109 protein-coding genes and 2 tRNA genes (2 of these 111 running past the window's edge) are annotated in these 115,343 nt (G+C 45.2%); 49 read left to right on the forward strand and 62 right to left on the reverse strand.

From position 1 onward, the window contains the following. The 4 genes from oadA to J4N44_RS08785 form a co-directional block, all read left to right on the forward strand. A protein-coding gene (oadA, locus tag J4N44_RS08770; protein WP_252044235.1) for a sodium-extruding oxaloacetate decarboxylase subunit alpha crosses the window boundary here: on the forward strand, positions 1-1,437 show its 3' portion. It extends 375 nt beyond the left edge of the window; 1,437 of the gene's 1,812 nt are visible here — the last part of the coding sequence; its start codon lies beyond the left edge, outside the window; it ends in the stop codon at positions 1,435-1,437. Between the two features lie 15 nt (positions 1,438-1,452). Next, a complete protein-coding gene (locus J4N44_RS08775) occupies positions 1,453-2,754 on the forward strand; it encodes a sodium ion-translocating decarboxylase subunit beta (RefSeq protein ID WP_005445449.1) in 1,302 nt (433 codons plus the stop codon). Positions 2,755-2,866: 112 nt separating this feature from the next. Next, entirely contained in the window at positions 2,867-4,522 is a 1,656-nt protein-coding gene (locus J4N44_RS08780) for an ATP-binding protein (protein WP_252044236.1), read from the forward strand. Continuing rightward, complete coding sequence (locus J4N44_RS08785; protein WP_005445452.1) at positions 4,509-5,189, forward strand: response regulator; 681 nt, start codon at positions 4,509-4,511, stop codon at positions 5,187-5,189. The genes J4N44_RS08780 and J4N44_RS08785 overlap by 14 nt, the downstream gene beginning before the upstream one ends. 81 nt (positions 5,190-5,270) lie before the next feature. Here the strand turns inward: J4N44_RS08785 and J4N44_RS08790 are convergent, their stop codons facing one another. Beyond that, positions 5,271-5,540 (reverse strand): hypothetical protein, encoded by a 270-nt coding sequence (locus J4N44_RS08790; RefSeq protein WP_005445453.1) that lies wholly within the window; start codon positions 5,538-5,540, stop codon positions 5,271-5,273. Between the two features lie 554 nt (positions 5,541-6,094). Between J4N44_RS08790 and J4N44_RS08795 the strand changes: the two genes are divergently transcribed. After that, complete coding sequence (locus J4N44_RS08795; RefSeq protein WP_005445454.1) at positions 6,095-6,454, forward strand: hypothetical protein; 360 nt, start codon at positions 6,095-6,097, stop codon at positions 6,452-6,454. 128 nt (positions 6,455-6,582) lie between these two features. On the opposite strand, the gene J4N44_RS08800 is transcribed toward J4N44_RS08795, so the two are convergent. After that, positions 6,583-7,302 carry a hypothetical protein gene (locus J4N44_RS08800; protein WP_252044238.1) on the reverse strand — a complete coding sequence of 240 codons (720 nt, stop codon included), beginning with the start codon at positions 7,300-7,302 and terminating at the stop codon, positions 6,583-6,585. Positions 7,303-7,917: 615 nt separating this feature from the next. Between J4N44_RS08800 and J4N44_RS08805 the strand changes: the two genes are divergently transcribed. After that, positions 7,918-8,715, forward strand: a complete 798-nt coding sequence (locus J4N44_RS08805) for a DoxX family protein (protein ID WP_017818053.1) — start codon at positions 7,918-7,920, stop codon at positions 8,713-8,715. A gap of 99 nt (positions 8,716-8,814) precedes the next feature. Here the strand turns inward: J4N44_RS08805 and J4N44_RS08810 are convergent, their stop codons facing one another. Next, complete coding sequence (locus tag J4N44_RS08810; RefSeq protein ID WP_009697438.1) at positions 8,815-10,449, reverse strand: ABC transporter substrate-binding protein; 1,635 nt, start codon at positions 10,447-10,449, stop codon at positions 8,815-8,817. 388 nt (positions 10,450-10,837) lie between these two features. Between J4N44_RS08810 and J4N44_RS08815 the strand changes: the two genes are divergently transcribed. Next, positions 10,838-11,947: an L-dopachrome tautomerase-related protein gene (locus J4N44_RS08815; RefSeq protein WP_252044241.1), complete on the forward strand. Its 1,110-nt coding sequence runs from the start codon at positions 10,838-10,840 to the stop codon at positions 11,945-11,947. A 112-nt stretch (positions 11,948-12,059) separates the two neighbouring features. Continuing rightward, complete coding sequence (locus J4N44_RS08820; RefSeq protein ID WP_005445460.1) at positions 12,060-12,425, forward strand: cupin domain-containing protein; 366 nt, start codon at positions 12,060-12,062, stop codon at positions 12,423-12,425. Between the two features lie 125 nt (positions 12,426-12,550). On the opposite strand, the gene J4N44_RS08825 is transcribed toward J4N44_RS08820, so the two are convergent. Then, positions 12,551-12,979 carry a nucleotide triphosphate diphosphatase NUDT15 gene (locus J4N44_RS08825; protein ID WP_005445461.1) on the reverse strand — a complete coding sequence of 143 codons (429 nt, stop codon included), beginning with the start codon at positions 12,977-12,979 and terminating at the stop codon, positions 12,551-12,553. A gap of 95 nt (positions 12,980-13,074) precedes the next feature. Continuing rightward, on the reverse strand, positions 13,075-13,455 hold the full coding sequence (locus J4N44_RS08830) for a hypothetical protein (protein ID WP_017190266.1): 381 nt from the start codon (positions 13,453-13,455) through the stop codon (positions 13,075-13,077). Positions 13,456-13,733: 278 nt separating this feature from the next. Between J4N44_RS08830 and J4N44_RS08835 the strand changes: the two genes are divergently transcribed. Continuing rightward, positions 13,734-14,072 (forward strand): YceK/YidQ family lipoprotein, encoded by a 339-nt coding sequence (locus J4N44_RS08835; RefSeq protein WP_017190267.1) that lies wholly within the window; start codon positions 13,734-13,736, stop codon positions 14,070-14,072. A gap of 107 nt (positions 14,073-14,179) precedes the next feature. Next, the gene (locus J4N44_RS08840) at positions 14,180-14,902 is read left to right on the forward strand and encodes a peptidase (protein ID WP_252044243.1); all 723 of its coding nucleotides are present in this window, start codon (positions 14,180-14,182) and stop codon (positions 14,900-14,902) included. 110 nt (positions 14,903-15,012) lie between these two features. On the opposite strand, the gene J4N44_RS08845 is transcribed toward J4N44_RS08840, so the two are convergent. From J4N44_RS08845 to hppD, 9 genes are all read right to left on the reverse strand, one after another. After that, positions 15,013-15,483 (reverse strand): hypothetical protein, encoded by a 471-nt coding sequence (locus J4N44_RS08845; RefSeq protein WP_005445464.1) that lies wholly within the window; start codon positions 15,481-15,483, stop codon positions 15,013-15,015. A gap of 839 nt (positions 15,484-16,322) precedes the next feature. Continuing rightward, positions 16,323-16,399 (reverse strand) — tRNA-Val (locus J4N44_RS08850). A 46-nt stretch (positions 16,400-16,445) separates the two neighbouring features. Then, positions 16,446-16,522: transfer RNA gene (locus J4N44_RS08855), tRNA-Val, on the reverse strand. Between the two features lie 179 nt (positions 16,523-16,701). Beyond that, positions 16,702-17,040: a hypothetical protein gene (locus tag J4N44_RS08860; protein ID WP_009697431.1), complete on the reverse strand. Its 339-nt coding sequence runs from the start codon at positions 17,038-17,040 to the stop codon at positions 16,702-16,704. A gap of 153 nt (positions 17,041-17,193) precedes the next feature. Then, positions 17,194-17,856: a DUF2726 domain-containing protein gene (locus tag J4N44_RS08865; protein ID WP_009701558.1), complete on the reverse strand. Its 663-nt coding sequence runs from the start codon at positions 17,854-17,856 to the stop codon at positions 17,194-17,196. A gap of 196 nt (positions 17,857-18,052) precedes the next feature. Next, on the reverse strand, positions 18,053-18,721 hold the full coding sequence (maiA, locus tag J4N44_RS08870; RefSeq protein WP_101904801.1) for a maleylacetoacetate isomerase: 669 nt from the start codon (positions 18,719-18,721) through the stop codon (positions 18,053-18,055). 20 nt (positions 18,722-18,741) lie between these two features. Beyond that, entirely contained in the window at positions 18,742-19,779 is a 1,038-nt protein-coding gene (locus J4N44_RS08875) for a fumarylacetoacetate hydrolase family protein (protein WP_252044245.1), read from the reverse strand. Between the two features lie 9 nt (positions 19,780-19,788). Beyond that, the gene (locus J4N44_RS08880) at positions 19,789-20,919 is read right to left on the reverse strand and encodes a homogentisate 1,2-dioxygenase (protein WP_005427917.1); all 1,131 of its coding nucleotides are present in this window, start codon (positions 20,917-20,919) and stop codon (positions 19,789-19,791) included. Next, positions 20,912-21,985 carry a 4-hydroxyphenylpyruvate dioxygenase gene (hppD, locus tag J4N44_RS08885; RefSeq protein WP_005445472.1) on the reverse strand — a complete coding sequence of 358 codons (1,074 nt, stop codon included), beginning with the start codon at positions 21,983-21,985 and terminating at the stop codon, positions 20,912-20,914. The genes J4N44_RS08880 and hppD overlap by 8 nt, the downstream gene beginning before the upstream one ends. 388 nt (positions 21,986-22,373) lie before the next feature. On the opposite strand from hppD, the gene J4N44_RS08890 reads away from it, so the two are divergent. The 9 genes from J4N44_RS08890 to J4N44_RS08930 all read left to right on the forward strand — a co-directional run bounded on the left by J4N44_RS08890 (position 22,374) and on the right by J4N44_RS08930 (position 36,496). Then, the gene (locus J4N44_RS08890; protein ID WP_017190275.1) at positions 22,374-22,838 is read left to right on the forward strand and encodes a TetR family transcriptional regulator; all 465 of its coding nucleotides are present in this window, start codon (positions 22,374-22,376) and stop codon (positions 22,836-22,838) included. Positions 22,839-23,520: 682 nt separating this feature from the next. Next, entirely contained in the window at positions 23,521-24,627 is a 1,107-nt protein-coding gene (locus J4N44_RS08895) for a M20/M25/M40 family metallo-hydrolase (RefSeq protein ID WP_005445476.1), read from the forward strand. Positions 24,628-24,951: 324 nt separating this feature from the next. Further along, positions 24,952-26,562 (forward strand): peptide ABC transporter substrate-binding protein, encoded by a 1,611-nt coding sequence (locus tag J4N44_RS08900; protein WP_252044246.1) that lies wholly within the window; start codon positions 24,952-24,954, stop codon positions 26,560-26,562. Positions 26,563-26,725: 163 nt separating this feature from the next. Continuing rightward, positions 26,726-27,646 carry an oligopeptide ABC transporter permease OppB gene (oppB, locus tag J4N44_RS08905; protein ID WP_005439957.1) on the forward strand — a complete coding sequence of 307 codons (921 nt, stop codon included), beginning with the start codon at positions 26,726-26,728 and terminating at the stop codon, positions 27,644-27,646. A gap of 9 nt (positions 27,647-27,655) precedes the next feature. Continuing rightward, a complete protein-coding gene (locus J4N44_RS08910; protein ID WP_252044248.1) occupies positions 27,656-28,588 on the forward strand; it encodes an ABC transporter permease subunit in 933 nt (310 codons plus the stop codon). A gap of 9 nt (positions 28,589-28,597) precedes the next feature. Next, positions 28,598-29,581, forward strand: coding sequence for an ABC transporter ATP-binding protein (locus J4N44_RS08915; protein ID WP_252044250.1), 984 nt, complete (start codon positions 28,598-28,600; stop codon positions 29,579-29,581). Between the two features lie 9 nt (positions 29,582-29,590). Next, entirely contained in the window at positions 29,591-30,586 is a 996-nt protein-coding gene (locus J4N44_RS08920; RefSeq protein ID WP_252044252.1) for an ABC transporter ATP-binding protein, read from the forward strand. Next, on the forward strand, positions 30,583-32,379 hold the full coding sequence (locus J4N44_RS08925; protein WP_252044254.1) for an aminopeptidase P family protein: 1,797 nt from the start codon (positions 30,583-30,585) through the stop codon (positions 32,377-32,379). Before J4N44_RS08920 ends, J4N44_RS08925 begins: the two co-directional genes overlap by 4 nt. Before the next feature lie 406 nt (positions 32,380-32,785). Then, complete coding sequence (locus tag J4N44_RS08930; RefSeq protein ID WP_252045093.1) at positions 32,786-36,496, forward strand: M66 family metalloprotease; 3,711 nt, start codon at positions 32,786-32,788, stop codon at positions 36,494-36,496. Positions 36,497-36,611: 115 nt separating this feature from the next. Here J4N44_RS08930 and J4N44_RS08935 read toward each other — a convergent pair whose 3' ends face one another. Together J4N44_RS08935 and J4N44_RS08940 are read right to left on the reverse strand one after the other, a co-directional pair. After that, positions 36,612-39,056, reverse strand: a complete 2,445-nt coding sequence (locus J4N44_RS08935) for a collagenase (protein ID WP_252044256.1) — start codon at positions 39,054-39,056, stop codon at positions 36,612-36,614. A 43-nt stretch (positions 39,057-39,099) separates the two neighbouring features. Next, positions 39,100-39,273 (reverse strand): hypothetical protein, encoded by a 174-nt coding sequence (locus tag J4N44_RS08940; RefSeq protein ID WP_239912193.1) that lies wholly within the window; start codon positions 39,271-39,273, stop codon positions 39,100-39,102. 278 nt (positions 39,274-39,551) lie between these two features. Between J4N44_RS08940 and J4N44_RS08945 the strand changes: the two genes are divergently transcribed. Continuing rightward, complete coding sequence (locus J4N44_RS08945; RefSeq protein WP_009703515.1) at positions 39,552-40,046, forward strand: beta/gamma crystallin-related protein; 495 nt, start codon at positions 39,552-39,554, stop codon at positions 40,044-40,046. 74 nt (positions 40,047-40,120) lie between these two features. Here J4N44_RS08945 and J4N44_RS08950 read toward each other — a convergent pair whose 3' ends face one another. From J4N44_RS08950 to J4N44_RS08970, 5 genes are all read right to left on the reverse strand, one after another. Next, entirely contained in the window at positions 40,121-41,380 is a 1,260-nt protein-coding gene (locus J4N44_RS08950; protein ID WP_252044258.1) for a sensor histidine kinase, read from the reverse strand. After that, positions 41,377-42,066: a response regulator transcription factor gene (locus J4N44_RS08955; RefSeq protein WP_252044261.1), complete on the reverse strand. Its 690-nt coding sequence runs from the start codon at positions 42,064-42,066 to the stop codon at positions 41,377-41,379. The genes J4N44_RS08950 and J4N44_RS08955 overlap by 4 nt, the downstream gene beginning before the upstream one ends. A 53-nt stretch (positions 42,067-42,119) precedes the next feature. Further along, positions 42,120-42,602, reverse strand: a complete 483-nt coding sequence (locus J4N44_RS08960) for a winged helix-turn-helix domain-containing protein (RefSeq protein WP_252044263.1) — start codon at positions 42,600-42,602, stop codon at positions 42,120-42,122. Positions 42,603-42,816: 214 nt separating this feature from the next. Further along, positions 42,817-45,906, reverse strand: coding sequence for a multidrug efflux RND transporter permease subunit (locus J4N44_RS08965; RefSeq protein ID WP_252044265.1), 3,090 nt, complete (start codon positions 45,904-45,906; stop codon positions 42,817-42,819). Positions 45,907-45,911: 5 nt separating this feature from the next. Further along, on the reverse strand, positions 45,912-47,051 hold the full coding sequence (locus J4N44_RS08970; protein ID WP_252044266.1) for an efflux RND transporter periplasmic adaptor subunit: 1,140 nt from the start codon (positions 47,049-47,051) through the stop codon (positions 45,912-45,914). Between the two features lie 224 nt (positions 47,052-47,275). Here J4N44_RS08970 and J4N44_RS08975 point away from each other — a divergent pair, with 224 nt between their 5' ends. Continuing rightward, on the forward strand, positions 47,276-47,704 hold the full coding sequence (locus J4N44_RS08975) for a hypothetical protein (RefSeq protein WP_252044267.1): 429 nt from the start codon (positions 47,276-47,278) through the stop codon (positions 47,702-47,704). A 9-nt stretch (positions 47,705-47,713) separates the two neighbouring features. After that, complete coding sequence (locus tag J4N44_RS08980) at positions 47,714-48,388, forward strand: Crp/Fnr family transcriptional regulator (protein WP_005439924.1); 675 nt, start codon at positions 47,714-47,716, stop codon at positions 48,386-48,388. Between the two features lie 68 nt (positions 48,389-48,456). On the opposite strand, the gene tsgA is transcribed toward J4N44_RS08980, so the two are convergent. From tsgA to J4N44_RS09025, 9 genes are all read right to left on the reverse strand, one after another. Continuing rightward, complete coding sequence (tsgA, locus tag J4N44_RS08985; RefSeq protein WP_045412485.1) at positions 48,457-49,623, reverse strand: MFS transporter TsgA; 1,167 nt, start codon at positions 49,621-49,623, stop codon at positions 48,457-48,459. 85 nt (positions 49,624-49,708) lie between these two features. Continuing rightward, positions 49,709-50,419, reverse strand: coding sequence for a purine-nucleoside phosphorylase (gene deoD, locus J4N44_RS08990; protein ID WP_370445480.1), 711 nt, complete (start codon positions 50,417-50,419; stop codon positions 49,709-49,711). Between the two features lie 221 nt (positions 50,420-50,640). Continuing rightward, positions 50,641-51,489: an ABC transporter permease gene (locus tag J4N44_RS08995; protein WP_017190291.1), complete on the reverse strand. Its 849-nt coding sequence runs from the start codon at positions 51,487-51,489 to the stop codon at positions 50,641-50,643. Between the two features lie 2 nt (positions 51,490-51,491). Then, positions 51,492-52,772, reverse strand: a complete 1,281-nt coding sequence (locus J4N44_RS09000) for an ABC transporter permease (RefSeq protein WP_252044270.1) — start codon at positions 52,770-52,772, stop codon at positions 51,492-51,494. Continuing rightward, positions 52,769-53,908, reverse strand: a complete 1,140-nt coding sequence (locus J4N44_RS09005; RefSeq protein WP_252044272.1) for an ABC transporter ATP-binding protein — start codon at positions 53,906-53,908, stop codon at positions 52,769-52,771. The genes J4N44_RS09000 and J4N44_RS09005 overlap by 4 nt, the downstream gene beginning before the upstream one ends. A 74-nt stretch (positions 53,909-53,982) precedes the next feature. Then, positions 53,983-54,897: a dihydrodipicolinate synthase family protein gene (locus tag J4N44_RS09010; RefSeq protein WP_252044274.1), complete on the reverse strand. Its 915-nt coding sequence runs from the start codon at positions 54,895-54,897 to the stop codon at positions 53,983-53,985. Positions 54,898-54,953: 56 nt separating this feature from the next. After that, a complete protein-coding gene (gene lhpI, locus J4N44_RS09015; protein WP_252044276.1) occupies positions 54,954-55,925 on the reverse strand; it encodes a bifunctional Delta(1)-pyrroline-2-carboxylate/Delta(1)-piperideine-2-carboxylate reductase in 972 nt (323 codons plus the stop codon). 105 nt (positions 55,926-56,030) lie between these two features. Continuing rightward, positions 56,031-57,104 carry a polyamine ABC transporter substrate-binding protein gene (locus tag J4N44_RS09020; protein WP_252044278.1) on the reverse strand — a complete coding sequence of 358 codons (1,074 nt, stop codon included), beginning with the start codon at positions 57,102-57,104 and terminating at the stop codon, positions 56,031-56,033. 121 nt (positions 57,105-57,225) lie between these two features. Next, the gene (locus J4N44_RS09025; protein ID WP_252044281.1) at positions 57,226-58,482 is read right to left on the reverse strand and encodes an NAD(P)/FAD-dependent oxidoreductase; all 1,257 of its coding nucleotides are present in this window, start codon (positions 58,480-58,482) and stop codon (positions 57,226-57,228) included. A 110-nt stretch (positions 58,483-58,592) separates the two neighbouring features. On the opposite strand from J4N44_RS09025, the gene J4N44_RS09030 reads away from it, so the two are divergent. From J4N44_RS09030 to J4N44_RS09045, 4 genes are all read left to right on the forward strand, one after another. Beyond that, entirely contained in the window at positions 58,593-59,594 is a 1,002-nt protein-coding gene (locus tag J4N44_RS09030; protein WP_252044282.1) for a 4-hydroxyproline epimerase, read from the forward strand. An 18-nt stretch (positions 59,595-59,612) separates the two neighbouring features. Next, positions 59,613-61,145 (forward strand): aldehyde dehydrogenase (NADP(+)), encoded by a 1,533-nt coding sequence (locus J4N44_RS09035; RefSeq protein ID WP_252044285.1) that lies wholly within the window; start codon positions 59,613-59,615, stop codon positions 61,143-61,145. 140 nt (positions 61,146-61,285) lie between these two features. Beyond that, positions 61,286-61,960, forward strand: a complete 675-nt coding sequence (locus J4N44_RS09040) for a GntR family transcriptional regulator (RefSeq protein ID WP_005439897.1) — start codon at positions 61,286-61,288, stop codon at positions 61,958-61,960. Between the two features lie 27 nt (positions 61,961-61,987). Further along, on the forward strand, positions 61,988-62,755 hold the full coding sequence (locus J4N44_RS09045; RefSeq protein ID WP_187992938.1) for a transcriptional regulator: 768 nt from the start codon (positions 61,988-61,990) through the stop codon (positions 62,753-62,755). Between the two features lie 111 nt (positions 62,756-62,866). On the opposite strand, the gene J4N44_RS09050 is transcribed toward J4N44_RS09045, so the two are convergent. The 3 genes from J4N44_RS09050 to J4N44_RS09060 all read right to left on the reverse strand — a co-directional run bounded on the left by J4N44_RS09050 (position 62,867) and on the right by J4N44_RS09060 (position 65,852). After that, entirely contained in the window at positions 62,867-63,988 is a 1,122-nt protein-coding gene (locus J4N44_RS09050; protein WP_017190301.1) for a GGDEF domain-containing protein, read from the reverse strand. A 195-nt stretch (positions 63,989-64,183) separates the two neighbouring features. After that, positions 64,184-65,350, reverse strand: a complete 1,167-nt coding sequence (gene rlmF, locus J4N44_RS09055; RefSeq protein ID WP_252044287.1) for a 23S rRNA (adenine(1618)-N(6))-methyltransferase RlmF — start codon at positions 65,348-65,350, stop codon at positions 64,184-64,186. After that, on the reverse strand, positions 65,337-65,852 hold the full coding sequence (locus tag J4N44_RS09060; RefSeq protein ID WP_005427832.1) for a M48 metallopeptidase family protein: 516 nt from the start codon (positions 65,850-65,852) through the stop codon (positions 65,337-65,339). The genes rlmF and J4N44_RS09060 overlap by 14 nt, the downstream gene beginning before the upstream one ends. 139 nt (positions 65,853-65,991) lie before the next feature. On the opposite strand from J4N44_RS09060, the gene J4N44_RS09065 reads away from it, so the two are divergent. From J4N44_RS09065 to J4N44_RS09080, 4 genes are all read left to right on the forward strand, one after another. Further along, complete coding sequence (locus tag J4N44_RS09065; protein ID WP_005439862.1) at positions 65,992-66,219, forward strand: glutaredoxin family protein; 228 nt, start codon at positions 65,992-65,994, stop codon at positions 66,217-66,219. A gap of 285 nt (positions 66,220-66,504) precedes the next feature. Then, on the forward strand, positions 66,505-67,611 hold the full coding sequence (locus J4N44_RS09070) for an HlyD family secretion protein (RefSeq protein WP_252044289.1): 1,107 nt from the start codon (positions 66,505-66,507) through the stop codon (positions 67,609-67,611). Then, positions 67,601-68,602 carry a DUF2955 domain-containing protein gene (locus J4N44_RS09075; protein WP_252044292.1) on the forward strand — a complete coding sequence of 334 codons (1,002 nt, stop codon included), beginning with the start codon at positions 67,601-67,603 and terminating at the stop codon, positions 68,600-68,602. Before J4N44_RS09070 ends, J4N44_RS09075 begins: the two co-directional genes overlap by 11 nt. A 133-nt stretch (positions 68,603-68,735) precedes the next feature. Beyond that, positions 68,736-69,755: an FUSC family protein gene (locus J4N44_RS09080; RefSeq protein ID WP_239923462.1), complete on the forward strand. Its 1,020-nt coding sequence runs from the start codon at positions 68,736-68,738 to the stop codon at positions 69,753-69,755. Between the two features lie 66 nt (positions 69,756-69,821). Here J4N44_RS09080 and J4N44_RS09085 read toward each other — a convergent pair whose 3' ends face one another. Continuing rightward, positions 69,822-70,691, reverse strand: a complete 870-nt coding sequence (locus tag J4N44_RS09085) for a LysR family transcriptional regulator (RefSeq protein ID WP_239923461.1) — start codon at positions 70,689-70,691, stop codon at positions 69,822-69,824. A gap of 112 nt (positions 70,692-70,803) precedes the next feature. On the opposite strand from J4N44_RS09085, the gene J4N44_RS09090 reads away from it, so the two are divergent. The 3 genes from J4N44_RS09090 to J4N44_RS09100 all read left to right on the forward strand — a co-directional run bounded on the left by J4N44_RS09090 (position 70,804) and on the right by J4N44_RS09100 (position 73,363). Then, positions 70,804-72,015, forward strand: coding sequence for an MFS transporter (locus J4N44_RS09090; protein WP_017190306.1), 1,212 nt, complete (start codon positions 70,804-70,806; stop codon positions 72,013-72,015). 82 nt (positions 72,016-72,097) lie between these two features. After that, positions 72,098-72,679: a DUF1415 domain-containing protein gene (locus tag J4N44_RS09095; protein WP_199478990.1), complete on the forward strand. Its 582-nt coding sequence runs from the start codon at positions 72,098-72,100 to the stop codon at positions 72,677-72,679. A 108-nt stretch (positions 72,680-72,787) separates the two neighbouring features. Next, entirely contained in the window at positions 72,788-73,363 is a 576-nt protein-coding gene (locus J4N44_RS09100) for a nucleoside triphosphate pyrophosphohydrolase family protein (protein WP_252044294.1), read from the forward strand. Between the two features lie 90 nt (positions 73,364-73,453). Here J4N44_RS09100 and J4N44_RS09105 read toward each other — a convergent pair whose 3' ends face one another. The 15 genes from J4N44_RS09105 to J4N44_RS09175 form a co-directional block, all read right to left on the reverse strand. Next, a complete protein-coding gene (locus J4N44_RS09105; RefSeq protein ID WP_252044296.1) occupies positions 73,454-74,227 on the reverse strand; it encodes a nucleotidyltransferase domain-containing protein in 774 nt (257 codons plus the stop codon). Positions 74,228-74,259: 32 nt separating this feature from the next. Then, a complete protein-coding gene (locus J4N44_RS09110; protein ID WP_009697382.1) occupies positions 74,260-74,766 on the reverse strand; it encodes a P-loop nucleotide/nucleoside kinase family protein in 507 nt (168 codons plus the stop codon). A 547-nt stretch (positions 74,767-75,313) separates the two neighbouring features. After that, on the reverse strand, positions 75,314-75,730 hold the full coding sequence (locus tag J4N44_RS09115) for a lysozyme inhibitor LprI family protein (protein ID WP_009697380.1): 417 nt from the start codon (positions 75,728-75,730) through the stop codon (positions 75,314-75,316). A gap of 163 nt (positions 75,731-75,893) precedes the next feature. Further along, positions 75,894-76,250 (reverse strand): hypothetical protein, encoded by a 357-nt coding sequence (locus J4N44_RS09120; protein WP_017190311.1) that lies wholly within the window; start codon positions 76,248-76,250, stop codon positions 75,894-75,896. 53 nt (positions 76,251-76,303) lie between these two features. Beyond that, positions 76,304-76,825, reverse strand: coding sequence for a hypothetical protein (locus J4N44_RS09125; protein ID WP_045452642.1), 522 nt, complete (start codon positions 76,823-76,825; stop codon positions 76,304-76,306). A gap of 58 nt (positions 76,826-76,883) precedes the next feature. Further along, the gene (locus tag J4N44_RS09130; protein WP_252044298.1) at positions 76,884-78,065 is read right to left on the reverse strand and encodes a hypothetical protein; all 1,182 of its coding nucleotides are present in this window, start codon (positions 78,063-78,065) and stop codon (positions 76,884-76,886) included. 246 nt (positions 78,066-78,311) lie between these two features. Further along, entirely contained in the window at positions 78,312-79,079 is a 768-nt protein-coding gene (gene btuD / locus J4N44_RS09135; RefSeq protein WP_252044299.1) for a vitamin B12 ABC transporter ATP-binding protein BtuD, read from the reverse strand. Continuing rightward, positions 79,066-80,061 (reverse strand): vitamin B12 ABC transporter permease BtuC, encoded by a 996-nt coding sequence (gene btuC, locus J4N44_RS09140; protein WP_009697375.1) that lies wholly within the window; start codon positions 80,059-80,061, stop codon positions 79,066-79,068. The genes btuD and btuC overlap by 14 nt, the downstream gene beginning before the upstream one ends. Positions 80,062-80,163: 102 nt before the next feature. Beyond that, complete coding sequence (locus J4N44_RS09145; protein ID WP_252044301.1) at positions 80,164-81,192, reverse strand: succinylglutamate desuccinylase; 1,029 nt, start codon at positions 81,190-81,192, stop codon at positions 80,164-80,166. Positions 81,193-81,429: 237 nt separating this feature from the next. After that, positions 81,430-83,229: a M3 family oligoendopeptidase gene (locus tag J4N44_RS09150; protein WP_252044304.1), complete on the reverse strand. Its 1,800-nt coding sequence runs from the start codon at positions 83,227-83,229 to the stop codon at positions 81,430-81,432. A gap of 82 nt (positions 83,230-83,311) precedes the next feature. Next, entirely contained in the window at positions 83,312-83,926 is a 615-nt protein-coding gene (gene cobC, locus J4N44_RS09155; RefSeq protein ID WP_252044306.1) for an alpha-ribazole phosphatase, read from the reverse strand. A gap of 11 nt (positions 83,927-83,937) precedes the next feature. After that, a complete protein-coding gene (cobU, locus tag J4N44_RS09160; RefSeq protein ID WP_252044308.1) occupies positions 83,938-84,471 on the reverse strand; it encodes a bifunctional adenosylcobinamide kinase/adenosylcobinamide-phosphate guanylyltransferase in 534 nt (177 codons plus the stop codon). Beyond that, on the reverse strand, positions 84,468-85,274 hold the full coding sequence (locus tag J4N44_RS09165) for an adenosylcobinamide-GDP ribazoletransferase (RefSeq protein ID WP_252044310.1): 807 nt from the start codon (positions 85,272-85,274) through the stop codon (positions 84,468-84,470). Before J4N44_RS09165 ends, cobU begins: the two co-directional genes overlap by 4 nt. Then, a complete protein-coding gene (gene cobT / locus J4N44_RS09170; protein ID WP_252044312.1) occupies positions 85,274-86,317 on the reverse strand; it encodes a nicotinate-nucleotide--dimethylbenzimidazole phosphoribosyltransferase in 1,044 nt (347 codons plus the stop codon). Before cobT ends, J4N44_RS09165 begins: the two co-directional genes overlap by 1 nt. Before the next feature lie 19 nt (positions 86,318-86,336). Next, the gene (locus J4N44_RS09175; RefSeq protein WP_252044314.1) at positions 86,337-86,948 is read right to left on the reverse strand and encodes a flavin reductase family protein; all 612 of its coding nucleotides are present in this window, start codon (positions 86,946-86,948) and stop codon (positions 86,337-86,339) included. A 735-nt stretch (positions 86,949-87,683) separates the two neighbouring features. Between J4N44_RS09175 and J4N44_RS09180 the strand changes: the two genes are divergently transcribed. From J4N44_RS09180 to purT, 8 genes are all read left to right on the forward strand, one after another. Further along, positions 87,684-88,379 (forward strand): NAD(P)H-binding protein, encoded by a 696-nt coding sequence (locus tag J4N44_RS09180; protein WP_017818004.1) that lies wholly within the window; start codon positions 87,684-87,686, stop codon positions 88,377-88,379. 195 nt (positions 88,380-88,574) lie between these two features. Next, positions 88,575-89,948, forward strand: a complete 1,374-nt coding sequence (locus tag J4N44_RS09185) for an L-cystine transporter (RefSeq protein WP_053050855.1) — start codon at positions 88,575-88,577, stop codon at positions 89,946-89,948. A gap of 221 nt (positions 89,949-90,169) precedes the next feature. Continuing rightward, positions 90,170-90,850, forward strand: coding sequence for a DUF1826 domain-containing protein (locus J4N44_RS09190; RefSeq protein WP_252044317.1), 681 nt, complete (start codon positions 90,170-90,172; stop codon positions 90,848-90,850). Positions 90,851-91,011: 161 nt separating this feature from the next. After that, entirely contained in the window at positions 91,012-92,433 is a 1,422-nt protein-coding gene (gene sbcB, locus J4N44_RS09195; protein ID WP_005445536.1) for an exodeoxyribonuclease I, read from the forward strand. A gap of 58 nt (positions 92,434-92,491) precedes the next feature. Beyond that, positions 92,492-92,866, forward strand: a complete 375-nt coding sequence (locus J4N44_RS09200; RefSeq protein ID WP_005445537.1) for a CidA/LrgA family protein — start codon at positions 92,492-92,494, stop codon at positions 92,864-92,866. Position 92,867: 1 nt separating this feature from the next. Then, positions 92,868-93,545, forward strand: coding sequence for an LrgB family protein (locus J4N44_RS09205; RefSeq protein WP_005445538.1), 678 nt, complete (start codon positions 92,868-92,870; stop codon positions 93,543-93,545). A gap of 255 nt (positions 93,546-93,800) precedes the next feature. Further along, positions 93,801-94,688 carry a cytidine deaminase gene (cdd, locus tag J4N44_RS09210; RefSeq protein ID WP_252044319.1) on the forward strand — a complete coding sequence of 296 codons (888 nt, stop codon included), beginning with the start codon at positions 93,801-93,803 and terminating at the stop codon, positions 94,686-94,688. Positions 94,689-94,836: 148 nt separating this feature from the next. Next, the gene (gene purT, locus J4N44_RS09215; RefSeq protein ID WP_042606220.1) at positions 94,837-96,012 is read left to right on the forward strand and encodes a formate-dependent phosphoribosylglycinamide formyltransferase; all 1,176 of its coding nucleotides are present in this window, start codon (positions 94,837-94,839) and stop codon (positions 96,010-96,012) included. Positions 96,013-96,088: 76 nt separating this feature from the next. Here purT and J4N44_RS09220 read toward each other — a convergent pair whose 3' ends face one another. Then, positions 96,089-96,739, reverse strand: a complete 651-nt coding sequence (locus J4N44_RS09220) for a thiopurine S-methyltransferase (RefSeq protein WP_252044321.1) — start codon at positions 96,737-96,739, stop codon at positions 96,089-96,091. Between the two features lie 336 nt (positions 96,740-97,075). On the opposite strand from J4N44_RS09220, the gene J4N44_RS09225 reads away from it, so the two are divergent. Beyond that, positions 97,076-97,849 carry a nucleotidyltransferase family protein gene (locus J4N44_RS09225; RefSeq protein WP_252044323.1) on the forward strand — a complete coding sequence of 258 codons (774 nt, stop codon included), beginning with the start codon at positions 97,076-97,078 and terminating at the stop codon, positions 97,847-97,849. A 143-nt stretch (positions 97,850-97,992) separates the two neighbouring features. On the opposite strand, the gene ihfA is transcribed toward J4N44_RS09225, so the two are convergent. Then, positions 97,993-98,289, reverse strand: a complete 297-nt coding sequence (gene ihfA, locus J4N44_RS09230) for an integration host factor subunit alpha (RefSeq protein WP_005445544.1) — start codon at positions 98,287-98,289, stop codon at positions 97,993-97,995. Between the two features lie 526 nt (positions 98,290-98,815). Between ihfA and J4N44_RS09235 the strand changes: the two genes are divergently transcribed. From J4N44_RS09235 to J4N44_RS09265, 7 genes are all read left to right on the forward strand, one after another. Then, on the forward strand, positions 98,816-99,694 hold the full coding sequence (locus tag J4N44_RS09235; RefSeq protein WP_252044325.1) for an AEC family transporter: 879 nt from the start codon (positions 98,816-98,818) through the stop codon (positions 99,692-99,694). Positions 99,695-99,876: 182 nt separating this feature from the next. After that, a complete protein-coding gene (locus J4N44_RS09240) occupies positions 99,877-100,116 on the forward strand; it encodes a hypothetical protein (RefSeq protein ID WP_252044328.1) in 240 nt (79 codons plus the stop codon). 21 nt (positions 100,117-100,137) lie between these two features. Continuing rightward, positions 100,138-100,560, forward strand: coding sequence for a hypothetical protein (locus J4N44_RS09245; protein ID WP_017817999.1), 423 nt, complete (start codon positions 100,138-100,140; stop codon positions 100,558-100,560). A 152-nt stretch (positions 100,561-100,712) separates the two neighbouring features. Next, positions 100,713-100,973: a hypothetical protein gene (locus J4N44_RS09250; RefSeq protein WP_005445548.1), complete on the forward strand. Its 261-nt coding sequence runs from the start codon at positions 100,713-100,715 to the stop codon at positions 100,971-100,973. Then, positions 100,973-101,356, forward strand: a complete 384-nt coding sequence (locus J4N44_RS09255) for a hypothetical protein (RefSeq protein WP_017817997.1) — start codon at positions 100,973-100,975, stop codon at positions 101,354-101,356. Before J4N44_RS09250 ends, J4N44_RS09255 begins: the two co-directional genes overlap by 1 nt. After that, positions 101,347-101,685, forward strand: a complete 339-nt coding sequence (locus J4N44_RS09260) for a hypothetical protein (RefSeq protein ID WP_029791121.1) — start codon at positions 101,347-101,349, stop codon at positions 101,683-101,685. The genes J4N44_RS09255 and J4N44_RS09260 overlap by 10 nt, the downstream gene beginning before the upstream one ends. A 203-nt stretch (positions 101,686-101,888) precedes the next feature. Further along, a complete protein-coding gene (locus J4N44_RS09265) occupies positions 101,889-102,614 on the forward strand; it encodes a metallophosphoesterase family protein (protein ID WP_045490251.1) in 726 nt (241 codons plus the stop codon). 89 nt (positions 102,615-102,703) lie between these two features. Here J4N44_RS09265 and pheT read toward each other — a convergent pair whose 3' ends face one another. The 11 genes from pheT to J4N44_RS09320 all read right to left on the reverse strand — a co-directional run. Further along, a complete protein-coding gene (pheT, locus tag J4N44_RS09270) occupies positions 102,704-105,091 on the reverse strand; it encodes a phenylalanine--tRNA ligase subunit beta (protein WP_049535856.1) in 2,388 nt (795 codons plus the stop codon). A gap of 18 nt (positions 105,092-105,109) precedes the next feature. Further along, positions 105,110-106,093, reverse strand: coding sequence for a phenylalanine--tRNA ligase subunit alpha (gene pheS / locus J4N44_RS09275; RefSeq protein ID WP_005439802.1), 984 nt, complete (start codon positions 106,091-106,093; stop codon positions 105,110-105,112). A 284-nt stretch (positions 106,094-106,377) separates the two neighbouring features. Beyond that, the gene (locus J4N44_RS09280) at positions 106,378-107,502 is read right to left on the reverse strand and encodes a GGDEF domain-containing protein (RefSeq protein ID WP_101960460.1); all 1,125 of its coding nucleotides are present in this window, start codon (positions 107,500-107,502) and stop codon (positions 106,378-106,380) included. Between the two features lie 177 nt (positions 107,503-107,679). Continuing rightward, positions 107,680-108,861, reverse strand: a complete 1,182-nt coding sequence (locus tag J4N44_RS09285; RefSeq protein WP_252044330.1) for a hypothetical protein — start codon at positions 108,859-108,861, stop codon at positions 107,680-107,682. Between the two features lie 9 nt (positions 108,862-108,870). Next, the gene (locus J4N44_RS09290; protein ID WP_503064197.1) at positions 108,871-109,662 is read right to left on the reverse strand and encodes an outer membrane lipoprotein-sorting protein; all 792 of its coding nucleotides are present in this window, start codon (positions 109,660-109,662) and stop codon (positions 108,871-108,873) included. Between the two features lie 41 nt (positions 109,663-109,703). Further along, the gene (locus J4N44_RS09295; protein ID WP_038897609.1) at positions 109,704-112,079 is read right to left on the reverse strand and encodes an efflux RND transporter permease subunit; all 2,376 of its coding nucleotides are present in this window, start codon (positions 112,077-112,079) and stop codon (positions 109,704-109,706) included. A 201-nt stretch (positions 112,080-112,280) separates the two neighbouring features. Further along, positions 112,281-113,069 (reverse strand): TetR/AcrR family transcriptional regulator, encoded by a 789-nt coding sequence (locus J4N44_RS09300; protein ID WP_009697355.1) that lies wholly within the window; start codon positions 113,067-113,069, stop codon positions 112,281-112,283. 170 nt (positions 113,070-113,239) lie between these two features. Beyond that, entirely contained in the window at positions 113,240-114,049 is an 810-nt protein-coding gene (locus J4N44_RS09305) for a helix-turn-helix domain-containing protein (RefSeq protein ID WP_005445576.1), read from the reverse strand. A 347-nt stretch (positions 114,050-114,396) separates the two neighbouring features. Continuing rightward, the gene (locus J4N44_RS09310; RefSeq protein ID WP_005445582.1) at positions 114,397-114,846 is read right to left on the reverse strand and encodes a hypothetical protein; all 450 of its coding nucleotides are present in this window, start codon (positions 114,844-114,846) and stop codon (positions 114,397-114,399) included. A 144-nt stretch (positions 114,847-114,990) separates the two neighbouring features. Then, complete coding sequence (locus tag J4N44_RS09315; RefSeq protein WP_005443150.1) at positions 114,991-115,305, reverse strand: heavy metal-binding domain-containing protein; 315 nt, start codon at positions 115,303-115,305, stop codon at positions 114,991-114,993. A 1-nt stretch (position 115,306) separates the two neighbouring features. Next, positions 115,307-115,343, reverse strand: partial view of a VOC family protein gene (locus tag J4N44_RS09320; protein ID WP_252044332.1) — the end only. It continues 353 nt past the right edge of the window; the window shows 37 of its 390 coding nt (coding positions 354-390); its start codon lies beyond the right edge, outside the window; it ends in the stop codon at positions 115,307-115,309.

Below are 115,343 nucleotides of genomic sequence, written 5' to 3' on the forward strand. Positions count from 1 at the left end.
CCACGAAACATGCAACAAGCGATTGCTGCGGTGAAAAAACAAGGCGCACACGCTCAAGGTACACTCTGTTACACCACTAGCCCTGTTCATAACCTACAAACCTGGGTAGAAATCGCGCAACAATTGAATGAACTGGGCGTTGATTCGATCGCAATCAAAGACATGGCGGGTATCCTGACGCCAACCTTAGCCAGTGAGCTGGTTTCAACATTAAAACAGCAAGTGGATGTTGACCTTCACCTGCATTGCCACTCGACCGCTGGAATGGCTGATATGACGTTAATGAAAGCCATTGAAGCGGGTGTAGACCGTGTGGACACAGCGATTTCTTCCATGAGCGGCACTTACGGTCACCCAGCAACAGAATCTCTGGTTGCATCACTTCAAAACACTAAATACGACACAGGTTTGGACATTTCAGCGCTGGAAGCTGTCGCTGCATACTTTAGAGAAGTACGTAAAAAATACGCCGCTTTTGAAGGTCAGTTAAAAGGCTCAGACTCTCGCATAATCGTGGCGCAAGTCCCTGGTGGAATGTTGACCAACATGGAAAGTCAGTTGAAACAGCAAAACGCCGCAGACAAGCTTGATGCTGTGTTAGAAGAGATCCCGAAAGTCAGAAAAGAGCTGGGGTATCTGCCGCTTGTCACGCCAACGTCGCAAATCGTCGGCACACAGTCTGTCATCAATGTCCTTATGGGTGAGCGCTACAAAACCATTACCAAAGAAACCGCTGGTGTCTTGAGAGGCGAGTACGGCAAAACGCCTGCCCCTGTCGACACGGAACTGCAACAGCGTGTGTTGGAAGGTTCAGAACCAATTACTTGCCGCCCTGCCGATAAGTTGGAGCCAGAACTGGAGCACCTGACCACAGAAGTGACCACTCAAGCAGAAGCGCAAAACATTCCGCTCTCCGGCAGCGCCATTGATGATGTACTTACTATCGCGCTTTTCCCACAAGTGGGTTGGAAGTTCCTAGAAAACCGCAACAACCCAGACGCCTTTGAACCCGCACCTTGCAATGAACCAGCAAGAGCAACAGCACAAGCAAAAACTAAGACCAATCCAGAGAAACAAACCATGAATGCTACGTCAGAGAGCGGTGTTTACACCATTACCGTCAACAACCAAAGCTATGTCGTTCAGGTTGACGCAGGTGGCGATATTCAAGCCGTGTCAGCCCCAAAACCTGCACCATCAAAGCCAGTGACAACCGCTCAAGATGCAGAGCCAATGAACGCCCCACTTGCGGGCAACATTTGGAAGATCCACACCAAGCCTGGTGATGAAGTTGAAGAAGGCGATGTGCTACTAATTCTTGAAGCGATGAAGATGGAAACAGAAGTTCGCGCACCACGTTCCGGAAAAATCGCCAGCATTGATGTGTCTGAGGGCGACGCGGTCGATGTAGGCGAACCTTTACTTCAACTGGCTTAACGAGGCATTAGTCACATGGAAAATGTCTTAGCGTTAGTGAATGACTTTGGTTTGTTCCACCTCGAATGGGGACAAGCCATCATGCTTATTGTTGGCTTGATTTTGCTTTATCTCGCTATTGTTAAACAGTTCGAGCCTTTGTTGTTGGTGCCAATCGGTTTTGGTGGGATTCTTGCTAACCTACCTGATGCAGGCTTAGCCTTGTCTGCGGTAGAAAACGCGCTCCATGCTGCGAAACCTGAGGTAATGTCCGCATTTGGCTCTGTGTTGAATATTGCGACGGACTCCGCTGCCGAAGTAAAAACGGCACTTGCAACGGCGACACCAACTCAACTTGCCAATATCCACTTACTCGCAGAAGAGTATCAATACTCAGATGGCATGCTGTACCTATTTTACAGCATTGCAATTGCATCTGGCGCTGGTCCTTTGGTGATATTCATGGGCGTAGGCGCAATGACGGACTTTGGTCCATTGTTAGCCAACCCTAAAACCTTGCTTCTTGGTGCGGCAGCTCAGTTTGGTATCTTCGCAACTGTGCTCGGCGCTTTGGGTTTGAGCTCTATGGGCTTGATGGATTTCAGTGTCGCACAAGCCGCTGCAGTGGGCATCATTGGTGGCGCAGATGGTCCGACGGCGATTTACGTATCTAGTCTGCTCGCACCAGAATTACTGGGTGCTATCGCTGTAGCAGCTTACTCTTATATGGCACTTGTACCTTTGATTCAGCCGCCAATAATGCGTGCGCTGACCACAGAATCAGAACGCCAAATCACGATGCAGCAATTGCGTAAAGTAAGCAAGTTAGAAAAGATATGCTTCCCTTTGCTCCTGTTGATTCTGATTGCCATGTTGCTTCCTTCGGCGACACCGCTACTAGGTATGTTCTGCTTTGGTAACTTAATGCGTGAATGTGGCGTAGTTGAACGTTTATCGGATACTGCTCAAAACGCGTTGATCAACGTCGTCACCATCTTTTTGGGTCTTTCTGTGGGTTCCAAATTGGTTGCCGATAAGTTCTTACAGCCGCAAACCATCGGTATTCTCGCACTTGGCATCGTCGCGTTTTGTATTGGCACAATGGCAGGTGTATTGATGGCAAAACTGATGAACCGTTTCGCGAGTGAAAAAGTGAATCCACTGATTGGCTCAGCGGGTGTCTCTGCGGTTCCGATGGCAGCAAGGGTGTCAAACAAAGTGGGTCTAGAAGCGAATGCACAGAATTTCCTACTGATGCACGCGATGGGACCAAACGTAGCCGGCGTTATTGGCTCGGCGGTTGCAGCAGGCGTGATGATCAAATATGTGATCGGTTAGACAGTTACATAAGGAACGAGGCTCGATTGGCTATCTTCAATAGATCTCGATCAGGTCTCTTCCTTGTTTCATTTGATAATTTACCCTTCAATCAATAAGAAGCTTACCATTCATGCCAGACCGAACATTTCACGACTACCTCTGCCGTAACCTCTCTTTTAGACAGCGTGTATGGGCGCTGCTTTTTGTGGTTGTTTCGTTTCAATTGCTCCTTATCGGTGGTTATTTCCACCACATCCTTTCGGATACATTAAACCACCAGGTCAGTGCGCGCGCAGTCATACAAGCTCGTGAAATTGCCAGCGACCCTCAACTGATCGAAGCGGTCTCTTTACGAGATACAGCGCGGGTGCAAAAACAAATTAAGCGCCTACAAAGGATTTCCGATGCCAACTTCATCGTCGTCGGCGATAGTAAGGGCATTCGCTTAGCGCATCCAGACATCAAAAAAGTTGGCTACCCGATGCAAGGTGGAGACAACATACGCGCCCTTCAACAAGGATTGCACTACTACTCAATACGAGAAGGCAGCTTAGGTTTTGCGATACGTGGGAAATCCCCCATTATTTCCTCAACTGGCGAGATCATTGGTGTTGTTTCAGTGGGCTACTTACTGGATACCGTTAGTAACTTACTGCTCCTCTACTCCACACCGTTTTTCTTTGCCTTATTGATCATTCTAGTTTGCTCATCTTTGGGAGCTTGGTTCTTCTCTCGTCATATCAAAAGTCAGATGTATGGCATGGAACCAGAAGAGATCGCCCTCTCCCTCCGCGTACAAAACTCGGTGTTTGAAGCGGTTTACGAGGGCATTATTGCGGTCGACAAACAAGGTCGTATTTTGTCGGCAAACCAGAGGGGACTTAAGATTCTGGGAATTGCGCGTAATCTTTCCCACCTCCAAGGCCGAATGGTGAACGAATACGTCACCCCAGCTGACTTTTTCTTGGGAGCAAAGATGGGAGAAGACTCGGAGGAGTCACAGAGACAGCATCAAGTGATTACCTGTAACGGCGAAACCTTGGTCGCGACTCGTGTAAAGATTTGGGAAGACAATCAACACTCTGGCTGGGTCATCAGCTTCAGACCACGCAATGACTTAAGCACGCTTACATCACAACTTAACCAAGTTCAGCAGCAAACCGACAATTTACGAGTATTGAGCCACGAATACGCAAATAAGCTTTCTACAGTGAGTGGGCTGATTCAAATCGGCGCGTACGAAGAGGCGCTCAGTGCCATAAGGCAAGAAACAGAAACACATCAAAAGCTGATTGATTTCATTTCTCGTACGTTCAACTCCAAAGTGATTGCGGGTCTGTTATTAGGCAAATACAGCCGAGCAAAAGAACTTGGTCTCGCTCTCCATTTTGATCCGTACTGCCACCTGAGCGGTACACCAACCAAGCTTACTGATGATGAGTTAGCCGCCATCATAGGTAACCTACTCGACAATGCTTATGAAGCAACGTTGAAAAACCCTGACAGCAACAAATGCATCTCGATACTAATTTCTGACGCCAACGAAACGGAATTGGTGGTCGAGGTTGCTGACAATGGCACTGGAATACCCGATGAAATCGCAGAATCCCTATTTGATAAAGGGATCACAAGCAAATCGCAACCGGGACACGGTATTGGCTTGTATTTAGTCCACCAGCTTGTCAATAACGCTGGCGGTGCAATCCTCGTCGACGATGCCGAACCAACCGGAACAATCTTTTCTTTATTTATTCCTAACGAGAGTTTGAAAGATGGAAATTTATGACGTTTTGATAGTAGAAGATGAATCCAATATCGCGGACTTTCATTCTTACTATCTTCAGCAAACACAACGTTTCAGACCTATCGGAATTGCAAAAAGTATCGCTGAAGCCAGAAAGATGATTCAGTTACTGAAGCCAAAACTGGTCTTATTGGATAACTACTTGCCTGACGGCAAAGGTATCGATTTATTGAAAGACATAACCGCTGCCAAGCAGTCACCAGATGTTATTTTTATCACCGCCGCCAATGACATGGAAACAGTAAGAGAAGGCGTAAGGTGTGGCGTGTTCGACTATCTGCTAAAACCGATCTCTTATGATCGCTTAACCGATTCTTTGGAGCGCTATCTGAAGTACACCAGTTCGTTAAAAGCAAATGACAACATCAATCAACGCCACGTCGACGAGCTGTTTAACTTTCAATCCAAATCATCACACATGCAAGCCTTACCCAAGGGGATCGATGAGCTCACGCTCGATAAAGTCACGAATGCCTTTGATGATGGCGAAATTATTTACACGGCGGAGTCTCTAGGCAATGAAGTCGGCATCAGCAAAACAACAGCAAGACGTTATCTTGAGTTTTTAGCCGCAAAAGGGTTTCTACTTGCTGTGATTCAACATGGTAAAGTTGGTCGCCCTGAAAGGGTTTATCAAAAGAAAATGTAACCTCCCCCTTGCTTAGGAAGAACGCTTTGAAACCCTACGATTCAAAGCGTTCCCTAAACGTCGTTGAAGCAACAACGTAAATCACAAGGTCAGATCCGCGGAGATAATTTCTGTGCCGTCGGAGACTTCCAATCGTTCAAGATTATCACTGTGCGCCTTGCATAAGGGCACCACGAAAACCTTACGCTCTTCCCCGTCTTTTCTAACCAGAACACCATAATCATGCTCTGCGGTACAGTTGGCTTCGCAGCAAAGGCGATGCTTAACGGTGCTAAAGTGGCGCCAGTACGCTAGCCACTCTAGTTTTGCTTTTTCCGTAATTAGCTCATCAGATATCTTACTTACTATCATACTCATACCATTTGTTTAGTAGACAGAAGCATTACACCGGATCATCGAGTTTGAGTTTCTAAGCGCGTTCAAAGAAAAGCGCAGATTTAATGCATGATTTAATTTCTATGGTTTTTATTCTCTTTACGCTCCCAAAGGGCACTCTTTGCAAATATAAGGGCCTTGGCTTGTATACTTTGTTGCCGATTCTTGATTTAGAATGACTAGATCTTTAAATCGCCGCGCGTCTACAAACCAAGTCATTCTCGCTGAGCCTAGCATCTAGAGGTTACTTGGGTATAGAACACCCATTAAAAACAAAGCGTATTCAAATGTTGATTTCAAAAAAGATCGCTAAAAACAATAATATCAACAATGAATTTGTCGATATGCAAAAACTAAGATTCAAATAATAGCAAGTGAAATTTAGTTCAATAAAAATAAATAAAGCAAAATCCAACCAGTGTTATATCTATGGTAAATAAAACATAGAGAATGGCTTATTGACACAAATGTAACAATATGTTTCCATAAAAACATCAAGTTCAACTTTTCATCAAAGGTGCCTGATAGCCATGGAAAAACTAAGTAAAGAAGAGCTTAATGCGATTGCAACAAGAATGCTGCAAGACCTTATTATGTGTCGGATGCTTGATTTCCCCGAGCAAGGAAAAACAGCAAAAGAAATATCATTACTTACGAGGATCGATATATTCTCTGCATTTAGCATGCTCAACAAGCTAATCGATTGTGGTTTGATAGAAGAAAATAAATATCGGGATGACATTTATTATCGAGCGATCAATATTCCCGAATATTTTCACGTAAGTGTACATCCCAATATTATTCTTGATTATGCAACAAGAAAAACAGAGCACATAAAGTTCTCTGGTACTTCAAAGCGATTATACAAAAAGCACTATATTTCTAACTGATACGAAAGCTAGTCGTTATCCTAGCCGCAACAGAAATGAAGGCTTACCGTGGCAAGCCTTCATCTTGATGATGTTTAGACGAATATTGATTTAAGAGACGTGGTATCGAAAGGACTAACGGCTAGGAGCTAGAGATAGGAGCCATTTTTGTTAATGTAAACGTCCGGCATCAAACAAGACGTGATGTCTGAGTTTTCGTACTCAACACTGTTCATTAGCTTTCCGCCTTGTAGATCAACGTTCTTCACTCCCATTTGTTTAAGGTCGTTGAGTGAGTAGTACCAACCTTCTGTGAGCTTGTTTTTTTGGCAACTTCTGTCTCTTATCTGACCATAAACCGTGATATATGGGTCGACATTGATGTAATTAAAGTACGCCTTTTCTTTGACCCTCAAGTGGTTGAGGTAACCTTCATATTGATTCCAATAACCGTTTGGAATGGTTTGTTTCCACAGTTCATCAGATTGTAACGCACCACCGTGCCACCCTATCAAGGCATCCTTTTTAATGGTAATACTATTGGCAGCCGTTAAGACATAGTTTGCGCATGCTGAAAAACATAGACGGCTGACTTCCACATCAAGGTTATTTTCTTTTACAAAGTACCCAAACTCGATACCGGTATCAATCTCGCCTCCAGGACTGGTAATTCTGAGCTTTTTAATCTTCTTATCGCTAGATTTTACTAACCGAATTGCTTTTAAAACATCACCGCCAGAAATGACACCATCATAAACCAAAGTATCACCAACAATGATGACTTTACTCGCGGTTGGAACCATCAATTGTTGTGATGCACAGCCTGACAATATTACTGACAAACCAACAAGAATATACTGACGCTTCATAAACTGTTCTCGTTTTATATTACGATTAAGCCGCAGAAAAACAGCAAAAAGAGACACTTTACATCTTTTTTGCTTAGTCTTTTCATGAGGAAATAAAGACACGAGAAGACAATTCGTTATATCTCCTCCAATTGATTCATAAAAGCACAGTTTGATCTCACAAGATAATAGATATCAGATAGTTATGCGATCAGGTTCAAACATTAATTGCAGGAAAATATATTTACCCCATTGACACATAAGACATAAATATAGTTAAGCACAGAATCTAATTGAATATATGAATGACATATGCTCAAGTGACTTCAAGATGCAGGGTTCAGAGCATTGTCATTGATTCCCTGTTTACCGAAATTAAGTAATAAAAGTCATTTTTTATCAATAGTCGACAACGTGTTGAATTGAAGGATACTTATTAACATTGGCTTCACGTTCTGCCTCTCCTCTCTTCCACCTTAATTACTCGCAGTCTTGCAGCTGTCACTCGCTTTGTCTGTGTATTGTTCATCTCAGCCAAAGAATGATTTCACTTATTCCCTAATTATCAGAGAGTTAATAAGGCGTATTTTATTGTTCAGACACTCACTACAAATTCATAAACCTGATGAGGACAGGATGACTGCTCTTACTGGTCACGAGATGGAGAAACTATCAATGAACAATAAAAACAACACGTGGGTCGGGTTACAAATAACGTCTTTAGCGTCACTGGCAGCGATCGTGTTTAAACTCAATACCTACAATGATGTGTGGCTAACCACATCCCTTCTATGCTTTGGCGTATTGACACCTATCCTTGTTTTCGCTCTGAGAAATCGCAACAGACTGTCATTTTTGATGACCATTGCTCCAACCATAGTCATCATTCGTATCGGTGATCAAAATGACATTTCATTGGTTGGGTGGTTAACCGCCTTATCGTTGATCCCGTTGCTTGTTCAGTTCATCGGCATTGCGAAAGAGATATACAAAGAGAGCCCAAACGAATTTGCCCTTACCTGTATACGCCTATTTCTCGGATTGAACTTCTTAACTCACGGGACGGAAAAGTTGTTTGCAGGAACCCAGATACACAATGGCATGCGAGGTTACTTTGGGCAGGTTGCTGGCTTTGATGCGGTCGGTCCTTGGTTCACTGACTTAATGATCTACGTAGGTGGTATAACGGAAATTTCAGTGGCGCTATTGATTGGCTGGGGATTGTTTACACGCATCGGCGTTTTGTGGGCAATTGCGTATTTAATTGCGGCGGAGCTCTTCTCGGGTCACTTCTTCACAGGATATACGTGGGCACTGCCGGGTGGTGGATGGGAGTTTCCTTTCTTCTGGGCAATGGCATTATACCCATTCTTGTTCCTGCATAATCAAGGGGCGTTATCTCTAGATAGCATGCTTCGTCGAGTTCGCGCTTAAGCTGGTTTTCTCAGCTTAGCCACCCTTGCCAATTTCCCCTTCCAAAAAAGAGAGTTTGAGTTTCGCAAATCTCACGAAACTCAAACTCTTATCTAGCGCTTATTTCGCTTTGATGTACAGATCTTTGGTGTAGATCTTATCCTCAGCGTTGCCTTTCGGATAACCACCGAGAAGTGGAGAAACTAAACGAGTCGTCACGTACTGATAGATAGGCGCTAATGGCATGTCTTTCGCCATCTGAGTTTCTGCCGCGTAGTAAAGCTTGGTTCGCTCTTCTTCTGAGGTCGAGTTCAACGCTTTTTCTATGATGTCATCGTACGCTTTGCTCTTATAGTGAACTCCGCCATTGACGTTAGAGCCGATCATCAAAGTCAGGAAGGTGGATGCTTCGTTGTAATCCCCACACCACGCGGCGCGCGTGACATCAAAGTTCCCTTCATCACGACTGGCTAAATAAGATTTCCACTCTTGGTTTTCTAAGTGAACTGTCACGCCCAATGTTTTCTTCCACATTGATGAAATGGCAACGGCGAGTTTCTTGTGGTTTTCTGATGTGTTGTACAGCAGATTAATATCTAGAGGATGTTGTTTGTCATAGCCCGCCTCTTTAAGCAGTGCTTTTGCTTTTTCATTACGCTGCTTTTGAGTGAGTTTGCCGTATTCAGGCAACTGAGGGGAAAATCCGGCCGTGATTTCTGGCGTCAGGAAGTACGCAGGCTTTTGTCCCTGCCCGAGGATGGCTTTGGTAATAATGTCTCGGTCAATCGCATAAGACAGCGCTTTACGTACTCGAACATCATCAAACGGTGCACGTTGAGTATTGAACTGATAGTAGTAGCTACATAGATTGCCTTTTATCGACAAGTCCTCAGGGTACTCTTTTTGAAGTCGACGGAAGTGTTCGTTTGGCACTTCGTTGGTCATTTGAATCTCACCTGACAAGAAGCGGTTCATTTCTGACACCTGATCTTCAATAGGCAGATAAGTCACTTTGTTAATGACGGTGTGTACATCATCCCAATACTTTGGATTTCGCTTAAGCACGAGACGCTCGTTGACCACCCATCGGTCTGGCACATATGCACCATTCCCCACAAAGTGTTCTGGCTTGGTCCACTTATCTCCCCACTTCTCTACCGTTGCTTTATGGACTGGCATCATGGTGGTATGAGCGAGCATCTTAACAAAGTATGGTACTTCAGCATCGAGCTCGACCTTAAGAGTATAGTCATCAAGCGCTTGGACACCTAACTGACTGATATCTTTCTTGCCTTCTATGATGTCTTGCGCGTTTTTCATTTTGGTCGAAGAAAGATACCAAGCGTAAGGTGACGCAGTTTTTGGATCCACGACTCGACGGAAGCTATAAACAAAATCTTGGGCTGTAACCGGGTCACCATTAGACCATTCTGCGTTGTGGCGTAAATGAAAAACGAAGGTGCGATTGTCTGTTGTTTCCCAAGACTCCGCGACGCCAGGGATGGTTTTACCATCGGCATCTTGCGTTACTAAGCCTTCCAGTAAATCGCGAATCACATTAGATTCTGGAACGCCCTCGGACTTTTGTGGATCAATAGTTGCGACTTCGGTGCCATTACCTCGAACAAACTCCTGCTTTTTAGCCAACTTTACTCCGTCTGGCACGTTCGCGGCGAACGCAGGTTGAGTAACGGCATAGCCGATGATACTGGTACTGATAAGGAGTGTAATTTTAGTATTGTTATTAATGAACATGGTTGTGCCTGCTTGTTTGCTGTGAAACTTTTTATTAACAACCACTATTCACTACAATATCTCTCTTCAAAAGATAATAATTATTCACAAAATCAGACGCTTTACATCACTTCATCACCACAACTTATCTCTTGCTAATTAGATTCAATAAAATAGTCACGTTGGAGCTTTGAGCTTTGAGCTTTGAGCTTTGAGCTTTGAGCTTTGAGCTTTGAGCTTTGCACTCACGGATTATCAAAAATTATTAGAAAATAAATCAAATAAAGAACTGTTTTTAATGGACTATTCCGAGGCTAGGATTTCAATACGCACTGAATGAGACGCTCAACATCTCATTCGAGTCGCCAAAATCCATACATCAAACTGTTCATTTCAAAATGGAAATAAAATGAAAAAGCATCTTTTAACTACCAGCCTCTTCACTGCTGCTGCCGCAATTTCAGCGGTGGCATCCTATTCAACTTACGCTGCGGAAATCGGTTCTCTTGAAGCCGTGACACAATTTAACGACTACCGCGGCGCAGGTGTCACCGTAACACCCGAAGGTCGCTTGATCGTAAGCATGCATCCTTTGGACAATCCCAAATATCGAGTTGTCGAAGTGATGGCGAATGGTACTAAAAGACCCTTCCCAACCATGGATTGGTCAGACGGACCAGAGGTCGGCGATGTAGGCTTAAGCGCGGTTATTGGCGTTCACTCCGACAGCAAAGGCACGGTCTGGATGCTCGATATGGGCAACGAAACCTCACCAGCACAATTGGTCGCGTGGGACACGTCTAAAAACAAGTTGAGCAAGCAAATTACAATTAACTCATCTGCGCTAAGAGACAACTCGTTCCTGCAAGATTTTGCCATCGATGAAAAGCACGCGAAGATCTACATCGCTGACATGACCTTTGGCAACTTCATTGGTGCAACGAAACCCGCTATTGTCGTGGTAGATTTAAAAACGGGTCAGTCGACACGTGTATTAGAAAATGCGCCCCAACTTATGCCAGAAGACAGAGATATAGTCATCGAAGCTTCTCTATTGGCATCGAAAACAGAACAAGGTGCCACGAACCACTTACGTTTTGGGTTAAACCCAATCGCTATTGATGACAATAACGAATGGCTCTACTTTGGCGCATTTACTGGCACAAAAATCTATCGAGTTCCGACTTCAGCCCTAGAAAATGCAAAAAACACAGATAGTAAGCTGCAGAATAAAATCGAAGTATATGGACCAAAAAGACCCAGCGATGGCATTGCGTATGCGCCAGGGGGTGGCATTTTAGCGACCGATCTCGAACATAGTGGTGTTGGTTTGGTAACCAAAGGCAAATATCAGACACTTATTCAAGACAAAAAGCTATCTTGGCCGGACAGTATGGCAGTCAGCGGCGATTACATTTATGTCACCCAAGACCAGCTTCATCAGCACCCAGCATTCAGTCAAGGTCTCGGTAATGCAAAGGCGCCTTACACCCTGTATCGCTTCAAATATCAACCTTAACGGTCATCTATTACGTGTGAACAATGTTTCTCTTTACATACGGTCAGTAGCGACATAACGTCGAAGGAGATAAAAAGCGTTTCAATCCCAAAAATTCAAGGAGTTATCATCAATGAAGAAGATCAACATTAATGAGAAATTTGGGCTTTTTTCAGAGCAGTGGACACCCAAAATATTAGCTGAGTCGAACGGTCAGCTAGTTAAAATCGCAAAAGGCTCTGGCGAATTAGTTTGGCATAAACATGACAACGAAGATGAACTATTTATCGTCTTTAAGGGTGAACTGACGCTGAAATTACCAGAGCAAGAAGTGGTACTAAAGCCGGGTGAAATGTTTGTTGTACCGAAAGGTGTCGAGCACTGCCCTGTCGCTGAGCCAGACACTCACTTCATGATGATTGAGCCATCCACAACGGCGCATACTGGTGAGCTGAAAAGCGATATTACCGTATCGGTTGAAGAACAAGAGTGGATATAGCGCGATAAAATTAACCACTAGTCATTATATCCCTGCACCTTGAGGTGACTTAGGAATTAGTATCAAAGCTGGTCTAGAGCTCAAAACTAAACCAGCTTTTACCAAAGGGGCAACGCTACGGCTCTCTATTCAGCGCTAGCTTGGAAAAGCACATCTAGTTCGGTTTGTGCTTTTAGCAAATTCTCTAAAGGCAAAAACAGAGGCTCCGGAAGCTTGTCTAAGTCAAACCATTTCCATTGCTTACACTTCTCCGGTTCAGCGACCTGAGGCTCTCCAACCTCACATGAAGCAGCAACAAACAAAGTGACATAGTGCTTACCCTCTTTCTCGAAAACATCATTCGTGAAGCTCAACTTCTTAAAAGACCCAACAACTAAGCCGGTTTCTTCGAGTGTTTCGCGCTTAGCACAATCTTCAATAGATTCACCCCATTCAAGGTGTCCTCCGGGTGTAGCCCAAGTATGAGCCCCGTGTGAGCCAATACGTTCACCAAGTAGCACTCGTCCTTCGCGCACAATCACTGCCGCGACACCTACTCTTACTGCTTTATCCAATCTAATCCCCTTTTTAATTACTGCATAACGCCGCAATACTTTGCTATGTATTTAATACCGATAGAAAAGCATCCTGCTACAACGAGTAATGTTGCCTAAGCGCCTGCCATAACGCTGTTTTGTATCAATGCAAAACCAAAAATCAACAGTCCAAATGCTTGGCAACCTGCCCTAATGCGTATGTAGATTTCTTCGTTATCTCGCTTATCGAAATGGTCGATGATTTCTACCAAACAGTAAATACAGCCAAGTATAAAGGCAGCAAAAGCGATGTATATGGCATCACCGTGTAGCGTTACCTCTGTACGCCTTCCTAAAAACACATATAACTCGCCGGAATAGATGCCATAAGCGCCATACACCACCAGAAAGACGCCGACTACTAAGTTGAGGACTAACTTATGTTTAGGGAACGAGTTAGGAACATGTTTTTCTCCCGCTTTTCTATTTTTCTGTATGAAAAAATCAGTAAACATAGTTATTCCTAAATTAAGTTGGAACGTAAGTGGTATCGCGACATCAATCGTTGATTAAATTGCCACATTACACATTTCTAGGGAGGTCTGTGGAGAACGATGACAATCTAAGAGCGAAACCTTTCATTTCCCTCTCTCTTAAACGCCACTATGTACCTAAACACTCTAAACCTTGTTGCGTAGCGCATATTATTGAACACAAAAAAGAATATCTACTCGCAATTCATTCTTTTGGGCTATAGATTCAATTTCAACGTTTATGTTTATAAAATATTTAAATGAAAATGAAAAACAATAACTTTAAGAAACTACGAACTGCATTACTTCTTACGCTTACCACTTCAATGATGGGTTGTTCTTCTTTGGATACTCACCTTGTGGGAGGGTATGGAGCGCCGTTTTCAGGAACAACACTGGCAGTCGCGTCCCAACCTTGCGCTTTTAGAAACGACTCGGTGGTCGACTATGTCTTTTACCCTTTGACTTTCATCGACATCCCGCTCTCTTTAGCAGCAGATGTCGTCTTTCTTCCGGTTGATTTAGCAATGGTGTTTACGCCAACGACGGACTATCGATTTGCATTAACACAAGGCTGTGGCACACATAGCATGATCTAAAGTTTGTTGTTAACTCGACAGCTAGCATTTTTATAAAAGCCCTACACATAAGGAACCAGACGCAGATAAACATGTCTATTAATGCGGTTCATTAATCAGGTAAATTTATGTGTGTTAAGTTAACAAAAATGGTTCTCCCTTTTCTATTGCTGCCGGGAGCGCCCGTTTACAGCGCAGAAACAACCAACGTTACACTTGTGGGTGACTCGATTCACTACACCGGTACATTAACCTCCGAAGCAAACGACGCTGTTGTGGAAATCTATGCCGATGCGGTAGTGAAACCAACCACTCTTGTGATCTCAAGTGACGGCGGTGATGTGGAGCTGGGAATGGCCTTAGGTGAATGGGTTTTTGCAAATAAAATAGATATTGAAGTCAACGACTATTGCCTTTCCTCTTGTGCAAACTATGTATTTACCGCAGGCAAAAACAAATATATATCAAACAAAGCAATTATCGGTTTTCACGGAGGCTTAAGCAGTCAGGAGTTTGATACCTCAGATATTGAGGCTTCATTTAAGGACTTACCCAAAAGACAAAGGGAAGAAGAAATTCAAAAAGTCTTACATGAAATGCAAACGTATATTGGCAAAACTAAGGAAAAAGAAGATTCGTTCTTCAAAAAAATCAAAGTAAAACAAGAAATAACAACCCTTGGTCAATCTCCCCGCTACGATAGTTTTTCAGATTCGGATTACTCCGGTTGGACCTATAACCCAAACGATTATTCGAAACTTGGAGTGAAAAACGTTTTTGTTAAACAGCCACCTTGGGAACTCGAACAACTCAAAAAATTTGGAAAAGTTTTTATAGTCGAAGTCGAATAAACTTCTCGCTAAAGCCCTGAAAAATAGCACCGGGAAAACCCGAGAATAAGAGATATCTAGGCTTGATAGTGCATTCAATCAAGCCTAGCTACGAGATACGCTTCAAACCTCTATTGCCAGGTAGAAATAATCTGTCTCAGCTTACGTTCTTGTCTTAGTGCTTCAAACCAAAAACCACCACAAGTCAACGCGATTCCAAACAAAAACATCCCGAGTGGTATGAGCAAAGGTAAGCTAAAAGTATCAACACTCAGAAGAATGTAAATACCGGCACCTCCGGTAACGGCAAGCCAGAACAACATAAAACACATCACAAACAAATTTAACCGCATGGAGACGCACACCCGAGTACTATCTTTATTCGCCTCTACCTTTCCCTTCATAACAGGTAAAAATGAATTTCTGTAACGAATGTTTCCCACAAGATCGAAGCCCGTTTCGTCTACCTTTCCACAAAATGCTGAAGAGGAACTAGGCTTGAAAAAAGCTCGTTCTGATGTGTTTTCTTGTATTCGCTTTAAAACTTCAGGTGCAGACAAGAACGTATCGATTTGAAACCTATTATAGGGAATTAACTTCATAATGATCTCTATATTGAACATATACCCAAGTGACTTCAAGATGCTGGATTCAGAGCGTTGTCATTGATTCGAGTGCAAGGAAAACAACGAAGCGGAATAGCACGCTCTTTCCAAGTTGTTTGACGTAGCAATCGGGTCGATGACACGCTCCCAGAGGGCCCTCTTTGCAAATAGTAAGGGCCTTTGTTTGTATACTTTGTTGCCGATTCTTGATTTAGACCCACTAAGCCTTCAAATCGCCGCTGCGTCTACAAACCAAGTCATTCTCGCTGACCCAAGCACCTCGAGGTTACTTGGGTATATCATTCAAAACTACTCAAAAATGCCACACGTTGCGAATCAACATTAAAAAACTGTATCCATTCAAACTTGAGAAATAATGGTTTACCACCCTTATAACATTGAAATAATTGATAATTTCCAGATTTATTATTGAATATTCCAATTGCCGCAAAATAAGCTTGAGCGATTGTGGAGGTAAACCGTTCACCTCCGCTTGACCTTTACCTTGGGTGAAGCCCTAGCCTTTCTTTATCAGGTAATGAGAAAGGGGATTTCTTATGGGCATGTGTCATCACAACGGTTCAGATGTTTCTGAAACCAAGCCAATTTGGCGAATACTACTCATCCTAAGTTCAATCGTTCTATTGCTCGTTTTGTTGTTTGGATAAAAGGCGGAATGGCATGTGAAAGTTGCGTACGTCAGGATATCTCACTCGATGAATCACGCATCTGAACATCGAATAGCGGAGAACTGCGCCTTAGAGGGAAATTTGCGCGATTTAACAAATTTCAGGTAAAGAAAAGCCCACCTAAAAAGGTGGGCGCTTCTTTAAATTTGGTGGGTCCGGGCGAACTCGAATCGCCGACCCCTACCATGTCAAGGTAGTACTCTAACCAACTGAGCTACGGACCCAAATTTTATGTTCGGCATACTTTGGTTTTAGTATGGCTTTAAGGAGTGGTGGGTCCGGGCGAACTCGAATCGCCGACCCCTACCATGTCAAGGTAGTACTCTAACCAACTGAGCTACGGACCCATTCCTTAAGAACGAGAAGGATATTAGCTATATCCCATTGGGGGTGCAAGCATAAATTCACTAACTTTGAATCGTTTGGCGAAAATCTAAACTCAACACCCGTTTTCAGATGATTTTATCGTCAAGGCTCGACCTGAACGGTGTTAAAAGTGTGATCTACTTAACTTTTGTTGTTTGACCTAATTGTCGTAAGGCACTTCACTGAGCATCCAAATTTGCAAAACTTGCGATACGTTTGGGCAATCGCCAAACAAAATTTGGTATTTAGGCTCAAATGGTTCACCAATAAACGTCGTACGTATCAACTTGCCCGTTTTGAGATCCACTTGAGTACTGACTCGCCCTTTGAAATTTTGAAAAATCGCAAACTGCTCACTGTGGTAAACCATCTGTTCACGATAAAACAAGAAGTGATCCTGAGGTGTATCTGTTAATTGGCATTCAAGTGGTTTGAGTGACTGCTGTGCATGGCTACTGAACGTGAGCAGTAGTGCTGAAAGAATCCATCCATATCGCATAACGCTTCCCTATTCTTCTTTCTTTATCAAAGTATAGGAGCTACCAGAATGGATGCTGCGAAGTGCTCTTCTTTGTTCAACGGTAAAACAAAAAAGGCTTCAACTAATCCAGTTGAAGCCTCTCTCTATTTCACTATCTAGGGAACAAAATGCTTATTCGTCTTCGGTATCAAACACTACATTGTAGTTTTCTGTGTAGGTGCAGTTTGGTTGACGGCTACAAGTGAAGAAGCGTCGGCCTTTAAACTCACCTTGGCTTGCGGTTCTGATGATCATCGGACTGCCACACTTTTTGCAAAAGCGGATTTCTTTGTCCGGCTCAATCAGATCAATGTGTGCTGCCAATAAACGACGTAAACGCCCCACTTGGTAACTGTGTTTTACCGATGCACCAATCAAAGGAAGGTTCGCCGATTTACACACGTGCATCAACAGTTTTTGGCGCTCGACTTTGCCTTTATGCAATTGCTGACCATTATCAAGCTCAATAATTACACGAGGTTCAAGCGTTCTAGGATCGCAGATAACGTAATCAAAGTAGCTGCGTGAAATTCGGTTACTGGCAATGAAGAACTGCTTCTTATTTTTGACTTCTTTTGGTGCGATCAGCGTTGCCATGTTTACTTTGGCAAACACCACTGCGTGATCACCAACCGCTGCTCTCAAGGCATTAAAAAACGCCCCTTCCTGCCCTTTTAATAGTGGACCTTTCGAACGATATGGGAAGTCTCGCGTGTCATCGTTTTTGATCACGTACTTTTGAATGATAAAGAAGAAAACAACAAGAAGAACAACAATGATAAAGATGTTGGTCATAGATAAAGTGCGCCCAAAACAACTAGTTACTCAAAGCCTAAATGGAAATTCTAACCAGAGCAACAAAACCGGTAAATTTTGCGGAGTGATAATAACAGCCGCAAAGCTTTTGAGCACGATTTACGTTAATCAAACAAGAACAAAAACGGGCTCCGTCAAGAGCCCGTTTGTTATTCGTTAAAATATAGAGAAAGTACTAACTGTTTGCGTCGGGTTGGTTTTCTGGCATGGCATCAATAAACGCAGGCAGCTGATTACATGCTTCTACAATCGAGCTAATTACCGGATAAGGAGTCATATCCACCCCAAAACGTAATGCATTGTACACTTGAGGCACTAAGCAAATATCAACAACAGAGGGAGAGTCAGTCACACTGTAGATACAGTTTCCATGTTGTTGTCGATGCTGATTTAGCTTCTCTTCAAATGCTGTAAAGCCTTGGTTAACCCAATGATGAATCCACTCAACTTTCGTCTCTTGATCACACGACAGCTGCCCTTCTAGGTACTGCAACACGCGCAAGTTATTGAGTGGGTGGACCTCCATCGCGATATCCTGAGCCATAGCCAAAGCTTGGTAACGAAGCGGCGATGGTTCTGGAACCACTCGAACTTGCGGATATTGCTCATCGAGATACTGAATGATGGCAAGAGATTGGTTGAGTTGAATACCACCATCCACCAGCACTGGCACAAGCTCAAAGGCGTTTAACTCATGGTACTCCGCGCTATGCTGCTCGCCGCCATTACGAACCAAGTGGACCGATTTAGACTCGTAACTCAAGGCTTTTAAGTTTAAACAAATGCGAACTCGATAAGCCGCAGAAGACCGCCAATAGCCATAGAGGGTGATGTTATCGCTCATACTTCCCTTACCTCTCACTCTCAGTGTTTTAGGTATTGGCTGACTTGCTGATCAATCGCACCAAAGATCGAGTTGCCATCTGCGTCAAACATCTCTAGCTTGATTGAGTCACCAAACGACATAAAGCTCGTCGACGGTTTGCCATCACGAATGGTTTCAATCATGCGCACTTCTGCAATGCACGAGTAGCCTACGCCCCCCTCTTCGATAGAGGTACCATGCTCCGTGCCCTGCTTGTTCGATACTGTGCCCGAGCCAATGATTGCACCTGCAGAAAGTGGACGTGTTTTGCTGGCATGGACAATCAAGTCAGCGAAATCAAACGTCATATCTATGCCTGCATTCGGGCAACCAAATGGGGCATTGTTGTAGGTTGAAACAAGCGGCAGATGCACTTTGTTCTCATACCATGCTTCACCCAGCTCATCTGGCGTTACTGCAACAGGAGAAAACGCTGAAGACGGTTTTGATTGGAAGAAACCAAAGCCTTTCGCCAGCTCCGCCGGAATCAAACCACGCAACGATACATCGTTAACTAGCATGATAAGACGAATTGAATCTTGTGCTTCTGCAATGCTTGCTCCCATCGGCACGTCACCGGTGATCACGGCAACTTCACCTTCGAAGTCGATGCCCCACTCGTCGCTGGCAAATTCGATGTTGTCGCAAGGACCAATAAATGCATCAGAACCACCTTGATACATCAAAGGGTCGGTCCAGAAGCTTTCTGGCATTTCCGCACCGCGCGCTTTACGCACTAATTCGACGTGATTGACGTAAGCACTGCCATCCGCCCATTGATAGGCGCGAGGCAATGGTGACTCTAGATAGTGGGATTCAAACTCTTCACTTCCTGAAACCGAACCATTGTTTAGCGCGTTATAAAGCTCTTCCAGTTGTGGAGCGACTTTATCCCAGTTATCTAATGCCACTTGCATGGTTGGTGCGAGATGCATCGCGTGGAAAATTTCGGTTGCCGGAACACATTGTGTCAGGTCTTTGCTCACGACCATCAACAGACCATCGCGAGAGCCATTTTTCTTGGTTGCTAATTTCATCCTTGCCCCTTACTTCTCTTGCCAGCTATAGACGTATTCTTTGTTTTCAACCTTATCGAGCTCGTCAGAAAACTCGAGTGCATGGCGTGTATCAATCATCACTGCCACTTCATCGGTAAACTTCTTCTTATATTCCTGACCCGCTTTGAACGCTTTCGGGTGAGGACCGTGGGTAAAGCCTGCCGGATGGAAAGTCACCATACCTGCTTCTATGTTGTCACGGCTAAAGAAATCCCCTGCGTGGTAGAACAGTACCTCGTCATAATCGTCATTGTTATGATAGAACGGCACCTTCAGAGCACCAGGATCACTCTCGATTGGACGAGGTACAAACGTACACACCACAAATCCAGCACCAACAAACGTAGTGTGAGCAGAAGGCGGTAAGTGATAACGATGCGACATCAAAGGTCGAATATCACGCCAGTTAACTTTCACCACCGCCAAGTCACCGTGCCAGCCAATCGCATCAAGCGGGTTGAATGGGTAAGTAATCACGCTGACTTTGTCATGGCGCTTCACATGAACTTGAGTTTGATCTTCTGAGTATTGCGCGCGGAATTCGTCGTTAATTGACGGCGTTTCCAAAACCGCAGGGTCGAATACAGCATGATTGCCCACCATGCCTTTTTCTGGCAAAGAATAAGCGGCATCGGTGTTTTCAATCATCAGAACAAACATTGGCTCGCTTGGTTCTAATCGCCAACTGGTTGAGCGTGGAATCATTACGTAATCGCCTTCGCTCACTTTGAGATGACCATAGTCGCAATAAAGGTCTGCTGTACCGTGATGGATGAACAGCAGCTCATCGCCATCGGCGTTACGCACCAAGAAGTCCATCTTCTCATCCATACGCCATACACGGATCTTACAGTTGGCGTTGTGTAGCAGATGCGGCACTGCCCAAGGCGAAATTTGACTTGCCGTTTCGACTAGGTTGAAATCGAAAGCTCGCGGACGTAAATCGCCTTCCCACTCAGACCAACCTGTCGGTGCGTGTTGATGATGAAAGTGTGCCGCAGGACCGAAGAATCCACTTCGACCTGCTTCACGTTCGTAAATTGCCTCTTCCGGGAAATCAGCATGTGCTTGCTTGGAGCACACTCCCTCCCGATGAGGGAATGTGATCCATTTATGCATCGCTTAGTACTCCTCGGCGGATTTGGTCTTCTTCAATCGATTCAAACAGGGCTTTGAAGTTACCCTCACCAAAGCCTTCGTTGCCTTTACGTTGAATGATTTCAAAAAACACAGGACCAATTACGGTCTGGGTAAAGATTTGCAGCAAGATGCCGTCTTTAGTCGGCGCGCCATCAATAAGGACTTGCAGATCACGCAATTTGCTGACGTCTTCCCCGTGTCCTTTTACGCGCTCGTCGACTTTTTCGTAGTACGTGTCTGGCGTTGGCATAAAGTCCATGCCACGATCACGTAATGTTTGAACGGTTTGGTAGATGTCATCGGTGGTCATCGCGATGTGCTGAATACCTTCACCGTTGTATTCACGGATGAACTCTTCAATCTGGGATTTGTCGTCAGAAGACTCATTGATTGGAATGCGGATCTTGCCACACGGTGCGGTCATTGCGCGGCTAACAAGCCCTGTCAGCTTACCTTCGATGTCGAAGTAACGAATCTCGCGGAAATTACCAATGCGCTCGTAGAATCCAGACCACACGTCCATGTTGCCTTGCTTCACGTTATGGGTCAGATGGTCGATTTCGTACATACCAACGTCCGCTTTCGCTAGGCGCTCGTCTGCATCGTCATAGAAACGGAAGTCAACATCGTAAATGCTCTGTTTGCCGTAACGATCCACGAAGTACAGAAGACTCTCACCAATGCCGTAAATCGCCGGAATACTCAGCTCCATCGGACCGATTTCTGTTTTGTACTCTTCACCGCCGTTATCCAGCGCTTGCTTAAGTGCTACGTTCGCGTCTTTCACACGAAATGCCATGCCACAAACGGAAGGACCGTGAACTTTAGCAAAGCCTTCTGCCTGACTGTGCGGCTGAGCATTAACGATAAAGCTGATGTCACCTTGTCGGTACAGCCAAGCCTCTTTAGAACGGTGTTTTGCGATCTCTGCAAAACCCAACGAAACAAACAGCGCTTTCAGTTGTTCAATACCTTCGCTATCCGCCGCTGTGTATTCCACAAATTCGAATCCATCCGTGCCTAATGGGTTGTAGGTGTCCACCATGACTTTCTCCTTATGTCATTGTTGTGTTTGAACATACGTTCTCGTTCGATATTTCTAACTTGGCGCAGGAGGAGGAAAATTGGAATACACGAATGGAAATCTGACTTTACGCAGTTTTAGCTATTGATTGTAAAATTTATGTTACAGCAAATTTAAACATCGCAAACGTTTACGACAACCATAAGGAAAGCAAGTTATATCAATGTATTATCATATCCCTCATCAATTTACACACCCCACCCAAATGTAAACGGTTTGTTACCATGGCTAAATTTATGGGCAGTAACGCGCATTTATCATGCAAACAACGTCAATATTAGTTTGTTTATATGGAATGATGGACGATAAATGTTAGTATGATTTTTTAATCACAATACTGGCAATAGTTATGGCACGCCGAACACACGAAGATACCCAGATCACCATCAACACCATTCTCGATGTGGCAACAGAGCAGTTGATCACGCTTGGTTACGAGAAAATGTCTTACACAACGTTGAGTGAACAAACAGGTATATCGAGGACGGGGATAAGCCACCACTTTGCAAAGAAAGCCGACATCCCGCGCGCCCTGCAAGGTAGACTACTTAAGATGATGATGGATAAACTCGACCTCTCTAACAACGAAGTCACTTTTATCCAAAGTTGGAAAACTCGCTTAGAAGACGCCGAGTTCATGGCGATTTGGCGTTTGGCATTCTTGATGACAGTTTGTGAACATCACACACCTTATCTCTGTGACTTCCAAAGTCAGGTAGAAGCGGTTACCTCTTTTAAGCTAAGCAAAGACAGTCAACGCACTATTGAATGGCTGATCGGATTAACCCTATTGACTCTTCACAGTGACAAATAGAAAAGAACCATCAAAAAAGCCGAGCACCCTGCCCGGCTTTCTTGTTTTTGTTTTTTTAGTTATCAAGAATAATCCGTTAATAGAATTCTAATTAAAGCGACCGAACCCTTTGCAGAGTTCGGTCTATCCAGAAAGGCAGTACGAGAGGACATGAATAAACAGAGATTGTATTAATCCACATTTGTGATATTGCTTCAATAAATAGACGGTAAATTACAATCCACTCTACAGATATATTGGTAACTTTTCATCAGTTACAAAAATAGCTCGACTCTGTACATAAATGCAGCATCAATTCTGTTAAATCATATATTTTCCATCTCTCATTAAATTCGTCAAAAGCTCATACTATACTCAAGTAACCTCGAGATGCTTGGTTCAGCGAGAATGACTTGGTTTGTAGACGCGGCGGCGATTTGAAGGCTTAGTGGGTCTAAACATTGATTGACTAAGTAAACTCGCTTTTAACTCGCTTTCGCATATTTCTACATTCATTGTGTACTTTCGTGACCGCCGCATCAGATCCGGTAATTAGCAGGTCAGAATAATGTCAGGCAGAGGCGTTTTTTGATTCAAGACAGCTTTCACTCGGATTAGCTGTGTAATAAGAGGTGTTCTGTTCCCTTTCGGGCTCGCACTCTATACCGCTGCGGTCTCGACCAAGAAAGAAAGAGACATCCAAATGACACAAATTAATCAAGAACGTCTAGTTGAACATTTCTGCCAACTGGTTCGCATCGACAGCGAATCTATGAATGAAAAACAAATTGCAGAAACTCTGGCTGAGCAACTGGGCGAACTAGGCTTTACGGTTCACAAGCTTCCTGTACCAGAACACATTTCTAACGGCTTTAACGTGTACGCACGTCTAGAAGGTAAGAAAGAAGGCTCTATCCTAATGAGCTGCCACATGGATACAGTAACGCCTGGCATCGGCATTGAGCCGATCATCGAAGATGGCATCATTCGCTCTAAAGGCAATACGATCCTAGGTGGTGACGACAAATCAGGCATCGCAGCGATCATGGAAGCGGTTCGCTGCATCCAAGCTGAAAACCTAGAGCACAAAACGCTAGAGCTTGCTTTCACTGTGCATGAAGAAGGCGGTTTGTTCGGCTCTGAGTACTTCGACATGACGCACGTAACGTCTAACGAAGCGATCGTACTGGATACAGGCGGTCCTATCGGCACTATCGTGACTGCGGCACCTGGTCAGCAAAAAATCGTTGCGACAATCAAAGGTCGCCCTGCACACGCGGGTCTAGCACCTGAAGAAGGCATCAGCGCAATCATGGTAGCGGCAGATGCAATCAACCAGATGAAACTGCTTCGTATCGACGAAGAAACCACAGCAAACATCGGTATGGTAAACGGCGGTCAAGCGACAAACATCGTGATGCCAGAACTGAAGATCGTTGCTGAAGCACGCTCTCTAAACGGTGAGAAGCTAGAAGCGCAAGTGAACCACATGATCTCTACCTTTGAGTCAGTATGTGAAAAACACGGCGCAGAAGTTGAAATCGAATCAAGCCGCGCGTACGACGCTTTTGTTATCGAAGAAGACAATGCTCACGTATCAGCAATCAAAGCGGCATTCGCTGACATGGGCATCGATGCATTTACAAAAGGCACTGGTGGCGGTAGCGACGCAAACAACTTCAACAAGAAAGGTCTAACAACGGTAAACCTTTCTACTGGTATGGCGAAAGTACACACCACTGAAGAATTCATTGCCGTTGACGACATGGTGAAAATCACTGAGTTCGTTAAGCACTTCCTAGTGAAATAATCTAGAGAATAGAGCGCAACTTACGCTGAATGTGAAACGCTAACACTGATCCCCTTCTTGCTTCGAGCATGAAGGGGATTTTTCGTTTCTATCCGCTTTATTCTCCTCACTCTCTTCATTCTCTTTGACCTGCCCTCTTGGCTGATAACCTGACTGTGCCAAGTCGGTATAAATTCATGGATTGAAATTCTATTGGCTCACTTTTTGAGACCAAAAAGCTCAGCTTTCAACACCCTGTTACAGGTATGTTAAAACTCGATTGTCTGAACAATTTATACAATATACATTCAACTCACCTTCAAGGATGAATCGAGTGAGGAAAGGATGAAACTACCCAAGCTACTTTTGTTGGCATCTATCATGAGCCCAATGTTTGCCGCTCCGGCTTACGCCGTGCCGTACCCATCGGGCGTGACACTCGCCGAAGCACAAGAGATCACGCTTAATAACGGTGCAGAAGTGACGTCTATCGATCCGGCGAAGCAAGCAGCTGAGCCCGCATTTAACCTTGGTCGAGACTTGTTCGAAGGGTTAACCATTCAAGACAAACAAGGAAAAACCATTCCCGGCGTTGCGAAATCTTGGTCGGTGAACGACAACAATACGGTCTACACCTTTCAGCTTCGTGATGCAAAATGGTCGAATGGTGACAATGTCACTGCACAAGACTTTGTCTACAGTTGGCAGCGCCTACTCGACCCCAATACGGCTTCCCCTTACGCTTGGTTTGCCGCGATTCCAAACATCCAAAACTCACAAGCGATTATGAAAGGCGAAGCAACACCGCACACACTTGGCGTAAAAGCACTGGATGACAAAACCTTCCAAGTGACGCTTGAAAAGCCAATTCCATTTTTTATCAAGCTGCTTAGCCATCCGGTTCTTGCTCCAGTGCATAAAGCCACGGTTGAAAAGTACGGCAGCAACTGGACGCAACCAAAACACATTGTTACTAATGGCGCGTTTACCGTTTCTGAGTGGAAGGTAAACGAAAAAATGGTGATGGTGAAAAATCCATATTATTGGGACGCAAGCAACGTCGTGTTGGATAAAATCACGTGGCTGCCGATTGGTGATGCCAATGTTGTGCTTAATCGCTATTTAGCGGGGGAAATAGACCAAGTGATGTCGATTCCTTCTGCGCAAAAGAAAAAGCTAATCACCAAGCTGCCACAAGAAGTCGCAGACACCAGTGCGTCACTTGGCTCGACGTTTTATTACCTCAACACCCAGCAGGGTCCAACCAAAGACCTGCGTGTTCGACAAGCCCTATCCTATGCCATTGATCGCAAGATCTTAACCGACGCAATTTTAAGAAACGGTGGTATCCCAATGTTTACCTTGGTGCCGCCACAAACCGATGGCTTTCAATCACACACCCCAGAATACGCGACATGGACAACAAATCAGCGCATCGACAAAGCCAAACGCTTATTGGCACAAGCTGGTTATAACAAAGCGAATCCACTCAAACTCACTTTCACTGTTCCTACCTTCTCTAAAGACGTGAAAATGGCAACAGCAATGGCAGGCATGTGGAAAAGCCGCTTAGGCGCGCAAATCACCATTAAACAACTCGAGCCTAAAGTGTTCTACGCATTAAAAGAGCCAACTGAAATCACTCGTGGCGGATGGACCGCAGACTACAACGAAGCTTCAACATGGCTCGATATCTTCGTCTCCAATGGCGAGTACAACGATTCACGCTACAACAACCCCACATATGATGAGTTGATGTCGCGTTCTAAAACCATGAATGATCCCTCAAAGCTGTATCTACAAGCAGAAAGCATGCTGATTGAAGATATGGCGATTATCCCGGTTTACCGTCCAGGCAACGATCAATATTTGATCAAGCCTTATGTTGGTGGCTACGAGCGTACTAACCCCGAGTCCTCGTACTACCGCAAGAATGTCTATGTGAAAGTCCACTAATGGCATGCTTTAGGCCTGAGTCGGCTCGGTAACACGCACTGACATTGCGAGTACATGGCATATCGTGTCGAACTTCTCTTCTCTCGGTGATGAGCTCAGGCCAATTTTTTCTCTTTCTCGACGTGACGACATGTGACGTCGCATGACCAAAGGATGATGGATCATGATTTGGTACATTCTCAGACGATTAGCCATCGCGATTCCGACGTTGTTGTTTATCGCTTTGGTCTCTTTTTGGTTGATGCATATCGCACCCGGTGGACCGTTTGACATGGAGCGTCCTATGCCGGAAGTGGTTCGCGCTAACATCGAAGCCAAATTTCACCTCGACGAACCATTTTTGGTTCAGTTCTGGATTTATATTACCAACTTCGCTCAAGGTGATTTAGGACCAAGCTTTGTCTATCAAGACTTTACGGTGACTCAGTTGGTCGCTCAATCTTGGCCGGTCTCTGCCCTACTTGGCGTTCTGTCTTTTTGTATCTCAGTACCACTTGGTATGTTGCTCGGCACCATTGCTGCGTTAAAACGCAATAGCCGCTTAGATTACGGGTTGATGACCCTTTCCATGACGGGTGTTGTTGTGCCTGCATTCGTCCTCGCGCCAGTATTGGTGACGATATTTGCGATTCATTTAGGTTGGCTACCTGCCGGTGGTTGGGAAGGAGGACAACTCGCTTTTCTCGTTCTACCAGTGTTAAGTCTTGCGATTGGCTCTATCGCCAGTATTGCTCGTGTTATGCGCGGTGCCATGATTGAAACACTGAATCAACCTTATATTCGTACTGCAAAAGCCAAAGGGTTATCGACCGCATACATCTTGTTCCACCATGCACTGCGACCGTCATTGATTCCCGTAGTCGCCATGCTGGGTCCAGCTTTTGTTTCGGTTGTCACAGGCTCGGTCATCATCGATATCTTTTTTGGTACTGGCGGTATGGGACAACACTTTGTCTCCGGCGCACTCAATCGCGATTACGGCTTAGTCATGGGTATTACTCTCATCGTTGCTTCACTGACGATTTTTTTCAACCTTGTGGTCGACTTGCTCTACACCGTTATCGACCCGCGTATCCGAGTTTAGGAGCCGAGCATGTTATCGATTAAAAAGCTGGATACTCAATCCTTACAAGACCGAGTTGTTGATAATATCGAAGCCGTAGAAGGTCGAAGTCTATGGCAAGACGCGTGGACTCGCTTTCGCAGAAATCGTGCGGCAATGACCTCCGTTTACGTGCTTGCATTCATCATCTTGTGTATCACCTTTGGCCCTTCACTTGCTGCCTTTGGACATGATGAGATTGATTGGAATATCCTTGCTGACCCGTACGAGTTGGGGAAACCCTCTTTGAGCAGCGGGCATTATTTTGGTACCGACGACCTAGGACAAGACCTGTTTGCCCGCACGATGCAAGGTGGTCGCCTGTCGATTTTAGTTGGCTTTGTTGGTGCCTTGGTTGCCGTTGTGATTGGCACTATTTGGGGCAGTATTTCCGGCTATCTTGGTGGTGTGGTAGACAGCGTAATGATGCGCATCATCGAAGTGATCGACTCAGTGCCATTTATGTTCATGGTCATCCTGTTCGTAACCTTATTTGGCAACAACATCTATCTGATCTTTATCGTGATTGGCATGGTGTCATGGCTGGGTATTGCCCGAGTGGTAAGGGGCGTAACCTTCGGTATCAAAAAGCGCGAATTTATTGAAGCAGCGCATTCTATCGGCGTATCTAAATTCACCATTGTGCGCCGTCATGTGTTGCCAAATGTGCTTGGGATCGTGATGGTCTACTCCTCCTTAATGGTGCCCGGCTTCATCATGTTTGAATCCTTCTTGAGTTTCTTAGGCTTAGGTGTTCAACCGCCAGATACCAGTTGGGGAATCTTGATTTCAGAAGGCGCAAAAACCATCGACGTGGCATTGTGGATGCTACTTTTCCCATCGCTGTTTTTGGTCGCAACCCTGTTTTGTTTTAACTTCATCGGCGATGGCTTACGCGACGCCCTTGACCCGAAAGATCGATAAGGACCTCCCATGCTATCAATTGAAAACATGAACGTGCGCTTCGATACGCCAGACGGACAAGTGCAAGCGGTCAGCAACCTCTCCTACGCGATTCAAGCGGGAGAAACGCTGGGCATCGTTGGCGAGTCCGGCTCAGGCAAAAGCCAATCGGTGTTTGCGCTAATGGGGCTAACAGCTGATAACGGGAACGTCTCGGGCGAAGCACGTTTTCATGGCGAGAACTTACTCGCGATGTCGAAGAAGCAGCTCAACCGCATTCGCGCAGAGAAAATCGGCATGATCTTTCAAGATCCGATGACCTCTCTTAACCCGTTTATGAAGATTGGCAAACAACTCAGTGAAGTGCTGATGGTGCACAAAGGAATGAGCCGAAAACAAGCCATTGCAGAATCCATTCAGATGCTAGATGCAGTGCGGATTCCTTCTCCGGAAACGCGCATGAACCAATATCCACACGAGCTTTCTGGCGGTATGCGCCAACGTGTGATGATTGCCATGGCGTTGTTGTGTAAACCGGAACTGCTTATTGCCGATGAGCCCACAACAGCACTCGACGTGACAGTACAAGCGCAAATCCTGATGCTGTTGCGTGAGTTACAACAGGAGTTCAACACTGCCATCTTGCTCATCACTCACGATATGGGCGTAGTCGCTGAAATGTGTGACCGAGTTTTAGTCATGTACGGCGGACAGAAAATGGAACAAGCAGATACGGACACGTTATTCGCCCAGCCAGCTCACCCGTATACCCAAGGGCTTCTAAAGGCGATCCCATCGATTACAGAAGATATGCCTCGCTTGCCAACCATTGCAGGTAACCCACCGAGCGCTCTGATTAATCACAAAGGCTGCCCGTTTAGAGATCGCTGTGACTATCGTGAACCACGTTGCCAAACACAAACACCTCGGTTCGCTCCCCTTAACGGACGCCAATCCATTGCCTGTCATGTCAAAGCGCAGGGCAGTATTTCTCTTATTCATCAATCGGCTTAAGGAAACGTTATGACCCAGCAAGAAGTGTTACTGTCTGCCCGCGACCTGAAAGTCCACTTTCCAGTATCGCGCCATATCATTCCTAGTCGAAGAAAGATCGTCAAAGCGGTGAATGGCATTGACTTAGATGTGTACCGAGGCGAAACCCTCGGCATTGTCGGCGAATCCGGTTGCGGAAAGTCCACATTGGCGCGAGCCCTACTTCGTTTGATTGAGCCGACACATGGCACCCTGACGTGGAAAGGTGAAGATATGCGTGGCTTTGGCAAAAACGCACTCGCCCTTCGTCGTCGCGAGTTCCAGATGATATTTCAAGATCCATCAGCCAGCTTAAACCCGCGTTTAACCATTTCAGAATGCATTGCCGAACCACTACTAACGCATGAACCAAGGCTTAAACGCGCCGAAGTTGAAAAGCGAGTCATCGCCATGATGGACAAAGTAGGACTGCTCGCAAGCCAGCGAAACCGCTATCCGCATGAGTTTTCTGGGGGGCAGTGTCAACGTGTCGGCATCGCTCGTGCGTTGATTCTTAATCCCGACTTGGTGGTGTGTGATGAACCTGTTAGCGCACTTGATGTATCCATTCAGGCACAAGTGATCAATCTACTCGATGACCTCAAACATGAAATGGGGCTGACACTGGTAATGATTGCTCACGACCTCAGCGTGGTACGTCATATTAGTGATCGCGTAATGGTGATGTATCTGGGTAAGCCGATGGAAGTCGGACGTTACGACCAAGTATTTGATGATGCTAAGCACCCTTATACCAAAGCGTTGCTTTCTGCTGTGCCAATCGCCAACCCTCAATTAGCACGCAACCGCGAGATCCAATTGCTGCCCGGCGATCTCCCTTCCCCGCTCAGCCCTCCGAGCGGTTGCGTCTTTCGAACCCGATGCCCAGAAGCGACCCAACTCTGCGGGCAGCAAAGCCCTGCAAAAATCGGCTCTGAGCAACATCATATCTATTGTTCAAACATGATTTCAGGAAGTCTTTCATGAATACAACAAACTCGGTAAATCAACGCCTTTCATCGCTGCGAGATGCGATGGCAACTTATAACGTTGCAGCCTACATCGTAACAAACAACGATCCTCACAATAGCGAATACTCTGCGGATCATTGGGCTGGTCGAACATGGATTTCTGGTTTTACCGGCTCGGCAGGTAACGTTGTTATCACTGCTCAAGGTGGTGGATTATGGACCGATGGTCGTTACTACATTCAAGCTGAAGAACAGCTTCATGGTACTGGACTCAACCTATTTAAAGCGCGTCAACCAGAGACGCCAAGTATTCCCAAATGGTTAGCCAGCACGTTAGAAGCCGGTAGTACCATCGCAGTAGATGGACGCTCTATCTGTTATGCATTTTACCAAGAACTCAAACAAGCGCTTGAGCCTAAAAACATCCAGATTATCCTCGACCTCGACTTACTGACACCGATCTGGCATGACCGCCCTAGCAGACCAACTGAGATGATCTTTGAGCACCCTGTCGCCTTTGCAGGCATAGAGACCAAGCAAAAGCTGACTGACCTTCGCTCTTGGCTTGGCGACAACCGCGTTGACAGTTTGTTGGTGTCAACGTTAGACGATGTAATGTGGACGCTAAATATTCGCGGCGCAGATACTCCTTACTGCCCAGTATCTGAAGCGTATCTTGTAGTGGAACAAACGCGCGCTACCGCATTTATCGACAAGGCGAAGTTGCCTGTTGAGATAGAAAAGCAACTCAACGAGCAAGGTGTCAGCGTTCGTCATTACGACTACGTGAGCCAATATTTGAATCAGCAATGTGAAGGGCTTTCTCTTGCGTTTAACCCAAGCTACACCGACAGTTTATTGGTCAGTGCAATTGAGCAAAACGTTTCACTAAAGCCTATGGCTTGCCCGGCCACCGACATGAAAGCCAGCAAAAACCCGACCGAGCTAGCCAATCTCGAACAATCATTGAAGGACGATGGTGTGGCAGTTGTCAGGTTCATGAGTTGGCTAGAAGACCAAGTCCCAAGTGGGCTTGTTACTGAATTGTCTGCTGAGGCGCAGTTAAAAAGTTATCGCCGTCAAACTCGCCATTATGTGAGCGACAGTTTTCGCACCATCGCAGGCTTTGCTGCCCATGGTGCCAAAATGCACTACGCCGCCGATGAAGAAAGTAATGCCGTCGTCAACGAAAGCAACTTCTTTCTTGTCGACTCTGGCGGTCAATACCTTGGCGGTACTACGGATATCACCCGTACTTTCCATTTCGGGTCACCGACCATTAAACAGCGCAGAGACTACACCTTAGTGCTCAAAGCGGTCATCCGACTGACTCAGACTCGATTTATGAAAGGCTCTACGGGTGCCAATCTCGACATCATGGCTCGTGGTGTATTGTGGCAACATGGCATCGATTATAAATGCGGCACGGGACATGGCGTTGGCATTTGCTTAAATGTTCATGAAGGTCCACAAAACTTTTCGCAAAGCCATCGCGAAGTGGAACTGAAACCAGGCATGGTGATCACCAACGAGCCGGGCGTGTATCGCGAAGGTGAATACGGCGTTCGTATCGAGAACATCATGAAAGTCGTGGAAGTCGAGCAAAACGAATTTGGCACATTTTACGGTTTTGAGACCATTACCCTCGCCCCGATTGCCACCAGCATGCTCGATATAACCTTACTTAGCCAAGACGAGGTGGATTGGTTAAATCACTATCACACGCAGGTTTACAAAGCGCTCAGCCCATCATTAGATGCGCATGACAAAACTTGGCTACAAGGCGCAACCCAGATGGTTGAAAAATAGCGTTTTCTTCATCTCCAATTTCATTTCAAACTCTTGTTAACTTCAAATAACTTAGTTTGATTGCCAGTCCTCGGGCTGGCTTTTTTCTTCTCACTGATTCATTCCTCGCTAAAAATCCCTTTTTTCTTAGAACAACATGCCATTCGCATACATAAGAAACATCATTTTGTATAGATAGATAAATACGAATTTGGACATAAGATACCAATCTAATTTCGCGACCAAATCAGAGCTGGAAGCAAAATCACAAGCGCAATTCATGCTATCTATTTCGCCGTCAATTCCCATCAGATAATCAAATCTGTAAGCCACTCACATTGAGATTGCTTATGTAATCCCCTCCATACTGTGTCGAGCTTCTGGCGACACATAAATGTCTATTCCATTGGCAAAAGTAGAGTCTAATATGAAGAAAAACACGCTCGCTTGGCTGATCTCATCCTTGCTAGGAAGTACAGCCGCTTTCGCAAACGCGAACCACGACCTAACCTTGGTCGAAGTCGGTAACCAAACCTTTGAACGCATAGAAATGCTCAAACAGTTAGCAGACAAAGGTCAAGGCACGTCTCTACGTGATGGCGAAACCTACCTTGATTTTCAAGGCTATGAATACTGGGTTAACTTCGATGGCTACCCTAAGTTCCCATTCTTATTCGGCGATCAAGACCAAGCCTACCGCAATGTGGTGGACTTCGTCGGTCCTGAATGGGAATTCATCATGTACAACGGTGGCTTCTACCTGATGCACAAAGAGTTTAGCGTGATGAACCCAGACGACACAGGTTGCTACGTAGAATATATCCCTGCAGCCCGAGGCTCGAAGCGTCCAAATGGCGAATACATTTGGCAGTCAGATATGATTCAAAACATCGAGACTTCTAACTGTGGTGACCTATCTGCGCCAAGCATCAATGCATTGAACGTAGCCAGCGTTTCAGATCAAGGTGTTCAGCTAAAATGGGCTACGCAAAACGCGAATGACAACGTGGTTTTGACGTTGACCGAATCAGGTTCAGAGCCCGTTCGTTATGACAACGTTCAATCTGGCTTGTTCATTGGCAGCCTGAAACCAGACACTCGGTACACGGCGGAGCTTTCTTCGTGCAATGCGATTGATTGTATCGAGCCACAAAAGATTGAGTTCACGACAAGTGCCGCACGCCTTGCTTACGCAGATGAATTGCCGCTAGTAAATCATTTGAATGGCGATTTGACTGGTTCTATCCATTTTGCTCAAACCCATACGACCACCGCCCCAAATCAAAACGATGTTAACCTGTTCCCTGACTTGGTGATCGACCGTGAAGCTCTGCTGTTATTCACACCAGAAGACAAAACCGTTCAACAAGTTTGGGTAGAAGTGAGCTTTGAAGGCACTGTAATCACTCGCCTCCTAATGCTGCCACCAAGCGCGCTTGCGGCTTCTGATCAGCCAGATAATGGACGTTCTAAAGTAGTATTCTCCCATCACGCGTGGTCACTGCCGCTGCAATGGGATTGGATGAAGCCAGGCTTGTCGCTGCGCTTAACCGATAACACTGATCGCCAAGGCGATTTAGCTGCTAATGAACTTGTTTTTGGCGGCGCGCCGGAGCTTATCATTCAAAACATCGACATGGGTATGCTCACGGCGCCGCGTGATGGCAACACCATGATCAAAAACATGGCAAAACTCAGCGCCGACTACTTCCAGAAAATCCCAGCATCTAAACTGGTGATGGCGGATTACACTGCCGCTTATTTCCCGAAAGTGACGCTGCCAAACGGTAAGGTTTACACCACAAGCTCCGATGGTGAAGGTGGCTGGCACGGCGGTGACATGCGTGAAGCCATTGGTAAAGCACTGGTCTCTACAGGTGTGAATAATGCGAACGTCGGCATTACCGATAGTGCTGGCTATTCGCAAGCTTACAATAAACGCTTCAACCATATTACTGCGCACACCAACCGCGGCGTGTACACCAATGGCATTATTGATCATGGCGGCAGTGGCGGCGGTGGCATCGTGACGTTAACAGCGACAACCGGTAACGAATGGTCTCACGAACTGGGTCATAACTACGGTCTGGGTCACTACCCTTGGTATGCTTCAACGCATGATTTGGAATCTGGTTGGGGTTGGGATGCCCTGCATCGCCGCTTTATCGGTAACTTACATTGGACAGGTGAAGCCACGACAAACGATGTGGGTGGTGAAGTGGTACCACCATTTGCGGGTGAATTCCGCTTTATGCGTGACGCTCAAGCCGGTGGCGAAGCTGCGCTATTGGGCACCATTAGTCATTACACGTTAGAGCACCCTTCTCAGTCTCGCCGTGTACAAACTTGGCTCAATAACGGCTTTAACGTCGATTTAAACAGCTCGACTGGTTATGTTCGTTGGAATCAAGAAAGCCAAAGTTACGAAGAAGCACAAACCGACACGCCAGTACCTAGCGCGGCAGGCGTGCCTGTTGTCACTATGTTGGGCATTTACGATCCGCGTAACGAACTTGCAAGCCAAGTTTACCCACTGATTTACTCCAACTACGGCAACGTGTTTGAGCTGCCTTCTGCACCAGACGTAACTTATCATCCCGAGGGTTGGCAAGCGGTGTCTTCTTTGTCTGACGAGCAAATTCAACAAGAATTGTGGCAGACGATGAAGGTCAACAACCAGCAGGCTCGTATTTGTCAGTTCACCTACACGGCAAGCAACGGCGAAACTGCAAACTTCGTCGGTACAGTCAGTGCGGATATGGCGCGTTGTGAAAGCAGCGAAGACATGTACTGGAACATCAATGGTCAGCGTGAGCGCATGATATCTCAAGATCATGACTATTCACTGCTGTCTAAATACGGTGAAGGTGCTGTGACTTACACGCCGAACACCGAAATTGGTGAAGTGCCACTTTGCGTGCTTGATAAATCTGGCACGAGCCATGATGGTGCGGGCTACTTTACCTCTTCCCATTGCCAACAGTTTAGCGGCGTGAAACACAACAACGGAGCAGATTGGCGTTACGCACGACATCAAGGTGGAATGCATCAACCGAGTATGATCTCTCAACGTAGCTGCGCAGTTACTGTGGAGCGCCAAGATGGCTCAGTACAGAACATTGCGGTTGCAAGTAGCCGATTAAACGACTCACAAAGCAATAAGTTCCACTTTAACCTAGAGCAACTGCCACTACCGACTCGTGTCACCTTAAGTTGTACTGACGTGAATGGTGAACAAGTGCTAGATAGCTTGATCCCTGATCAAAACCCAGCGATCGATAAGCTTGTTGGTCCTATCTTTGTTGGTCAGGAGCACGGTTACAAACAATACGTTGATGAACAAGTCATGTTTGCCGACAACGCAGCGTTAAACCGCATCGAATTTGGCTTTGTGGCTGACTTCGACAAGTTCGTAGCAGACAACTACGGAGCGGGTGTGCTGAACAATGGTGAGACAAGCGCAGAACGCCGCGCTGGTGCACTTTACGTGTACCCTAACCCAGTCACCGGCACTCGCGATTACTTCCTAATGCGTGATATCTCTGCGGCGGATTTCCCAACCAACCAAGCAGACAATGAAGGCTGGAAGTACCTAGGCTCAGCGGAAAACCATGTCCAGTTTGGTTTTAACCCACTGAAAGTCGATCGTAGTAACATCGACAATGCACAGCGCATTGCCAACTACTTCAATCAACCGCAGTTGCTAACGTGGGAACAAGCGAGTTCAACGGCATGGGGTCAATCTGAGAACGCAATTTTCATTGATACCGATGAAAGCGGTGAGCGCCGTTACTTTATGCAAAAACGTCCGGGAGTGAACAGCGCGTTGCCAGTTCAAAACACCTCTGACGCTGATTGGCGCTTTATTGGTAGCGACACGGATATTGAACAGTACATTGCTGAGCTCAACAGTGACCTAGCTAAGTTTGAAGCCGAAATCTTAAACTGGCACAAGCAAGATCGCATGGGAGTTTGGGGCGAGAACAACAACACGGGAACGATAAACGATATTTACGTGTACCACTTCCGTGGTGGTTACCATTACTACCGCCTCATTGACGGCAAGTACTGGTACTTCCCTTGGCCAACGGAGGCGAACCCAAACAACGCTGATTGGCAGTACTTGGGGCACTTCTAAGCCTCAACCGATATTCAATATGAATAAAAACGCCCTGCACAATGTAAACTCGTGCTGGGCGTTTCATTTTCTGTTGTTACTAGGACCAGTTGATCTTAATCAACAGAAACAATGTTTACTGACGACAACCTGAGGTATCAAAGTCCACTACAATCGCGGCATTTTCAAACTCACCAGAGACTTTAACGTACCCCCAGTAATTGCGCTGATTGGACAAGGTAATACACTCGGCATTACCCGCATTGTCTGACCACGCATGGTGATTTGAACCGTTTGGCCAACCATCATTGCTGTACTCAATTTTCAGGTCGCCTACCCCATTTGCCGTGGTGATTGCCATGCTGGTGTGCTCATTGATCGCTGGGATACTCAACCAAATGGTTTGTTGCGTCGCCAAACACGCCGCTTGTCCCACAGTTAAGCGTCCACCACTGATTTTACTTTGCACTGCACAATCTTGTGGTAGCGCATCAGAACCGCCCTGCGCCGTAATAGTAAGACTGTGTGTCGTGCTTGCGGTTAGCCCATCATTATCAGTCACGGTTAAGCTGATCGTGTACTGCCCTTCACTGCCATATTGGTGCGACGGCTGGGTTTGTGTGCTGGTCGTGCCATCACCGAAATCCCACAAGACGCTGACGATCTTCCCGTTTGCATCCGTGCTGTTTTCACTGCTAAATGTAATGCTTTCACCGACTTTACCCTCACTGTTTGCGGTTATGACTGCATTAGGAGCATCACCAGAAACAAGAGCTTGTTGCCACTGTTCAAACTCGCTCTGGTATAAGGTTGCCCACTGATTAATGGTTGCTTTGTAATTTGCCCAGTTACCCTGACGAGTTTCTATCAGCATTTGATTTACGTCGTCTTTATGTCGCTCAAACATGAATCGAACCGCCAAGTAACCCCAGCGATAAATTCTATCGACATCAAAGCCATCATAACTGGTCTCAAAGATCTCGCTGAGCGTAAACGTTGACCCATCTTTGATGGTGTCTATCGCAGCTTGGTTATCGTTCTCCTTCGACACATATTCGGCAATGCCCTCACTCCACCACACGATTCTTTCAGTTGGATGACCGAAGCCACCATAAAGGTCAAATCGTCCATCAAGGTAATGAACATACTCGTGCTCTAGGTTCCACACAAAGTGATCTGGGTTGGCGTAAGGCGCTTCATAAGCAACAAAATTAGGGATGTTCCCCGGCGTTGCGGGATCGCCCTCAAGGTACATTCCTCCATTGTTGGTACTGATGTTAAAAATCGGTCCAGCGTATTTGCCGTAATCATCGCTTGAATCAAAGATATTGACCTGCAACTGCGTGTTGTAGTCATCCGCAACAGGCTGTCTTCCTGTCTCAAGTGAAGTGTGGAAATACCCCTCTTCGTACCCCATCTTCGAACAAGCCGCGACGTGCTGCTCTTGCGTCATGTTCTGCGACAAAATACGAATGGTAGGACTACACGTGTACGATTGAGAAAGCACTAAACCCTTCAACTGGGACTCAAAGTTACAAATTCCATAGTCACTACAATCCGCGTAATAAGAGACTGTATCGGCAGCGCCAAGCCAAATGGCATCGCCTCTACCGTACATCTCGTATTGAGCAAAGATCTCGGTCAGTTTGCTTTTCACTGTACTGGAAGCAGTACCGGAATATTTGGTTAATCGTCCTAGCTCACGACCAGCATTCGCTGCCATAAACTCATCACTAGCACCAATAGCTGACGAGCGTAGCGCAAAGTCTCCTAGTGCTTTAACAAGCTCAGTCTGATTACCAATGGTTTGCACAAATTGCTCATTCCACTGACCACCAAACAAAATGGTAAATACGCCATTCACTGCATTCCGCATGTACCAGTTCTGAGCGTATTGACTGTCCCAGCGAGTGAGCCACTGCGTAACCTGTGGTAGGTAGGCATGCTGGAGCCCTGCACTGTCCATAGTGATAATCACCTCACTGAGCACCTTGCCATGTGGGTCACTGTTCTCATAGAAGTTCGCATTATTAACAAAGGCATCGACGGCTTCTTGTACTGCAGGTGTCACCCAAGAAAGAAACGAGACCTTGCTGTTGTAAAACTCAGCGTAATAACCCGCTCGTAAATACAGGAACAAAGCTTCAAGCTCATCACTGCCGCCCCCAGCGTAGGCTTTCGCCAAATTGGTCGTGTGCTTTGCAATGTTGTACATGTGCCCAGACTCGAACGCCGCTTCTTGTATTCGACTCTCTGCTGAGAAAAGTCCATTAACACAGCTAGCCCCCTGGACCTTAAGGGCATTGATTAGATCATTGCTATTACTCGAAGTGAAAGCTTCTACATCACACACGTTTGATGCCTGCTCCGCAGACCGAGTAGAAAGAGTGCGAAGAGTCGGTTTCGGTTGTTGGGGAAGCAGCTTAGTTGGTGCATAATCTGGCAATGCTCTATCATTACCGTTTTGATGAGCGTGATGTTGGTATATTTCTGTGACTTGCTGCGATGGCTCACTTAAAGCAAGCGCATTCGTACTAGCAAAGAAGGTCGCTATCGCGACGGTGAGATTTTTCAATTCCATCTTGATTCTTCTATATGATGAGTTCCTTAAATGCCGTTACCACTTAGGCATCACCATTTACTCTTCTCACGACAAAGAGCACCCTCTCATATAAGGGCGATTGAGCTTTAAAATAAACAAATCCGTTGTACTCAAAAACTTTGGTCTCAGTTTCTAGCACCAGATCTGCCATAGCACGAACTTTATAAAATCTATTTGCTTGATAGCGATTGATCACCTACCACCTCCCTTTAGCAAGCTCAAAATCAGCCACGTTGCTTACTTTAACGCCCCGCACTCAATTGAACTTGCTCGTTGGCTTCGTCCCTTTTTAAAACTCCCGTAAATCAATCGTTGAAATAATCAGCAACAACATACACTTGTGTGATTTTAAGGTTAATTTTCAAGCCATAACGCTCCGTTCTCATTACCTAAACACAAAGTTGTGGTATTCATTCTGCGATTATTTGATCGACTTAAATTAGGATTATCAATATGACTTTGGTTAAGAGATTTATGTTAGGAACATTGCTGTTTTTACCGTCGCTTAGCTATGGCGGTGATTTTGTTTACGTTTGCTCTCTAAAACCTTTTATGGATACATTTTCTCAAGCAGGTCGAACTGAAGCAGAGGCAAGACAGAACGTACGAAGCAGTTGTGAAAAGCAATATGGGGAAGGCAGTATCTTTTGTAAAACGTCTGATGCGAAATGCGAAGGCTCCTCTCTTCGTGGCAGTAGTGATAGTGATGTGAATGATAATGCGTCAGCCGTGATTTATCAGTATCGACACCAAACAGGTCCATCACTGATGCTTAGCCATGACATTTCCGACCTCAGTATGTACAAATTCGATGACAAAATGAGCTCGTTTTCTATCCCTCGCGGATGGCGTGTCCGTTTTTATGTCGATAAAAACTTCCGAGGTGATTACTACACCCGCGATCATGGCTCATACAATGCCGATGGCTTTGAAGATAAGATCAGTTCAATCAAGATCATTTCTCGTTAAGCTTCCACGTTTGCGCTTTGCTTAAAACAGCCCCTCGGTAAATCGAGGGGTTGTATTATCAAAAAGCGTCGAACTTAATTTGGAAGAAAATCAATAAAGACATCATGACCATTATCAATGGCTCGGTTTTTATACAGCCAATTGTTCTGCTTGATGATTCGTTCAGTCAATTCAAGCCCTAAGCCAAAACCGAGATTGTTCTCTTCTGCATCTTGAGTTGCACTTTGATTGAATATCACCACCGAGCTGCCCTCTTGCTTTACTTGCACAAAACCATCTGCCGTGTGTTGGAAAGCGTTGCGAACCAGATTGGTGCAAACCATTCGCGCTAACGGTTCAACCAATAACACTTGTTGTCGATCAGTAATAATATCGACGGTTACTTGCTTGCCTTGCAGCAAATAGGACAATTCATCAATGATTTGGGCTAATAAATCTCCCAACGCCACTTCTTTGGCTGGGATTTGAGGCGCGTTACCTCGGTTGAGCCACAGTATTGCTTCTGTTAAGTCGGTCATCGTCGCATTTGCACGCGATATCCGTCTGAGCACCTCCTGTTGTTTTTCCACCTCAACTTGCTTTTCACACATCTTCTTTAGCAGTTCGGTATTAGTTTTGGTGACCGCAATAGGTGTTCTCAGCTCATGACTTGCGTAGGCAAGAAATTTCTTCTCACGCTCAACACTTTGCTGCACTGACTCCATGCTTGATTTAACGATATTCGCCAACACGTTTAGCTCGCTGTAGTGAAAATCTGGAATAGGCTGACTAAGCTGATCCGTCGTCATGTTCTTTGCCCAATTCTTTAACTGTTCAACAGGTGTTGTGACCTTGCGAAAGATGATGATCAAAACCAAATAGAACAGCAATATCGCCACCAACGCGGTAGAAAAAATAATGAAGAAGTGAGGAAATTCATCATCAACGGGGAACTGCTCAGTGCTGTCGTAGAAAGACACTGAGACATATTTCAGCATGCCATTATGCTGCACTTTCATCGCAAACAATGCCATTTTGGGTGGCGAGAAGATTGAACCATCAACAAAATAGTTGGTAAGTGTATTCGTTTCCAAGCTATCACGAGGAATATTCTCACGCACATCTTGGGGCAAATCGCGCCAACGTGAAGCAATGGTAAAGTCGCTGATTTTTACTGGTTCTCCAGGTTGGGTCTCTATAGAGATCGCGTGAGAGAACATCGAGTCTCTTAGTGCGATGTCCATGCCGGAGAAAAAGTAGTGCATCGTTAAAATGGACAACACCACAATGGTCGTAATGCCTGTGAGTAATACTGCAAAGAAACTGTATAAACGGATACTGGGTCTGATCTTCACGACGCATCTCCTTCTGAGATAACAAAGCCTTGCTTCACCACGGTCTTGATGAGCTTTTTCTGGTGCCCTTGGTCGACGCGCTGACGCAGGTTAAACATGTGAACTTTAAGGCTGTTGCTGTCGGGCTGTTCTTCACCCCAAATTTTGTACATCAACTGCTCACGAGTGACAGGATTTGGGCTCTCACGCATCAGCACTTCTAATATCTTAAAAGAAATCGGAGACAGTAAAACGGACTGCCCTGCTCGATTCACAGTCTTCTTTTGTACATCGATGGTCAGATCGGCAATGGTTAACTTGGTGTTTTGCGCACTACGTCGTTTAGATAAGGCAATAGTTCGGGCAATCAACTCTTCCATCGCAAAAGGTTTGATAAGGTAGTCATCTGCCCCGCGCGAAAATCCCGCAAGTTTGTCGCTCAGCGAGTCTAATGCTGTGAGCATGATGATTGGCGTTTCCAACCCTTGTTCTCGCAGTTTTTCACATACATCTAAGCCGTTCATTCTTGGCAAATTGATATCCAAAATGATCACGTCATAGTCGGTTTTTTCAATCATCTGCAAGCATGCCACGCCGTTCGCCACATGGTCGCAATGGATGTCTTCCAAGGCGAGATAGTCAATCACAGCGCTCGCAAGGTCGTGATCATCCTCTACGATGAGAAGCTGTAAGTGATTGGATGACATGAAATCCCCTTAAATGTTGTTTAGTTGGTGGAATGAACGCTTTGGACTGTGTTTTACCATATCGCAAAAGCGTCCCTAATTTTACTTAACCAACTTTTGGTCTTTTGATAAAACTCGACCGCATAAGTGGCCTCTTCACAATGCGTAGAAGGCATCTCGATTTGTGTTTGCTGTTTAAGGCTCTCTTCAACAATGAGCTTATCTGGAGGCAAACGCTCTATAGAAGCGATGAAACGGTAACCGCACTTAGGCACAGTAAGAATATACTCAGACTTTTGACGATTGTCGCACAAGGTCCTTCTTAGCGTTGCAATGGCTTGGGTCAAACTCGCTTCAGTGACTTTAACGTCATTATCCGTCCAAATGCTATCAAACAGAGTTTGCCTCGATAGAGTTTGGTTTGGGTGTTCAATCATCATACCAAGTAACTGATTGCTGTTTTTGCCAAGCACTTTTGTCTCTTCTTCTTGCTCGGTATCCACAATGGTGCCATCAAGAAAAGAGTAAACAAATCGACTACCGATAAGAACCGTCACGCTACCACTCTCCATGCTCGTTATTATTTTCGCTTTTTCGAGAGTGGATACTAAAAAGGGTCAGGTTAAGGTTGGGTTAAGACGACCCTAACTGAACGCAAAAAGGGGCGAATTCACTCGCCCCTATTATTTTTGAATCGCCTAGCGTAGTAATACCTTGTTAGACACGAGCTTGCTTTGGCATCGCTCCTACTTGGCTAACCATTGACGCGACTTAACGCTTAGTTTTGGTTAGCTTGTTCACAAACACAAAGAAGGTCGGCACAAACAACAAGGCTAATAACGTCCCTGATACCATGCCACCAAACACGCCTGTACCAAGTGAATTCTGGATCTCTGAGCTTGCCCCACTTGCGAACATCAGTGGCACAATACCAAAGGTAAATGCCAGAGAGGTCATCAAGATTGGTCGTAATCTCAATTTCGCCGCTTGAATTGCCGCTTCAGCAACCGACAATCCCAACTTGCGTTGTTGGTTGGCAAACTCAACAATCAAAATCGCGTTTTTAGCCGATAAACCGATCAGGGCAATTAAGCCCACTTTAAAGAACATATCGTTTTGCAGCCCACTTAATGATACCGCCCACGCAGAACCCAATAGCCCAAGCGGTGCGACCAAGACAACTGCAATTGGTATGGTCCAGCTCTCATATAACGCAGCAAGCACTAAAAACACCACCAGCAAAGAGAACAGCAACAAGATCTCCACTTCAGATTCTGCCTGGCGTTCTTGTTTAGACAAGTTGGTCCATTCAATACTCACGCTGTCATCGACTTGGCTAGCGACTTCTAACACTGCGTTCATTACCTGTCCGGAGCTGTAGCCCTGAGCCGCCATCGCAGAAGTGTCCGCCGCTTGCATACCATTATATCGAGTTAGCTGTTGCGGCATGGACTTCCAATCAGCTTTGATCAGCTCAGATAAGTAGACCAATTTTCCACTGCTGTTTTTCACCGCAATGCCCAACACATCTTCGATGTTCATGCGGTATTTCTGATCCGCCTGCACAATCACCTTCTGCATCCGCCCATGATTTGGAAAATCATTGACGTAGTTTGACCCCATAGCGGTGCTCAGAGTTTCGCTAATGTCAGAGAACGAAACACCCAACGTCATTGCCTTTTCACGGTCAATATCTAACGCCAGCCCTACCGTATAAGGAGTTGCGTTATAAAACAGCCCTGTCACTTCTGGTCGAGCCGTCAATGCTTGGTTGAACTTCTGTTTCAGTTGTTCAAAATCGGCTGCGCTTCTATTTGCTCGGTCTTGCAGTTGAAAGCTAACACCATTAGTTGCGCCCAACCCTTGGATTGCAGGAGGTAAAGCGGCAAACACCGCACCATCATTAGAGTGCTCACTCATGTACGCGTTAAATGCATTGGCAATGTCCGCACTCGAACGCTCACGCTTATCCCACTCAACTAAGTCTGTAATCATGAGTGCAGAGCCGGAGCCGGAGCCCGCAAAACTAAAGCCCAAGACTACGTTGGAAGCGCGCACCTCTGGCTGAGCTAATAAGAACTTTTCAGCAATCGAAACCACTTCTAAGGTTCTTTCTCGGCTCGCATCGGCTGGCAGTTGGATCGACGAAAAGAAGTAACCTTGATCTTCTTCTGGGAAGAAAGTGCTGTTGAGTTGCTGGAACATGTACACCGCACCCACCGATAACACGAGGTAAATCCCCATCATGCGCATCGTTTTATTGGTTGTCTTCGCCACCAACGAGCCATAACGCTGGGTGGAGGATTCAATCGCGCGGTTAAACCAACCCAATAAACCCGTACGCTTGTGCGCATCTTCCTTAATGGGTTTTAACATGGTCGCACACAGCGCTGGCGTCAGGGTTAGCGCCAAAAATGCAGAGAACAAAATCGCAACAGCGATCGACAGCGCAAACTGCTGATAGATTTGCCCAGACGTCCCCGAAGCGAAAGAGATTGGCACAAACACCGCCACCATGACCGCCGTTACCCCAATTACGGCACCGGAGATTTCTTTCATCGCTTTTTTAGTCGCTTCTAAAGGTGATAGTCCTTCTTTTGCCATCAAGCGTTCGACGTTTTCCACCACAATGATCGCATCATCCACAATGATACCGATCGATAGAACAATCCCGAACATAGTGAAAACATTAATCGAAAAGCCCATCAACTTCATGATCACGAACGCACCGCACAAGGCTATCGGTGCGACAATGGCGGGGATAAAGGTGTAAGTAAATCGCTGCAAAAATAGGTACATCACGATAAACACCAAGATCATCGCTTCAACCAACGTCTTAACCACTTTCTGAATGGAGATTTTCGCAAATGGTGCTGCATCACCCGACGCCATGTAGTCGATGTCTTCAGGAAAGGTTTTCTTGAGCTCCTTCATCCGCGCATGAATGCGGTTCGACGTCGCCACCGCATTCGCGCCTGACATCATCTTAATCCCGATACTTGCCGACGATATGCTATTGATGCGACTGCCAAAGTTATAGCTTTCTTGCCCCAATTCAACGCGCGCCACATCTTTAAGTCGCAGTTGTTTACCATCGGTCGAAGAGCGCAAAATGATGTTCTCAAACTCTTTGACGTTTTTGAGCTGTCCCGACGCGGTCAACGGCGTTACGGTTTTCTGCCCTACTTTTGCAGGCTCTTGCCCTACTTGCCCCGAAGCGATTTGTACGTTTTGCGCGCTGATGGCGCCCGTCACGTCAGACATGGTAAGGTCATAAGAAACTAGCTTTTGTGGATCGACCCATATACGCATCGCGTGCTCGGCAGAGTAAACCGTCACTTTACCAACCCCAGGTATACGCTTGATTTCATCGGTCACATTGCGCGCTAAAAAGTCACTCAATGCCCCTTCTGTCATCTTGCCTGATTTGGAGTACACGCTTAAATACATCAGATCGGAGCTTGAACTCGACTCAACATTCAAACCACTTTGTCTTACGTCTTGAGGTAAACGAGGCTCAACGGTTTTTATTTTGTTCTGCACCGCAATTTGCGCCAGTTCAGGGTCAGTCCCGTAGGCAAACTTCACGCTGATCTGCCCATTACCAGTAGAATCTGAGCTGGATGTAAACGACTCAATGCCATCAGTACCAAACAACTCACGTTCGATGATCGAAATAACGGTGTCATTGATGGTTTCCGGCGAGGCTCCTTGGTAGCTAAAAAAGACGTCAACCTGAGGCTGACTCACCGACGGAAATCGCTCCACTGCGAGCTGCGTAATCGACACTAAACCCAAAAGCGTAATAAGGATGCCGATCACCCACGCAAAGATGGGGCGGCGAATAAAAAAGTGCGACATAGTGATTACCCATTCAACTGCTTAGTATTGTCGTGCCATTCCATTGTTTCGATACTGGTACCGGGAAAAGCGTTCTCACCACCAACGACCACCACTTGCTCTCCTTCATTGACACCACTGGTCACTAAGGTCATGCCGCCAGTATTACCATCGGTCGTTACAAGCCGTTCTTCCAATTGCCCATTTTTCACCACCAACAAGTAAGCCTCGCCCGTCGATTTGTGTTTCACGGCTAAATTGGGAATAGCAAAACCCTCAACTTCGCCAACGGGGATCTGTGCTCGTACAAATTGCCCAACCAACAATCCTCGCGATGTGTTATCAACGACAGCACGCAAGGTCACGTTGCTGGTTTCTTCATCCACATACACAGCGGAATAGACCACCTTACCGGAGAGGATCTGACCGCTGGGCGATATCACTTTTAAGCTGCGATCGGATTGATGGATGTCATCGGTTAAGCGAGAAGCCATAGACGCCGGCACTTGCACGTCGAGATACACTTGATCAACCTTACGAATCACCGCTAGCGGCGACGAGTCACTCGGCTTGACCAACGCACCTTCAGTGATCAGCTCTTCACCTATCACACCGTCAATTGGAGCGGTCACGACGGTACGCTCTAAATCGAGTTTGGCTTTATTAAGCTGCGCTTTGCGGCTCATCCATTGCCCTTTCGCTGTACCAACACTAAAACGCGCATCATCTAAGTTCTGCTGACTGGCAAAATCAGTCTCACTGAGCTTTTTCAATCGCTCATATTGCGCTTGTGCTTTTTTATAAGCGTTTTCAGCTTCAACCACGTTAGCACGCTGGGTTTCGACTTCAATTTGGTAGGAGTCAGCATCGATTTGATATAAGGGTGTGCCTTTCTTCACAAAGTCCCCTTGGGTGAATAACCTTGCTTCGATGATCCCCTCGACTTGAGGGCGGATTTGAGCAATTTTGATGGGATTTACGCGCCCTTGCACTTGCTCATACAACGCCGTAGTCGTGGATTTGGCAACAACAGTAGAGAGTTTTACAACCTGAGCAAATCCTGCCGGACCTGCTTGACTGGCTTCTTCAGAAGCGGAAGATGGATTGCACCCTGTGGTTATAAGAGCGGCGGCAATCATCACCGCAACCAAAGACTTTCTGTACATGTTTCTTTCTCACAATCAGATGACACGTTTTCGTCACTTAACTTGAATTCGCTCCCAAGGATGGAGCAGTGTGAGAACGGAAACTAGCAGCGGCTTGGTTAAGACAGGGTTAAGAGACCAAGCAATATCACGCAATAACGTAAAGAGGGCGACATGCATGTGACTTTTCGAATACCTTAAACGCAGTTACACTACGCTCTCTTTTCCTTTTCTGACGCATTCCCATGACTGATGCTGATATCGAGCTGCAACACCTTTGGTTAGAAGTCCAAGCTGAGCGCTGGCAAAACCTGTCACGCTTTTTGTTTAGCTATTACTGCTACAAACACAACCTCGTGAGTAAAACCAATAAAGTGTGTTGGGAAACTGCCCGTGCATCACTACCTTGCTCTAAGACGATTACCGAACGCAAACATGCGGTTGTCGAACCATTGATACCGGAAGATACGGTCGTTGGACTATTAAAAACCATCAGTAAAGATGGCGACATGAGCTTTGAAATAATGGCGAGCACACTCGACACGTTTTTGCGCTATGTTGTGATCAGCAAACAAGAAAAAGCCCAGCTAAAACCCAACATGCCGGCAAACTGGTATCAGCAAGAGACTAAGCCATTAATGGCACGTTTTGAGCTCGCAGGTATTGTGACTTAAGGTACGTCGATGCAGTTACAAACCCTAGGTAAAGGACGCTTTGAAGCGCAATGGAGTGAAGATAAACATCTCATCGAAAAAACGATCCGAGATTGCATCTGTACGCGCCGAATTTTTGATGAAAACGAAAAGCTCCTTACCCAAGGTGAGCATGTCGAAAACTTATATCTGGTCGATTCAGGGCGCATCTCTATGGGCGTTACCGCAAGAAACGGCAAAACGTTTCTGCTTGGCACGCTTGAGTGTGAACAACAAGTCTTTGGTGAAATGGAGTTCTTTACTGGCTATCGCTGCCAAATGGACATCGTTCCGGTAGAACCGGTTGAAGTTGCGATTATTGACGCGCAAAAGCTGCAAAAATGTCTGTTAGAACAACCTCGACTTTCGCTTTACTTTGCCAGCGCCATCGCGATTGATTACCAAGATACGGTGGAGATTCTTTCTCGCCGATTACTCTACCCAATCACCTATAACGTGGCATACGACATCTATCATCAGTATTTAAATGATCTTCCAGTGGATGGTTTCCAAAAGAACTATTTGGAAGCGGAACGATTTGCCACCTCAGACCGTGTGTATCGTCGCGCAGTAAAAGAGCTTGAGAACAAAGGCTTTATCGCCAAAGAAAAGAAAGGATTACGTATTCTCGACTTGGACGGACTGCGTAATTTTGTCGAAGAATAGCTGAGTTCTTCACTTGTCAATGAGAAAAGGTCTGCACAATGCAGACCTTTTTAATTCGCTCGCTTTAATTAAGCGATTTGCGTTTGCTCTACTGTCTTAAACTTCATTGAAACCACCAGCATTGCGACGACCACTGCGTAAATAACTGGGATAGCGTACATCACGGTTTGCAGACCAACCACGCTTTCCATTACCGAACTGATAGCTGGGCTGAACATCGCGCCCGCACTGCCGCTGATTAAGATGTAAGACACGTTTTTACTAGTTGCATTGCGCACAAACGATACTCCATAAGCGATGAAAGCATTGTAAAGCGCTGCACAAGCAAAGCCGTAACCATAAGTCAGGTATGAGAGCCATTCTAGTTTATCCGTAGTAACGATAACGCTGGTGATCACCATAGCAACAGAGATGATGGTCAGTAAGAAAGTTTGAATCTTCATACGTGAAACAATCACGGTAGAAACTAATGCGCCAACCAGAGCCGCAGACCAGTATTGAGTGATGATGTTGCCCGCTTGCTCAAATGGGATATCAAACTTCTCTTTCACGAACATTGGCGCCCAAGTTAGGAAGGTGTACAACGCAAGCATACCTAGGAACAAACCTACGCCACCGCTGATGATGCCGAAGTTCCATTCAGATTTTGCTTCTTGCTCAGCGCCGCTTTCACCACCACATTGGTTAAAGTTAGTCAGCAAAGCAACGAACATGGTTGCTAACGCCACAACGCCCACGCTTAGGTAACTGATGCTCCAATTCATTGCGTTCGTCAGTGCATAAGTGGTGATCAATGGGAAGACGACGCCTGCAATGTTAAAGGTCGCGTCTTGTACCACCAGCATGGTGCTTTGAATTTTGTCTTTCCACACCGATACCACGATAGTACCCGCGATACAAAGACCAACACCGCCACAGAAGCCAATCACAGTCATGCCGAGCATCACGATAAACAGAGAAGGCGCGACGTACAGACTCAGTGCCGCTGCGGCAATCGCGCCGTAACACAATACGGTCATGCGTTTAATGCCGACTTTTTCAATCAAAAAGAAAGCCGCGATCGTACCGGCAAGTGCGCCGCCGTTTAACAGCGAGAAAATCGATGCGACTTCGTTAACGTTCGCATCAAAGGTGTTGGCAAGCGGTTCAACCAACATACCAAATTGGGTCGCAAAACCCGCCATGATGAAATTGGCGAGAAAGCTAATTGCGGTGAGTGTTATTTTATTTTTCATAATTCACTCCAAAGGCTCATGAGATAGATGTTCTTAGTATTAGAGAGCCAGCGAGCCAGCTCTCAAAGAAAACTTAATTGTAGGGTTAAGCTTTAATCGCAGTTTCTAGCGCAATTTCAATCATATTGTTGAAAGAAAGCTGACGCTCTTCTGCAGTGGTTTCTTCGCCAGTAATGCAGTGATCAGACACGGTCAAAATCGCCAGCGATTCAATGCCGAATTGGTGTGCTAAGCCGTACAAGCCCGCCACTTCCATATCCACACCAAGCACGCCAAAGCGCTCTAGGGCTGGGATCATATCTTCATCCGGATCGTAGTAAAGATCGCCTGTGAAGATGTTACCTACTTTGACATCAATGCCCTTCTCTTTCGCAGACATGTAAGCGTTGTGCAGCAGTTCAAACGTTGCAGACGTTGCCATATGGTAGCCACTGCTGCGCTTAGCATTCGTCGGTGAATCTGTGCCTGCCGCTTGGGCTAGGATAACGTCACGCATGTGAACGTCTTTTTGCGTCGCGCCGATGCTGCCAATTCGGATGATGCGTTTCACACCAAAGTCATTAATCAGCTCGTGACCGTAAAGCACCATTGATGGAATGCCCATGCCGTGCCCCATCACTGAAATGCGCTGACCTTTGTAATAACCGGTGTAGCCCAGCATATTACGAATGTCCGTAACCAGTTTGGCGTCATCTAGGTAGGTTTCCGCGATGTATTTCGCGCGTAGCGGATCGCCCGGCATGATAACAGTTGAAGCAAAATCTTCTGCAGAACCTGCGATATGAGCAGTCATAATGTTTTCCTCGTTCGTTCTGATGGCGCAATCATAATGAGGAAGCAGGACAAAGTTTCAGGACAAAAGTCCGGTTTGAAAGTACGAGCTCTCATAACTGAGCAAAGCGTCAGTATTCAACGAAAAAAGCGCCCACAACGAGGCGCATTCGGTCAAAAAAGTGAGTAATTCTTTGCAGAGAAAGCTCAGGGTAACCGCAAAATGGCTTGTTGCTTCAACCAGATTTATTCTTGAATGCCACGGATGCGCACGTTTCGTCTGCGCAGTATTTCTAACGTGACGAGCAGACACACCGACATAAAAATCAACAGTGTCGCGACGGCGAGTATGGTCGGACTGATTTGCTCGCGAATGCCAGACCACATTTGCCTTGGTACGGTTTTTTGCTCCGCCCCTGTTAAGAACAGCGCGACCACCACTTCATCAAACGAAGTACCGAAAGCAAACAAGCCACCGGAGATCATACCCGGACGTATTAGAGGAAACGTCACATGTCTGAAGGTATACACCGGATTAGCTCCAAGGCTAGCAGCGGCTTTAACTAAGCTGTGGTCAAAACCACTCAGTGTTGCCGTTACCGTGATCACCACAAACGGTGTACCAAGTGCAGCGTGAGCCAAAATGATGCCGATGTAAGTCTGGGAAAGTCCTAAGCGCGTATAGAAGAAATACATTGCTGCCGCCGAAATGATCACCGGAACAATCATTGGCGAGATCAGTAGCGCCATGATGGCATTGCGAAACGGCAAATTACTGCTGGCTAACCCTAGTGCAGCTAATGTGCCAAGCGCTGTGGCAATCAAAGTCGCCATCAAAGCAATGAAGGTGCTGTTTTTGAGCGCTAACAACCACTGCTCGTTAGTGAACATCTCGTGGTACCAACGCACTGAATACGCCTCGGGATCAAGATTCAGCATGCCCTCAGTAAAGGTAAAATAAGGTGTGGCATTAAACGACAGAGGAATGATGGTTAAAATCGGTGCAATAAGGAAAAACAGCACTAAGCCGCAAAAAACTAAATACCCAGCGTAGGCAACTCTCTCGCCTTTGGATGCATAATTCGGCAAACCCATGATTACCCTCCTACCTTGATATTATTAATGCCCACGACGCGGTTGAACACATAAAATAGCGTTAACACCACAAACAGCAATAGACCGCCTAAAGCCCCTGCCATGCCCCAGTTCAACGAGGTTTGCATGTGATAAGCAATCATGTTGGAAATCATCTGCCCGCTTCGTCCACCCACCAATGCTGGTGTGATGTAAAAACCGATGGAAAGGATGAAGGTCAACAGCGCGCCAGCACCAATACCGGGTAGCGTCAGCGGCACATAAACTTTGGTAAACGCGACTAAAGGCGTGGCACCGAGTGAACGAGCCGCGCGGAAGTAAGTCGGACTAATGCCCTTCATCACGCTGTAGAGCGGTAAAATCATAAACGGCAAAAGGATGTGAACCATCGATACCACGGTGCCAAACGTATTGTGGATCATTTGAATCCGTTCCGACGTTAAGCCAGACCAAATCAGTAAGTCATTAATGACACCTTGGTTTTGCAACAACACAATCCAAGACGTGGTCCGGACAAGTAGCGAAGTCCAAAATGGTAGAAGAACAACGATCAACAATAGGTTTGCGCGCTTATCTGGTAAGTTTGCTAACAAGTACGCTACTGGGTATGCCATTACCAAGCAAATGAACGTGATTAAGACCGACATCCAAAAGGTTTTAAAGAAAAGGTCGACGTAGATCTGGCGTTTTTCTGGTTGTGCTTCAATTTCACCAAACTCATTCACTTGCATGTCTAATGCCGCTAAATAGTGGCTCAATGTAATGGCACCACTGAGGTTCTTAAACGCCGCCCAATACTTGGTTTCTGTCCAGCGTTTATCGAGCTTGGATAACTCTGTCATCGATGCTGGCAATGACTCAAGGCGAGATAGCTTTCTTCCGGTTTTCATCATTAAGCTGCGCATTCCGGAAACTTCAATATTCATGCGATTGGCGATTTTTGGCAGCGTTTTGCTTTGATACAAACCCAATAGCTCATGAGAAAACGCAGTGATCACTTCTGGGTGCGGCTGACCTCGATAGTCCCAGCTTTCCAGCGCTTGAATTGTTTCTGGCAATGCTTGAGGTATGGCTCGATTGTCGACACTACGATACAGCATTTCTAAGATAGGAAATGCAAAGGTGAGTAAAATGAAACACACCAAGGGCACAGTAAGCATGATCGAACGGATGGTTTTTCTCCGTTCTGCTTTTTGCAGCTGAGCTTTGAGATCGTGTTCTTGCTCATGAACTTGGCGCTCGATTTCCAATACCGAGTCCAACGAGGTTAGCTCTCGACTCATGCTGCCTCCTCATTGCATTCCGTTTGCGGTTGAGATTGAGGTTGTGAGCAATCAAGGGCGTGACAATCTTCACTTTGCCAGCCGATGCGACATTGTGCGCCCGGAGTAAGTGAGAGATGGGTGCGATTGTCATTTGGTACTTTGACGACGAGTTTACCCACCGTATCAACGTCAACCACTAAACGATAATGGTCACCATGGTAAATCAGCTCACGCAAGATACCGGAAACTTGGTTATCACACTGATCGCCATCAGACTGCAGGATAATTTTTTCCGGTCGAATCGAAAGCGTGGTGCTCTGCCCTCGCTCTTTGACTCTTACGGGTTTCGCATTGAATGCCGCTTTCCCGACCTGCACTTGGCAGCGAGCATCATCTAACGTGTTTACAATACCGGTAAGTTGATTGTTCTCACCAATAAACTGCGCCACAAACGCATTACTTGGCGATTCGTACAACTCAGTTGGCGGCGCCAATTGTTGCACTTCGCCATGGTTAAATACCGCAATCCGATCAGACATCGTCAGCGCTTCATCTTGATCGTGCGTCACGTACAAAATGGTGATGCCGAGCTTTTCGTGAAGATGCTTTATTTCCATCTGCATTTGCTCGCGAAGTTGCTTATCCAACGCCCCCAACGGCTCATCCATCAACACAAGTTTTGGCTCGAACACTAAGGCTCTTGCGAGTGCAACGCGCTGTTGCTGACCTCCGGATAACTGTTTAGGGTAACGACTGGCAACGTGCCCTAGTTCCACCATGTCTAATGCGCTTTGCACTTTACTCTCGATGGTTTCACTGTCGAGCTTGCGTACCTTTAACGGAAAGGCAAGGTTTTCAGCAATGGTCATATGGGGAAAGAGCGCGTAGTTTTGAAATACCATGCCGATGTCTCGCTTGTGCGGAGCAAGGTTATTCACCTGCACGCCATCAATATAAATTTCGCCGCCAGTGGCAGTTTCAAACCCTGCCAGCATCATTAAGCACGTGGTTTTGCCCGAACCGGAAGGTCCAAGCATGGTGACAAACTCACCAGGAGCAATATCTAAGTTAAAATCTTTTACAACCAAGTTGGTGCCATCGTAGGTTTTCTTAACGTGTTGAAAGCTGACATAGTCCTTGTTCGCCGAATTCATGGCTTCCCTCCTCTCACTTTTTTGAACATCAAGAATAAGCAGAGCGTCAGTTAACGCCCTGCTAAGCAGCTTGGTTATAAATTGTATTTAGTTAGGTCTAAACGAGTAGCAAGCGCATGCTCGACCAATTGAATCACCTGTTCACGCTCTGCGCCTTGCAAGATTTGACGAGGGGCACGAACTTGCTCAGAGCCGCGTCCACACACTTGCTCCGCCAGCTTGATGCACTGAACCAAAGTTGGGATGGTGTCTAAACGCAGCAATGGTAGGAACCAACGGTAAATCTCTAACGCTTCTGCGTAACGACCTTGACTTGCCAACTTGTAAATCGCTACTGACTCTTCAGGGAATGCGTTGGTTAAGCCGGAGATCCAGCCTGTTGCACCTAGCATCAGTGATTCAAGCGCAATGTCATCAACGCCGCTGAACACGGTAAAGCGATCGTCAAATTGGTTGTAGAGCTCTGTAATGCGGCGCGTATCCGTGGTGGACTCTTTCACCGCCACAATGCTTTCAAATTCAGCCAGTTTCGCCATGATGTCGAGACTGACATCCACACCGTAAGAAACTGGGTTGTTGTAAATCATGATTGGCATTTCTGGCGTTGCTTGCGCCAAAGTGCGGTAGTAATCAAAGGTCTCGCTTTCTGACGTGCGGTACACCATTGCAGGCATCACCATACAGCCATCAATACCGATTTTTTGAGCGTCTTGCATATAGTCAATCGCTGCAGTGGTAATGGACTCTGCCGTACCAGCAATCAAAGGTACACGACCATTGACCACTTCTTGTGCTGCCTGCAATACCTGACGTTTTTCTTCTGGATACAAGGCGCAGTTTTCTCCTACTGTACCCAAACAGATGATGCCGTTGACGCCATCCTTAATTTGGTTATCGATAACGGTTTGTGTTGCATCTAAATCAATTGACTGATCGTGACGAAACTGAGTACTGACCGCTGGATAGACACCTTTCCATTCTACTTTCATTAACTTTCTTCCCTATATGTATATTGTATGCAATTTTAGAAGGCGAGCGAAAATGCTCAAACTAGGCTGATGCCGCTTTCTTTCAATACCGCTTGTACTGCGGCTAAATCGGCTAAGGCACTGCCCACCGATTTGTATAAGGTGATCGCCTCATCACTCTGACGCCCTCTCACTTCTTTGGCGCAAAGCTGTGGCAACTCTCCTTTAATCTGCTCGGCGTTAAACACGCCCTCTTGGATTGGGATCAGTAAATCCCCTGCTTCCGCTAACACATTAATGCGGCTATCGACATACACCTGTGCGCGCTGCACAACTGTCGAGTCACACTCTCGTTTATCCGAATCGTGATTGCCCACTAAGTCGATATGCGTACCGGGTAGAACCTTTGCACCATCAAACAGTGGTGTAGCGGAAGCGGTCACACAACTAATAATATCAACGTGTTCAAGAGTCTCATCAACGCTCTCAACCACCGACACCGCAAACTGACGTTCGATTGGCAAGGATTGATACTCTGGCGAAGAGACAATGCGATCGACGGTAGCCTTCGCTTTGTCCAAGCTTCGTCCCCAAATATAAACCTGTTTAAGCGGTCGGACTGCGGCATACGCCCACGCAAAATATGGTGCCAAATTACCAGTTCCGCATATCAGCAACCGAGAAGCGTTTTTACGCGCTAGGTAATCCGCAGCTAACGCAGACACCGCCGCTGTACGCCAGAAGGTCAGCACTTTTCCATCGACCAATGCGACAGGTTGACCGTCTTCTCTTTTGAACACCAAGATTTTGGAAGCCAGCGTATCTTTGCCATCTGCTGGGTTTTGCGGAAAATAGGTAAAAGCTTTGACCGCGATTAAGTCTTGGTTCCATGCGGGTAGCAAAGCAAATGCTTCATAGTTACCTTCTTCCAAAGGCATCACTCTTCTTTGGGGAATAGCGGCAGGCTGGGCATAAGTTTCTCGCATGGTTTCAATCAATGACTTCATGCTCAAACACTTGGCAACTTGCTGCGCATCGATAACGTTCATGGTTTCTCCAAAGTAAATAAGGGGGAACGTCAGAGGCGGAACTTTTGGTTATCAAGCCCGCCCCTTCAGAGGTAACACTCAACTGAGTTTGCGCTTAGTTAACGCCTAATTAAGCAGCCAAGTGTTAAACTCTTCATTGAGTTCATCGGCATAATCCGACCACCACTCGTCATCAATCAAAAAGGCTGTTTTAAAGTTCTGCGGTGCGGTAGGCAGGTTTGCCAAAATATCAGGACTTACTTGCGCCGATGACGACTTGCGTGTTGGACCATAGGCAACGTATTTTGCTTGGTCAGCTAAAGGCTTGGTACCCGACGAAAAAGCGATGAAATCGAGCGCTAACTTGGTGTGCGCACTGCCTTTTGGAATCGCCCAGCCGTTCATATATCCCATTTGGTGGTCCCAAATAATGCGAAATGGCTGACCTTCATCTTGTCTGGCATTATGGATACGACCGTTAAATGCCGAGGCTATTACCACTTCTTTGTCGGCGAGCATTTGTGGTGGTTGAGCACCTGTGGTCCACCACAACACTTGTGATTTGATGGTATCGAGCTTGGCAAATGCTCGCTCACGCCCTTGTTCTGTCTCTAGCAAGGCATAAACCTCTTCAGGCTTCACACCATCCGCCAGCAGTGCCCACTCTAAATTGCCTTGAGGTTGCTTTTGCAGCGCACGTCGACCAGGAAAGGTGTTCAAATCAAAAAGGTCGGTCAACTTGCTTGGTGCGGCTTTACCTTTAAATGCCTCTTCATTTACGGCAAGTACGGTCGAAACCACAATCGAGTTGATTGCGCATTCGTGAATCGCCCCTTCAATGAAATCTTGTTCTGCTGGCGTGCCATCCGCACCCGGCGGCAAAATACTTGGATTAACAGGCTCCAACAGCCCTTCTGCACAGCCGCGTACAATGTCTGGCTTGTCTAGTGATACCAGATCCCAGCGCACGTTATTGGCTTCTACTTGCGCTTTGATTTCGGCTAAACCACCACTGAAGTCTTCTGAGACAATCTCAACGCCCGTCTTTTTGATAAAAGGTTTGTGGTATGCCTCAACTTGGCTCTTGGTAAACGCACCGCCCCAAGACACAATCGTTAATTTCTCTTCTGCGTATGCAGAGGTCCCCAACAGCATTCCTGAAATCAACATCGCCAGTGGTGCTTTCGTCATTCGTGACATGTTTTACTCCTTTGGTCGTTTTCTGGAGGTATCCGGATACGACTGCTGGACACCTTGTTGTTAAATTTTCGTTAACATTAGCATTAAATATATTTTATACAATATTTAATCTTAAAATTTTTTAAGCGAATCGCTTGAGCGTAAATGGTGAAAGTTCAATCGATGTTTTTTTGCCTTCAACAAGCTCCAAAATGAGATCGGCGGTGATTGCAGCTTGGGTTAATCCAAGATGCTGATGCCCAAATGCCAGCAGCACTTTTCCTTCACAAATCTGGTCAATCACAGGTAACGAATCCACTGTTGAAGGTCTATTTCCCATCCACTTTTCTTGTTGCTTTAGTGGATTTAATCCACCTTCGAACATCGCATCGCCTTGCTGATACAGCATCTCTGCACGCTTCATATTCGGGGGAGATTCTACATGCGCATACTCCACTGTCCCCGCTAAACGCAGCCCACTCGCCATCGGCGTCATGATGAATTTTCGGTCGGCAGAGCTGATCGGAAACGGCAACGCTTGCCGTTTATCATCCATCATCAAGTGATACCCTCGCTCAGCTTGAATAGGCACAGAAATACCAGTTAATTGCTTTACTAATGGCTTGGAATGAACCCCGGCAGCAACAATAATACGGTCGAATGAATATTGACTTGATTCCACCGATACTTGTCCCGACTGACTTAGAGCATCAATCGTTTTATTAACAATGGTCCCACCCTGCTTCTCAAATGCATCATAGAGCTCAACGCAGATGAAATAAGGGTCTAACGTATGTCCCGTTTCAGGAAAAAACACACCATGGCGAATCTGGCGACTGATTTCTGGAAGCTTTTCACGAATGGTTTTCTGCGTCCAAACTTGATACTTCACGCCGTGTTTTTCTAACTCTTTCAGCGTACTTTGATAACGTTTGAACAGCCGTTCACTTTCAAAGGTCAATAACGAGCCATCCATTTTGATCAGGTCTTTTTTCTCAATGGAATCGAGCAGCTGTTGCCAGCTTTTCACTGCTCTTGAATTGAGACTTTTGATGGCGTTGGTCGAAGGCTCTGTCGACGATGGTTTGGCTTTTGATAAGAACCGAAGCATCCAACCCATGGTGGAAGGGAGATCTTGCCATCGGATAGAAACCGGACTTTTGGGGTTCAATAGCATCTTAGGTAACTGAGGAATAAGACCCGGTGTTGCGAGTGGAAAAACTTGCTCAGTTGCGATGTGTCCTGCGTTCCCTTTCGAGCAACCATTTCCCACGCCATTTGGGTCGAATAGCGTCACCTGATGCCCTTGTTGTTGCAATTTTAAGCCAATTGCCAAGCCGATGATCCCCGCGCCTACTATCGCTATATTTTGATTTCCAGTTTCTTCCTTGACCAACATGAATATGCTCCAAGTCACATTTGAAAAAGCAGATTGTATACAATATATTTTACATCACGATAACATTAAGCCCGTTCGATTCAACCCATTTTTTCAGCAAGGAGCGAAAAATGAGACAAGGAACCTTTTTCTGTATCGATGCCCACACCTGTGGCAATCCAGTCCGTTTAGTGGCTGGCGGTGTTCCTCCGCTTAAGGGCAATACCATGAGTGAGAAGCGCCAATATTTCTTGGAACACTATGATTGGATTCGTCAGGCATTGATGTTTGAACCTCGTGGTCACTCCATGATGTCAGGTTCCGTTGTTTTACCGCCTTGTAGTGACAATGCTGATGCCTCGATTTTGTTTATCGAAACCAGCGGCTGCTTACCAATGTGTGGGCACGGCACAATAGGTACCGTCACCACAGCAATTGAGAATCGGCTGATCACACCAAAGGAAGAAGGTCGTTTGATCCTTGACGTCCCTGCTGGACAAATCGAAGTGCATTATCAAATAAAATGTGACAATGTCACGTCAGTTAAGATCTTTAACGTTCCTGCTTACCTTGCTCACCAAGATGTCACCGTTGAAGTAGAAGGACTCGGAGAAATCACTGTCGATGTTTCTTATGGAGGCAACTACTACGTGATTGTCGACCCACAAACCAACTATGCCGGTCTTGAGCACTACTCGCCTGATGAAATTTTGATGCTCTCCCCCCGAGTTCGTGAAGCCGTTTCAAAAGCGGTGGAATGTGTGCATCCAGACGATCCAACCGTGTGTGGCGTCTCTCACGTACTTTGGACAGGTAGCCCTACTCATGAAAACGCAACCGCTCGCAACGCGGTGTTTTATGGCGACAAAGCCCTCGACCGCTCCCCTTGCGGCACAGGCACCAGTGCCCGTATGGCGCAGTGGCATGCCAAAGGCAAACTCAAACAAGGTGAGGACTTTGTCCACGAAAGTATTATCGGCAGCCTGTTTAACGGACGTATTGAAGGCGTCACTGAAGTGAACGGGCGAGCAGCTATTCTGCCTAGCATCGAAGGTTGGGCGCAAGTGTATGGACACAACACCATTTGGGTGGATGACGAAGACCCATACGCGTATGGATTTGAAGTGAAATAAGGACAGTAAGGAATCACAATGAACCCGCAAACCGACAACGTTTTTTACGCTACAAACGCCTTTACCGGTGAAACGCTTCCCCCTGCATTTCCTGTTCACACGGAAGTTGAGGTCAATCAAGCCGCAGCTGCAGCTGCAAAAGTCGCGCGTGATTTTCGTCGCTTAAGTAACAGCAAGCGTGCTAGCCTGCTTCGCACGATTGCTAGTGAATTAGAGGCAAGAAGTGATGACATTATCGTCCGTGCCCATTTAGAAACGGCGCTTCCCGAAGTACGCCTGACAGGAGAAATCGCTCGTACGGCGAATCAACTTCGCTTATTCGCTGACGTAGTCAATTCTGGCAGTTATCACCAAGTCATTCTTGATACGCCAGATCCAACTCGTGCTCCGTTACCTAAGCCAGATATTCGTCGCCAACAAATTGCACTTGGTCCTGTCGCGGTATTTGGTGCATCCAACTTCCCGTTGGCTTTCTCTGCTGCTGGTGGAGATACGGCTTCTGCCCTCGCAGCAGGTTGCCCGGTGATTGTAAAAGGTCATACTGCGCACCCAGGTACAAGCCAAATCGTTGCAGAGTGTATCGAGCAAGCGCTGAAACAAGAGCAGTTACCACAAGCGATTTTCACCTTGCTGCAAGGAAATCAGCGTGCTTTAGGACAAGCTCTAGTCAGCCATCCTGAAATAAAAGCGGTGGGCTTTACTGGATCGGTTGGCGGTGGACGCGCCCTGTTCAACCTAGCGCAGCAGCGACCAGAGCCAATCCCGTTTTATGGTGAACTTGGTGCGATTAACCCGACGTTTATTTTCCCTTCTGCAATGAGAGCCAAAGCAGATTTAGCGGATCAATTTGTTGCCTCAATGACCATGGGCTGTGGGCAATTTTGTACCAAACCTGGCGTAGTGTTTGCGCTGAATACACCGGAAACACAAGCGTTTATTGAAACCGCGCAAGCCCTTATTCGACAACAGTCTCCTTCCACTCTACTTACTCCCGGAATCCGTGATAGTTACCAATCACAGGTCATCAGCCGAGGCTCTGACGACGGAATTGACGTCACTTTTTCTCAAGCGGAATCTCCTAGCGTTGCATCGGCTCTCTTTGTTACGAGCAGTGAAAACTGGCGCAAACATCCTGCGTGGGAAGAAGAGATTTTTGGTCCACAATCGTTGATCGTCGTTTGTGAAGATGTGGCAGATATGCTTTCGCTCAGTGAAACGCTGGCAGGATCGCTAACCGCGACAATTCATGCAATTGAAGAAGATTACCCACAAGTATCGCAGCTCATCCCTCGTTTGGAAGAGATTGCCGGACGATTGGTATTTAATGGCTGGCCGACAGGCGTAGAAGTCAGTTATGCCATGGTGCATGGCGGCCCTTATCCCGCATCGACCCATTCGGCTTCGACTTCTGTTGGTGCAGAAGCCATTCACCGCTGGCTACGTCCGGTGGCTTATCAAGCGTTACCAGAAAGCTTACTGCCCGATTCGTTAAAAGCAGAAAATCCATTGGAGATCGCGCGCGCAGTAGATGGCAAAGCAGCTCACAGTTAAGTCATTGGCTCAAAAAGGCACCAGTTGGTGCCTTTTATTTCACGCCACATCTCAAAACCTTCGCTTGCAGTTGGCTTAATCCAGAAAAACAATAAACTAAAGAAATTGGATACAATATTTATTTTTGACGGGAGACTTCAATGTCACAAAAACCTGTTTTTAAGACCCGCACTCAACTGGTTGAGGAAGCGATTCGAACTCAGATCCTCAAGGGTGAGTTAAAAACTGGTCAACCTTTACGTCAGGACGCGTTGGCAAAAGAGTTTAATGTTAGCCGTATTCCCGTTCGTGAAGCGTTAGTGCAATTGGAAGCACAAGGATTAGTGAGCTTTGAGCCTCATAAAGGGGCAACAGTAACCGAGCTCTCTCCAGATAAAATCGACGAGTTGTTCGAACTGCGCGCCGTAGTGGAATGCCACATTTTAGAGCGTGCGATTCAGAACATGACTGACGAGGATCTCGAACGCGCACGTGAAGTCCGTGAACGTTTTGAAGCGGTAGTCAACAGCGGCGATGAAGTAGAAGAATGGAGCAACTACAACTACGAATTCCATAAAGCGCTGTATGCCCCAGCAAACATGCCAGAAACCATGGATGTGATTTACAGCCTCAACACTAAGTGCGACCGCTACATTCGCATGCAACTGCTGTTCACGACGGGCATTCAAAAGGCAGAGCAAGAGCATTTGACCTTGTTCGAAATGTGTCAAAACCGCGATGTGGACGGCGCTAAGTATCTGCTGAAAAAACACATTTTGGAAGCTGGCACCGCCATTCGTAACTTGTTGTTGGAACAACAGAACACATCAAAATAAGCTCAGCAGTTAAGGTGGTGTTAAGAAATGAATGTCGGACCTAAATTTCTATTAGCGGCGCTGCGACAAAAGATCAAAGATGAGGGGCTGTGCTACAGCTCTTTGTCGGAGAAAAGCGGTATTCCCTTGTCGAGCATCAAACGCCACCTTCATAATCCTTCTTTGGGCTTGGATAAAATCCTTGTCTATCTCAACTATTTAAACACCGATCTTATTGAGCTAGCCAACCTCGCCAATCAGCTTCAGCATGAGAACGAACAAATGCTGACAGAAGAGCAAAGCGCGTTATTTCTTGAACACCCCTACCTTCTCGACTTTATCTATATGGTGACGTCTCGTAACCTTGCTCCGAAGGATATTGCAAAAACCTATCAGCTATCAGAAACCAGTCTGCGTTTTTATCTGCGCATCGCGGAAATGCTAGGTTATGTTGAAGATTTTGGTGATGGGTTGTTCTACCGTTCTGGGCGACGCTTTTTGATGGAAGAAGGCTCTGAACTCGACTCATTATTTCGTGAACGCTTCCAAAAAGAATCCTTATCTCACGAGGTAAATCCGGGGATTTGTGTCGGTCGTATTCGTTTGACCAGCGCACAGCGCCAACAACTAGAAGAAGAAGTTTACAACAAGCTGGTTAAGCTCAATGCGATCAATACTTCTAATGATGATGGTGAACTCACCAACGTATTAATGCGTTGTACTCCAGGAGCACAAATTTTCTTCTCTGACGGACTGCCTGACATTGACGGCGACCTATTAAAATATGTCGCACAACTCACCAATAAAAAAAATTAATATGATTATTATTGAACTTCAATCGATTTTATATTGATTTTCAATTTAATATTAATTATCGAATTTAAAATCGACAACTAGCTACTTTTAATTCACCGCAGTTAATATCGTTTATATCTCGTCTGCGATGACAATATTTCGACCATTGAGTTTTGCTTTATATAAGCACTGGTCTGCTTTATCTAAGTAATAACGAATATCCAAATTCGGTTCTGGACACTGAGTGAACACACCAATTGAACTGGTTAATATGTGACTTTGAGCACTGGTTTCACAAATAATAGAAAGCTCGGCTGTGGCTTTTCTAAACGCCTCTGCGCGGTTGATTGAGGTTTTATGTTCAGACCCTACAATTACAACTAGAAACTCTTCCCCACCAATTCTAAACACGATGTCATCGAGGTCATTAAAGTGAGCAGACAACAATGCGCCTACTTTGGTGATCGCTTCATCCCCTTTTAGATGACCAAACTGATCATTTAGTTGTTTAAAGTAATCTAAATCAATGGATACAAAGCTGACGAGTTGGTTAGTGTCTTGTGCTTTATTAAGAATATCTGGCGTCATGATATTGAAGTATCGGCGATTGTACAGACCCGATAATTCATCAGTAATAGCGAGTTCTTGCAGCTTTTTATTGAGACATCTCAATTCTTTCTCAGCAACAAAGCGACGATGCTTTTCTCTCACTAATTCAATAGATTGACTTGATACCTCAAAATACATTTTAAGTACAGTATCGGCGACCAAGCCATTGATACCTTGCAAAGTGTCGACAGCATTCACTTTCGCCGTCTCTAAAGAGTCACTCGACTCCAACTCTCTTACTGCCACGCTCATTTTTTTATCGTCGCCAATAATATGGAACACGAGCCAACGCACTAAGAACTGTAGGATATGCTCAATAGATTCTTGCCAATTGAGATCTTTCGACTCCGCTTGGATTTTTATGACTTCATCAACAAAAGAGGCATGGCTCTTCTTATGCTCATCATTCCAAATATCATCAGAAAAGTATTCATTCCATACACTTTCTTCATATGAAAAGTGATATTGAGCATAGTCTTTTAACTCACTAAATACGCCGTCTACTTCAATCTGGTCATCATAAATCAACGTATTAGCTAATTTATTCACCAATAAAAATAGATGGTAATGTTGTTCATCAATCTTTTTCATCCCTGTCTCAAAATTGTGATTCCAAGGGAAGATGATCAGTTCGTTATCGGACATCGCTGGGCATATATAAATATTATTTCTTTACTGGATAGTACCCCATGTTATTTTAACTTGATAGCCCTACCATATAATTTGACATAAAGAGAAAATAAACTTGTTATAATTATTAAATTAATGAATTTCTTGTTAAAAAATAGCACCAACAAAGTGGTGCTATTTTTTAATTATTTGAACAGCTTTGCTGGATAACTACTTTAATTCAATCCACGCTTTACGCTGCGATTTGTCCATGTAGGACCAAGCGATAAAACGGCTGACTTTTTGTCCTTGGCTCATTTCCACGATTCGGATCGCTTTTACACCCAACTTTTCAAGTTGTTTGCGCATCGGACGAACATTTTCTTTCTTTGAGATTAACGTGGTAAACCAGAGCACTTGTGCACTGAATGCTTGGCTTTCGTTCGCCATCTTACGGATGAAAGCAGCTTCACCACCTTCACACCATAGCTCAGCATTTTGCCCACCAAAGTTAAGCGCGGGTTTATTGGCTTTTACTTGAGGCGTTTTCGCTTGATTAGCTTGAACCTTCACCCCCTTCTTACGCTGATTCACTTTTAAATTATCCAGCTTACGCTGACTGCCCATCGCCGCTTCTTCAGCTGAACGGTGAAATGGCGGGTTACAAGTCGTAATATCGTAGCAATCGTTTGGTTGGATAATACCACGGTAAATATTGGACTCGCTGGTTTGTTGTACCAGTTCGATCTTACCGTTTAACGAGGCATTACGCTCTGTGATTGCTCGTGCTGATTCAATCGATGTTGCGTCAACATCGCTACCAGTGTAATGCCATCCATATTGAGTCACACCTACGATTGGGTAAATACAGTTTGCCCCTACACCCACATCAAGTGCTCGCACCTTATGGTGTGCATATTTGCCTTTTACTTCACTATCAAGCAACTCTGCTACGCGATGAACGTAATCCGCACGCCCAGGAATGGGCGGACATAAGTAAGTATCAGGAATATCCCAGTATTCAATATCATAATGCGCCGCCAGCAATGCTTTATTGAGCATCTTGACGGCTTTTGGATCAGAGAAGTTGATTGAGTCTTCCCCTTTCGGATTCTTTATCACAAATGATTTGAGCTGAGGCTCTGCTGTGATTAGCTTTTTGAAATCGTAGCGACCTCGATGTGCATTACGTTCATGCAATCCATTTTTGGCAGTTTTGATCACTTCCACATCGCTGCTTTTGTTCGCGGCGTTAGTTTTCAGATCTGTGCTTTTTGTAGCTTTTGCTGTCGGCTTATTTTTCACACGCTTTGGTTTGATCTTGGCGATTTCTTTGCTCGGCTTAGACTTCGCCGATTTTGGCTGAGCTTGTTTCGCGTTGTGATTATTGGTCTTCATTCGAATTCGCTTTTAAATCGAGGTAAATCATAAACAGACGAGCATCAAATTCGAGTTGGTGATACTCAGGTTCCATATAACAGCACAGTTGGTAAAAGGCTTTGTCGTGGTTTTTCTCACGAGTATGTGCCAACTCATGCACCACCAGCATGCGTAATAACGCTTCAGGTGCATCTTTAAACACGTTCGCAATGCGAATCTCATTCTTAGACTTTAGCTTGCCACCATGGTTACGGCTGATCACGCTATGCAAACCAAGTGCATTATTGACGGCGTGAATTTTCTTATCGTAGACCACTTTGCTAATTGGCGCGGCTTTCTTCATGTAGCGGTTTTTGATTGCTATTGCGTACTCGTAGAGCGCCTTTTCGCTTTTGATTTGGTGTCTATCTGGGTAGCGTTTTTCGAACCAAGGCACCAGTTTACCACTGTCGATGAGTGAACTGACTTGCTCGACAATGTTCTGCGGATAACCTTGAATGTATCGAAGTGACGGATGCATGCGTATTAAGTCTACTATGACAAAAGAAAGGCGCTAAATATACCTGAGATAAGCAAGAGTTTCATCTTGGGTTTCGAGCTTTCCTTTGTTGCAAAACCTCGCTAAACTTCGCCTCCCGACGATAATGGAGAGAAATTGAATGAAACGTGTCGTTCTTTACGTCAAAGACAAATGCCCGCACTGCAAAGATGCTCAACGTTATCTTGATTCGAAAAATATTAACTACCGCTTGTGCAATGCAAAAATGCAACGCGGACGCAAAGAGCTCGATGCACTGGGGGCTCGTTCTGTACCTGTACTGAAGATTGGCGATCGAGTCATGATTGGCTGGAATCCAAAGAACTTTGAAAAAATGTACAGCAACTAAGTGACATATTAATCAATTTGTTTGATCACTTAGTCACGTTATCTCTACCCTAAAGAGCTTCTCCAAAGAGAGGCTCTTTTTCTATCTGCCCGCCCTATTTCTTTGTCTGTCGCTCTTATTCAAACCACTACTCTGCAAAATTTCCGAATGTCGCATAATGGCAATTTTTACTTCCTTACACATTGTATTTTAACGCTCAAACGAACTGGTCTCAGTTTAATTCGCGCCTAGCTTGCGTCGATGGAGAACTCTGACCATCTTTCTTCATCATTAGTGAGTGTTTATATGTCAGAGACAGCAGCAGAAAACCAAGTAAGCCAGACGCCGCAACCGGTTAATAAGGTCAAGCGCACAACCAATGCATTATTGGCACTCACTATGGTGTCCATTGGTACAGCGATAGTGGCAGATCGCATCATTCCGACAACCGATAATGTCCGTGTGGAAGGCAATGTCGTCTCATTGATCCCACAAGTTTCTGGCCAAGTAGACAGCATCAGCATTAAACCAAATACCGAAGTCAAAAAAGGCGATGTGCTACTGCAAATCAATACCACCGATCACCAGATTGCGGTCAAGCAAGCAGAAGTAAAGCTCAAGATCGCAGGACAGAATGTTGGCTCGCAAATGGCAGGTGTGATGTCAGCACAAGCTCAATTGACCACCGCGCTCGTGGCCCAAGAAAATGCTAAACGCCAAGGGCAACGAGTTTTAGCCATGGCAGAAAAAGGCGTGGTTTCAAAATCAGATGCAGATACGACTCGCGCAGCCATTGATAAAGCGAATGCCGATGTCGTTAACGCCAAAGCGAACCTAGAAAAAGCAAAAGCTCAGGTGGGAGCGGCAGGTGAAGAGAACGCTCAGATCCAATCGGCTTTACTAGAACTGCAACAAGCGCAACTGAACTTATCACGCACGACAATGCGAGCACCTTCTGATGGCGCTGTGACCAATTTTAATTTGTCTCAAGGCGCTTATGCCACAGCAGGTTCTCCTTTGATGACGTTTGTTGAAAGCGACGGCTTATGGCTTGAAGCCTTCTTCCGCGAAAACAGCATGGGCAACATTAACGCCGGAGATAAAGTTGAAATTGCACTCGATTATGCTCCCGGACAAACCTTCTCTGGCACAGTATCTTCAGTAGATTTAGGGGTTGCATGGGGCGCGAATAATCAGCCAGGCACCTTAGCCACCGTGAAAAATCAAAATGGTTGGCTGCGCGATACACAACGTATGCCCGTGACCATTAAGCTCGATGATAAACATGCGGCTGACTTCATGCGCATCGGTGGACAAGCAGATGTGGTGATCTACACAGAGAGCAACGCTCTATTTAACTTTCTGGGTAAGGTTTGGATCAATCTAGTGAGCGTGTTCTCTTATGTTAGATAGTCTGAGTCAAGCACAAGAACGTCGAATACTGCGCTATGTTGTCACCGTAGGTTTGGCTACTTTTATCGCGTTATGGTTTAACTGGTCTTTGGCATTTTGTACGCCTCTTTTGACGGCAAAATTCATCGTCGATAAACCCCAGTTTCATATCCTGCATGTCAAACAACTTGGCTATGCGTTGATCTCCACCGCGGTCATTGGCTTTTTGGTATCGAGCGGCTTGCCAGAGTACAAAATAGGTTTTCTGGCTGTACTGTCGTTGGGCATGTTGTGGAGCTATTACCTATTTACCGATCCAAAATGGGTAATGTTTGCCACTTTCTTGATGATTGCCCTAATTTTGATTCCATCGGTTACCATTATAGACAAGCAAGCCGCGTTAGACGTGGGCATCGGTTTTGCGTTTTCTGGTATCGTCGCCGTAGCGCTTTACGGGGTGTCGCATGTTTACTTCCCAGAAGAGGATGCGACTGAATTTGCTGGCTTCCCTCCCTCCCCTCTAACTCAAGGAGTTCGTTGGAATGCTGCGATTCGAGCTTGGATGATGTCGTTTCCCTTGGTTTGTTTTTATTTCTATTTCCAACTGTCGCAAATATTACTCACCGTTGCGTTTGTCATGCTGCTTTCTCTGATGGCAACCAGCGACAAAGCGGGCAAAACATCATTGTTTTTTGTTATCAGTAATGTGTTAGGAGGACTACTCGCTTTCGCCGCTTTCGTTACCATTTCTCTGGTGCCAAATATGTACATCTACATGCTAGTGATGTTGGTGGTTATTACGTTACTTGGGACCAAGATTTACACCGAGCCCGCCAAAGCCCCAGTCTACGCCACTGCATTTACGGGCTTTATGGTGTTAATGGGTACCTCCATGAGCAGCGGTGCGCTAGACGATAAGTTTTACGTTCGGATATGGCAGTTAGTGTTGGTCGTTGCCTACATGGTATTTGTGACCTATTTCTTCGAATCTCGCGACAAGAAGACCGCGTAGTCGCATTAAGCTTGGGCACTTTATGCTGCTCAAGCTTTCATCACTATTGTCGCAAACTGGCAATGAATATTTCATCAAATTGGTAATCTCATACCTTCCATATTGTTATTCACTGAAGGATGGGAAATACGCCATGCTCGATTCACTCGCTCAAAAATTCATCCCGCCAAAGCCTTACCTTGTGCTAGGCAACCGCATGTTTTTGCTTTCTATCGTGCTGCTTATCATCAGTGCGTATTTTTATGATGTCGGAGAAGCTTTTGTGGCGGTGGAAGTGGGAATCATCCACTACCTATACAATCTCAAATTCAGTACGACAAAAGACACCCTGCTAGGTAGCCTTCATCCTTTGGTCATGACATTAACTGCGGTACCACTTTCCATGGTGCCTATCACTTATGCGCCTTTTACTAGTGCGCTGTTTGCCTTCTTACTCGTCATAACAGAGCGCGATAAACACCACCAAGGAGTACCAAAGTACATTCTGCCGCTGACGTTTATGTTGTTATCGATGATGATGCCGGTAGATATCCCAGCCACAGAACTTATGCTTCAACGTTCAGTATCGGTTGTGCTTGGCATCACTGTGGCGATCATTGCTAGTACGCTGGTTTGGAAAAACGCCAACACCCAGAATGGCTCGATGAGCACCACACATAAAATTAGTCGTGTTGATCTCAAGTACTCCAGCCGCAAGGCGCTAGGGATTGGCTTGGTGCTGTCGCTAGGTATATGGGGTGGCACAGGAGCCGTTTTAGGTGCTTACCTATTTATGATGATCCACAGCCCGTTCAGCAAAGATTTAGCACCGAAAGCTTGGCAACGTTTGAACGGAACCTTGCTTGGCGCATTAGTTTATTTGCCTGTGGGATTGCTATTGGGCTCGTTCAACTCCGACATGGCAATGACAATAACCATGTGGGTTTTGGTCATCGCTTCGTTATACGGCATCCTTGTGTATCTCGAACACAACTACACCATTGCCACGGCTTGTATCATGCTGCTTATTCTTACTGTATCGGTAGGTCCTTTTAATCCGGAAATGGCTGAGTTGATATTTTCCCAGCGGGTATTGTTCACCGTAATTGGCGGCGCTGCCATGGTGGCTCTTGGGGTATTGATACCACTTAATGAGAAAGAGATAACTGCATAAAAAAGAAAAGCCTCCCAATTAAAGGGAGGCTTTCCATTGAACAGTTTGGTTTTAATTGGATGCAAATCAAACATACCGCTTCACAAAATCAATAAAAGTACGGTCGGCAATGGATAGATAGCCTTGTTTTCGCCACGCGAGTGCAAGGTCGAGCTTAACGCTCGGTTCAAATGGAATACCCACCACACCCTGTTCATGTTGTGTCACCAATTCTAGGAGCGCAGTAATAGCAAATTCTTGTTTAACGATACTCAGAATGAGTGGCAGCAAGTTGGTTTCGAATGAGGACTTCATCGTAAAGCCATGCTCTTCACTGACGTGGTCTAAGAATTCTCGGTGGAAGTAGCCATGTTGGAACATCACCAAATCATGCTCGAAAAACTGATCAAATGTGATGGCATTACGCTGAGCTAAATCATGTTCCGGAGCCACAACGGCAACCATTTGGCTAGTAAACAGATGGTCAGTTTCTAAGTCCTCTGGTACATCGTCACAGCTGATCACGCCAATATCGAGCTGACCATTAAGTAACATTCGACGGATAGACTGAGTGCCCGCCTCCACCAGCGTCAGCTTTAAATCTGGATACTGGCTCTTAAACGCCATGACAATTCGAGGGAAAAAATAGCTGCCCATCATTGAAGGCGTACCAAGGCGCACTTCCCCTTTGGCTAAACCTTTGAGTTCATCAATCGCTAGCTGCGCATCGTGTAGTTGCTGAATCACTCGTTTAGCGTGAACCAACAGGGTTTCCCCTTCTTTGGTTAAGCTGATTTTCTTTTCTTCTCGGCGAAACAGCGTCACGCCAAGAGACTGTTCGAACTTCTTAATTGAAATGCTTAACGCTGGCTGAGCAATGTGCAAAGCCTTAGCTGCATGAGTAATGTTGCCGTGTTTCGCGACCGCCAAAAAGTGTTTGAGTTGTTTCGATTCCATTAGATCAAAAATATATACCAACCATATTTTTAATATATTTTTTCAATCCACAACTAACTGATAGATTGATCACAGTTTCTTTATATTTGCTCGCTCGCATTAGGCAGGACTCATGGTCAGTTTCGGCACTCCGGAATACAAACGCATTACGCTATCTCTGGCACTCGGCTCGTTTTTGGTTTTCTCGAACCTATATCTCCTTCAGCCGATGCTGCCAAGCTTTGCGGCGCACTTTCAGATCTCGGAAACGCAGGTCAACTGGCTATTCGCCGCCACCACACTGGCTCTCTCCTTTAGCTTGGTCCCGATGGCTGTGCTCTCTGAATCGATTGGGCGCAAACCTGTAATGATGTTTGGTCTGTTTTCGATCCCTGCTATCTCCGCATTAATGCTGCTTGGCGATTCGTTTTTGTTCTTAGTGGTTTGTCGCGCTTTGATCGGTGTTGCGCTTGCCGCGTTTGCTGCTGTTGCCGTTGCTTATATGGCGGAAGAGCTAGATAAACACGCATTTTCAATGGCGATCGGTACTTATATCGCAGCCAATTCATTGGGAGGGATCGCAGGGCGTATCAGCGGAGGTTTGTTGGCAGACAACTTCAGCATCGATGTCGCCATCGAAGTCATGATGCTATTCACCCTTATCGGTGTGGTCAGCGTGCATTACTTGCTGCCAAAACAGAAAAACTTCACCCCTTCTTCGAGCAGTTTAAGGCATCACAATCGAGCTATTATCGGACACTTCAAAAATCAACGTGTGTGGTTTGCCATGCTGATTGGCGGTTTGAACTTTGCGTTGTTCGTTAATCTTTATTCGGTAATGGGATTCCGCTTGGTCAGTGCGCCACATAATGTGCCAGTCGGGTTAGCTTCTCTCATATTTGTTTGCTATTTGGGTGGTACGTTTTCTTCCCGTTGTGCCGGACATTGGAGTAAACGCTTTTCACCGATACTTGGCATGTTTTTAGGCTCTATCGTCAGTATGGCTGGCATGTGGATTGCGGTGATTGAAAGCATACCTGCGATGCTGACAGGCTTGCTGTTGATCAGCTTCGGCGCCTTCTTCACTCACACACTTGCTTACGGCTGGGTTGGACAAAACGCAACACAAGCAAAAGCGACGGCGACCGCATTGTATCTCGTGCATTACTATATTGGCGGCAGTTTAGGTGGATTCCTATTGCTCTATTGCTGGCAAAACGGCGGTTGGTCGAGTGTACTAATTGGCGGTAGCACACTGTACATTGCCATGTTCGCTGCTATCGCATTCTTAAAACACATTACAGAGCGAATTGACGCTGGCGATAACGCAGATATAACTGCTTAGCAAGGCGTTACGCCCTATTGATTTTATGTTGTGGCGTTGGTCTGCTATGCTTGCGCTACATTCATAAAAGCAAGAAAGTCGTATGCCAACGCGCTCAACACAAGAATCACCAAACACCGATATCAATGCGATCACAGAGCAAGTCGATCAATGGCTCAATGATGTCGTGATCGGGTTAAATCTCTGCCCGTTCGCCGCTAAGCCACAGCGCAATAAACAAATCAAAATCTTCGTTAGTGAAGCCTCGCAAGAAGAAGGTCTACTTGAAGACATTTTGCTGCAACTGATCGAACTCAGTAATACCGAGCCAGAAAAATTGGAGACAACCTTGGTTGTGGTTCCAAACATGCTGCAAGATTTCTGGGATTACAACTTCTTCATTGATTGGGTTGAAGGTTTGATCAAACAGCAAGATTGGGAAGGCATTTTCCAAGTTGCCACCTTCCATCCAGATTACTGCTTTGGCGGTACAGAACCAGAAGATGATGAGAACCTGACGAATCGCTCTCCATACCCAGTGTTTCATTTGATCCGTGAGGAGAGCATGGAAAAGGTACTTAAGCACTACCCTGATCCAGAGTCCATTCCAGATACCAATATTGCACGTGTTTCAGCGCTTTCAGAGGAAGAACGTAAGAAGCTCTTCCCTTACCTATTTCGCTAAGACTCACTCCCCAAGAGACAGAATTCTAACCAGTTAGAATGGGATCGCTTGGGGATTAAAGTTCGGTTTGATATGATTGCAACTTCAATCGATTCAATGGACATTAGAATGCAACTGTCAAAGCTAACCCAAGAGATTTTTGATCACCTATACCGTGACATCACCGAGTTCCGTAGCACTTTCGACCTACCAGTGGCGGATATTGCAAGCCTAGACGCACAAGCAGATACACTACACACTTCTCTTGCGATCGAAGAGCTTACTGAACTAGCGGAAGCGGATTGCAAAACCGAGCAAGCAGACGCAATCATTGACAGCGTTTACGTTCTAATGGGTCGTCTAGTACACCTTGGTGACAGCAAAGTTGAAGATAACCTAGCGATCAGCTACCTGATCGATCTACTGCTTAACGTAGCGGTGAACCGTGGTATCGACTTTATCCCTTGCTGGGACGAAGTGCACTCAAGCAACATGAGCAAAGTGTGCCGTAACGAGCAAGAATATGCAGAAACAGAAGCGTTCTACGCTGAACAAGGCATTAAGCTGATGGCGGTTCAAAAAGGCGAATACATCATTGCGAAATGCGCAGAAGATTTTGTATCTGAAGGCAAAACGGTACGTAAAGGTAAGGTTCTAAAATCGGTTTACTACCGTCCTGCAGACCTTAAGCCGCTTACACAATAAGTCGTCGATTAGGTACAACAGATGAAATTCAGCGCCCACAATACTCGATATTGTGGGCGTTTTTTTATTCTGAGCGTTCTTGATAAACAATCAACTTTGCAAAGCCCTAGCATTGATGTATTGACTTAACCGCTGATAAAGTGCGATGGCATCTATTTTGGACGCTATGTTGCCTATTGCACATTGGTAAGCAAGATCAATATCTTGATGTTGATTTGGGTAGTATTTTCTCGCTACTTCGACACATTCAGGCAAGTTGATATACCAACTGCCGTCCTTCTCAGCGACAAAATAGTAGGCAGCTCTTATCAACTTCTTACCAATCACTTTTGCTACCGCTTTGTCACTCATTTGCGCAAAACGACCACTCATTTGCTCCAAAAAAACCGCGAGGTCACTATTGAGAGCTTCAGCGATTTCAAAGCTGGGTTTATGTGACACAAGCTCTTTTGATAAATCATTTCCCCAAATGCAGCAGCAACAGTGTTTGAGCCAAAATTGCCAATGGTATTTTTCTTTTGGGTCTAGAACACGATGACGCTCACCTGGGTCAATATCAAGTTTGCTTATTTGCGGATAAGCTTTGGGGATGCTTGAAGACAGTTTGTTGAATATGCCCAGTTCATTTTGACTCACCGGTGCGGTCAGTATTACGGAAACATCGAGATCTGAGTGCCCCAGCATTGCTGTGCCTCTGGGAACGCTGCCGTACAAGTAGATACCATCTATTTGTTTTGGAAGTTGCGTTATCAACTCACCAACAACGACCTCAACAACTGGTTGGAACTCTATTTGAATATTTTCTGGTGAACAGTCATTGCGGATAAAGCCCTGGGCATCGAGACCATTATCTCGCTTGTGCATGGCGAATCTCCATCATAAAAGGAATGCTAAATTCAAATACCAAGCTTTTCGACCAATTTGGCAAACGACGTTTCGATACTGTCTGCTGCCGTATCAATCTTGACGACTTCCGTCTTCCAAGCCTCGTAGTGACGAGCTTTTACTTGTTGCCAATTCGGTAGCTGCAGGTTCTCAACTTCATTCTTACGAGAATCAACACGTTGTTTATGCTCATTCTCATCCGAGCAACTTATCTCTATGTTAACAAAGTGAGCAGACATGCTTGTTGCCACTTGCTGCCATTCATGCCGTGTAAGCTCTATGGGGTTACAAGAGTCAGCGATACAACTCAACCCAAGTTCAAGGTTATCTCGGATGATCCGGTAACTTAGCCGATAACCCTCACCTTCAACCTTGAAATGACACAAATCACGTAGACCTTGCTCTATAGTATCGACGCGTACATACATCGCGCCAACTCTTGCGGCTAATAGCTTTGCTAACGTCGACTTACCAGACGCAGGAAGACCAGAAAAAATGTACAAGGTAGGAATCGTCAAATGAACTCCTTCTCTATTAAATGCCATAAGCTTGAAATACATGATTCAAAAGAATGATGCTAAAGAATATCAAAGCGACATGCCAAACATTCGTCACCATCAATGTACTCTGCGAACCAATAATGCCCATCTTCCAATTCTCGATAATTGACCAAAGTATATGATTTGGAAAACCGATATTGCAATACAATGAGCTTATTGCATTTTGGCGGCCAACTCGTTGTTTCAACAATTAAATTGTTGTTTTTCAGCTCAGATTTAAGGATCTCAGTTAGAAGGAGACTTTGGAACATGCTATCGGTCCTCAAAAGAAGTGCTAGCTCTCCAACAAGAGAAGAAACTTACAGCTAAATTTACCCGCAAAATGCCCTGCGTTCAGGTTCTGAATCACATTTGCCCTCTTTGGCATAAAACACTTCCCATTTACTGCCTGAGTGGGCTAAACAGCATCTCTCATCCGCTATACCGTTTAGCGTGATAGAAGCCGTGTTGAGGTTAAGTACGTTGACGCGTTTTAAAAAATGAATCTATCTGCGTTTAAGTAACACTACTCAACATTTGGTTCGGGTAAAACCGGTGGCGTACTATCCATGTAGGTTAAGAAGTTTTGCCAAATTTCGTGAGTTCTTTGTTGAGTTAATTGAGTTTCGCAGGAAATAGCCATCACGCCACGAATTGTCCCTTCACGCCACTGCGTATATACCGAATCACAATGCGACGTCACATACGCTTGCCAATCTTTTTGTGCAACTTGAATCGCTTTAATCAGCTCAGGATCATAAGAATTATGTTCGAAACTCGTTTCCAAATACTTATTTAGTTGCTTTTGAGCAGCCTCTAACTCAATGGCTGCACACTGATTAATCTCTAGGGTACTGACCGCGTTATTACAATCTATCGCTTCTTCTTGAGCAAATGCCATAGATGACAAACTCGTTAGAGCCACAATCACGTATTTTTTCATTCCTTTCTCCAAGTCAACGCAAGTAAATTTTCTTCTTGTTCTATGCCATTTCAAAGCTCGCATAAACCTCTTTTAGGTTTCGTTATTGTGCTTGCCTGTTTATCTTGATCCAGCTTTTCTTCCGTTTTAACCAAAACTCTAAAATAAGAAAAGGTCTCTTATCTTAATCACGCTCCGAAACGCGGCTCAGTTTTTTCAAAAAAGCAGGGTCGCTTTCTAAAGTAAAACACTTCACAAGTAGAGGCGACGTCTCTTTCTTATACTGAATCTGGGGCTCATAGTTACGAACTAATTCATTAACTTCAACGAATTTATCTGCGGGAATATGGCTCATCTGTACAATACCTGCCGAGATGCTTCTTATATCTTTTAAATCATAATTTTTGTATGAAAAATACTGATATAAACAATTTGCTTGTGCAAATTGAAGCAACGGTTGTTCGACTTTGGGTGAGAGCCCTCTCTCCGCTTGCACTGAAAATGCCAACCCTAAACTTAGTAAAGCAATGAGTCTTATCACTCTTCCTCCTTGTATATTCGTAAAGGCGCAACAAGAGCTGTGTCCTACATGATTTAGTGAATATCCCGTATTTCAATGTGACTTAATCTATTGATAAGTTGGGATGCCATCAAAGTTAACTTTCCTTCGTTAGCTTCAGAAATCGACCTGAGCGACTGCATTACATCGACTCTTAACGTTTCAAGTCCCGCTTTGTCGTTAGTGTCATAGGCGGTAAATGCCATTCCTTCCAACTCATCAAGCCAATTGTCGAATGATAGAGGCTGTTTCGAAAGTAACAATAAGGTGGTGTAAGGGTCCGCAATTAATGCCTTCAGAATTAATGGGGACACCTCCCCAGAAAGCGCTCCATCACGACGTTTCCAGATTTCAGTTAAAGTGAAGATGGTTGGTACTAATGTAGATGGGTTACTATCTTTAAGCGTGGTTTCGATCGTTTGATGGTTATCTATCATCCAGTTAAGTAAAAGATGTATCTCTGAGCTTTTAGCTGGTGATACCGTCGGATAAAGAAGAAAAGCAAAGAGTAATAACCTACTTTTAATCACTGTGGCTAAGCTGACATTAATATGCACCCCCTTACATTATTACCATCTAGTTTTTCGTATAACTTGTTTTCTAAGAGCTGCACTTTTATGTCTTGCTTAACATCTTCAGTGCAAACCTACCTCGCTCGGAGACAGAGTTTGATTTATCTGCTGAAAATCCCTGTGCGTATCTCTTTGCCTTACTACCAAGAGACTCTAACTCTCGAATAAGGAACTCAGCTGCAACTCTGCGAACAATAGGAGAAGCGTCGTGTGCTGAGCGGTTTAATAACTCGGCAGATGAAAGGGAGACACTAATCTGCCGTTCGTAGACGATGGGCTTGAACTGCCCTTCACAGTAACGAATATCTGTCCAAACCCACTCTCGACCATGAGTCCATGTAAGCCGTTTTTCGAAAAGAGCACGAAAAGCCTTGGCTCTTATACAAGGTTGAATAGCACTCTTCGCGATGTTAGTTAGATGCGTATCTAAAATGTTGGTCCGACTTAACTGAGAAAATAACGAGGGCATGGGACCGCAAGAAGAGTTCATCAATTTGGCGACAATAGCGTTTGCTACCTGGGGTCTGCTTATTATATTCAGCAATACTTGCTTTTCCGTCTCATCGATTCGTCCCCAAGAGTTCCAATGAACAAGGACTACGCTTGTCGCATTTGCAACGTCTTGAGGATCACTGTGCTTTGCTATCTTCGCTAATTGCTCTTTGGCGGCTTGGCGAACTTGAGGTGCCCAATCATTGAGTCTGCGTAGCGCCATACAAAGAAAAAATGCATTAGGCGCACCACCACACAACGTTCTGAGCGTATTCTCTCGTTTGCGTCCATCAGCACTAATTAAATCCAACCAAGTGCACATTTGTGAAGCGTGTTTCGTGTCTGATACCACTTTTGAAAACTGTGAGCGAATAAGCCTCTCCCAATAATCAAAGTTTGCTAGTGGTAAATTATCAGTCACACAAACCAGCTCTGTCATGTCTGCGATTACCTTCCCCCGAGCATTCAATGACATAGCGAAGTTGTTGACCGCAGCCATGACCTCAAATTCCTTACCTGGGAGCCAGTGTTCGAAGCGACCTGCCAGCTCCCCAACTGGTTCACCATCAAATTTAAAAGGTATTTGGTTTCGTTTTCGTAGGTCTTCAGTCTTTTCCGTTAAACGGGCTGATTCTAAATTGGGTTCGTCCATTGAGTTATAGTTCACATGACCATTAAATGAATATGGTTTGAAAGTACCTTTGTTTTGATGTCTTTCATCTTTATGTTTCACTATCAACTTTATAGGCAATTGAGATCAGCCTTCAAATAAGAAATGGCTTAGAAGCGTATAAAAATGGAATCGCTCGAAATATCACTGCAACTGCTAAAATAATCACTTGCACGAAAAGAGTGTTAGAGAAAACGGCTAATTGCAGCTTAGTATTGGCATTGAACATCACAGTCTTACAACCAGATTGACACTTTTTAGCGTGCTCTGTTTGATATCAACACGGCGGTTTTTAGCTGCGAATTCAAGTTAATCAAAAATCAAATAGGGTCTATCTTCCAATACGACTTTACGAACTTGAGTTTGGAAAACTTCTGCCAAGCCCTCTTCCGTGAGTACTTCATCTGCATGACCTAAAGAATGCAATACGCCGTTATTGAGCAGCAAGACTTTATCAGCGTGTTTAAGCGTTCGGTTTAGGTCGTGGTTTGCGACCAACACCCCAATCCCCTGCGCAGCGACGGCATTAATGAGCTGATATAGCAGTCCTTCTTGGGCAATATCCAGCGGCGCTGCGGGTTCATCCAAAATCAATAGCTGAGAGTAAGGGTTAATTGTGCGCCACACTTGCAAACACACTCCGGCTAAACGGACACGCTGCCATTCACCGCCGGATAATGTCTGAATACTTCGATGAAGCTTGTCTTGCAGTTGTACTAGCTCAATAACAATATTAACGGCATCTCGTACTTTCGCGTAGCTGATATTGGCACCAGTTGGCAATGAAAGTGCTAAGTATTGAAAGACATCAACATTGAATGCAGGTCTTGATTGCTGACACAAATACCCACGGATATGCGCTTGTTCTGAAAGTGGCATTGCTAGTAAGTTTTTATTGTCGACAAGTACTTCCCCACTCACGCCTTCACGCTGAGTTAAGGTACCAGATATCGCACCAAGTAATGTGCTTTTCCCGGAGCCGTTTGGACCCACGACATGGACAACCTCACCCGGCTTACATTCAAAGGAGAGCGGTAGCAGTCGGCTTCCCACTGCGATGTGCTTAACGTGCATCATGACTTTTCACCAGCATCCAAATGAAGATAGGAGCACCGATAGAAGTGGTCATCACTCCAAGCGGCAACTCAGCGGAATCAAGTAACAAACGCGCGCCGATATCCGCAAACACCAATAAGGCTGCGCCAGATATTGCCGACAGAGGCAGCAGGTAGCGGTTTTCTGTACCAAACGCCAATCGAAGCAGATGCGGTACGACTAAGCCCACAAAGCTAATGATCCCCCCCAATGCAACGGAGCCACCAACGAGAATGGAAATTGCCAAAATGAGTTTCCAGCGCATCTGATGAACATCAATACCCAGTTGAGTGGCATGGATTTCCCCTAGCATCAACTTATCAAGCGGTTTGCCCTTGCAGCAGAGCCAAATCAGCACAGGTAGCATGACCAAAGTCACGGTGTGCTGATACCAACTTGCCCCACCAATGCTGCCCATTAGCCAATACATTAACTGACGTAGGCTCAAGTCATCGCTAAAGTAGAATGCCCACGTCACAATCGCGCTCGACAAAATACCCAGTGCAACGCCGACGAGCAGCAACCGTGCGGTAGTAAGATGCATTGCCCTTGCGATACCAACCAATATGACGGTAAACAACATCGAACCGGCAATGGCAGCCAACATAAAGATCATTGGAGAAGGCAAAACCGGCAAGGCAAACATGACCAGCACCATTGCCAAACTCGCGCCCCCCGAGATCCCGAGAACGCCGGGTTCGGCTAATACGTTCCCGAGTAGAACTTGTAAGGTAGCACCAGAGACCGCCAATGCAGCCCCGATAATGGCGGCAGAAACCAAACGTGGCAGACGTAGATCCAACAAGAGTTTTTGTTCAAATGCAGAGAGAGACTGAAAAGGAGAAAGGAATACCTCTCCGACCATCAAGTGGATAGCAGAGAGCAGCACGAGAATCACTGACATGATCAAAAGATTGCGTTGCCAGCGTCGTTCCTTGTTCAGGATAAGTTGTTGAAAATCCATAGTAGCCGATAAATACAAACGAGGCTTAACCTTACAGTTAAGCCTCGGTAAATTGCAAATGTGTTCTTACGCTTTATTCGCTGAAATTAAAGCGATATGGCATTAATCGTAGACTAACTCACCATCTTCGTAGCGCGTTTTCACTTCACACACCATTAACGCTGCGCGTTGACCAATCGCGACGTGGCGATTTGGGAAAACAACGGCTTCGTTATCGTTCTTCGCCATCAATGGTTTGTCACCATCGTGACCAAACACTTCGCCGTGAACGAATGAGGTAAAGTTCTCGACGTTGTCATCAAACATGAAATCGAAATCTTCGTGCAAGCGTACAATCGTACGACTCACACGGTACTTGATACATGGTTTAGACAAGTGCTCCGCTTTCGCCTCTGCAATTAGGTTACGCAGTGACAAATCGAACGCAGTCAGTTTGTCTAAGTCGTTTTCACCAATGCGAGCCACTCGACCAAGCTCCATCGTCAAAGCTTGAGCGCCGTAGTTCTCTGCACTGAACCAGCTGAATGTGCTGGTTGGTGAGTTAGACAGTAGCACGGCTTCAATATGTGCACTGTCGAGAAAATCAATCAAGGCTTTGCTACGAACAGGATGGCGCGTTTTCGGACTCACCGCAAAGGTGTAGTGCTTTGAATCACGGATCGCGCAGTGCAAATCTAAGTGCCAGCGTGTTTCCGCTGCAGTATCTTGATAGAAATCTCTCACTAACAATTTGAGAGTGTCAGCAATCGCAAGCTCTTTGGTCGGCTCGTGCTCTTTCTCATCAAACAGTCGGTTAAGGTTTTCTTCTAAAAATCGCGTGTGCGCCAGAGTCGATTCTGGGTGAGCGATAATGAATAAGCATCGAGCCTCGACTTTCTGGAAGCCAGATTCGATGTCTTTGATAATTGAATCCACCAGCTCCATCGGTGCGGTTTCATCCCCGTGGACACCACAAGAGATGATGACGTTCTTGGTTTCCCGAGTGTATTCGTCAGGAATCACTTCTAGCACACCACGCTGATAGAGTTTAAGTTTTACACCATTAGACAGCACCTGCTCCGCTGGCGCGACATCAATATGAACATCTAACGTGTCAGTTAAAAACGATTGGCGAAAGAGAGACTTCGTCATGCGTTACTCCTTAATAGCACGGCGGTATGTTAATAAATTGTACAAAGGATTTTTGTTGTTGCGATCCCACTTATGAGTAGAAGCCGCCAAATTTATTTAAAATCCCATACCTTTTCGCGCCATGCACTCAAATCAAGCATTGAGGCGTTTATTTTTTAAACAATTACAAAGTGTTAGGGCTGTGAACTTTACCACAGCCCTAAAGAAGATCATTATGATTTGATCAACTTTTAGCGTTTATTCACCACGTTGTGCGAGTAAACGTTCAAATTCGTCTACTTTGTCACGAACTAGCTCCACACTCTGCTGCCAGAATTCGGGTTGCGTTAGATCCATTGAAAGATGCTTCTCGACAACCTCTTCAGCCATCATGTTGCCAGTGTCACGTAATAGATCTACGTAATCGTCGTAGAAACGCTCCCCTTTAGCTTCACGTTGAGCGTAGATACCTTTACTGAACAAGAAGCCGAACAAATATGGGTAGTTGTAGAAGCTCACCCCAGAGATTGAGAAGTGCAGTTTGCTCGCCCAGAAATAAGGGTCAGCTTCGCTCATCACATCGCCATACCAATCTTTCCACGTTTCTGACATCAGCTCACAGAAATCATCTGCTGTCAGTTCGCCCTCTTGGCGACGCTCGTAGAAAGCTTTTTCGAATTCGTAACGAACGGGAATATTGATCATCAGCGCCAACGCCGAAGAGAGCTCTTCCCACAGCATTTCGAGCTTATCATCCACACTTTCTGCTTTTGAAATCAGATGATCACGAACGATGTTTTCAGCGAAAATTGAAGCAGTTTCTGCCAACGTCATTGGGTAATACGTTTGGCAAAGCGGTAAGTCACGAATCACCCAATTGTGGAAGGCATGACCAAGCTCATGAGCCAGCGTCATCAGATCTGAGCGGCTACCACTCCACGTCATAAACACGAGCGGCGTACGCGTCGCCGGCAGCTTAGTACAGTATGCACCAAGGCGTTTATTGGCATTAGGCGCAGCATCAATCCAGCCGTTTTGTACCATCATGCGGACAAACTCGGACATGTCTGGATTCACGGTTTCAAACGCTTCACAAATGACGTCGATTGCTTCATCGAAGGGATAAACTTTCGCTTCACCACTCAAAGCAGGCATCGCAGCAAGATGGTTCCATGGTTTCATCTCATCCAGACCGTGGACCTTCGCCATTAACAAACCGGCTTTTTGACCAATCTCACGGCTGTCTTTAGCGACTTTCATCATGGCATCCAACGTTTCCGCTTTGATTCGGCTGCCATGTAAGCTTGGATCAAGGAAATGGACATCACGTTTGGTAGAACGCTTTTTATTCTCTGTTAAACGCCAACCTGAAAGCGCGTTAAGGATAGAAGCGAAAGATTCTTGATGTGTTGCCATCGCCTTTTGAACGCCACGCCACGCAGCTTCTTGGCGATCAAATTCAGAGCCATAAAGAATGCTTGCTGCTTGCGAGAAGCCAAGCTCTTCACTTTCACCATCAGCGTAGTCAAGCTTCACTTTCAAAGAACCCGTAAGGTTGTTGTATAACTTACCCCACGCAGATTTTCCATCCACGCTCATTGCCGCTAATAGCTTTTCTTCTTCGGTGCTTAAGCGTGTGTCCGCCAGTTTGCGGGAGTTCAGGATTGAAAACGCCTGACCACTGATGTCTGGATTTTCATGATCCAAAACGCGAGTAATGAACTCTTCATCAGCGTGAGTCAATTTAAGCTCAAACGCACTGTAAGCTTGAGAAAGCTCAGAGAAAATACGCGTCATACGACCCAGCAGTGCTTTCGCCTCTGCATTTGTCGCATCCACCGACGCGTAACAGTTAGCGAAGTTCGCAATAGTGCCAGCCAAACGGCTTGCCGCCTCGCTGGTTAAGATTGCGTTTTGCATCACTTCAACAGAGTTACAATCGGTAGACTGTTTATTGAGTAGGTCAATGCATTGCTCTACAAGGACAATGTCATCTTGAATTCGTGGGTCAGCGAGATCGTTATAAACGATGGATAAATCCCAGCTAGGAGCGGTCATTTATGGTTCCTTTTGATGTAATCGAGCCAGCTCTTTTCTCTCTTAAACTCGGTAGAGATCCAAGCGTTGGCTACTTCCGTGACTAATTTTCAAATAGTGGTACGCCTATCGAACGAACTGAGGCGTAAATCTGATCATCGATGGTAATTGTTATATGTGTTACTGACGCATTTCCTATCGCTAATGTCGAATACCATCGCGGATTGCGCCAATCTACACCCAATACATGGGCAAGAATCATTCTAATTACGCCACCATGCGTGACAATTAGCAAGTTGTCATTGATATCGTTGATGATTTGAGACCAAGCACAAGTTACACGATGAGAGAAATCATCCAAGCTCTCAGCATTCGGTAAGGTGTGTTGTGCCGGTGCTTTCCAAAACGCGTCGAGCTTATTCCAGTGCTCAGAAAGCATGTCAAATGGGATGCCGTCGAAATCACCAAAATCCAATTCTTGAAGTTGTGATTCCACACTTAAAGGCAAAAGTTGCTGCTCCGCAAGTATCTCAGCAAGGTCGTGACAACGTGACAAAGGAGAGCTGATGATCCCTTCTACTTCTCGACCCGTTTGTTGCCAGGCTTGAGCAATTTTGCGTTGCTCAGCTTCATCGACTTTTAAATCGGCTTGTCCGTGTAAACCTGGGGCTGCGTTCACTTTCCCGTGTCGCAGTAAGTAGATATTCAGCGTTTTCATCTCTTCCCGTCCTATGGTTTGAGCTCAAGCGGCAAACCCGCAGCGACAAACGTGACTCGCTCACACACGGTCGCCAGTTTTTGATTCATCCGTCCCGCATTATCTACAAAGTAGCGACTGACAGCGCCGAGCGGCACAATGCCCATACCGACTTCGTTAGAGACAAAAATCAGCGTCGCGTCAGATTGCGCCGCCGCATTCACCAACAACTCAATTTGCTCCTCTAACCGCTCATTACAGCAGTCATCACCGAGTTCAAAGATCCAGTTGTTGAGCCAAAGCGTAAGGCAATCAACTAACACGACATCTTGAGACGAAAAGTCACAAATGAGCCCAGGCAAGTTAAGCGGACACTCACGTTCAATCCACCCTGCCCCTCGCTGCAGTCTATGGTGAGCAATGCGTTGCTTCATTTCTTCATCAAAAGGCAATGCCGTCGCCACATAGTGAAGCGTTCCGTTTTTATTTTGTGCCCATTGTTGCGCCCTGCTCTCTGCTAAGCTCGATTTTCCTGAGCGAGCACCACCTAGAATAAGTTGCTTCATAATGAATGACTAAATGCGATAAGAGTGAGATAAACAAGCAACTCTGCAAGCTGCTGCGCAGCACCAAGGCAGTCGCCAGTAAATCCGCCGATACGTTTGGTCAGCCAGCGTTTAAAGCCGACACGAAACAGTGCCAATACCAATACAATAATAACAGCCTGAGTCACACCCAGTAACAACGTTACAACCCCACCAGTTAAGAGCAGTATCGCGACTTCCAAGCTCGATTGCTTATTCGCTAACGGTTTACTTTTCGAGGTATCCGCGTCACTAACGTAAGGCATGTCATATATGAGAGTGGCAGCCAACGCTCGGCTCACGGTAAACGCCACGACGATCATCAGCCAAAACTGAGGTTCATTGGCTAACTCGCTCCAAAATACAAACTTCGCCAGCAGCGCCATCATTAACGTTGCCGCTCCGTAAGTCCCGATGCGGCTGTCTTTCATGATGGTTAAGCGGCGCTCTAACGTCATACCACCGCCAATGCCATCCGCCATATCCGTTAAACCGTCCTCATGGAACGCGCCGGTAAGCAGCAAGCTAAAAGCCATGGTTAACACGATGGCAACTGAGTTTGGGAACAATAAACTTGCCAGTGAAAACACAGCTGCGCACAGTAGCCCAAGCAACACACCGACCAAAGCAAAGTATCGCCCTGCTTGGTTCATGCGCGTTTCACTGTAAGGTAAATCAGAAGGCACAGGTATACGGCTAAAAAAGCTTACTGCGAGCAAGAAAAGCTCACTCTGATAGCGCAAAGAACGAGTCTCTGAATGGAGTGTATTATCAGAAGCAGACACTAAACCGTCACTCCCGCACTCTCAAAGCTCGCCATGTTGTTGTAAAACTGAGTCGCCGCTTTTACGAGTGGCAAAGCAAGTGCAGCTCCGGTTCCTTCACCTAAGCGCAGTCCAAGATCTAAGAGAGGCTCCGCTTGTAAGCATTCCAGCACAAACTTGTGCCCATTCTCTTCTGAGTTATGAGCAAACAACATGTAATCTCGCGTCTCTTCATCCAATAGAGTCGCGACATAAGCGGCTACAGAGACGATAAATCCGTCGACTAAAACAGGCGTTTTGTGGCGTTTCGCTTCTAAGAATGCGCCAATCATTTGCACAATTTCAAACCCACCGACTTGAGCCAGTGCACCTTTGCTATCAAGGTCACGACAGCGATTCACACCTTGCGCGACTAGCTTGATCTTGCGGTTGAGTTGCTCTTGAGTAATGCCCGTGCCATAGCCAACGCAATGGTCGACTTCCAATGGACTCAGCGCAGTTAACAATGCCGATGCCGAACTGGTATTGCCAATCCCCATCTCACCAAACATCAACAAGTTCGAGCCATTAAGGATCGCCTGCTGCGCGACCTGGGCTCCATATTCTAAACCTAGCGCGACTTGTTCTAGTGACATCGCCGTTTGTTTAGCAAAGTTTGCCGTGCCATTTCCCAGACGTTTCTCAATCAGGTTGGGATGATTTTTAAAGTCAGGAACTAAGGTATCGATGGGTGACAACATGCCACAATCAATGACCTTAAAGTCAATTTGGTTGAGATCGCAGAAACAGTTAATAGCAGCGCCACCAACGAGAAAATTCGCCACCATTTGTTGAGTCACAGCACTTGGCGCAATGCTCACCCCTTCTTCGGCGATACCGTGATCACCAGCAAATACCAACATGGTTGGTTTGCGAATTTCTATTTTTTCAACCGCTTGAGGCTTATCTTGGCTTTGAATTAACGCCAGTTCTAGCGCCACTTTTTCGAGCAAACCAAGAGCGCCTAATGGTTTGGTTTTGTTATCAATGCGAGCTTGAATTTCTGAGGCAAAAGAGCGATCCATGATGATGATTCCTTATTCTTTATTTTGGACGAGCGACAGAAAAAGTTTTTTCTAACGTGGCGTATTCATTACCGCCTAACCGAGCTAATGGGTCGACAGCTAAGGCATCAACTTTTAAACGGTCACCCTCCATGGATATGACCCGCTCATCGACATAAATGTGTTCAATCTCTGCAAAGATTAAACTTTGCGGTGTCTCCCCCATCTCTATCACTTCGTGCAACTTACAGCCGAATGCAATTGGCGCGCCCTCTAAGCGTGGTAATTCGAAACCTTGGAAATCAACCGTCTCAAGTTGAGTAGCTTCTAGTTCAGATTCCCCATGTTCTAATGTGGCAGAAGATAAAGTGACTTTATCCACGAGCTCGCTGGGTGCAATATGGATAACCAACTTACCGGTTTCTAATGCGTTTCGCGTGGTGTCCTTGATGTCCCCATTGGGCTTTTTTCCCACAGAAATCATCAATAAAGGTGGACAGCTAGAAACCGCAGTAAAGTAGGAAAATGGTGCTAAGTTGAAGTTTTGCTCACCTGAGTCTGTGAGCACCCAAGCGATTGGGCGAGGAATGACAGTTTGAGTCATCAAATGGTACACCTGCGTTGGCGCAAGCGTACTGAGATCTATGTTCATACGACGTCCTTGGTCTTAGAAAACCGCGAGAGAAATGAGACTCCCGACAAATTGAGAGAACAAGTGTACCCCTCTCCCGTGCAATTTCATCTGATTTTCTCTTTTTGACAGCGCTTTTTGTCAATTCGACAGTCATATTGATAAAAATGTTATTTCAACCTGCTCATTTAGCGATAGAAGAAAAACAAAGTCGAGCAATGAAGCCACATATGTAAACAAGATAACCTTTCTTTTAAGAGGTAAGACCGAGAGTCAGCCCACCTATCGAAACAGGTCTATATAACTGAATAATAAATAATTTTAATTTCCATTCGTCGATTTAAAATGATTTTTTGTTCCTTATAGGGTTGTTAGATTAGTTCCGATTTACCCACAACATTCCAATGTTGGCACGAGTGATGCTATTTAGATCTTGTCCCCGACAATAAAGAGTGAGAAATCATGTTTGCCAATCAAAGTCGTCGCCCTGCTAAGAAAGGCAAGCCCAACAAACAACGCCCATCGCGGCAATCCATACCCTTATCATTCTCCTAGGAAAAAAGACCCGTTCGTCCCGCGGGTCTTTTTATTTGCGGGTATTTTATTTGCTTAGCTTTCTATACCTAAGTAACCTCGAGATGCTAGGTTCACTGAGTTCGATTGATTAAATGTCATACATTAGCTACCTGACTGCAGCTTCGTGGAAGAAATGCGCTACAATAGCCTAAGCACTTGTTCTTAAACAGGAAGGATACAATGGGCAACGATTCAAATGCATGTGTAATTATTGCAGGTGGTACAGGTCTTGTAGGGAAAGAAGTCATGGCTAAACTTGTCTCACAGCCTAGCATCGAAACGCTATATTCTCTCTCCCGCCGAACGATCACTGGTATCGAGGATCCAAATAACAAAATTGTCCCATTGTTAGACGCGGCGCTCACAATCCACGATTGGGACGATCAGCAACCGATTCCACGCGTCGGTTTTATTTGTCTCGGCACCACATTAAAACAAGCTGGCAGCAAAGATGCTCTGCGAAAAATCGACGTCGAATTGGTATGTAAAGTTGCTCAACAAATGAAGATGATCGGTGTAAAACGCATCGCTGTGGTTTCGAGTCTAGGCGCAAAAGCGTCTTCTTCATCCCATTATCTAGCTTGCAAAGGACATATGGAAAAAAATATCGAGAGGATGGGCTTTGAAGAAGTGGTGTTCGCAAGGCCCGGACCTCTGGTCGGACAGCGAGAAAATCCTCGTACGGATGAAAAGGTTGTTCAGACACTTTCTAAGGTAATTCGTCCGCTTATGCTTGGTAAATTGGCGAACTTTGTACCCGTTCATGCTCAAGACGTAGCCAAAGCGATGATTTATCAAGTTTTCAGCTATCAAGAAGAAAAAGTCATTTATTTGCATAGAAAGGATATGCTTGATCTCATTAGGCACTATGATTGAAAAATTTCGCCTAAATATTACGCTAAATCAGTCATCAACGAGAGTCGAGTCGCATTTTTTATATTCATTTTAGATCTATCTAATACCTGTTAATCATTTTTAAAGTTATATCCCACTCGGTATCTTACCCAACCAGTATATAGCTCCGTATAAAATTTAATCAGCACTTCTTATGCCGATTACTAAGGTAAGATTATGAATTTCGCAGTGGTTGCTTCTCTGGCGGTGTTTATCGCCATATTAATGTTCCTTTTTAACCAACAACAAAAACAAAACACACTCTCGCGTTTGGTTTTAATTGGCTTGGTTACGGGCTCTCTTTTCGGTCTTGGACTGCAACTTATTCATGGCGAAGGCAGCGATGTCATTGGACAAACACTTGAATGGGTCGGCATAGTCGGCAGCGGTTATGTTGGTCTGCTTAAAATGGTGATTATGCCTTTGGTATTGATTTCCATGATTTCCGCCGTTGTAAAGCTAGAGAAAGGCGGTTCGCTGGGTAAGATCTCTGGTCTAACGATTTCTGTTTTGCTGGTAACAACAGCCATTGCTGCCATGATCGGTATTCTTGTTACGACTACATTTGGTTTGTCTGCCGCTGGATTAACTGAAGGTGCACGTGAAACGGCTCGTATTGCCGTATTAGAGAGTCGAGTAGAATCAGTAAGCGACCTAACGATTCCTCAGATGTTAGTAAGCTTTATTCCAACTAACCCGTTTGCCGATCTTACAGGGGCTCGTTCTACATCGATCATTGCTGTGGTTATCTTTGGTGTTTTAGTCGGTATCGCTGCACGTAAAGTGATGGCAGAAAAAGAAGAGTTGGAATCTCCAATTCGTACTTTTGTGGAAGCGGCACAATCCGTGGTTATGCGCCTGGTTAAGATGATCATGGCATTAACGCCTTATGGTATTGCTGCCCTTATGGCGAAAGTGGTCGCAACATCAAGTGCTGCCGACATTTTTAATTTGCTTGGCTTTATTGTTGCGTCTTACGTTGCAATTGCACTGATGTTCCTTGTTCATGGTCTACTTGTTTCTTTTGTCGGCGTTAGCCCTGCTGAGTACTTTAAAAAGATTTGGCCAGTACTGACATTTGCATTCACGTCACGCAGTTCAGCGGCAACGATTCCACTTAACGTTGAAGCACAAATCACCAAGCTAAACGTACCACCAGCAATTGCGAACTTGTCAGCGTCTTTCGGTGCCACTATCGGTCAGAACGGCTGTGCAGGTATCTACCCAGCAATGCTTGCGGTAATGGTAGCGCCAACAATGGGTATCGATCCTCTAGACATCAACTTTATTCTGTCACTGATTGCCATCATCACGATTAGCTCATTTGGTATTGCCGGTGTCGGCGGCGGCGCAACCTTTGCTGCCCTGATTGTACTGCCTGCGATGGGCTTGCCTGTGACAATCGCAGCGCTACTGATCTCTATCGAGCCACTAATTGATATGGCGCGAACTGCACTTAATGTCTCTGGTGCAATGACTGCAGGTACCATTACCAGCCGATTGTTGAAATCCACCAACGACAATGGACAGTTAGAAGAACAAAAAGCGTAGCTGTTCTCAAAAAATAACTCTCAGTTTGAGCCGATGGTTTCTCCATCGGCTTTTTTGTATTTAAGCGCACCAAAGTGAAGAGTCATCCCCTTCCTATCTTCTCCAATTAATGCCTTACTCCCTACTCGCTAACTGTCTAAACTGATTTATCGAGCAGTATTGTTATGATATAACATTTCACAAATATCAAAATGAACACAGATAACATCGGAGGTAATGTCATGAGTTCAACTTTAATCGAGTCCACTTCAACTGAGGCTCTTGAGTGCACACTTCGAGCGCCGTGTTTCAGTTCAGGCGAAGAGCCAACTGTGTTAGCAAACATCTATCAAGAAGACATCAATATCGCAATCTGGCGGCGACAATTCGATCAACCGGTTGCCGATGCCACGAATCGGTTCATCACCTCCCACCCTAACTTCAATAAATCGCTGAATGTATCTCCTGAAAATACTTATGAAGTACTGCAATACGCAACCGATGGGCAGGCGCCGGATGTATTGTTGAGAAATATCGTGGAGTTAGTCGACATGTTTTGCTATTTATTTGAGTTAGAAGACGCAGGACTGCGCCTAGCGACACTCAATAGCGCGATGTGTCCCCGTTTTCACGTTGATCAAGTCCCCTGCCGCCTAGTCACTACCTACCAAGGCATTGCGACTCAATGGATTGCTAATGACGTACTTGATCGCTCAAAGCTCGGTCGCGGTAGTCATGGGCTTTCGGATGCAGAATCCGGCTTATACAGAGCAGAATCAGACATCAGGCACCTTTCTGTTGGTGACGTTGCACTGCTAAAAGGTGAGCGTTGGATCGGAAATGAAAACAAAGGGCTGGTTCATCGCTCGCCTAGTATCCAATCGAATCAAGCTCGTTTGTTGCTCACCCTTGATTTTGGCTAATAAAAATCAGCGATTGTCCAAGCATTAACCAAATAAAAAACTTCAAGCCGAAAGTGACACTTCGGCTTTTCCATTTTCACAACATCACCTTGCATCTTTCGTTGCGAGTCAAGGCGTTGAATGGTCTAATACTCCTATCGGTTCCGTAAACGGTAAGCAGAATGCACCAAGACAATCAGCCCACTTTTTTCTTTTTCGATTACGAGACTTGGGGAACAAGTCCAGCCAAAGACCGCCCAAGCCAGTTTGCTGGCGTTCGCACTGATGAAAACTTCAATATCATTGGTGAACCTTTGGTGATGTACTGTCGTCCACCTGCTGATTACCTTCCTTCGCCAGAAGCAGCTTTGATCACTGGTATTACACCACAAAAAGCAATGCAAGAAGGCTTACCTGAACCTGAGTTTATCGCCAAAATTCATGCCGAATTGTCTAAACCAAAGACGACTAGCCTTGGCTACAACAGCATACGTTTTGATGATGAAGTCACTCGTTACACTTGCTACCGAAACTTCATCGACCCATACGCATGGAGCTGGCAAAACGGCAACTCGCGATGGGATTTGCTTGACGTGATGCGCGCATGTCATGCCCTGCGTCCTGAAGGCGTAGAGTGGCCAGAGAACGATGAAGGCTTTACAAGCTTCAAGCTTGAGCATTTATCCGTGGCTAACGGCATTGAACACAGCAATGCTCACGATGCGATGGCCGACGTGATTGCCACGATTGAAATGGCGAAGAAAGTTAAAGCCGCCCAACCTAAGCTATTTGACTACTTTTTCTCGATGCGTAACAAGCGCAAACTCAATGAGCTGGTTGATATTGTCAATATGACTCCGTTGATGCATGTATCAGGCATGCTTGGGCGTGAATGCCAATACACAAGCTGGATTGTGCCTGTGGCTTGGCACCCAACCAACAACAACGCTGTTATCACGATTGATTTAGCCAAAGATCCTCAGCCGATCCTTGAACTTTCAGCGGAAGAACTGAAAGAACGATTGTACACCAAGCGTGACGAATTGGGCGACTTACTGCCTGTACCAGTGAAGCTAGTGCATCTGAACAAGTGCCCTATTCTCGCTCCAGCAAAAACATTAACCGCGGAAAATGCGGAAGTCATTGGTATTGACCGCCAACAATGTTTAAACAATTTAGCGTTGTTGCGCCAACACCCAGAGATCCGAGAGAAGCTGATTAGTCTATTCTCTATAGAACGTGAATTCGAAAAGAGTAATGACGTTGATACGCAGCTTTACGATGGCTTTTTCTCGCCTGCTGATCGCGCTGCTATGGACATCATTCGTGAAACCGATCCGAATAACTTAGCCGCACTGGACATTGAATTCGATGATAAACGAATCAAGCCATTGCTTTTCCGTTACCGTGCTCGCCATTATGCAGGCACATTAGATGAACAAGAACAAAGACGCTGGGCACAACATTGTCGTGAAGTTTTCGAAAGTCAGATTGAAGAGTACATGATGAATTTAGAAAACTTAGTTCACGAACATGAAAGTGACGAAAAGAAGATAGCAATATTAAAATCCGTCTATCGTTATGTAGAGAGCCTAGCCTCCTAATTTCTTACCTTGTTCAAGCGCACCTTCGGGTGTGCTTGTTGTTTTATATGCTGTCAAAATGATAAAAGATCGATTACTACAGCTGATCCATTTGCTCATCTCCCTCGCACTCATCATGGGAGCACTTGGTATCGGCAACACCATTCAAAAATTCATTGGCATTTCTGTTCCAGGAAGTGTCATCGGGATGCTTGTGCTGTTTTTCTCAATGACCCTTGGCTTAGTCAAAGTGGAATGGGTTAAGCCAGGTGCAACCCTATTCATCCGCTATATGATCCTGCTATTCGTGCCTATCAGCGTGGGTCTGATGCAACACTTCGATATGCTACTGGCTAACGCACTGCCAATTATTGCGAGTGCAGTAGGCGGCTCACTGATCGTTTTGGTCAGCTTGGCATGGTTCTTAGATTACTTACTGAAGGAGAAGCACTAGTATGTGGTTACTTGTCACTATTGTGGTTTTCCTTGCCGCACGCCAAATCGCAATCAAGGTGAACAATCCGATTGCTAACCCGCTTTTGATCAGTATCGCGGTATTAATCCCGTTGCTAACCTTTTTGAAAGTGCCATTTGAAACATACTACGCTGACAACGAATACATCAGCTTTTTACTTCAACCCGCCGTTGTTGCGCTGGCATATCCACTTTACGAACAACTGCCTCAAATCAAAGCCAATTGGCGCATTATCACTCTGGCTTGCACGTTAGGTAGTGTTATGTCCATGCTTACCGCTACGCTCATTGCGGTGGCATTTAAAGCTGACATTAGCTTAATAGCCAGCTTGGTTGGTAAGTCTGTGACGACCCCTATCGCGATGGAAATCTCTAGCCACTTAGGCGGAGAAGCAGCTGTTGCGGCAATTTTAGTGCTTATTGTGGGTTTGTTTGGTGCCATCCTCGCGTACCCGATCTTCAATATCATTGGTATTAAGCATCCAATTGCGCGCGGTCTAACAATGGGTACTGTTTCTCACGCTCTCGGCACCGCAACATGTGCTGAGAAACAACCGGGAGATGCAGCATTCTCATCTCTTGCATTGGTGCTTTGTGGCATCATCACCTCGATTCTCGCGCCAAGCTTCTTTGCTTTGGCGGTTTGGTTATACCAATAATAACCTCAATGACCTGCTTTGCTATCAAGTGAGCAGGTCATAATCTCCTCTAGAAAATTCGCAGTATGAATATACGTTGATATAGTTATTAGTGGGACAGAGATAACGTTAAATCTTAGTGAAATCGAATACATGTGTGAGCTCACTCTAATTATGTAACGTAAATTATCATTACACACATTAACGTGATCTAAAGCACAGAACATTTCCACCTTTCACATAGAATAACTGTCCATGCAATAACAAGGATTCAACATGAAAAGTCGCATTGAACAGGCGCTAGCAAGCGCTCCTGAAGCACTTTCAACACCTCTTGCTCCTATCGTCCTTTCTGGCGATTTTGATGCCACTATTTCTGAGCAACAGTTTGAAGCGCTACTGAACGCTACCAATCTTTCTGATAAAGAGCTTCGTGTTGCTCTACTTCCTTTTGCCGCTGCGTTTTCTTACGCACCGATTTCTGAATTCTATGTAGGCGCGATTGTTCGTGGTCTATCTGGTCGCCTTTACTTCGGTGCGAACATGGAGTTTTTTGGTGTTCAGTTAGGTCAAACTGTTCATGCTGAACAATGCGCGATTAGCCATGCTTGGATGAAAGGCGAACGTGGTGTTAAAGATATCACCATTAACTACAGCCCTTGTGGTCACTGTCGTCAGTTCATGAATGAACTAACTACGGCGAAAGAATTAAAGATCCAATTGCCAGAGCGTGAAGAAAAATCGCTACACGACTATCTTCCTGAAGCATTCGGTCCTGCTGATCTTGGTATCCAGTCAGGTCTAATGGCAGAAGTGAAACACGAGTTTGCTTGCGATGACAACGACACTCTGATCCAAAAAGCAGTTACTGCGATGAACATCAGTCACGCTCCATACACTAACAACTTAAGTGGCATCGCTCTTGAGATGAATAGTGGTCGTGTATTCCAAGGTGCTTACGCAGAAAACGCAGCGTTCAACCCTAGCCTTCCACCACTTCAGGTTGCCTTAATTCAAATCCTGATGGCAGGCGAGCAGTTTGAAGACATCAAAGCCGCAGCACTAGTGGAGAACTCACAGGGTAAGATCAGCCACCTAGCCGATACTCAATCAACACTAGAGGCACTGAACCCAGATATTCCAGTGAGTTTTGTTAACATTTAACTCACAATGCTCTTATGAGAGAGGCTCTGCATGACGCAGGGCCTTTTTTTATTGTTTAAAATCACACGCAAACGTTTGCTTCATTCGCAAAAATCAGTATGATCCCCTGCAAATTCGCTTCCACCACTTTATTTTGTAAGGGAACACTATGTTTGGTACTGCTACTAGCACTCATGCTACCCGCGTATTACTTCTGGGCTCTGGCGAGCTTGGTAAAGAAGTAGCAATTGAATGTCAACGTCTTGGTTTAGAAGTGATCGCGTGTGACCGTTATGCTGACGCACCAGCAATGCAAGTCGCTCATCGCAGCTACGTCATCGATATGCTTGATGGCAAAGCATTAGAAGAAATCATCAAGAAAGAGCAACCTGCTTATGTGGTTCCGGAAATTGAAGCTATCGCAACAGACAAATTAGTTGAGCTAGAAGAAAAAGGCGTGAACGTCGTTCCGACAGCGAAAGCAACTAAGTTGACTATGAACCGCGAGGGCATCCGTCGTCTTGCAGCTGAAGAGCTAAGCTTAACGACTTCTCCTTATCAGTTTGCAGATAACTTTGATAACTTTAAAGCGGCAGTTGAGCACGTTGGTATCCCTTGTGTAGTAAAACCTGTGATGAGTTCGTCTGGTAAAGGACAAAGCGTCATCAAAACAGAACAAGATGTGCAAGCAGCGTGGGAGTACGCGCAAGAAGGCGGTCGTACTGGTGCTGGTCGTGTGATCGTCGAAGGCTTTATTGACTTCGACTATGAAATTACGCTGCTGACAGTACGAGCGAAAGATGGCGTCCATTTCTGCGCACCAATTGGACATCGTCAAGAAGATGGTGACTACCGAGAGTCGTGGCAACCACAAGCAATGTCAGATACTGCGATTAAAGCAGCAGAATACACAGCGGAGAAAGTCGTAAATGCGCTCGGTGGTTACGGCATCTTCGGTGTAGAGCTGTTCGTGAAAGGTGATAAAGTAATTTTCAACGAAGTTTCACCTCGTCCACACGACACTGGCATGGTAACTATGATTTCTCAGGAAATGTCTGAGTTTGCTCTGCATGTTCGTGCGTTCACTGGCATGCCAATCAACAGTATCATTCAATACGGCCCGTCCGCGTCAGCTGTCATCCTAGGGCAAGGTACATCAACAGATATTCGCTTTGATAATCTTGCCAATGCCCTGGCTCAACCACAAACTCAAGTTCGTTTGTTTGGTAAGCCTGAAATCGATGGTCGCCGTCGTTTAGGCGTTGTTCTAACGCGTCGTAAGACTATCGAAGATTCGATTGAAGATGCAGTGAACAGCGCTTCTAAAGTACAGATCGTTTACTGATTTCACTAGTTCGCTCCAAGAAACAAAAAGCGCAGCCCAATTGGCTGCGCTTTTTATTTGTATAAACTCGGTTACCCTATTCACTTTCAATTAAATACACTTCTTCAGAGAAGTGACTCAGACCCTTTTTGGCAATTTTAGGGTGATTATCATCGGCTTGATCTACGTTTAAGCATGTGATCTTATAACCGGAAAATAACTGTTCAATCTCTTCTACAGGAACACTAAAAGGAGGTCCTGCCATCTCTTCTTGCGGGTAGTTCAACGTGACCAACAAGATACGACCGCCAGGATTCAGCAATTGCTTAACACGAGCAGCATATTCTGCTCGCATCTCTTTAGGAAGAGCCACTAACGCAGCGCGATCGTAAATGATATCGGCTTTAGATACTGGGGCGGTAAAGAAATCACCCGTATAAATCGACAGCTCATCAAACTGATATAACTCGTGCATACCATTAACAGGCGTTACCGTTGGTGTGTAAAAATGCTCAGCAAAAAACGCTCTTACCGCAATTTGGCTTAGCTCAACGCCCTGAACTTCGTCGTGTTTGGTCGCTAACCAAATCAAATCCTCTGACTTACCACACAGAGGCACCAAAACTTTATCATCACGCTTTGCAGCCGTATGTTGCCAAAATGCAGGCAATAGTGGGTTCACGTCTTCTAGATGAAAACCGATTTGGTTACTGACCCATTTATTGTGCCAAAATTCTTGATCTCTCATGATTCTTCTACTTGTCGGCTGATAGTGGATTCGAGCTTTGCGCTTCACTTTTGTGGGCTAAGACTAATGATTTTTTCAAATTTGTCTATGCCGTTCATCTTTGGTTAATACTGCAATGTTAGTATGGCTAACGTTCAAGAAGGAACCCTTCCTTGTTCTGATGGTCAGAATAAAGGAAAGCAAAATGGTGATCTAGAACACGATTCCACCATAAGGTTGAAAATCAACCTTGGAATCTATCGTAGAGACCCCATTAACTAGGTAGTACCTGATTTGCGAATCTTAGTGACCTTTTCGTTACCCATTTTCTAAGTGCAAGCAAGTTAAGGAGAGTGAATGAGCTTATTTCTACGTACTACGGCATTGATGCTATTAGTACTAAGCCGTGCGCCGGCTTTCGCCGCACTTCCAAATATCCCGAGTAACGAGCAAGACCGTTCTGCTAGCCAAAACGAAGTTTGCTCAAAATTGTTTAAACATAGCCTTAGTGGTTTGTATGGCATTCAGTCAATCGACTCCAAACCAACACAGCCTTATTCAGATTTCGACGTACTTTACAGCAAAGCGCACCAAGCGCAGTTTGAGCTAGAAACCATCTGTAAGAGTACTGCCCTTCTCACTGACGCACAGCCTTATTTTGCTGGCGTTAAATCTCAGCACCGCGCCGAAGAGAAAATCGCCCACGAACTTGACGGTCAAGTAGAACGTATCACCGACTTAGCCCGTGCAACTATCGTTGCAAATGACGTAGCAAGCTTGGTGTCGGTATATGAAACGTTAGAGCGCGAAACAACCATTGTTAAAGTAAAAAACCGCTTTAAAAAACCAACGGCTTCTGGTTATCGTGATCTCAACTTGTTGGTCCGTTTACCAAAAACCAACCTAATTGCTGAAGTCCAATTGCATCTAAAAGCGATTGCTGATGTAAAAAGTGGTCCGGAGCATGATTTGTACGAGCAAATTCAGAAACTGGAACGTCAAGCTCTGGTTGAAGGTCGTAACCTAAATGATATCGAGATGGCATCAATTCGTAACATGCGTACTCAATCTAAAAACTTGTATCAAGAGGCTTGGCATCCTTACCTAACGACGCACCTAGAAGCAGCCTAAACAAACAGTATTTTAGAAACTGATTCCCTGAATACTGAAAAACCACCGCAATTGCGGTGGTTTTTATTTGTTCTTTAGTCAGTAATGAAAGCCACAAACAAAAAGACCACGACAAAGCGTGGTCTCATTCCATGTTACATGGCTTACTGGTCGGTCTTTAGGTTCTCTACGCGAGCTTTCAACTTCTGACCCGGGCGGAACGTAACGACACGTCGAGCAGTAATAGGAATATCTTCGCCAGTTTTCGGGTTACGACCAGGTCGTTCATTCTTGTCACGAAGGTCAAAGTTACCAAAACCTGACAGTTTTACCTGTTCGCCACTTTCTAGTGCCTTACGAATCTCTTCAAAGAACACTTCCACCGTTTCCTTGGCGTCCCGTTTACTAAATCCCAATTTATCAAACAGGTTTTCTGCAAGTTCGGCTTTTGTGAGCGCCATAAAACTTTCCTCAAAGCTATGTTAAACAATGCTACCTTAGTGTAGCGCCAGAGCAGTTTTACCCTACCAATTCAACAACATATCGGGGTTACATCAGGAAGTGTATGCCAAGCTTATGATTTTCGCCAACTTTTTTCTTTGCTAATATACGGAATGTTGCACCACGCAGATAGTTTACCCACCACCATTTCCAGATTTTCCTTTAATTCCCTCTCCAATGGCAAAAATATCCAGTTCAAATTACTAGATTTGAAACTCAAAACAACATTAATCACTATTTAATAAAAATGTCAGATACTGGCTACTTTACAAACAATTGACACAAAACTTCTTACCTTTTCAGTAAGTTGAGTACGTTTGAAAATAGATCTGGTCGGTCCTATTTAGCAGACTTGTTATTCAGATATAGCGTGACACTAGGAGCATGAAAGCTTGAACAGCGACAAAATTCTATTGATTGCTCCATGACGGTTAACTGAAAGGTTGTTACTGTTTATCCCTGTTTTCACCACGCGAAAGAGCCGCCATGTTGCACCAAGTCATCAGTATCTTATTTCCCGTCTTTGTCTTGGTTTGCGTAGGTTACTTAGTTGGTCGATGCCTCAAGCCCGATTTTCGCCCAATCAATCGCATCAATATGGATGTGTTTACTCCGGCACTGGTATTTTCTTCTCTTGTCGGTATGCCACTAAGCATGGGGCAAGTCCCCTTGCTACTAGCCGCGCTTATTGCTGTCGTAGTACCTGGCATTGTGATGGTTCCCATCGCGAAGTTTTGCGGATTATCATTCAAAGCATGGGCTCCACCACACATGTTTCGAAACAGCGGTAACTTAGCGATACCGCTGTTTACGTACACCTTCGGGGAAATCGCTCTTCCCTCCGCAGTATTGCTTTTTGTCGTTTCAGCATGCCTACATATAAGCCTTGGCGTCATACTACTGAGTAATGGCAATCCGCTTAAACAAATCGTCAAAATGCCGATCTTCTTATCCGCTTTGCTCGCGTTGCTTATCAACATTTCTGGTATTGGTATTTGGTCTCCTCTTTTTGAAGCGACCACATTACTTGGGCAAGCCGCCGTCCCAGTTATGTTGTTATCATTAGGAGCACAAATGTGCCATTTAAGATGGGAGGGTCTTCGAGTGGGTCTTTGGTGCACACTTCAATCACTCGGTACCGGAGCACTCGCCTTTGCCTTAATCTATACCTTGATACCATTGCCAATCATGCAATTACAGATGATGGTGTTGTTTACCATGTTGCCACCAGCTGTAATGAACTACTTGTTTGCTGAACGACTCAATATCGAACCTCTGAACGTTGCTTCTATGGTCTTGTTTGGCAACTTTTTAAGCATTATTACTCTACCGCTGCTACTAACGTTCGCTTTATCACTTGCTTGAACCATGCCTCCACATAATCCATCAACATCAAGCAACGTTTAACAAATCACAACGTAACGCTTCAAATTTGAAATCTAATTTTTAACAATAAATTCACCTTATCTAGCCTTTATACCTCGCTTTTTGAGTGTTTTATCTATTAGCCTGAACCCTCCGCAAATTTACAAAGGAGTTGTAATTTTATGGATAAGACATGCCGTGTGATTTTTCTCGGTGGTGCTCATCACTTAGAGGAAATCACAACAACACTCAACACAATCAAATTTACACCAACAGTGTGCTTTGGCGATGACGAATACGTTCTACTCCTAAAAGGAGTTGGTAATTCACCTAGATACTTCGTTTATGTGCACTCCACTTTGACAGATGAAGAACAAAATGAACTGATTCAATTAATCGAAATTCCGATGAAAAATAAATAGAGGCTTAATGGAGGACAGATAATGTACGAAGTTATTTTTATTGGCGGTGAGAGCCATGGTGAAAATATTTCCCTCAACTCTCTACCCTTAACGGTAGATAAAAATGGAGAAAAATATTCTTTATTTGGCTTAACAGACCCTAACTATGACAAACCTTACAAAATATACTGTACGAAGTATTCAATCGCAGAACGGTATATCCCTCAAATTGTTAAAGTCGAATTTATTGGTGGTCATTGGGATCGAGAATTTGAACACAGAATTCTGGGGTGGATACCTACAAGGGTGAACCGAACTCGTGAGGTCCTCGATAATCTAATAACCAATTCCTATGAATTAGTCACTCAGTTTTCCGACGGGAAGACCGTCCACGCATACGCCTCTGAAGATGTTCCAGAAGTATTTTTAAATGAAAGAATGCAAGCATTGCTCAAAGGAGATTGAAGCAAACTTTATCGCTGACATTGTTTATTTAACAAATTCGCAATCTAAATTTTACGGCTAAATTAACCATGTCTCTTTTTTGAGTCTCGCTTTTTGAGCAATTTATCGATTAGCCTAAAATCTCTCAACACTTGCAACGGAGTTGTAATTATATGGATAAAGAGTGCCTTGTAATTTTTCTAGGTGGCTATGAACACTTAGCAAAAGTTGTAACTACGCTTGATGCCATCAAATTCTCTTCAACAATAAAATTTGGCAATGATGAATATACCCTCATGCCAAATGGATATGGAAATACACCTCGAATCTTCTTTTATGTACACACTGAACTGAGTGAAGACATCATTAGAGAAATGAAAAATATGGTGAAACTTTCTATTGATAAAAAATGGTTTGAAATTGGTGGTGAATAATGGCGTTAGAAGTATTTATTGATATTTGTGGAGTCTCAGCAACAACACGAGAGATAGACAGGGAATGGGTAACCGGACTCGTTAACAGAGCAAAAGACCGCAAATCTAAGGTATGGGTGTCTGTGATTGTCCGAGATTTGAAGCAAGATATTAACATTCGGCTTGCATGCGGTAGTGCACCAAGAATAGCAACAACCACAAACAGCCCAAGACGAAAGCCGCTAACCCAGCTCGAAAGTAAGCTGACGGATCTCTGGTCTATGTTCCGGTGCGAAGGTGGGAACGTTAACGTTCAGGGCGTATGTGATTTTATCCGCTACCTCGAAGGGTGTCAGAGACGTGAGAGTGATGAAAAGCTAAAAAAGGATAAGCAGTGGCATTAATTATTTCCATTGATTGCTGTGGAGTAGTCATTGATTCATTAGAGAGCAACTCGAAAACCATAAACGCTATTGTGACGAAAGCTCAAGAACAAGGACAAAAAGTGTGGCTACGTATATGCCTAAAAGATGTATCGCAGAACATCGATATTGAACTTTGCTGTGGAGAACCGCCGTCTAACTCTGTGCCACCAGCAGCTAAAAGGGGCTCACTCATAGAGAAGAATATTAAAAAACTTTGGTTAGAACTTGGTTGCGCGGGTGAACAAGTGAATGCACAGAAGATCTCTGCATTTTTACTGTATTTTCAAAGCTATATTAATCAGTCCTAGAGAGTAGAACCTGCAAGCACGAACTACCTATCAAGTTAACGTTTAAGAAAGGCGCTGGTGTTCTTCAGTTATCGATTAAGCTGTGGCACTGCGCTTTTAAACTGATGACCTAGAGAAACCTTTTAATGGTAGAGGCATATCAAAAACAAAAGATTGAATGATAGACTAACGTCAAACAACTACCGTTTTTGCTTTGCAACTCTATGACATCAATTATTCAAATCAGCGACTGCCATTTAAGTGACGATTCAAGCTTTGAGAATCTACGTAGCGCGCTTCTTTATGCTCAAAAAGATTCATCATGCGATACCCTTTTGCTCACAGGCGATCTTTGTTGCAACCCCAAACCGGGTGATTACCGTGTACTACTAAGTTTCCTAGAAAAGCACATTCGCGATAAGGAAATATTCGCAATTGCAGGCAACCATGATGACACCAAATTGATGAAGCGGGAACTGGTCGGTAGCTCTATTAACGTAGTGAATAAAGCCAAAATTCATAACCGTGACATGCTGTTCTTAGATTCGAGTGCTAAACCTTTGGATACGCGCCACCCTTTGGGCTCTGGTCGTGTCGATAACCGTGGGCTAGCACGCTTCAATAAACAACTTCGCCATGCGATCAATCCGATTGTTGTTATCCATCACCCTATTATTCCCGTAGGCTCGGATTGGATACAAGCCATTTGCTTGGAAAACAATGCAAGCTTACATGCGCTTTTGGCTAAGTACCGAGTTCAAGATGTTATTTGCGGGCATGGTCATGATGCACTGACTGTAACGCGCCAAGAAGTCACTCAACATATGGCACCCGCTACTGCTTACGGTTTTGACCACAGTATTGACGAATACAACCGCAATGCAAGGATTGGCGTGAATAAGATTCACCTCGAAGGTGAGAGGATGAAGGTAGAGACAGTTTGGCTCTAGTTATTCCCTATTTCCTATCTCTCAAGATATAAAAAAACCCTGCCAAACTAGCAGGGTTTCCATTTCTTAAGAAGATACGTTACATGAGATTAGTCACGTAGAGACGCACCAAACTTCTCAGAAACGTGAGCAACGATAGCATCAACCGCACCAGCGATATCTGCATCTTCTAGAGTACGCTCAAGTGACTGTAGAGTCAGAGCGATTGCTAGGCTCTTCTTACCTTCTTCAACGCCTTTACCTACGTAAACGTCGAACAGCTTCGCATCTTTAAGGAACTCGCCACCTTGTTCTAGACAAGCGTTAACGATATCACCAGATGCAACAGCTTCATCCACGACTACCGCGATATCACGACGGTTTGAAGGGAATTTAGAAAGTGCTACCGCTTCTGGGATCACTTTGCTGTTGATTGCAGACCATTCGATTTCGAAGACGATAGTACGACCATTTAGACCGAACTTACGCTCAAGTTCTGGGTGAACAGTACCGATCACACCCACTTCTTTGCCATCTACGATGATTGCCGCAGATTGACCTGGGTGAAGTGCTGGGTGCTTAGCTGCAGCGAAAGAGTACGCTTTTTCGTTAGCAGATAGCTCTAGAATTGCTTCTAGATCGCCTTTAAGGTCGAAGAAATCAACAGTGTTAGTTTCGATATCCCAATGCTCTTCACCGCGAGTACCTGCGATAACACCGGCAAGCATTGGCTCTTGGCGCATACCGTTTTCTGCAGATTCACATGGGATGAAACGTAGACCATATTCAAATAGACGAACGCGTGGCTGTTGACGCTTCTGGTTGTGAACAACCGTGTTCAGCAGACCTTGGATAAGACCAAGACGCATTGCTGACATGTCTGCAGAAATTGGGTTTGGAAGCACTAGAGGCTCAACACCAGGTACAACTAGCTTTTGTTGCTCAGGCTCAACGAAGCTGTATGTGATTGCTTCGTGGTAACCACGGTCAACAAGAAGATCACGAACGCGTTTCAGTGGAAGATCCGCTTCAACGTGGTTGTGCATCTTAAGTGCTGCTGCTGGGTGTTGGTTAGGAATGTTGTCGTAACCGTAGATACGACCAACTTCTTCAATCAAGTCTTGCTCGATAGCGATATCGAAACGCCATGTTGGTGCTACTGCCACCCAACCTTCTTCAGAAGCTTCAACTGTCAAACCTAGGCGCTCTAGGATTTCTACCACGTCAGCATCAGCGATGTGGTGACCTAATAGGTTGTCTAGCTTAGTACGACGTAGAGCAACTTTGTTTGGCTTAGGTAGGTCTGCTTCAGACTCTACAGCAACAACAGGTGCTACTTCACCGCCACAGATCTCAACAAGAAGCTGAGTTGCACGCTCCATTGCGCTAACCTGCAGTGCGTAATCCACACCACGTTCAAAACGCATTGAAGAATCAGTGTGAAGACCGTAACTACGTGCGCGACCACGGATGTGGTCAGGTGCAAAGAATGCACACTCTAGTAGAACGTCTTTAGTTTCCGTTGTTACACCAGACTCTTCACCACCAAAGATGCCTGCGATTGCAAGTGCTTTGTTGTGGTCAGCAACAACTAGTGTATCTGCGTTTAGTTCTGCTTCGCTACCGTCAAGAAGTGTTAGCTTCTCACCTTGCTCAGCCATACGAACTACGATGCCACCTTCGATCTTCGCTAGATCGAATGCGTGCATTGGTTGACCTTGCTCTAAAAGAACGTAGTTAGTGATGTCTACTACAGGGTCGATAGAACGAATACCACAACGACGCAGCTTCTCTTGCATCCATAGTGGCGTTTCAGCTTGAACGTTTACGTTCTTAACAACGCGACCTAGGTAACGTGGACATGCAGCTGGCGCTTTCACTTCGATAGACACTTTGTCTTCGATTGAAGCTGCTACTGCTTCTACTGATGGCTCAGTTACGTCAGCTCGGTTTAGTACGCCAACTTCGCGAGCTAGACCACGAATGCTGAAACAGTCAGCGCGGTTTGCCGTTAGGTCTACGTCTACTGTTACGTCGTCTAGACCTAGGAATTCACGGAAATCGGTACCGATTACTGCATCTTCTGCTAGCTCCATGATGCCATCTGACTCAACATCGATACCTAGTTCAGTGAACGAACAAAGCATGCCGTGAGATGGTTGACCACGTAGTTTTGCTTTTTTGATTTTAAAATCGCCTGGAAGAACAGCACCAACCGTTGCTACTGCTACTTTCAGACCTTGGCGACAGTTGTGTGCGCCACAAACGATGTCTAGAAGCTCTTCTTCACCCACGTCTACTTTAGTAACGCGCAGTTTGTCTGCATCTGGGTGTTGACCACATTCAACAACGTGACCAACTTTAACGCCGTTGAACGAACCTGCTACAGGTAGCACGTCATCAACTTCTAGACCCGCCATTGTAATTTGGTGAGTTAGTTCGTCAGTGGTAATCGAAGGACTAACCCACTCACGAAGCCATGATTCGCTGAATTTCATAGTGATTTATCCCCTGGATTACTTGAACTGTTTTAGGAAACGAAGATCGTTCTCGAAGAACGCACGTAGGTCGTTCACGCCGTAACGAAGCATTGTTAGACGCTCAACACCCATACCGAATGCGAAACCAGAGTATTTTTCAGGATCAATGCCTACGCTACGTAGTACGTTCGGGTGAACCATACCGCAGCCTAGTACTTCTAGCCATTTACCGTTTTTACCTTTCACATCAACTTCAGCTGAAGGCTCAGTGAACGGGAAGTAAGATGGACGGAAACGTACCTCCACTTCCTCTTCGAAGAAGTTGCATAGGAAATCGTGCAGGATGCCTTTCAGCTGTGCGAAGTTTACGTTCTCATCAACCAGCATGCCTTCCACTTGGTGGAACATTGGCGTGTGCGTTTGGTCGTAGTCATTACGGTATACACGACCAGGTGCGATGAAACGGAATGGTGGTTTGCCATTTTCCATCGTACGGATCTGTACGCCTGACGTGTGAGTACGAAGCATCAAATCTGGGTTGAAGAAGAAAGTATCATGGTCAGTACGCGCTGGGTGATCAGCTGCGATGTTTAGTGCATCAAAGTTGTGGAATGCATCTTCGATTTCTGGACCAGACTCAGTGTTAAAGCCAAGTTCACCAAAGAACTTCTCAATACGCTCTACAGTACGAGTAACTGGGTGTAGACCACCGTTCTCGATACGACGACCTGGTAATGTTACGTCGATCGTTTCTGCCGCTAGCTTCGCTTCAAGCTCTGCACGTTGTAGTGCGTCTTTACGAGCTGCGATAGCTTGCTGAACCACGCCTTTCGCTTTGTTGATCTCTTGACCCGCTTCACGGCGTTCTTCTGGTGGTAGTTTACCTAGGCTTTGAAGTTGAGCAGTTAGCTCACCTTTTTTACCTAGATACTGAACACGCACTTCATCAAGTACGACTAGCGATTCTGCAGCTTCAATTGCTGCACTCGCGTTAGCAATGATCTCTTCTAGATGTTGCATCGTTTCCTCATCTACCTATTGGTAGTATCCATAAGGGAGTGATTGGTTTTTTGATAGCTGTACATAGTAGCCAAACCCGCCACCAAGGCCAAATTGAATTATGAAAAGAAGAGGTTATTGAATAAAAAGAACACAAAAACGTAAAAAAAGCAGCGTTGTCTAGGAATAACGCCCATTTTATCGAGGTTGTTTTTGCATAAGAAGCCAAAGAAAGTCACTGGTTTTGTTCTTATCAAGCGAGAAGAGAAGACCGTTTTCTTTGGCGATTAAATATGAGAAGCAGTCTAGTTTAAAGGCGTCAGTTTTTGTACGGTTTGAACTCGGTTTTTACCGTTTTGTTTTGCCAAGTAAACGCTCTCATCGGCAACTCGAATTAAATCCGTGTAGGTTTCCATATTGTCTCGACGCTCTGCGACACCAACACTGATGCTCCCTCGCCAAGGTTCGAACGAAGTAGGAACAAGCATATGGGAAACCTGTTTTCTCACCGCCTCTGCCACATGCAAACCACCCTCTAATCCGGTATCTGGGCAAATTACGAAAAACTCATCGCCGCCTAAACGACACACAATGTCATCACTGCGGAAGTAGTGCTTCAATGCTTGCGCGAGTTCGGTTAGGACTAAGTCCCCTGCTTCATGGCCGCAGGTATCATTCACTTGTTTGAAGTAATCGGCATCGATCATGATACAAACCAAAGGCAGGTCTTTGGCGTCCTCATCCTTCCACAATTTCTTAAGCGTTTTTATCGCGCTTCTACGATTCGGTAACTGGGTTAATGAGTCGGTTAAGGACAAGGCTTCTAGCTGTTTATTTGCATTCGATAACTGCTTCGTCCTTTCATCCACCTTTTCCTCTAGAACTAGGTTCAGCTTGAGTAGCTCACGATTTCGCTCGGAGACTTGCGAAAATAGCGCATTTAGCGCATCCAGCAATGGCGCAGTGGATGCGTTGGCTTGCTTTTCTTGTTCATCATACGCCGCCCTCGGTGACATCCCAGATTGAATGGCAGCCACTTGCTTAGACATATTTTGATCAATACCAAGAATGTGGTAAGCCAACCAATGAATGAGGAAATCCAATAACTGCTCAGCAGCGCGTTTATTGGCATCACTGATAAAGCTCTGCATACTGATGATGTCGCTCATAAATGCGCGGTGTACTTGGATATGTTTTTCTAGGTGCTCTGGGTGGATCTCGACCTCTCGCATCAAGTTCTCTTCTTCTTTGAAGTGGAACTCGGCATAGCGAGACAGTTCAAATAATGCTACTTGAATGTCCGTGAGAGTGATGCTGTTTTGCGCCAAAAGTTCGCCGTACTTGTTGATAAATCCAACAAGATATTGGTGCTGTTCATCGACTTCTTCGATGCCTGTTTCAAAATAAGTGTCCCAGCGAAATGAATTCAACGTTACTACCCCTAAGTAAAACCGGAGGGTTTTGTTAGTTGCTTATCGCATCGCTATCAAAACCACAACAAACATAAGGAATAGTAACGATAAATCTTCCTTACGGCTCTAGTAGCCAGTCAAAATAATGACATGGATCTCTTTGCCTTAGAATTTTCGATTTACTTATCTCCCGCACTAAAAATAGTACTGGATAGATAGCTCGATAAAATCATCGTCTCTTGCGAAATACAAGAGGTCCGTTGGCGTGTCGTTTTTAAACAACCAAGCATCAATTTGCCACTTAAAATGATTTGAAATGCGGCTGGAAGCCTCAAGTTTTGCGTTGTACACATCGGTATTATCGAGATCTTGCGTGATACCAGTTAGGATTTCGGTGCCATCTTCATCATTAAACGCTAAGCGAACACCTGCAAAGACATCATTTTGACTAATGTTCTGCGCGTTGTTACCACGGCTATCATATAAATACTCACCGATAAGACCCACATCCCATACCGTTTCAAAAGCCCCCACTATCGTGTATTCAAATCCGGTAACAACACTAACATGATTATCAAAACTATCACGATAAACACTTTCAAGTTTCCATAACCAATCTCCCACGATTCCCTGCACATCCAGTCCAACATGGCTCATCAATGCGTAGTAAGGTTTTAGCTCGCCTTGCTCGAATCGAAAATACGGGTCACGGTTCGTTCCATAGACATAGCTCAAGCCGAGATCCCAATCGCCAAACATTTGTGCATACCGCAACGCGACATCTACATGCTTTTCTTCTCGACTCGATTCGTACAACGCATCATCGGAGACAACAGGATCGAACCTCAAACGCCCATCTTTACCCGCGAATGTTCGTTCACGAAAATAAGGCAAGATCATCACATCCAGCGTTCCCCACTCTTTGATGGACGTAAAATGCACCATGGGTTGTCCCAATTTATCTTCGCCATCGACCGCTTCTACCGCATCAATTTGGTTTACAACATCCACTAAGTGCGCAGATTCTGTTACCCCCCAAAACACCTTGCTGATACCAACACGAAGTTCATAGTCATCCCAATAGGTTAAATACAAGGCTTCTCGAATATCAGCATGCGTACGTTCATCATCCATGCTGTCCCAACGATAAAAAGGCGTAAAGGTGAAACTCGCATCACCATCTTGAAGATCCCAGTAGAGCTCTGGTTGCAACACTAGCGATGTTTGCCCTTTGCTCTGCCCTTGAGCACCGGCAGAGAAAAATTGTCGATGCTCGAAGTTAACCTGACCTGCCAATTCAGCGCCAAGCAAAGACGAAGAACAAAGCACAGCCATAATGCTAGCCAAGACTCGGCCAGCAGCGATTGCCCTAGTCATTCAACCTCCCTACTTAACACGCTTGAGGATGTTTTTGTTGAAGTCGTTATCTTTAAGACCGGTCTGGAACGTCAATTCACTGGTTGTCAGTTCTGTACTCTTGCCCGTTTGGTGATTCATCATTGCCATAGTGTGGGCACGCCAGTATTGATTCAGATACTGTTTGTAATCAGAAAACTCTAACGTCTTTAACAACGCACCTTTGCGGTCATAAAATTCTACTTTCAGAGGACGATAATGTGCTTGATCTAGCCAAACCACTTGCTTGGTGTAACCGGAGTTTTTATCTGTCGGGATTTGCTCTAATACAAACGTCTCTTGGTCATTCATCGTTTCATCTTTAAGGTAATTGAAACGGTACTTTTCAATCTCGAATGAGCTCAGGTCTTCATAAGCAAACTCACTGCCCATAAATGGACCAGATTTATTGCGTGAAGCGATACGTTTTACGCGTTTGAGCGCGGGCAGATAGAGCCATTGGTCGTCAGCGCCCACCGTGTGTGAATGATTAAGAAATGCGGTTCCTTTAACATCTCGTGGTTCATCAAAGATAGTTAGCCCTTTATCGCCATCATCAACGACCTCCAGTGATTTTAGGCGCATCAAGCGAGTACTACTTTCTCCTTGAGCATTGCGAAGTATCATTTGCATGGTGGCAACAGAATCTCCCCAGCCTTGGTCACGCGCTTTGCGCTCTTGTGCAATTTCCAACCCTTTAGCTTCGTCAGCCCAAGTGAGAGGAGCCATTAACAGAGAAATCGATAATGTAACGACATTCAGAGGTTTGCTAAATAACTTCATCATATAGTCCTTGTCTTGTTTTCCTTGAGGGCACTGTTCAATCACAACGATGCCGTAATGTTTTTCTTCGCTTGTGTTTCTGGCGTTTTAGTCTTTGTTTGCTCGACATATGCTGCTTTATCAAAACGCATGAGTAGCGTTGGCAAGAATAAAAAGTCCACGACCAAGGCGATAAAGATCACGATCGCACTAAGCTGCCCCATATCTGCATTTAAGCGAAAGCTCGACATAGCCAATACTGAGAAACCTGCTACCAATACGACGGTAGTGATCCACAGTGCACGACCAACAGTGTGGAAGGCATAACGAACGGCCTGTTCAGCATTTTGTCCTTCTTTTCGTGCTCTTTGATATTTCGAAAGGAAATGAACCGCGTCGTCGACCACAATGCCAAGCGTCAAGGTCACCACGACTGACAGTCCTAGATTGATTTCACCAGAGATCAGCGCCCAAAGACCGAAACCAAGCACGGCCGGGGCAATATTTGGAACCAAGCTGATGAGACCAAGCCTTAGCGAACGCAGCGCAAAGATGAGTAATGCAGAGATCAAAACTAATGTAATTGGTAACGTAGAGAGCATACTTGCCATATTGGTCTCACCAATGTGAGCAAACATCAATGATGGACTCGATGCGACCACATCATATTGCGGTGCATTGTCGGCAAACCACGCGTAGATTCGGTTCTCAAGGTCAACTAATTCAACACTCCCTAAATTATCGACGGTTAACACCATTTTGATCGAAGATTTATCAACATTAATCTGATTATTAAGATCTAAGCCGTACGGCAAAGACATCTCATAGAGTAGAAGGTATTGCGCCGCCAATTCTCTATCTTGTGGTAGTAAGTAGTAACGCTCATCATCAGCGTGCATGTTTTTATTGAGGCGTTTATATACATCCGCGAGCGTTGCAACATGATCTGTCTCAGGTTGTTCGCGAAGCCAATCGGTAAAGTTGCCTATAGCGGTAAGAAAAACAGGATCAGCAATCCCTTGCGACTCATTGGTTTTGATGGCAATGCTGAGATTGGTCATGCCGCTGATACGTGCTTCCATAAAATCGGCAGCTTGACGAAAATCACTGCGATTATCGAAATACTTTACGGATTCATCATTGACTCGATTTAACGGTATCAAGCTTGCACTCACTGCAATAACGATCACTGATATTGGCAGTAACACGTTACGACGTAAAACGACAAAATCTCCTAGCTTGTCCATGAAGTCGGTCCCGCTCTGTGAGGCAGGTTGCTTAACTGAGACTGGTAATAGTGTGAGTAACGCTGGAAGCAGCGTCACTGATAGAAAACAGGCAATCATCACCCCTAATGCCGATAAGTTACCAAAATCTCGCAGCACAGGAGAATCCGACATATTCATCATCAGAAATCCAATTGCGGTTGTAACTGACGTGATTAGGATGGGCATAAAGTTAAGAGAGATACTGCGCTCTATCGAATGTGCCTTACTAAAGCCGTTTTGCATCGACTGGCGCATAGTTGCAATAACATGCACGCAGTCCGCTACAGCCAATGTCATGACCAAGGTTGGCACATTAACCGTCGCAGTGCTTAAAAACATACCAGCCCAACCAGACAACCCCATCGTTGCTATCACCGAGCCAATAATCACAATAAGAGTCGCGACAACACTTAAGAATGAACGCAGCATGATGGTTAAGAACAACAAAATAACCAACAGCATCGTTGGTACTAAGGTAGCGCTATCCTCTTGTGCTGCGGTCATGAAGGCATAGTTCATGGCGATAATACCAGCTTTATGAAACTCAACATTTGGATAGTTTTGCTGATACTGCGCCAGCATCTGATTAATGTGAGCCATCACCTCTTGGACTTCCGCTGTTTTATCAACCTCCGGCAATTGAACGGTGATATTCACGACAGTGACATCGCCTTTTGCAGAGATCAGCGCATTTTTTAACACTGGCTCTGTTAGTGCGATATTTTTTACTTTCGCAATTCGCTCTGGAGTCAACTCATGCTCTTCGTAAAGCAGGTCTTCGACCAAGAGATCATCTTCAACCGCTTCCGTGTGCTGGTAATTAGCCAGAGAGTCTACTCGGCTCGAATACGGCACTTGCCACGAATCCACTGTTAAGTTTTGTATGAGTTTCAGGATCTCAGGAGTAAACACCTCTCTGCTATCAGGAGCGATCACGATAGCAAGATTGTCTGTTTTGGCGAAGGTGGTTTGAATTTCGTCGAAAGCTAATAACTGCTTATTGCTGCCATCGAAAAAGATATTATAGTCGCCCCGAAAATAGAGATTCTTTGCTCCGATCGTTGCGATAATAACGAGTAATACTGTTGCCAGCAGAACCCAAAGACTGTACTTGGTTGGTATTTTCCCCCATTGACCGGGGCTTGCTTGTTGAGCTTGGTGGTGTTTCATCACACTCTCCCTTTGTGACGTTTCGTCAAAAAACGGAGTTAAAAAAGCAGCTTACGCTGTTCTCTAATTCCAGATGCGTTAATAACGCAGTTTTGGCACTCTAGGGATTAAAAATCCTGATACCAAAACAATCGTTATTGACGATCCGTCAAATAGTGTGACTTAAAAACCAATCGAATAACCGATTGGTTTATACCCTACTCAGCGATTGACTGAATCAAGGTAAGCAATTTCTTCGCTAAATAGTTCCTGCTCAACTCGACGCCAGGTTTTGCGGTAATCCCAATCTGTTGAGAGAGGTAACCACCCTAATCCATCAAGTAACATATTCGCATTGTGTAATACCGAAAACGGGTCTTGCAAACGCTGAATACATCGACTGTTAGATGCATTTTGCGCCAAAGCATTAGAACCAAACGCAATCGACCAATTGGCAAAAACAATCGCATCAGCACCAACAGCAGGAGAGAATTTTAAATCTCCAATTTCCACGGCGTGGTTTACTAATGCGTCCGCTCCAGATATTACTTCTTCTTCCAGCTTGTTCAATTCATTCAGTCGAGCGGGTGAAGCTTTCTCTATCACCCAAGGAGTTTTGGCGACAATAGCGCAAGTCGACAATACGGGTTCCATACGGGCGTAAATACGATACCCAACATGCATTGCAATGATCTTTTCACGCGTGTTGCCATCAAAATTTGCCGTACGCTCAAAAAACACCGCCTCACTTTTCAGTGAGTGTATACAAAGTGCAAGGATCACATCTTCTTTGCTGCAAAAATGGTTATAGATGGTCCCTTTTGAATACGGACTGGCAGCCGTTAGCTTATCCATGGTGAGATTAGCAAAGCCTTGTTCTTGCACTAAAGATTTAGCCAGTTGAACTAATTCGACCTCGCGATCAGCGATCGCCTGCTGTTTCTTAGTCAAACCAGAAGCAATTCGGCCTCCCTCTTGCTTGTCATCTTTGTTGCAACCAAAGTTAAACATACTTCCTCGTCCCGTATCCCTGTGTAACTCAAATGAATTGTAACACGAATATGGTTTGCAGAAACGCCACCACATTTCTGACGAATCGTCATAATTGACACTTCGTCATATTAGTTCATTAAATAAACATTTCAAGGGTGAATCTATAAATCACTAAAAATAACTAGAAGCTATATCGAAAGGCTTGGTTTATCCCCAGCCGAAGCGATAGCGTAGCGAATGTCATCAATGAAGTTGACTTCTGTTTGTACAATACCATCAGAAAACGTTACAGGCTGATGCGGACCTGCTATAAGCAAAACATTGGTAAAGTCTGACACATTAAAGTTCTCTGCAACGACGTTTTTAGAATGAAAATCTAACACGGTTTTCGCCATCTGCTCTTCTAAGATAAGTAGCTGTTCTTCCGTGATTTTCATTCGCGATAGCGCTACACGTACACACTTCTCATGTGTAGTCGTTTGTTCTTTAAGGATCTCGGTGTACTTCTCGTTAAGTTTAGAGTTTTCTGCATAGCTGTAATAAAGCGGACCGTGAAGCGTGATGTTGTTATCTTCGTCCACATAAACCAAATCAAGCAGCTCTAGAGCACCAAGGTAGTCAGACATGCTTTGCTTTGAGAGATCATACTTTTTCATAAGAATGGTGTAGCCATCCTTCCCCCTCAGCATTCGAAGTTCTCGATAAAAATCGTAAAGATGCGGAAACTGGAAAAAGACTTCATCCTGCGTACGACTGAAATAGTCCTGATCCTCAGCTTGTAGTTGATTTGCCAGCTTTTGAAGCTCATCGAGGGTACAATCCACAGCTCGACAATACTCAAGTAGCTTATCAAGACCTAGGTTAGTGCTAGTTAAATGACGTTTAAAAGTGGACAACGGCATGCCCATTTTCTCAGATAACTCTCGATATGTTAGCCCTTTGGTTTTGATCGCTTGTCGTAATGCGGCTAACAAGTACTCGGGAGTGAGTTCTCTCATCTACAATTCCTTATGGCAATGTTACAACTGAATGGTATTTGTAACAATTTAGAACCAATTGGCAAGCCATAAGTTCATATTTTTATAAGAAAACAGTGAATTAATATACCCAACATCACATTTAGATGAGCAATGCCGCCACCAGAAATGCATTCAGTTTCATTATATCTAATCAATTAAACACATCATAAATACGGTATAACATCCATAGCCCGTCGCATTTCATGCTGATTTATGGAAACTACTCGAATACTTTCGACTTTGAAAGACGTTCATTTTTAGAATAATCACATTAAAACGCACACGCCAAAAAACTGCATATATATGCAACAAAATAGTTCTATTTCTTAAGACTGAACTTTCTCTGCCACATTCTGTTCAGTGTCAACTATATGGGAGCGCAAAAAACGTAAATGGATAATAGAAATCCCAACGATGATGAGTGGAACATAGATACTCGTTATTGAGTTTGCGATGTAGATCAGAGTCATTTTAAGTTTACCGACAACGCCAACTGAATGAGACCAGCCCTCTGTATTCCCGTCTGAAAAAATACCAAAAGCAAGGTAATACAACATCAGATACAACAGAATAGATTCTTTCCATTGCCCTTCATTCAAATGCCCGACAGCACTCCAAGATACAAATAATGACAAGAATAAAAGAACAAGTAGACCTAAGAAGTCGATAGGAAAAGACAACATGGTCACGAGTAAATTACCTTTAGCTGCTAGCGTCGCTACCAGTAAGCACACGCAGAACGTCACAATTGCATTATTTAAAACTGTATCACGCATAAATTCGCCTCCTTTTTTAGGAGGCGAATTATGAGATAAAAACAGCCATTGACGCTTAGTTAAAAATGGAGAAACGAGCTACCTCTAACGATTTCATCTTTATTGCACATAAGTTTGCAACACGCTGTGCAAAATCATACTTTATTAAACGAGCTTTACTGCCGTACCAAAGGCAAGAATCTCTGATGAACCGTCCACAATCGAACTGGTGGTAAAACGAATACCGACAACAGCATCTGCTCCTAGGTTCGCGGCATCCTCTACCATTCGTTGAATAGCGATATTTCGGGCTTCAGTCATCATTTCGGTGTAGCCACGAATCTCACCACCAACAATGCTTTTTAAGCCAGCCATGAAATCACGCCCAATGTGCTTTGACTGAACCACATTGCCCGTCACGACCCCTTTTATCTCCGCAATTTCACGCCCTGGAATCGTCTCGGTTGTTGAATAAATCATGTTATACCTCAGCAAGATAATTAGATAACTCAATTAAG

It is taken from the genome of Vibrio sp. SCSIO 43155 (assembly GCF_023716605.1).
In the GTDB taxonomy this organism is placed as follows: Bacteria; Pseudomonadota; Gammaproteobacteria; order Enterobacterales; family Vibrionaceae; genus Vibrio; species Vibrio harveyi.

Coding starts and splice junctions, on each gene's coding strand:
- J4N44_RS08775 (WP_005445449.1), top strand. CDS start 1,453: ATGGAAAATGTCTTAGCGTTAGTGAATGACTTTGGTTTGTTCCACCTC.
- J4N44_RS08780 (WP_252044236.1), top strand. CDS start 2,867: ATGCCAGACCGAACATTTCACGACTACCTCTGCCGTAACCTCTCTTTT.
- J4N44_RS08785 (WP_005445452.1), top strand. CDS start 4,509: ATGGAAATTTATGACGTTTTGATAGTAGAAGATGAATCCAATATCGCG.
- J4N44_RS08790 (WP_005445453.1), bottom strand. CDS start 5,540: ATGATAGTAAGTAAGATATCTGATGAGCTAATTACGGAAAAAGCAAAA.
- J4N44_RS08795 (WP_005445454.1), top strand. CDS start 6,095: ATGGAAAAACTAAGTAAAGAAGAGCTTAATGCGATTGCAACAAGAATG.
- J4N44_RS08800 (WP_252044238.1), bottom strand. CDS start 7,302: ATGAAGCGTCAGTATATTCTTGTTGGTTTGTCAGTAATATTGTCAGGC.
- J4N44_RS08805 (WP_017818053.1), top strand. CDS start 7,918: ATGACTGCTCTTACTGGTCACGAGATGGAGAAACTATCAATGAACAAT.
- J4N44_RS08810 (WP_009697438.1), bottom strand. CDS start 10,449: ATGTTCATTAATAACAATACTAAAATTACACTCCTTATCAGTACCAGT.
- J4N44_RS08815 (WP_252044241.1), top strand. CDS start 10,838: ATGAAAAAGCATCTTTTAACTACCAGCCTCTTCACTGCTGCTGCCGCA.
- J4N44_RS08820 (WP_005445460.1), top strand. CDS start 12,060: ATGAAGAAGATCAACATTAATGAGAAATTTGGGCTTTTTTCAGAGCAG.
- J4N44_RS08830 (WP_017190266.1), bottom strand. CDS start 13,455: ATGTTTACTGATTTTTTCATACAGAAAAATAGAAAAGCGGGAGAAAAA.
- J4N44_RS08835 (WP_017190267.1), top strand. CDS start 13,734: ATGAAAATGAAAAACAATAACTTTAAGAAACTACGAACTGCATTACTT.
- J4N44_RS08840 (WP_252044243.1), top strand. CDS start 14,180: ATGTGTGTTAAGTTAACAAAAATGGTTCTCCCTTTTCTATTGCTGCCG.
- J4N44_RS08845 (WP_005445464.1), bottom strand. CDS start 15,483: ATGAAGTTAATTCCCTATAATAGGTTTCAAATCGATACGTTCTTGTCT.
- J4N44_RS08860 (WP_009697431.1), bottom strand. CDS start 17,040: ATGCGATATGGATGGATTCTTTCAGCACTACTGCTCACGTTCAGTAGC.
- J4N44_RS08865 (WP_009701558.1), bottom strand. CDS start 17,856: ATGACCAACATCTTTATCATTGTTGTTCTTCTTGTTGTTTTCTTCTTT.
- maiA (WP_101904801.1), bottom strand. CDS start 18,721: ATGAGCGATAACATCACCCTCTATGGCTATTGGCGGTCTTCTGCGGCT.
- J4N44_RS08875 (WP_252044245.1), bottom strand. CDS start 19,779: ATGAAATTAGCAACCAAGAAAAATGGCTCTCGCGATGGTCTGTTGATG.
- J4N44_RS08880 (WP_005427917.1), bottom strand. CDS start 20,919: ATGCATAAATGGATCACATTCCCTCATCGGGAGGGAGTGTGCTCCAAG.
- hppD (WP_005445472.1), bottom strand. CDS start 21,985: ATGGTGGACACCTACAACCCATTAGGCACGGATGGATTCGAATTTGTG.
- J4N44_RS08890 (WP_017190275.1), top strand. CDS start 22,374: ATGGCACGCCGAACACACGAAGATACCCAGATCACCATCAACACCATT.
- J4N44_RS08895 (WP_005445476.1), top strand. CDS start 23,521: ATGACACAAATTAATCAAGAACGTCTAGTTGAACATTTCTGCCAACTG.
- J4N44_RS08900 (WP_252044246.1), top strand. CDS start 24,952: ATGAAACTACCCAAGCTACTTTTGTTGGCATCTATCATGAGCCCAATG.
- oppB (WP_005439957.1), top strand. CDS start 26,726: ATGATTTGGTACATTCTCAGACGATTAGCCATCGCGATTCCGACGTTG.
- J4N44_RS08910 (WP_252044248.1), top strand. CDS start 27,656: ATGTTATCGATTAAAAAGCTGGATACTCAATCCTTACAAGACCGAGTT.
- J4N44_RS08915 (WP_252044250.1), top strand. CDS start 28,598: ATGCTATCAATTGAAAACATGAACGTGCGCTTCGATACGCCAGACGGA.
- J4N44_RS08920 (WP_252044252.1), top strand. CDS start 29,591: ATGACCCAGCAAGAAGTGTTACTGTCTGCCCGCGACCTGAAAGTCCAC.
- J4N44_RS08925 (WP_252044254.1), top strand. CDS start 30,583: ATGAATACAACAAACTCGGTAAATCAACGCCTTTCATCGCTGCGAGAT.
- J4N44_RS08930 (WP_252045093.1), top strand. CDS start 32,786: ATGAAGAAAAACACGCTCGCTTGGCTGATCTCATCCTTGCTAGGAAGT.
- J4N44_RS08935 (WP_252044256.1), bottom strand. CDS start 39,056: ATGGAATTGAAAAATCTCACCGTCGCGATAGCGACCTTCTTTGCTAGT.
- J4N44_RS08945 (WP_009703515.1), top strand. CDS start 39,552: ATGTTAGGAACATTGCTGTTTTTACCGTCGCTTAGCTATGGCGGTGAT.
- J4N44_RS08955 (WP_252044261.1), bottom strand. CDS start 42,066: ATGTCATCCAATCACTTACAGCTTCTCATCGTAGAGGATGATCACGAC.
- J4N44_RS08965 (WP_252044265.1), bottom strand. CDS start 45,906: ATGTCGCACTTTTTTATTCGCCGCCCCATCTTTGCGTGGGTGATCGGC.
- J4N44_RS08970 (WP_252044266.1), bottom strand. CDS start 47,051: ATGTACAGAAAGTCTTTGGTTGCGGTGATGATTGCCGCCGCTCTTATA.
- J4N44_RS08975 (WP_252044267.1), top strand. CDS start 47,276: ATGACTGATGCTGATATCGAGCTGCAACACCTTTGGTTAGAAGTCCAA.
- J4N44_RS08980 (WP_005439924.1), top strand. CDS start 47,714: ATGCAGTTACAAACCCTAGGTAAAGGACGCTTTGAAGCGCAATGGAGT.
- tsgA (WP_045412485.1), bottom strand. CDS start 49,623: ATGAAAAATAAAATAACACTCACCGCAATTAGCTTTCTCGCCAATTTC.
- J4N44_RS08995 (WP_017190291.1), bottom strand. CDS start 51,489: ATGGGTTTGCCGAATTATGCATCCAAAGGCGAGAGAGTTGCCTACGCT.
- J4N44_RS09000 (WP_252044270.1), bottom strand. CDS start 52,772: ATGAGTCGAGAGCTAACCTCGTTGGACTCGGTATTGGAAATCGAGCGC.
- J4N44_RS09005 (WP_252044272.1), bottom strand. CDS start 53,908: ATGAATTCGGCGAACAAGGACTATGTCAGCTTTCAACACGTTAAGAAA.
- J4N44_RS09010 (WP_252044274.1), bottom strand. CDS start 54,897: ATGAAAGTAGAATGGAAAGGTGTCTATCCAGCGGTCAGTACTCAGTTT.
- lhpI (WP_252044276.1), bottom strand. CDS start 55,925: ATGAACGTTATCGATGCGCAGCAAGTTGCCAAGTGTTTGAGCATGAAG.
- J4N44_RS09020 (WP_252044278.1), bottom strand. CDS start 57,104: ATGTCACGAATGACGAAAGCACCACTGGCGATGTTGATTTCAGGAATG.
- J4N44_RS09025 (WP_252044281.1), bottom strand. CDS start 58,482: ATGTTGGTCAAGGAAGAAACTGGAAATCAAAATATAGCGATAGTAGGC.
- J4N44_RS09030 (WP_252044282.1), top strand. CDS start 58,593: ATGAGACAAGGAACCTTTTTCTGTATCGATGCCCACACCTGTGGCAAT.
- J4N44_RS09035 (WP_252044285.1), top strand. CDS start 59,613: ATGAACCCGCAAACCGACAACGTTTTTTACGCTACAAACGCCTTTACC.
- J4N44_RS09040 (WP_005439897.1), top strand. CDS start 61,286: ATGTCACAAAAACCTGTTTTTAAGACCCGCACTCAACTGGTTGAGGAA.
- J4N44_RS09045 (WP_187992938.1), top strand. CDS start 61,988: ATGAATGTCGGACCTAAATTTCTATTAGCGGCGCTGCGACAAAAGATC.
- J4N44_RS09050 (WP_017190301.1), bottom strand. CDS start 63,988: ATGTCCGATAACGAACTGATCATCTTCCCTTGGAATCACAATTTTGAG.
- rlmF (WP_252044287.1), bottom strand. CDS start 65,350: ATGAAGACCAATAATCACAACGCGAAACAAGCTCAGCCAAAATCGGCG.
- J4N44_RS09060 (WP_005427832.1), bottom strand. CDS start 65,852: ATGCATCCGTCACTTCGATACATTCAAGGTTATCCGCAGAACATTGTC.
- J4N44_RS09065 (WP_005439862.1), top strand. CDS start 65,992: ATGAAACGTGTCGTTCTTTACGTCAAAGACAAATGCCCGCACTGCAAA.
- J4N44_RS09070 (WP_252044289.1), top strand. CDS start 66,505: ATGTCAGAGACAGCAGCAGAAAACCAAGTAAGCCAGACGCCGCAACCG.
- J4N44_RS09075 (WP_252044292.1), top strand. CDS start 67,601: ATGTTAGATAGTCTGAGTCAAGCACAAGAACGTCGAATACTGCGCTAT.
- J4N44_RS09080 (WP_239923462.1), top strand. CDS start 68,736: ATGCTCGATTCACTCGCTCAAAAATTCATCCCGCCAAAGCCTTACCTT.
- J4N44_RS09085 (WP_239923461.1), bottom strand. CDS start 70,691: ATGGAATCGAAACAACTCAAACACTTTTTGGCGGTCGCGAAACACGGC.
- J4N44_RS09090 (WP_017190306.1), top strand. CDS start 70,804: ATGGTCAGTTTCGGCACTCCGGAATACAAACGCATTACGCTATCTCTG.
- J4N44_RS09095 (WP_199478990.1), top strand. CDS start 72,098: ATGCCAACGCGCTCAACACAAGAATCACCAAACACCGATATCAATGCG.
- J4N44_RS09100 (WP_252044294.1), top strand. CDS start 72,788: ATGCAACTGTCAAAGCTAACCCAAGAGATTTTTGATCACCTATACCGT.
- J4N44_RS09105 (WP_252044296.1), bottom strand. CDS start 74,227: ATGCACAAGCGAGATAATGGTCTCGATGCCCAGGGCTTTATCCGCAAT.
- J4N44_RS09115 (WP_009697380.1), bottom strand. CDS start 75,730: ATGAAAAAATACGTGATTGTGGCTCTAACGAGTTTGTCATCTATGGCA.
- btuD (WP_252044299.1), bottom strand. CDS start 79,079: ATGATGCACGTTAAGCACATCGCAGTGGGAAGCCGACTGCTACCGCTC.
- btuC (WP_009697375.1), bottom strand. CDS start 80,061: ATGGATTTTCAACAACTTATCCTGAACAAGGAACGACGCTGGCAACGC.
- J4N44_RS09145 (WP_252044301.1), bottom strand. CDS start 81,192: ATGACGAAGTCTCTCTTTCGCCAATCGTTTTTAACTGACACGTTAGAT.
- J4N44_RS09150 (WP_252044304.1), bottom strand. CDS start 83,229: ATGACCGCTCCTAGCTGGGATTTATCCATCGTTTATAACGATCTCGCT.
- cobC (WP_252044306.1), bottom strand. CDS start 83,926: ATGAAAACGCTGAATATCTACTTACTGCGACACGGGAAAGTGAACGCA.
- cobU (WP_252044308.1), bottom strand. CDS start 84,471: ATGAAGCAACTTATTCTAGGTGGTGCTCGCTCAGGAAAATCGAGCTTA.
- cobT (WP_252044312.1), bottom strand. CDS start 86,317: ATGGATCGCTCTTTTGCCTCAGAAATTCAAGCTCGCATTGATAACAAA.
- J4N44_RS09175 (WP_252044314.1), bottom strand. CDS start 86,948: ATGAACATAGATCTCAGTACGCTTGCGCCAACGCAGGTGTACCATTTG.
- J4N44_RS09180 (WP_017818004.1), top strand. CDS start 87,684: ATGGGCAACGATTCAAATGCATGTGTAATTATTGCAGGTGGTACAGGT.
- J4N44_RS09185 (WP_053050855.1), top strand. CDS start 88,575: ATGAATTTCGCAGTGGTTGCTTCTCTGGCGGTGTTTATCGCCATATTA.
- J4N44_RS09190 (WP_252044317.1), top strand. CDS start 90,170: ATGAGTTCAACTTTAATCGAGTCCACTTCAACTGAGGCTCTTGAGTGC.
- sbcB (WP_005445536.1), top strand. CDS start 91,012: ATGCACCAAGACAATCAGCCCACTTTTTTCTTTTTCGATTACGAGACT.
- J4N44_RS09200 (WP_005445537.1), top strand. CDS start 92,492: ATGATAAAAGATCGATTACTACAGCTGATCCATTTGCTCATCTCCCTC.
- J4N44_RS09205 (WP_005445538.1), top strand. CDS start 92,868: ATGTGGTTACTTGTCACTATTGTGGTTTTCCTTGCCGCACGCCAAATC.
- cdd (WP_252044319.1), top strand. CDS start 93,801: ATGAAAAGTCGCATTGAACAGGCGCTAGCAAGCGCTCCTGAAGCACTT.
- purT (WP_042606220.1), top strand. CDS start 94,837: ATGTTTGGTACTGCTACTAGCACTCATGCTACCCGCGTATTACTTCTG.
- J4N44_RS09220 (WP_252044321.1), bottom strand. CDS start 96,739: ATGAGAGATCAAGAATTTTGGCACAATAAATGGGTCAGTAACCAAATC.
- J4N44_RS09225 (WP_252044323.1), top strand. CDS start 97,076: ATGAGCTTATTTCTACGTACTACGGCATTGATGCTATTAGTACTAAGC.
- ihfA (WP_005445544.1), bottom strand. CDS start 98,289: ATGGCGCTCACAAAAGCCGAACTTGCAGAAAACCTGTTTGATAAATTG.
- J4N44_RS09235 (WP_252044325.1), top strand. CDS start 98,816: ATGTTGCACCAAGTCATCAGTATCTTATTTCCCGTCTTTGTCTTGGTT.
- J4N44_RS09240 (WP_252044328.1), top strand. CDS start 99,877: ATGGATAAGACATGCCGTGTGATTTTTCTCGGTGGTGCTCATCACTTA.
- J4N44_RS09245 (WP_017817999.1), top strand. CDS start 100,138: ATGTACGAAGTTATTTTTATTGGCGGTGAGAGCCATGGTGAAAATATT.
- J4N44_RS09250 (WP_005445548.1), top strand. CDS start 100,713: ATGGATAAAGAGTGCCTTGTAATTTTTCTAGGTGGCTATGAACACTTA.
- J4N44_RS09255 (WP_017817997.1), top strand. CDS start 100,973: ATGGCGTTAGAAGTATTTATTGATATTTGTGGAGTCTCAGCAACAACA.
- J4N44_RS09265 (WP_045490251.1), top strand. CDS start 101,889: ATGACATCAATTATTCAAATCAGCGACTGCCATTTAAGTGACGATTCA.
- pheT (WP_049535856.1), bottom strand. CDS start 105,091: ATGAAATTCAGCGAATCATGGCTTCGTGAGTGGGTTAGTCCTTCGATT.
- pheS (WP_005439802.1), bottom strand. CDS start 106,093: ATGCAACATCTAGAAGAGATCATTGCTAACGCGAGTGCAGCAATTGAA.
- J4N44_RS09285 (WP_252044330.1), bottom strand. CDS start 108,861: ATGACTAGGGCAATCGCTGCTGGCCGAGTCTTGGCTAGCATTATGGCT.
- J4N44_RS09290 (WP_503064197.1), bottom strand. CDS start 109,662: ATGAAGTTATTTAGCAAACCTCTGAATGTCGTTACATTATCGATTTCT.
- J4N44_RS09295 (WP_038897609.1), bottom strand. CDS start 112,079: ATGAAACACCACCAAGCTCAACAAGCAAGCCCCGGTCAATGGGGGAAA.
- J4N44_RS09300 (WP_009697355.1), bottom strand. CDS start 113,069: ATGTTTAACTTTGGTTGCAACAAAGATGACAAGCAAGAGGGAGGCCGA.
- J4N44_RS09305 (WP_005445576.1), bottom strand. CDS start 114,049: ATGAGAGAACTCACTCCCGAGTACTTGTTAGCCGCATTACGACAAGCG.
- J4N44_RS09310 (WP_005445582.1), bottom strand. CDS start 114,846: ATGCGTGATACAGTTTTAAATAATGCAATTGTGACGTTCTGCGTGTGC.
- J4N44_RS09315 (WP_005443150.1), bottom strand. CDS start 115,305: ATGATTTATTCAACAACCGAGACGATTCCAGGGCGTGAAATTGCGGAG.